Annotated in this window: 107 protein-coding genes, 1 tRNA gene and 1 pseudogene (2 of these 109 running past the window's edge); 59 read left to right on the top strand and 50 right to left on the bottom strand. The window is 60.2% G+C overall.

The window, feature by feature from the left end; translation table 11 throughout:
- The 4 genes in view from SKA53_RS08790 to SKA53_RS15055 are tightly spaced (at most 10 nt apart) and all read right to left on the bottom strand, a layout consistent with a single transcriptional unit that may run on beyond the window.
- Positions 1-202: the 5' portion of a DUF3305 domain-containing protein gene (locus SKA53_RS08790; protein WP_007205776.1), read on the bottom strand. It extends 329 nt beyond the left edge of the window; only the first 202 of its 531 coding nucleotides appear in the window; the start codon lies at positions 200-202; its stop codon lies beyond the left edge, outside the window.
- A gap of 10 nt (positions 203-212) precedes the next feature.
- Complete coding sequence (locus tag SKA53_RS08795) at positions 213-1,202, bottom strand: DUF6352 family protein (protein WP_007205777.1); 990 nt, start codon at positions 1,200-1,202, stop codon at positions 213-215.
- Positions 1,202-1,762 carry a DUF6505 family protein gene (locus SKA53_RS08800; protein ID WP_007205778.1) on the bottom strand — a complete coding sequence of 187 codons (561 nt, stop codon included), beginning with the start codon at positions 1,760-1,762 and terminating at the stop codon, positions 1,202-1,204. The genes SKA53_RS08795 and SKA53_RS08800 overlap by 1 nt, the downstream gene beginning before the upstream one ends.
- Positions 1,759-2,493 carry a biotin/lipoate--protein ligase family protein gene (locus tag SKA53_RS15055; RefSeq protein WP_007205779.1) on the bottom strand — a complete coding sequence of 245 codons (735 nt, stop codon included), beginning with the start codon at positions 2,491-2,493 and terminating at the stop codon, positions 1,759-1,761. Before SKA53_RS15055 ends, SKA53_RS08800 begins: the two co-directional genes overlap by 4 nt.
- Positions 2,494-2,651: 158 nt before the next feature.
- Between SKA53_RS15055 and SKA53_RS08810 the strand changes: the two genes are divergently transcribed.
- On the top strand, positions 2,652-4,556 hold the full coding sequence (locus tag SKA53_RS08810; protein ID WP_007205780.1) for a 4Fe-4S binding protein: 1,905 nt from the start codon (positions 2,652-2,654) through the stop codon (positions 4,554-4,556).
- 74 nt (positions 4,557-4,630) lie between these two features.
- On the opposite strand, the gene SKA53_RS08815 is transcribed toward SKA53_RS08810, so the two are convergent.
- The 3 genes from SKA53_RS08815 to SKA53_RS08825 form a co-directional block, all read right to left on the bottom strand.
- On the bottom strand, positions 4,631-5,353 hold the full coding sequence (locus SKA53_RS08815; protein ID WP_007205781.1) for an ABC transporter ATP-binding protein: 723 nt from the start codon (positions 5,351-5,353) through the stop codon (positions 4,631-4,633).
- A complete protein-coding gene (locus SKA53_RS08820; RefSeq protein WP_007205782.1) occupies positions 5,347-6,051 on the bottom strand; it encodes an ABC transporter permease in 705 nt (234 codons plus the stop codon). Before SKA53_RS08820 ends, SKA53_RS08815 begins: the two co-directional genes overlap by 7 nt.
- 164 nt (positions 6,052-6,215) lie before the next feature.
- On the bottom strand, positions 6,216-6,770 hold the full coding sequence (locus SKA53_RS08825) for a YaeQ family protein (protein WP_007205783.1): 555 nt from the start codon (positions 6,768-6,770) through the stop codon (positions 6,216-6,218).
- Positions 6,771-7,009: 239 nt separating this feature from the next.
- Here SKA53_RS08825 and SKA53_RS08830 point away from each other — a divergent pair, with 239 nt between their 5' ends.
- The 3 genes from SKA53_RS08830 to SKA53_RS08840 are packed head-to-tail and all read left to right on the top strand — an operon-like array spanning position 7,010 to position 10,546.
- A complete protein-coding gene (locus SKA53_RS08830; RefSeq protein WP_110549022.1) occupies positions 7,010-7,993 on the top strand; it encodes a TAXI family TRAP transporter solute-binding subunit in 984 nt (327 codons plus the stop codon).
- Positions 7,990-8,466 carry a DUF1850 domain-containing protein gene (locus SKA53_RS08835; RefSeq protein ID WP_007205785.1) on the top strand — a complete coding sequence of 159 codons (477 nt, stop codon included), beginning with the start codon at positions 7,990-7,992 and terminating at the stop codon, positions 8,464-8,466. The genes SKA53_RS08830 and SKA53_RS08835 overlap by 4 nt, the downstream gene beginning before the upstream one ends.
- A gap of 31 nt (positions 8,467-8,497) precedes the next feature.
- On the top strand, positions 8,498-10,546 hold the full coding sequence (locus SKA53_RS08840) for a TRAP transporter permease (protein WP_007205786.1): 2,049 nt from the start codon (positions 8,498-8,500) through the stop codon (positions 10,544-10,546).
- A 58-nt stretch (positions 10,547-10,604) separates the two neighbouring features.
- Here the strand turns inward: SKA53_RS08840 and doeB are convergent, their stop codons facing one another.
- Both doeB and SKA53_RS08850 read right to left on the bottom strand, forming a co-directional pair.
- Positions 10,605-11,621, bottom strand: a complete 1,017-nt coding sequence (gene doeB / locus SKA53_RS08845; protein WP_007205787.1) for a N(2)-acetyl-L-2,4-diaminobutanoate deacetylase DoeB — start codon at positions 11,619-11,621, stop codon at positions 10,605-10,607.
- Positions 11,579-12,763, bottom strand: coding sequence for a M24 family metallopeptidase (locus SKA53_RS08850; protein ID WP_007205788.1), 1,185 nt, complete (start codon positions 12,761-12,763; stop codon positions 11,579-11,581). Before SKA53_RS08850 ends, doeB begins: the two co-directional genes overlap by 43 nt.
- 169 nt (positions 12,764-12,932) lie before the next feature.
- Between SKA53_RS08850 and SKA53_RS08855 the strand changes: the two genes are divergently transcribed.
- Positions 12,933-14,312 carry an aspartate aminotransferase family protein gene (locus SKA53_RS08855; protein WP_040483234.1) on the top strand — a complete coding sequence of 460 codons (1,380 nt, stop codon included), beginning with the start codon at positions 12,933-12,935 and terminating at the stop codon, positions 14,310-14,312.
- A 111-nt stretch (positions 14,313-14,423) separates the two neighbouring features.
- Here the strand turns inward: SKA53_RS08855 and SKA53_RS08860 are convergent, their stop codons facing one another.
- The 5 genes from SKA53_RS08860 to SKA53_RS08880 all read right to left on the bottom strand — a co-directional run bounded on the left by SKA53_RS08860 (position 14,424) and on the right by SKA53_RS08880 (position 21,157).
- On the bottom strand, positions 14,424-16,715 hold the full coding sequence (locus tag SKA53_RS08860; protein WP_007205790.1) for an arginine/lysine/ornithine decarboxylase: 2,292 nt from the start codon (positions 16,713-16,715) through the stop codon (positions 14,424-14,426).
- A gap of 152 nt (positions 16,716-16,867) precedes the next feature.
- Positions 16,868-17,263: a Cu(I)-responsive transcriptional regulator gene (gene cueR, locus SKA53_RS08865; RefSeq protein WP_040483235.1), complete on the bottom strand. Its 396-nt coding sequence runs from the start codon at positions 17,261-17,263 to the stop codon at positions 16,868-16,870.
- A gap of 10 nt (positions 17,264-17,273) precedes the next feature.
- Positions 17,274-19,574: a heavy metal translocating P-type ATPase gene (locus SKA53_RS08870; protein WP_040482885.1), complete on the bottom strand. Its 2,301-nt coding sequence runs from the start codon at positions 19,572-19,574 to the stop codon at positions 17,274-17,276.
- 248 nt (positions 19,575-19,822) lie between these two features.
- On the bottom strand, positions 19,823-20,548 hold the full coding sequence (locus SKA53_RS08875; protein WP_007205793.1) for a DsbA family protein: 726 nt from the start codon (positions 20,546-20,548) through the stop codon (positions 19,823-19,825).
- A gap of 33 nt (positions 20,549-20,581) precedes the next feature.
- A complete protein-coding gene (locus SKA53_RS08880) occupies positions 20,582-21,157 on the bottom strand; it encodes a L,D-transpeptidase (RefSeq protein WP_007205794.1) in 576 nt (191 codons plus the stop codon).
- A 225-nt stretch (positions 21,158-21,382) separates the two neighbouring features.
- Between SKA53_RS08880 and SKA53_RS08885 the strand changes: the two genes are divergently transcribed.
- From SKA53_RS08885 to SKA53_RS08925, 9 genes and pseudogenes are all read left to right on the top strand, one after another.
- Positions 21,383-21,667, top strand: coding sequence for an STAS domain-containing protein (locus tag SKA53_RS08885; protein ID WP_007205795.1), 285 nt, complete (start codon positions 21,383-21,385; stop codon positions 21,665-21,667).
- Positions 21,667-22,038: a response regulator gene (locus SKA53_RS08890; RefSeq protein ID WP_007205796.1), complete on the top strand. Its 372-nt coding sequence runs from the start codon at positions 21,667-21,669 to the stop codon at positions 22,036-22,038. The genes SKA53_RS08885 and SKA53_RS08890 overlap by 1 nt, the downstream gene beginning before the upstream one ends.
- Positions 22,038-24,131: pseudogene (locus SKA53_RS15840) on the top strand (chemotaxis protein CheA). The gene SKA53_RS08890 and the pseudogene SKA53_RS15840 overlap by 1 nt, the downstream one beginning before the upstream one ends.
- Positions 24,115-24,582, top strand: coding sequence for a chemotaxis protein CheW (locus SKA53_RS08900; RefSeq protein ID WP_007205799.1), 468 nt, complete (start codon positions 24,115-24,117; stop codon positions 24,580-24,582). The pseudogene SKA53_RS15840 and the gene SKA53_RS08900 overlap by 17 nt, the downstream one beginning before the upstream one ends.
- Positions 24,583-24,584: 2 nt before the next feature.
- Positions 24,585-25,478, top strand: coding sequence for a CheR family methyltransferase (locus tag SKA53_RS08905; protein ID WP_242601254.1), 894 nt, complete (start codon positions 24,585-24,587; stop codon positions 25,476-25,478).
- Positions 25,479-25,481: 3 nt separating this feature from the next.
- Positions 25,482-25,868 carry a response regulator gene (locus SKA53_RS08910; RefSeq protein WP_007205801.1) on the top strand — a complete coding sequence of 129 codons (387 nt, stop codon included), beginning with the start codon at positions 25,482-25,484 and terminating at the stop codon, positions 25,866-25,868.
- Positions 25,865-26,224: a hypothetical protein gene (locus tag SKA53_RS08915; RefSeq protein ID WP_007205802.1), complete on the top strand. Its 360-nt coding sequence runs from the start codon at positions 25,865-25,867 to the stop codon at positions 26,222-26,224. Before SKA53_RS08910 ends, SKA53_RS08915 begins: the two co-directional genes overlap by 4 nt.
- Positions 26,225-26,351: 127 nt before the next feature.
- Positions 26,352-27,338: a CheB methylesterase domain-containing protein gene (locus SKA53_RS08920; protein ID WP_007205803.1), complete on the top strand. Its 987-nt coding sequence runs from the start codon at positions 26,352-26,354 to the stop codon at positions 27,336-27,338.
- Positions 27,335-27,865, top strand: coding sequence for a chemotaxis protein CheD (locus SKA53_RS08925; RefSeq protein ID WP_007205804.1), 531 nt, complete (start codon positions 27,335-27,337; stop codon positions 27,863-27,865). Before SKA53_RS08920 ends, SKA53_RS08925 begins: the two co-directional genes overlap by 4 nt.
- A gap of 32 nt (positions 27,866-27,897) precedes the next feature.
- Here the strand turns inward: SKA53_RS08925 and SKA53_RS08930 are convergent, their stop codons facing one another.
- The 4 genes from SKA53_RS08930 to SKA53_RS08945 form a co-directional block, all read right to left on the bottom strand.
- Entirely contained in the window at positions 27,898-29,766 is a 1,869-nt protein-coding gene (locus tag SKA53_RS08930) for an acyl-CoA synthetase (protein WP_040482886.1), read from the bottom strand.
- A gap of 108 nt (positions 29,767-29,874) precedes the next feature.
- Positions 29,875-31,665 (bottom strand): ABC transporter transmembrane domain-containing protein, encoded by a 1,791-nt coding sequence (locus SKA53_RS08935; RefSeq protein ID WP_007205806.1) that lies wholly within the window; start codon positions 31,663-31,665, stop codon positions 29,875-29,877.
- A gap of 91 nt (positions 31,666-31,756) precedes the next feature.
- Positions 31,757-31,830, bottom strand: a tRNA-Gly gene (locus SKA53_RS08940).
- A 136-nt stretch (positions 31,831-31,966) separates the two neighbouring features.
- The gene (locus SKA53_RS08945) at positions 31,967-33,529 is read right to left on the bottom strand and encodes a bifunctional metallophosphatase/5'-nucleotidase (RefSeq protein WP_007205807.1); all 1,563 of its coding nucleotides are present in this window, start codon (positions 33,527-33,529) and stop codon (positions 31,967-31,969) included.
- 151 nt (positions 33,530-33,680) lie between these two features.
- Between SKA53_RS08945 and SKA53_RS08950 the strand changes: the two genes are divergently transcribed.
- Positions 33,681-34,013, top strand: a complete 333-nt coding sequence (locus tag SKA53_RS08950; protein WP_007205808.1) for a DUF952 domain-containing protein — start codon at positions 33,681-33,683, stop codon at positions 34,011-34,013.
- Complete coding sequence (locus SKA53_RS08955; protein WP_007205809.1) at positions 34,010-35,062, top strand: quinone-dependent dihydroorotate dehydrogenase; 1,053 nt, start codon at positions 34,010-34,012, stop codon at positions 35,060-35,062. Before SKA53_RS08950 ends, SKA53_RS08955 begins: the two co-directional genes overlap by 4 nt.
- Here the strand turns inward: SKA53_RS08955 and SKA53_RS08960 are convergent.
- Genes SKA53_RS08960 through SKA53_RS08970 form a run of 3 tightly spaced genes read right to left on the bottom strand, consistent with a single transcriptional unit; the run spans position 35,039 to position 37,288 of the window.
- Entirely contained in the window at positions 35,039-36,364 is a 1,326-nt protein-coding gene (locus SKA53_RS08960; RefSeq protein ID WP_007205810.1) for an MATE family efflux transporter, read from the bottom strand. The genes SKA53_RS08955 and SKA53_RS08960 overlap by 24 nt on opposite strands.
- Entirely contained in the window at positions 36,357-36,851 is a 495-nt protein-coding gene (locus SKA53_RS08965) for a PaaI family thioesterase (RefSeq protein WP_007205811.1), read from the bottom strand. Before SKA53_RS08965 ends, SKA53_RS08960 begins: the two co-directional genes overlap by 8 nt.
- A complete protein-coding gene (locus tag SKA53_RS08970; RefSeq protein WP_007205812.1) occupies positions 36,848-37,288 on the bottom strand; it encodes a PaaI family thioesterase in 441 nt (146 codons plus the stop codon). The genes SKA53_RS08965 and SKA53_RS08970 overlap by 4 nt, the downstream gene beginning before the upstream one ends.
- A 126-nt stretch (positions 37,289-37,414) precedes the next feature.
- Between SKA53_RS08970 and SKA53_RS08975 the strand changes: the two genes are divergently transcribed.
- The 6 genes from SKA53_RS08975 (at position 37,415) to SKA53_RS09000 (ending at position 44,584) form a co-directional block, all read left to right on the top strand.
- Positions 37,415-37,783: a MerR family transcriptional regulator gene (locus SKA53_RS08975; RefSeq protein ID WP_007205813.1), complete on the top strand. Its 369-nt coding sequence runs from the start codon at positions 37,415-37,417 to the stop codon at positions 37,781-37,783.
- Between the two features lie 171 nt (positions 37,784-37,954).
- A complete protein-coding gene (locus tag SKA53_RS08980) occupies positions 37,955-38,356 on the top strand; it encodes a MerR family transcriptional regulator (RefSeq protein WP_007205814.1) in 402 nt (133 codons plus the stop codon).
- Between the two features lie 43 nt (positions 38,357-38,399).
- A complete protein-coding gene (locus tag SKA53_RS08985) occupies positions 38,400-40,178 on the top strand; it encodes an acyl-CoA dehydrogenase C-terminal domain-containing protein (protein WP_007205815.1) in 1,779 nt (592 codons plus the stop codon).
- A 343-nt stretch (positions 40,179-40,521) separates the two neighbouring features.
- Positions 40,522-41,151, top strand: coding sequence for a glutathione S-transferase family protein (locus tag SKA53_RS08990; protein WP_007205816.1), 630 nt, complete (start codon positions 40,522-40,524; stop codon positions 41,149-41,151).
- Positions 41,152-41,163: 12 nt separating this feature from the next.
- On the top strand, positions 41,164-42,375 hold the full coding sequence (locus SKA53_RS08995; protein WP_007205817.1) for an acetyl-CoA C-acetyltransferase: 1,212 nt from the start codon (positions 41,164-41,166) through the stop codon (positions 42,373-42,375).
- A 10-nt stretch (positions 42,376-42,385) separates the two neighbouring features.
- Positions 42,386-44,584 carry a 3-hydroxyacyl-CoA dehydrogenase NAD-binding domain-containing protein gene (locus tag SKA53_RS09000; RefSeq protein WP_007205818.1) on the top strand — a complete coding sequence of 733 codons (2,199 nt, stop codon included), beginning with the start codon at positions 42,386-42,388 and terminating at the stop codon, positions 44,582-44,584.
- 39 nt (positions 44,585-44,623) lie between these two features.
- Here SKA53_RS09000 and SKA53_RS09005 read toward each other — a convergent pair whose 3' ends face one another.
- Entirely contained in the window at positions 44,624-45,535 is a 912-nt protein-coding gene (locus tag SKA53_RS09005; protein WP_007205819.1) for a DMT family transporter, read from the bottom strand.
- Positions 45,536-45,627: 92 nt separating this feature from the next.
- Here SKA53_RS09005 and SKA53_RS09010 point away from each other — a divergent pair, with 92 nt between their 5' ends.
- Complete coding sequence (locus SKA53_RS09010) at positions 45,628-47,253, top strand: AMP-binding protein (protein ID WP_007205820.1); 1,626 nt, start codon at positions 45,628-45,630, stop codon at positions 47,251-47,253.
- Between the two features lie 82 nt (positions 47,254-47,335).
- Positions 47,336-48,352, top strand: coding sequence for a hypothetical protein (locus SKA53_RS09015; protein ID WP_007205821.1), 1,017 nt, complete (start codon positions 47,336-47,338; stop codon positions 48,350-48,352).
- Positions 48,353-48,355: 3 nt separating this feature from the next.
- Here the strand turns inward: SKA53_RS09015 and upp are convergent, their stop codons facing one another.
- The 6 genes from upp to SKA53_RS09045 are packed head-to-tail and all read right to left on the bottom strand — an operon-like array spanning position 48,356 to position 53,981.
- Positions 48,356-48,988, bottom strand: a complete 633-nt coding sequence (gene upp / locus SKA53_RS09020; RefSeq protein WP_007205822.1) for a uracil phosphoribosyltransferase — start codon at positions 48,986-48,988, stop codon at positions 48,356-48,358.
- Positions 48,985-49,974 (bottom strand): adenosine deaminase, encoded by a 990-nt coding sequence (locus SKA53_RS09025; protein WP_007205823.1) that lies wholly within the window; start codon positions 49,972-49,974, stop codon positions 48,985-48,987. The genes upp and SKA53_RS09025 overlap by 4 nt, the downstream gene beginning before the upstream one ends.
- On the bottom strand, positions 49,971-51,146 hold the full coding sequence (locus tag SKA53_RS09030) for a phosphopentomutase (protein WP_007205824.1): 1,176 nt from the start codon (positions 51,144-51,146) through the stop codon (positions 49,971-49,973). The genes SKA53_RS09025 and SKA53_RS09030 overlap by 4 nt, the downstream gene beginning before the upstream one ends.
- A complete protein-coding gene (locus tag SKA53_RS09035) occupies positions 51,146-52,447 on the bottom strand; it encodes a thymidine phosphorylase (protein ID WP_007205825.1) in 1,302 nt (433 codons plus the stop codon). Before SKA53_RS09035 ends, SKA53_RS09030 begins: the two co-directional genes overlap by 1 nt.
- Before the next feature lie 3 nt (positions 52,448-52,450).
- On the bottom strand, positions 52,451-52,891 hold the full coding sequence (locus SKA53_RS09040) for a cytidine deaminase (RefSeq protein WP_007205826.1): 441 nt from the start codon (positions 52,889-52,891) through the stop codon (positions 52,451-52,453).
- A 22-nt stretch (positions 52,892-52,913) separates the two neighbouring features.
- On the bottom strand, positions 52,914-53,981 hold the full coding sequence (locus tag SKA53_RS09045; protein WP_007205827.1) for a cupin domain-containing protein: 1,068 nt from the start codon (positions 53,979-53,981) through the stop codon (positions 52,914-52,916).
- A gap of 126 nt (positions 53,982-54,107) precedes the next feature.
- Between SKA53_RS09045 and SKA53_RS09050 the strand changes: the two genes are divergently transcribed.
- From SKA53_RS09050 to SKA53_RS15245, 5 genes are all read left to right on the top strand, one after another.
- Positions 54,108-56,387, top strand: coding sequence for an NADP-dependent malic enzyme (locus tag SKA53_RS09050; protein WP_040483238.1), 2,280 nt, complete (start codon positions 54,108-54,110; stop codon positions 56,385-56,387).
- Positions 56,380-57,177, top strand: coding sequence for a putative nucleotide-diphospho-sugar transferase (locus SKA53_RS09055; protein WP_007205829.1), 798 nt, complete (start codon positions 56,380-56,382; stop codon positions 57,175-57,177). Before SKA53_RS09050 ends, SKA53_RS09055 begins: the two co-directional genes overlap by 8 nt.
- Positions 57,178-57,366: 189 nt before the next feature.
- Positions 57,367-59,259 (top strand): propionyl-CoA synthetase, encoded by a 1,893-nt coding sequence (locus SKA53_RS09060; RefSeq protein WP_007205830.1) that lies wholly within the window; start codon positions 57,367-57,369, stop codon positions 59,257-59,259.
- Between the two features lie 93 nt (positions 59,260-59,352).
- Positions 59,353-60,660: an NAD(P)/FAD-dependent oxidoreductase gene (locus SKA53_RS09065; RefSeq protein ID WP_007205831.1), complete on the top strand. Its 1,308-nt coding sequence runs from the start codon at positions 59,353-59,355 to the stop codon at positions 60,658-60,660.
- A 138-nt stretch (positions 60,661-60,798) separates the two neighbouring features.
- A complete protein-coding gene (locus tag SKA53_RS15245; RefSeq protein WP_081440129.1) occupies positions 60,799-61,761 on the top strand; it encodes a DUF2806 domain-containing protein in 963 nt (320 codons plus the stop codon).
- Between the two features lie 25 nt (positions 61,762-61,786).
- Here SKA53_RS15245 and SKA53_RS09070 read toward each other — a convergent pair whose 3' ends face one another.
- Positions 61,787-62,551: an NAD kinase gene (locus SKA53_RS09070; protein WP_007205832.1), complete on the bottom strand. Its 765-nt coding sequence runs from the start codon at positions 62,549-62,551 to the stop codon at positions 61,787-61,789.
- Between the two features lie 185 nt (positions 62,552-62,736).
- On the opposite strand from SKA53_RS09070, the gene glyA reads away from it, so the two are divergent.
- Complete coding sequence (glyA, locus tag SKA53_RS09075) at positions 62,737-64,032, top strand: serine hydroxymethyltransferase (protein ID WP_040482888.1); 1,296 nt, start codon at positions 62,737-62,739, stop codon at positions 64,030-64,032.
- 39 nt (positions 64,033-64,071) lie between these two features.
- Here the strand turns inward: glyA and SKA53_RS09080 are convergent, their stop codons facing one another.
- On the bottom strand, positions 64,072-64,440 hold the full coding sequence (locus tag SKA53_RS09080; RefSeq protein WP_007205835.1) for a hypothetical protein: 369 nt from the start codon (positions 64,438-64,440) through the stop codon (positions 64,072-64,074).
- A gap of 78 nt (positions 64,441-64,518) precedes the next feature.
- On the opposite strand from SKA53_RS09080, the gene SKA53_RS09085 reads away from it, so the two are divergent.
- A complete protein-coding gene (locus SKA53_RS09085; protein ID WP_007205836.1) occupies positions 64,519-65,256 on the top strand; it encodes an alpha/beta fold hydrolase in 738 nt (245 codons plus the stop codon).
- A 65-nt stretch (positions 65,257-65,321) separates the two neighbouring features.
- The gene (locus SKA53_RS09090) at positions 65,322-65,435 is read left to right on the top strand and encodes an entericidin A/B family lipoprotein (protein ID WP_110549092.1); all 114 of its coding nucleotides are present in this window, start codon (positions 65,322-65,324) and stop codon (positions 65,433-65,435) included.
- A 146-nt stretch (positions 65,436-65,581) separates the two neighbouring features.
- Here the strand turns inward: SKA53_RS09090 and SKA53_RS09095 are convergent, their stop codons facing one another.
- Positions 65,582-65,770, bottom strand: a complete 189-nt coding sequence (locus tag SKA53_RS09095; protein WP_040482889.1) for a hypothetical protein — start codon at positions 65,768-65,770, stop codon at positions 65,582-65,584.
- 233 nt (positions 65,771-66,003) lie between these two features.
- Between SKA53_RS09095 and SKA53_RS15435 the strand changes: the two genes are divergently transcribed.
- The gene (locus SKA53_RS15435) at positions 66,004-66,555 is read left to right on the top strand and encodes a hypothetical protein (RefSeq protein WP_131494591.1); all 552 of its coding nucleotides are present in this window, start codon (positions 66,004-66,006) and stop codon (positions 66,553-66,555) included.
- Entirely contained in the window at positions 66,548-67,270 is a 723-nt protein-coding gene (locus tag SKA53_RS15440) for a hypothetical protein (protein WP_131494592.1), read from the top strand. Before SKA53_RS15435 ends, SKA53_RS15440 begins: the two co-directional genes overlap by 8 nt.
- Here the strand turns inward: SKA53_RS15440 and lepA are convergent.
- Positions 67,267-69,066, bottom strand: coding sequence for a translation elongation factor 4 (gene lepA, locus SKA53_RS09105; protein WP_007205840.1), 1,800 nt, complete (start codon positions 69,064-69,066; stop codon positions 67,267-67,269). The genes SKA53_RS15440 and lepA overlap by 4 nt on opposite strands.
- Before the next feature lie 98 nt (positions 69,067-69,164).
- On the opposite strand from lepA, the gene SKA53_RS09110 reads away from it, so the two are divergent.
- The 5 genes from SKA53_RS09110 to hrpB all read left to right on the top strand — a co-directional run bounded on the left by SKA53_RS09110 (position 69,165) and on the right by hrpB (position 74,289).
- Complete coding sequence (locus SKA53_RS09110; protein WP_007205841.1) at positions 69,165-69,560, top strand: hypothetical protein; 396 nt, start codon at positions 69,165-69,167, stop codon at positions 69,558-69,560.
- 45 nt (positions 69,561-69,605) lie between these two features.
- Positions 69,606-70,601, top strand: coding sequence for a methylmalonyl Co-A mutase-associated GTPase MeaB (gene meaB / locus SKA53_RS09115; RefSeq protein WP_007205842.1), 996 nt, complete (start codon positions 69,606-69,608; stop codon positions 70,599-70,601).
- Positions 70,598-71,335, top strand: a complete 738-nt coding sequence (locus tag SKA53_RS09120) for an alpha/beta hydrolase (protein ID WP_007205843.1) — start codon at positions 70,598-70,600, stop codon at positions 71,333-71,335. The genes meaB and SKA53_RS09120 overlap by 4 nt, the downstream gene beginning before the upstream one ends.
- A 154-nt stretch (positions 71,336-71,489) precedes the next feature.
- Entirely contained in the window at positions 71,490-71,777 is a 288-nt protein-coding gene (gene rpmB / locus SKA53_RS09125) for a 50S ribosomal protein L28 (protein WP_007205845.1), read from the top strand.
- A 106-nt stretch (positions 71,778-71,883) separates the two neighbouring features.
- Positions 71,884-74,289 carry an ATP-dependent helicase HrpB gene (hrpB, locus tag SKA53_RS09130; RefSeq protein ID WP_007205846.1) on the top strand — a complete coding sequence of 802 codons (2,406 nt, stop codon included), beginning with the start codon at positions 71,884-71,886 and terminating at the stop codon, positions 74,287-74,289.
- 92 nt (positions 74,290-74,381) lie between these two features.
- Here hrpB and argF read toward each other — a convergent pair whose 3' ends face one another.
- Together argF and SKA53_RS09140 are read right to left on the bottom strand one after the other, a co-directional pair.
- On the bottom strand, positions 74,382-75,287 hold the full coding sequence (argF, locus tag SKA53_RS09135; protein WP_007205847.1) for an ornithine carbamoyltransferase: 906 nt from the start codon (positions 75,285-75,287) through the stop codon (positions 74,382-74,384).
- A gap of 223 nt (positions 75,288-75,510) precedes the next feature.
- Complete coding sequence (locus tag SKA53_RS09140) at positions 75,511-76,695, bottom strand: aspartate aminotransferase family protein (protein ID WP_007205849.1); 1,185 nt, start codon at positions 76,693-76,695, stop codon at positions 75,511-75,513.
- A gap of 313 nt (positions 76,696-77,008) precedes the next feature.
- Here SKA53_RS09140 and SKA53_RS09145 point away from each other — a divergent pair, with 313 nt between their 5' ends.
- Positions 77,009-77,893 carry a DMT family transporter gene (locus SKA53_RS09145; RefSeq protein ID WP_040483243.1) on the top strand — a complete coding sequence of 295 codons (885 nt, stop codon included), beginning with the start codon at positions 77,009-77,011 and terminating at the stop codon, positions 77,891-77,893.
- A 53-nt stretch (positions 77,894-77,946) separates the two neighbouring features.
- Positions 77,947-78,360 (top strand): hypothetical protein, encoded by a 414-nt coding sequence (locus tag SKA53_RS09150; RefSeq protein WP_007205851.1) that lies wholly within the window; start codon positions 77,947-77,949, stop codon positions 78,358-78,360.
- Between the two features lie 4 nt (positions 78,361-78,364).
- On the opposite strand, the gene SKA53_RS09155 is transcribed toward SKA53_RS09150, so the two are convergent.
- A complete protein-coding gene (locus tag SKA53_RS09155; protein ID WP_040482890.1) occupies positions 78,365-79,168 on the bottom strand; it encodes an ABC transporter permease in 804 nt (267 codons plus the stop codon).
- Positions 79,169-79,492: 324 nt separating this feature from the next.
- Between SKA53_RS09155 and SKA53_RS09160 the strand changes: the two genes are divergently transcribed.
- The 3 genes from SKA53_RS09160 (at position 79,493) to SKA53_RS09170 (ending at position 82,701) form a co-directional block, all read left to right on the top strand.
- Complete coding sequence (locus tag SKA53_RS09160; RefSeq protein ID WP_040483244.1) at positions 79,493-80,101, top strand: GcrA family cell cycle regulator; 609 nt, start codon at positions 79,493-79,495, stop codon at positions 80,099-80,101.
- A 63-nt stretch (positions 80,102-80,164) separates the two neighbouring features.
- The gene (gene rimO / locus SKA53_RS09165) at positions 80,165-81,553 is read left to right on the top strand and encodes a 30S ribosomal protein S12 methylthiotransferase RimO (protein ID WP_007205854.1); all 1,389 of its coding nucleotides are present in this window, start codon (positions 80,165-80,167) and stop codon (positions 81,551-81,553) included.
- An 83-nt stretch (positions 81,554-81,636) separates the two neighbouring features.
- Positions 81,637-82,701 (top strand): type I restriction enzyme HsdR N-terminal domain-containing protein, encoded by a 1,065-nt coding sequence (locus tag SKA53_RS09170; RefSeq protein ID WP_007205855.1) that lies wholly within the window; start codon positions 81,637-81,639, stop codon positions 82,699-82,701.
- A 53-nt stretch (positions 82,702-82,754) separates the two neighbouring features.
- Here the strand turns inward: SKA53_RS09170 and SKA53_RS09175 are convergent, their stop codons facing one another.
- The 3 genes from SKA53_RS09175 to SKA53_RS09185 all read right to left on the bottom strand — a co-directional run bounded on the left by SKA53_RS09175 (position 82,755) and on the right by SKA53_RS09185 (position 83,936).
- Positions 82,755-82,979 carry a hypothetical protein gene (locus SKA53_RS09175; protein WP_007205856.1) on the bottom strand — a complete coding sequence of 75 codons (225 nt, stop codon included), beginning with the start codon at positions 82,977-82,979 and terminating at the stop codon, positions 82,755-82,757.
- Positions 82,980-83,068: 89 nt separating this feature from the next.
- Positions 83,069-83,335, bottom strand: a complete 267-nt coding sequence (locus tag SKA53_RS09180) for a DUF6455 family protein (RefSeq protein WP_007205857.1) — start codon at positions 83,333-83,335, stop codon at positions 83,069-83,071.
- Between the two features lie 64 nt (positions 83,336-83,399).
- Positions 83,400-83,936, bottom strand: coding sequence for a hypothetical protein (locus SKA53_RS09185; RefSeq protein WP_007205858.1), 537 nt, complete (start codon positions 83,934-83,936; stop codon positions 83,400-83,402).
- 193 nt (positions 83,937-84,129) lie between these two features.
- On the opposite strand from SKA53_RS09185, the gene trhA reads away from it, so the two are divergent.
- On the top strand, positions 84,130-84,738 hold the full coding sequence (gene trhA / locus SKA53_RS09190; protein ID WP_347360068.1) for a PAQR family membrane homeostasis protein TrhA: 609 nt from the start codon (positions 84,130-84,132) through the stop codon (positions 84,736-84,738).
- Here the strand turns inward: trhA and SKA53_RS09195 are convergent.
- Complete coding sequence (locus SKA53_RS09195; RefSeq protein ID WP_007205860.1) at positions 84,735-85,454, bottom strand: M48 family metalloprotease; 720 nt, start codon at positions 85,452-85,454, stop codon at positions 84,735-84,737. The genes trhA and SKA53_RS09195 overlap by 4 nt on opposite strands.
- A 103-nt stretch (positions 85,455-85,557) precedes the next feature.
- Between SKA53_RS09195 and SKA53_RS09200 the strand changes: the two genes are divergently transcribed.
- The 4 genes from SKA53_RS09200 (at position 85,558) to SKA53_RS09215 (ending at position 88,330) form a co-directional block, all read left to right on the top strand.
- Positions 85,558-85,791 (top strand): hypothetical protein, encoded by a 234-nt coding sequence (locus SKA53_RS09200; RefSeq protein WP_007205861.1) that lies wholly within the window; start codon positions 85,558-85,560, stop codon positions 85,789-85,791.
- Positions 85,788-86,891, top strand: a complete 1,104-nt coding sequence (locus SKA53_RS09205; RefSeq protein ID WP_007205862.1) for a class II histone deacetylase — start codon at positions 85,788-85,790, stop codon at positions 86,889-86,891. The genes SKA53_RS09200 and SKA53_RS09205 overlap by 4 nt, the downstream gene beginning before the upstream one ends.
- Positions 86,892-87,068: 177 nt before the next feature.
- Entirely contained in the window at positions 87,069-87,647 is a 579-nt protein-coding gene (locus SKA53_RS09210) for a nitroreductase family protein (RefSeq protein ID WP_007205863.1), read from the top strand.
- Entirely contained in the window at positions 87,644-88,330 is a 687-nt protein-coding gene (locus tag SKA53_RS09215; protein WP_007205864.1) for an EI24 domain-containing protein, read from the top strand. The genes SKA53_RS09210 and SKA53_RS09215 overlap by 4 nt, the downstream gene beginning before the upstream one ends.
- Here the strand turns inward: SKA53_RS09215 and SKA53_RS09220 are convergent.
- Complete coding sequence (locus tag SKA53_RS09220; RefSeq protein ID WP_040482892.1) at positions 88,320-88,604, bottom strand: DUF1467 family protein; 285 nt, start codon at positions 88,602-88,604, stop codon at positions 88,320-88,322. The two genes, SKA53_RS09215 and SKA53_RS09220, sit on opposite strands and share 11 nt — an antisense overlap.
- Positions 88,605-88,643: 39 nt before the next feature.
- A complete protein-coding gene (mce, locus tag SKA53_RS09225; RefSeq protein WP_007205866.1) occupies positions 88,644-89,048 on the bottom strand; it encodes a methylmalonyl-CoA epimerase in 405 nt (134 codons plus the stop codon).
- Positions 89,049-89,176: 128 nt separating this feature from the next.
- Between mce and SKA53_RS09230 the strand changes: the two genes are divergently transcribed.
- A complete protein-coding gene (locus SKA53_RS09230) occupies positions 89,177-89,893 on the top strand; it encodes a response regulator (protein ID WP_007205867.1) in 717 nt (238 codons plus the stop codon).
- On the opposite strand, the gene aspS is transcribed toward SKA53_RS09230, so the two are convergent.
- Positions 89,890-91,668, bottom strand: a complete 1,779-nt coding sequence (gene aspS / locus SKA53_RS09235) for an aspartate--tRNA ligase (protein ID WP_007205868.1) — start codon at positions 91,666-91,668, stop codon at positions 89,890-89,892. The two genes, SKA53_RS09230 and aspS, sit on opposite strands and share 4 nt — an antisense overlap.
- Before the next feature lie 211 nt (positions 91,669-91,879).
- On the opposite strand from aspS, the gene carB reads away from it, so the two are divergent.
- Positions 91,880-95,212: a carbamoyl-phosphate synthase large subunit gene (gene carB, locus SKA53_RS09240; protein ID WP_007205869.1), complete on the top strand. Its 3,333-nt coding sequence runs from the start codon at positions 91,880-91,882 to the stop codon at positions 95,210-95,212.
- Positions 95,213-95,284: 72 nt separating this feature from the next.
- On the top strand, positions 95,285-96,403 hold the full coding sequence (locus tag SKA53_RS09245; RefSeq protein WP_007205870.1) for a beta-ketoacyl-ACP synthase III: 1,119 nt from the start codon (positions 95,285-95,287) through the stop codon (positions 96,401-96,403).
- Here SKA53_RS09245 and arsH read toward each other — a convergent pair.
- Positions 96,400-97,110, bottom strand: a complete 711-nt coding sequence (arsH, locus tag SKA53_RS09250) for an arsenical resistance protein ArsH (RefSeq protein ID WP_007205871.1) — start codon at positions 97,108-97,110, stop codon at positions 96,400-96,402. The genes SKA53_RS09245 and arsH overlap by 4 nt on opposite strands.
- Positions 97,111-97,215: 105 nt before the next feature.
- Here arsH and SKA53_RS09255 point away from each other — a divergent pair, with 105 nt between their 5' ends.
- On the top strand, positions 97,216-97,818 hold the full coding sequence (locus SKA53_RS09255; RefSeq protein ID WP_040483246.1) for a thymidine kinase: 603 nt from the start codon (positions 97,216-97,218) through the stop codon (positions 97,816-97,818).
- A 58-nt stretch (positions 97,819-97,876) separates the two neighbouring features.
- Here the strand turns inward: SKA53_RS09255 and SKA53_RS09260 are convergent, their stop codons facing one another.
- Complete coding sequence (locus SKA53_RS09260; protein ID WP_007205873.1) at positions 97,877-100,069, bottom strand: primosomal protein N'; 2,193 nt, start codon at positions 100,067-100,069, stop codon at positions 97,877-97,879.
- An 84-nt stretch (positions 100,070-100,153) separates the two neighbouring features.
- Between SKA53_RS09260 and fsa the strand changes: the two genes are divergently transcribed.
- From fsa to SKA53_RS09280, 4 genes are all read left to right on the top strand, one after another.
- Positions 100,154-100,807 carry a fructose-6-phosphate aldolase gene (gene fsa / locus SKA53_RS09265; protein WP_007205874.1) on the top strand — a complete coding sequence of 218 codons (654 nt, stop codon included), beginning with the start codon at positions 100,154-100,156 and terminating at the stop codon, positions 100,805-100,807.
- 144 nt (positions 100,808-100,951) lie between these two features.
- Positions 100,952-101,647 (top strand): DUF484 family protein, encoded by a 696-nt coding sequence (locus tag SKA53_RS09270; RefSeq protein WP_007205875.1) that lies wholly within the window; start codon positions 100,952-100,954, stop codon positions 101,645-101,647.
- On the top strand, positions 101,647-102,567 hold the full coding sequence (locus SKA53_RS09275) for a tyrosine recombinase XerC (protein ID WP_007205876.1): 921 nt from the start codon (positions 101,647-101,649) through the stop codon (positions 102,565-102,567). Before SKA53_RS09270 ends, SKA53_RS09275 begins: the two co-directional genes overlap by 1 nt.
- 42 nt (positions 102,568-102,609) lie before the next feature.
- The gene (locus SKA53_RS09280; RefSeq protein WP_040483247.1) at positions 102,610-103,305 is read left to right on the top strand and encodes a CDP-alcohol phosphatidyltransferase family protein; all 696 of its coding nucleotides are present in this window, start codon (positions 102,610-102,612) and stop codon (positions 103,303-103,305) included.
- Between the two features lie 105 nt (positions 103,306-103,410).
- Here SKA53_RS09280 and ileS read toward each other — a convergent pair whose 3' ends face one another.
- The 4 genes from ileS to rpsD form a co-directional block, all read right to left on the bottom strand.
- A complete protein-coding gene (ileS, locus tag SKA53_RS09285; protein WP_007205878.1) occupies positions 103,411-106,305 on the bottom strand; it encodes an isoleucine--tRNA ligase in 2,895 nt (964 codons plus the stop codon).
- A 166-nt stretch (positions 106,306-106,471) separates the two neighbouring features.
- Positions 106,472-107,395, bottom strand: a complete 924-nt coding sequence (locus SKA53_RS09290) for a prephenate/arogenate dehydrogenase family protein (RefSeq protein ID WP_007205879.1) — start codon at positions 107,393-107,395, stop codon at positions 106,472-106,474.
- Positions 107,395-108,480, bottom strand: coding sequence for a histidinol-phosphate transaminase (gene hisC / locus SKA53_RS09295; protein WP_007205880.1), 1,086 nt, complete (start codon positions 108,478-108,480; stop codon positions 107,395-107,397). The genes SKA53_RS09290 and hisC overlap by 1 nt, the downstream gene beginning before the upstream one ends.
- Positions 108,481-108,658: 178 nt before the next feature.
- Positions 108,659-109,279, bottom strand: a complete 621-nt coding sequence (gene rpsD, locus SKA53_RS09300; protein WP_007205881.1) for a 30S ribosomal protein S4 — start codon at positions 109,277-109,279, stop codon at positions 108,659-108,661.
- Between the two features lie 429 nt (positions 109,280-109,708).
- Between rpsD and SKA53_RS09305 the strand changes: the two genes are divergently transcribed.
- Both SKA53_RS09305 and SKA53_RS09310 read left to right on the top strand, forming a co-directional pair.
- A complete protein-coding gene (locus SKA53_RS09305; RefSeq protein WP_007205882.1) occupies positions 109,709-110,176 on the top strand; it encodes a DMT family transporter in 468 nt (155 codons plus the stop codon).
- Positions 110,173-110,598: a DMT family transporter gene (locus SKA53_RS09310; protein WP_007205883.1), complete on the top strand. Its 426-nt coding sequence runs from the start codon at positions 110,173-110,175 to the stop codon at positions 110,596-110,598. The genes SKA53_RS09305 and SKA53_RS09310 overlap by 4 nt, the downstream gene beginning before the upstream one ends.
- Positions 110,599-110,610: 12 nt before the next feature.
- On the opposite strand, the gene SKA53_RS09315 is transcribed toward SKA53_RS09310, so the two are convergent.
- Together SKA53_RS09315 and SKA53_RS09320 are read right to left on the bottom strand one after the other, a co-directional pair.
- Positions 110,611-111,447: an NAD-dependent epimerase/dehydratase family protein gene (locus tag SKA53_RS09315; protein ID WP_007205884.1), complete on the bottom strand. Its 837-nt coding sequence runs from the start codon at positions 111,445-111,447 to the stop codon at positions 110,611-110,613.
- A gap of 21 nt (positions 111,448-111,468) precedes the next feature.
- Positions 111,469-112,479: the 3' portion of an NAD(P)/FAD-dependent oxidoreductase gene (locus SKA53_RS09320; RefSeq protein WP_007205885.1), read on the bottom strand. It continues 192 nt past the right edge of the window; only the last 1,011 of its 1,203 coding nucleotides appear in the window; its start codon lies off the right edge, out of view — the gene reads right to left on this strand; the stop codon is at positions 111,469-111,471.

Below are 112,479 nucleotides of genomic sequence, written 5' to 3' on the forward strand. Positions count from 1 at the left end.
GCGTATCACCCGAATAAAGCGACAGGTCGCGCCCGCCCAGGTACCAGGTCTCGACCCCATTTTCGGCGTAAAGCAGTGTATGCGGCGCCGCGTCAGGTTCCTGTGGCAGCACCGAACAGGGACGCAATTCGCCCGCACCCCATTTCGTCACCGCAGGCCGCCTGATGGCAAGAACCGAAATGCGCAGCGTCTTGATCGGCATGGTGATCCTTTCAGTTCAGCACGGGCGCGGCCAGCGGCAACCCGGTCAGCAGGTTCTGTGGCTTGATTCGCACCGCGCCATCGGCACCCAGCCCCAAGAACAGCCAGATCGGCTGGCCCCGCAAATCCGGCGTCACGCGAGAGTGATCCGCGATATCAAGCCGGAACAGCCCCACAAGTGTAGCAGGCATAGGCTGCTTGTTCCATAACGCGTTGCCGATGGCAGTACCGGCCTGATCCAACCCCACAAACCACCGCAAGTCGATGTTGTCAGCAGAGGCCTGTGCCGTGACAGTGCAATCCAGCCCCAGCATATGGCGCAGATAGCCAGCAATCGCCGTGGCCATACCCGCACGCGCGGCCGCGTCACCGCCGAAATTCAGCACCATCGTATGGGCATCAGACCGCGACCAATACGTCCAGTCGTTATCCGCGCTCAGCACATCCAACCCGTCGATGCCACCCGACAACATCGCCGTCAGCGGCGAGCTGTGCATCTCTTGTTCCAGTAATTGCACCAATTCCTCATCGGCCAGAAACAGGGTGTCGTTCTGGATATGGCTGCGCTGCGGGCGAAAGAAACATTCCGCCGCGCGCAGGACCTGCGGATCGTCGCAGCCGTCCAGCGCGTTGCGCAGGATCAGCTGCACAAGCTGCGACATGAACACGACAGGCAGGGTGATTCCGTCTTGCACGATCTGGGCATAGCCGTTTTCAACCGTACCTGCGGCGATCAGCCGGTCACGCAATGTCAAAAGAAAGCGCCAGTTTTCGCGCGCATCGGGGTCTTGCAGCGCGATCAGTTCCATGTCCGACACTTTGGCGCGCGGCTGATCCATCAGCCGCTTGTGCAAGGTGCGTTCGGCCGCGCATGCCTCTGGCGGGGGCAGTACCTCTGGACGCGCTAACCAGGCAAGGATCAGCTCGTCGGTGACGGTCATGCGCCCGGCATTGTCCAGACGGGTCAGGTGATGACCCGAAGCGACCCAGAATTCAGGCATCAGGCTTTTCCTCTTAATACAAAGATATCGACGTGATCTTCGGGGCCGGTATCCTCGGTTTCCTCGAAGAATTGAAACGCACGGTCATGGCCTTGCAGGTGGGATCCTGAAAAGGCCGTCTCGTCGCGGGGTTTGAGCGTGCGAAATTGTTCGCGTATATCGCCCGCGTCATGTTTACGGTGCAGCGCGATCAGCGTGTTCAGCGGATGCGCGCGGCACAGGCTTTCGGCCAGCGCCACTTCTTCTTCGGCGGCGGGGCGGGCGGCCTCCAACGATGGCGCGCCCAGATGGGTCACCAATTGACGGGCCAGCGTCAGAACCATGGCGTCGCGTTCGTCTGGTCGCGCCTCTTGCACCGTCACCAAGGTCGCATGACCAAAGCTGTCCACCCCCAGAAAACCCGAGCGAAAGGCAATCGCCTCTTTGCGGGTCAGATCATCGGGGGCGCGCCCCCAGAACAAAAACGTGCCCGGCACAGCCCATTCACCGGGGCTGGCAGCACGGCTGAACACGACCTTGTCAGAGGCATCAAGCTGGATTGTCCTAGGCAGGCGGATCACAATTTCGGCCCCTTGGCATCGCGCCAGTCAGTCGCGTTGAAGGATTGCAACAAGGGCTCCGATCTTTTGCCGCCGCCCGCTGGCGTGATCTCGACCAGACGGTCACCTTCGATCCGCCGTACCCCCCGCAAAAGCGGCGGGTCGATGCGCATTAAATAGCGGTTGGTCACCGCATCCAGACCATCATGCAGCCAGCGATCAAAATACAGCATCATGTAGCTGGCGAAGGTGGCGATGATATCTTCGTGCGGATCAAAGTCTTCTTCTTTCAAAGATGTCGACTCTGGAAAACGGCCCGGTTCCAGCAAATGGTCACGCTCAGAGATCAGCTCCGCCGCGAAAACCATCCAGTCCGGCACATCCTGCGGTCCGGTGCCGGGGGCGACAGCAAAGCGCCCGCCACCGATACGGGCCTTGTCATAGCGGATTTCGTCGGGCCAGTTCAGCCGCACCGCGCGTTCGGGTGGACAATGTGCCGCAAGCGCATCGGCAACAGCGACCATGCCCAAAGGAAAGGCCATCTGCGCCTCTTGCAGTTTTTGCGTCGGTTCCAGCACCACCGCAAATGCCAGCAATCCCGATGACGCGTGACACACCAATGTTCCGGCCCCGTGTTCGGGCGCAAGCTGAACCGCCTGTTCCAGCACATCTGGCCCCGTCCCCGCATGCAGCGTATAAGGTGGTGGCAGCGCAATATGCCCCAAGCCGTGGGTTTGTGATCTGTCGTCCATGTCGCCTCCCCGATTATCGCGCGCCGAACTCTAGGCTTTGCAATCAATCAAGCGTATATCGGCCAAGACCGGTCAACTTCCAGCCATATCTAGCCAGATGCGAGACACCAATGCCCCAACACGACAAAACCCGTCTGATTTGTAGCTGCGAAGGTAGCATGAAAGTCGCCGTCGAAGCATTAGGCGGACAGGGCAAGGGGGCGCATCACTTGTGCCGCAGCCAGCTTGACCATTTCCGCAAGGCGCTGGGCGATTTCGCCGAAGTGACCGTCGCCTGCACGCAAGAGGCCCCGCTTTTCGCCGAAGTGGCCGAGGATATGGGGTATGAGGGCACGCTGCATTTCGCCAATATTCGCGAAACCGCAGGCTGGTCGGAGGCGGGTCACGACGCCGCACCAAAAATGGCAGCCTTGCTTGCGATGGCAGAAATCGCAGCGACACCCTTTGATGTCATCAGCCTGGAAAGCAACGGGATCACCTTGATTCTCGGGCGCGATCAGGCAGCAGTGGATCTGGCGCAAAGCTTGTCCGACACGCTGGATATCACCGTTTTGTTGCTGCCCGGCGCAGATGTCGTGCCACGTCCGCAGACGACCTGGCCCGTGCTGCAAGGGCGCGTCCGGCAGGCCACTGGGCATCTGGGTGCGTTCGAGCTGACGGTGGATGATTATGCCGCACCTGTTGTGTCTTCACGCGCGCAGCTGGCATTTGACGCGGCGCGCAACGGTGCTGTTTCCACCTGTGATCTGGTGATCGACGTGACCGGCGGACAGCCATTATTTCACGAAACCCGTCCGGGCTATCTGCGGGCCGATCCGCGCGACCCGGTCGCGCTGGCCAAGCTGGTGACCGAGGCCAGCCAGATGGTCGGCACCTTTGACAAGCCCAAATACATCAATTTTATCCCCGACCTCTGCGCCCATTCGCGCAATACCCTGACTGGCTGCACCCGCTGTCTGAACCTGTGTCCGACAGGGGCGATCACGTCCAACGGCGATACCGTGGCGATTGATCCCAATATCTGCGCGGGCTGCGGCCAATGCGCTGCGGCCTGCCCGACCGGGGCTGCCGCCTATGCGATGCCTGTGACAGAAAACATTGCCGCCCGCCTGCGCGCGGGGCTTGAGGCGTATTTCGCGGCAGGCGGCAAACATGCGCCCATCGTGCTGTTTCACGATGCAGATCACGGATCCGCCCTGATCGACGCGACCGCGCGCTTCGGCAAGGGCCTGCCCGCGCATGTGATCCCTGTGCAGGTCAACGAACCATCGCAGATAGGGCCAGAAATCATGGCGGCGGCGCTGGCCTATGGGGCCGGCGGCCTGCGGGTGCTGGCCAAGGAACGCCCGGCCCATCCGCTGGACGGGTTGCAGGACAGCCTGGACCTGATGGCGGTGATCTGCACGCAAACCGGCCATGATCCGGCGGCCTGCGGCCTGCTGTCGATCGACGATCCTGACGCGCTGGACAGCGCGCTTTGGCAACCTGCCACAGCCGCCCGCGCAACGCGGTCGGGCTTTTTGCCGCAAGACGACAAACGCGGCTTGCTGCTGCTTGCAGTCGAGGAAATGAACCGCACGGCCCCCGCGCCAACCGATTTCATTGCGCTGCCACAGGGCGCGCCTTTTGGCGCCGTCACGCTGGATCACGATGCCTGCACGCTGTGCCTTGCCTGTGTTGGCGCCTGCCCTGCCGGAGCCTTGTCGGATAATCCCGACCTGCCGATGCTGCGGTTCACCGAAAGCGCCTGTGTGCAATGTTCCATCTGCGTGGCAACATGCCCCGAAGATGCGTTGAGCCTGACCCCGCAAATCGATCTTGCCGCTTGGGCTGCACCACGCCGCGTGCTGAAACAGGAAGACCCTTTCGCCTGCACATCCTGCGCCAAGCCGTTCGGCACCAAGTCAAGCATCGAGCGTGTGATGCAAAAGCTGGAAGATCACTGGATGTTCGCCGGCGATACGGGGGCAGAGCGCCGCCGGCTGCTGACGATGTGCGATGATTGCCGCACCCGCGAGGTCGTGATGGCGGGCTTTGATCCGCATGAAAAGGCCGAAACCTGATCAGCGCGAACCGCAGGGTTCGAGTGGGTGCGGCCAAGGCTGCACCCTGACGCCCAAGCGACAGACAAGCCGCTTCACAATACCAGATCACCGTTCAGAAACGCCGCTGCCTGCGCCGATGCAGGTCCGGCAAAAAACACCGCAGCGGGCAATATTTCGACGACCTGCCCAGCGTGGACGAACAACACCTCATCGGCAAGACGGCGGGCCTGGCCCAGGTCATGGGTGGACATCACGACCCTTGTGCCATCCGCACAGGCGGCATGCAGGATGGCCTCGATTTCCTGCGTGGCGTGACCATCAAGATTGGCGCAAGGTTCGTCCAGAAACAGCACCTGCGGGGCCGTGACCAAGGCGCGCGCCAATGCGAGTTTCTGTTTTTCCCCGCCTGATAGCACCGTCGCTGCACGCAAAACCGCAGACCCCAGCCCGACACGTGCGGCCCAAACATCCGCCGCAGCGCGGGCGTCACGGCGGTTCACGCCGCGCAGAACTAGCGGATAGGCGATATTGTCGCGAACCGTGCGGCGCATCATGATCGGCGCCTGAAAGACGAATGATTGCGCCGCATGCGCCTGCGCATCGCTGACGGCCCAAGCTTTGTGACCAGCCGATATCCGGTCAAGCCCGTGCATCGCGCGCAGCAATGTGGTCTTGCCGCTGCCATTCGGCCCGACGACCACGCTGATCCCCTTGCCCTGCAAAGTCAGCGACACCGGGCCAAGAATATGCTTGCCACGCCGCTTGACCGTGATCTCTCGCAATGTCAGCGGCAGGATGTTGTGTTCGTTTACCATCTGCTGCCCTGTTCCGTCCGGGACAGGACATGAATACAAAGGTTAACCACCACCGCGAGCCCGATCAGGATGAACCCCAAGGCAAGCGCCAGCGCGAATTCTCCGCGCCCCGTCTCAAGCGAGATTGCCGAGGTCAGCACGCGTGTCGCATTGTCGATATTGCCGCCGACGATCATGATCGCCCCAACTTCACCAATGCCGCGCCCGAAACCGGCCAGCTGCGCCGTCAACAAGGTGCGTCGCCCATCCCAGACCAGCGTGGCGATACGCTGCCTGCGCGACGCATGCAGCGAGATCAGCAAATCATGATAATCCGCCCATAATTCCCGCATCGCCTGATGCGCAACCGAGGCGACAAGCGGCGTGATGATGATGACCTGCGCAATGATCATCGCCGTTGGCGTGAACAACAGGCCCAGCACGCCAAAAGGGCCGGACCGCGACAGCATGATATACACAATCAGCCCCACGACGACCGGCGGCAGCCCCATCAGCGCATTGAGCAGCGCAATCACATAACGCCGTCCGGGAAACCGCGTGATCGCCAGCCATGCCCCCAATGGCAAGCCAATGACAGACGCAACGGCTGTCGCGCTCAGGGTCACATGAAGCGACCGCAGCGTAATCTCGATCAGTTCAGGGTCCAGTGACACAACCAACCGGGCAGCCGTGGCAAAGCCATCTGCAATATCGCTCATCACTTATCCATTGCCGGTGTCACGCCTGAAACCCGCCGTACAACACCACCGCGCTGCACCGCTGGCGTGCAGTATCAGCAATAAGCTTGTGACAACAAGCCCCTCAGCTGCGCGATGCTGACAGGGCAAGGGTGACATTGCAGCAGCGGCCAACGCCTCTTTGTCTAGGCGGCAGGTGCGGCACTTTTCCATTGCTGAGGGGAAACATAGACAATCCGATCATCCAGACTGATCATCACTTCGCCGTCCTGAATATTGACCTGCAACTTCATGGCGCGGCCAGCAAGTGCCGCAAGCGTATCCGTGTCGGCCTGCGGAAAATTGACGACTTGAAGATTGTCAAAACGAATGGTGCTGTTCTTGATCTTGTCCCACCAGATTTCAGCGGTGCGGCCGCCATAGGGATAGACGACCACCTTGCCAGCTTTGCCGCAGGACTGACGCAGCACCTTTTCGCTAGGCAAACCCAAGGCCACCCAAACGTCAAGTTCGCCGCTCAGGCTTTTTTGCCAGATGTCGGGTTCGTCGTCGGTCGAAAGGCCCTTGGTCATTTCCAGATGCTCATGGGCATTCAACGCGAAAGCAACGATGCGCACCATCAGCCGTTCATCGGTCTCTGACGGATGCTTGGCCAGCGTCAGCTTATGGGTCTCGTAATAGTGACGGTCCATGTCCGAGACCGACAGCTCGACTTTGTAAATTGTGGCGTTTTGCGCCATGATCAGCCCCTAATCTTGCACGATCGTGGTGCCTACTCTGTTTAGGGCGCTTTGGAAAGCAGGCGCGCAGATCAATGCGCTGCGGCCCCGTCTGTGCCGCCTTGGACGAAAAATACCATCACCAGCCCAAAAATCGGCCCAAAAAACTGTCCTCATCCGGCAGCTTGCGCTACACAGTCACCATCCCGGCCATAAACCGGGCAAGGGAGGGCGCAAAGCCCACAAATGGAGGAGACATCATGACGACATCTACCGGTCGGGGGCTGAAAGCCCTTTTCGCACCCATCGCCATCGTAGCATTCGGGATCGGTTCTGCCGCACAGGCGCAAGAACTGTCGATCGCCACAGGTGGCACAGGCGGCGTTTATTACCCCTATGGCGGCGGTCTGGCCGAAGTGATCAACAACCATGTGGACGGCTACAGCGCCAGCGTCGAAGTCACCGGCGCCTCGGTCGAGAATATGGCCTTGGTCCAGCGCGGCGACAGCGACATCGCGATCGCCTTGGCCGATACGGTCTATCAGGCCTATACTGGCACCGGCGCTTTTGAAGGCCGCCAGATTGGTGAAGCACGCGCCTTGGCGTCGATCTATCCAAACGCCGTGCAACTGGTCACGCTGGCCGATAGCGGGATCACCAGCATGCAAGACCTGCGCGGACAGCGCGTTTCGGTCGGCGCACCGGGATCGGGCACCGAACTGAGCGCGCAGATCATCCTGGCTGCCAATGGAATCACCTATGACGATTTCGACCCACAGCGCCTGAACTTCAACGAAACCGCCGATGCGATCCGTGACGGTGACATCGTCGCCGGTTTCTGGAGCGTGGGGCCACCCACATCGTCGATCATGAACCTGGCCGCGACACGTGCGATTTCCATCATCGGCCTGTCTGCAGACGAAATCGCAAACGCCCGCGCAGCCGAACCGACATTTGCGCCCTTTGCGCTGCGCGCAGGCCTTTACGACGGGATGGCCGAGGCCGTGCAGACGATCTCGACACCCAACGTGCTGATCGTGCATGCCGATATGGACGAGGAACTGGCCTATAACATCACCAAGGCGATGTATGAAAACGTAGCCGATCTGATCGCGATCCATCCGGCAGCAAACGACACGACGATCGACTTCTCGGTCGCATCGACGCCGATCCCGTTCCACCCAGGCGCGCTGCGCTATCTCGAAGAGGTGGGTGCAGCGGTACAGGATCACCAGCGCCCATGATCACGACCAATGCAGGGCGGCACGGATGTGCCGCCCTTCTTTGTGCCGCGCTTTTCGCGGGCGGACCTGCCATGGCGCAGCCTGTGCTAGTGGTGGAAACCACTGACGCGCCGCTGGGTGAACTGCCGTTTCAGCCCGGTGCTGAAATCTGCTTGCGGTGGAACCATTCCGTCACCGGTGGTGCCGTGGCAGATTGTTTCGAGAATGTGGCAGGCCAACTGACCCTGACGCGGTCCTATCTGCATGATTTCGCCGCAGGCTTGGGCGAGGTTGCAGGCCGCGGCCGGATCGCGCCAGCCGCAACGGGCGGGTACTGGATCACCGAGATCGCCGAACCGATCCCCGACAATTCACTGGGCCTGCGGGTCGGCCCTGCTGCGGTAAACCACCGCTTGACCAGCGCCGGTCAGGCAATCGCGCTAAGCCAGATTGCCCCCGATACCGCCGTGCGGCTGACACTGCGCCCCAACTGACAGCCGCCATCTGAACCGACAGGAACAAGACATGAGCAGCCAGACATCCGACACGTCCCACAAGAATCAAGACCTGACCGACCTGCCGCCCGCCATGCGGTCGGCCGATGAGGTCCAGCCGCGCCCGATCCTGTGGACCATCACCATCGTCGCGATCACGATGTCTTTGTTCCAGATGTATACCGCAGGGATCGAACCGCTGGGCTTGTTCTATCAACGCTCGGCGCATCTGGGGTTTATTCTGTTTCTGGCCTTCCTGATCTTTCCGGTCACCGGCACCACGCGCCCGCGCGGCAGCATCGGCTGGATCATCGACGCGATTTGTCTGACCGCTGCCTTTCTTAGCGGGTTCTATATTTTCTATTTCCTTGATGACATCATCAACCGCGCGGGCTGGTGGTCGCGCACCGATATCGTGATGGGCATCATCGCCACGCTTGCCGTGCTGGAGGCCAGTCGCCGTGTCGTGGGCCTTGGCATGACCATCATCGGCCTGATCGCCATCGCCTATGCGCTGGCCGGACCGCGGGGCGCGCTGCCAGGACTGGGCGAATGGATGCCTGGCATCCTGTCGCATCGCGGGGCCAGCGTGGACCGTCTGGTGGGCCAGCTCTATCTGGGACAAGAGGGGATTTTCGGCCTGCCTTTGGGTGTTGCTGCAACCTATGTCTTCATGTTCGTCCTGTTCGGCGCATTTCTCGAAGTCACAGGTGCAGGCAAGTTTTTCATCGATCTGGCCTTTGCTGCGACAGGCCGCAAGGCAGGTGGGCCCGCCAAGGCGGCAGTGATCGCATCGGCAGGAATGGGGTCGATTTCAGGCTCGGCTATTGCGAATGTCGTGACGACGGGGGCCTTTACGATCCCGCTGATGAAAAAGCTGGGCTATAAACCCAAAGAGGCCGGCGGGATCGAGGCAGCAGCATCGACTGGCGGGCAGATCACGCCACCCTTGATGGGCGCGGGGGCGTTTCTCATTTCTGAATATACCAACGTGCCTTACATCGACATCGTCATGGTCTCGATCTTTCCGGCGATCCTGTATCTGGGCACGGTCTATCTGTTCGTGCATCTGGTGGCGATGAAGGCGGGCATGACCGGCTTGTCCGCCGCCGACTTGCCGATCGTGCGCAATGTGCTGGCGGCGGGGTGGCAATTCATCGTGCCGCTGGTGGTGCTGATCTATCTGTTGGTCAACAACATCTCGCCCACGCGGGTGGGGTTCTGGGCGATCCTGTCGGTGATTGCCGTCACCGCCTTGCGCGCAGGGTTCACGCTGATCGTGCTGGACCCCAAGAACGGCACGCCTCTGACCGCTGACCGGCTGAAGGCATCGATCCTGAGCGGTCTGACGCTGGTCGCCAAAGCGCTGGAACTGGGCGCGCGCAATGCTGTCGCGGTCAGCGTCGCCTGCGCTGTCGCGGGCATCATCGTGGGGGTTGTGGGCCTGACAGGGCTGGGGCTGAAGTTTTCATCCATGATGATCTCGCTCTCGGGCGGCAGCCTGCCGCTGGCGCTGGTCTTCGTGCTGCTGGCCAGCCTGATCCTTGGCATGGGCCTGCCAGTGACCGCCGCTTATATCGTGCTGATCGTGCTGGTCGGGCCTGCGCTGCACAACGAGTTCGGCGTGCCGCTGTTGATCGCGCATCTGGTGGTGTTCTGGTATTCCCAAGACAGCAACGTCACCCCGCCCATAGCACTTGCGGGGTTTGCAGGCGCGGCGATTGCAGGCTCCAAGCCGATGGAAACCAGCATGCAGGCGTGGAAATACGCCAAGGGCCTGTACCTGATCCCCGCCTTCATGGTGTTCAACCCCGAGATCATCATGGGCGGCGAGACGTGGTATGTGATCTGGACCGGGATCATGATCGTGATCGGGCTGATAGGCTTTGCCGCCGCGATCGAAGGCTATCTGTTCACATGGATGGACAATCTGTCCCGCCTGCTGGTGGTGCCGGGTGTGATCGCGATCTTCAACCCCGATGCGATGATCGAGGCGGCAGGCGCGCTGGTGGTCTTGGCGCTGCTGGTCTGGAACTGGCTGAAATCCCGCAGCGCACAAAGTGTCGCGCGCACAGGCTGACCAACGACCCGCTGTGGTGCAGGTCGCACGGGCCATGTGATCACCCCGCTGGCCGCGGTCAGGTGACCACGGCGACCAGTGCGACGAAATCCCCGACCTTGACCAACCCCGGCACATGCCGCGCGGTCAGGATACCGGTGCAGGCGGCGTGGCAGATCACGGGTGGCACACCGGTGCGGTCGGCAGGCCAGATCCGCGCGATCGGCTGGTCCTTTGCCACGGGATCGCCCAGATCGACCAGATAGTCGATCAGCCCCGCGTGATGCGAAAAGACAAAGCAGCTGTCGTCGGGCATATCCAGTTGTACGGTCGGACCCACCTGCAATGCGCCCGCCATGATCCCTGCATGGATCAGCAGATTGCGGATGCCCTTGCGCGCAATCGCGACACTGCGCGCCGTCGCCATGCCAGCCCCGCCCAGTTCGGTGGTGACAAAGGTCTTGCCCTGATTTTCAACTTCGGTGTCGAACATGCCGACGGCGTCGATTTCCAGCATCCGCACCGAATAGGGCGCGTTGAAGGCTTGCATCGCTGCCATGCAGGCGGCCTCTTGCGCTTTGTCGGGCAGGATATGGGCGGCGGCGAAGGGCAGAAAATCCAGCGTGCGCCCGCCGGAATGGAAATCCAGCACGATATCGGCCAAAGGCACCAGTTCGGTCGCGATGTAATGGCAGATCTTCTGCGTCACGCTGCCATCCGCACGGCCCGGAAAGCTGCGGTTCATGTTCGCGCCGTCAATGGGTGAACAGCGCGCGCCTTTGGCAAAGGCGGGCAGGTTCATCATCGGCAAAATGATGACACGGCCCGTGATCTGATCAGGCTGCAAGGTGGCGGCCAATTCCTGCAAGGCCACTGGCCCTTCGTATTCATCGCCGTGATTGGCACCGGTCAGCAAGGCCGTCGGCCCGTCACCATTGGCAATGACGGTGATCGGGGTCATGACCGACCCCCATGCGCTGTCATCGCGGCTATAGGGCAGTTTCAGGAAACCGTGGTGGACACCCTGTGCATCAAGCGGGATGGTCGGGGTAATCATGCCTTGACCACCAGCGCGCGGGGGGTCTTGCAGAAACATTCATAGCCCGTGTCGGTGATCAGGATAGGTTCGGTAATTTCCAACCCGCCATCATCCAGCCACAACGCCGGCATGAAATGGAACGTCATGCCCGGTTCCAGAATGGTCGTATCCCCCTTGCGGAACGATATCGTGCGCTCGCCCCAGTCGGGCGGATAGCTGATCCCGATGGCGTAACCACAGCGGCTGTCCTTGACATAGCCCGCCTTGTTCAGCGCGGCGTTGAATGCATTGGCGATATCCTGCGCCTGATTGCCGGGGCGGGCCTGTTCCAACCCCGCCTCGACCGCGTCGAGCACGGCGGCCTCGGCGTCGCGGTATTTGTCGGGGACCTTGCCCAGAAACAGCGTCCGCGATTGCGGGCATTGATAGCGGCGGTGCGCGCCAGCGATCTCGAAAAACGTGGCCTCGCCAGTTTTCATCGGGCGGTCGTCCCATGTCAGATGGGGCGCGGTGGCATCCATGCCAGACGGGGCCATCGGCACAATCGCCGGATAATCGCCCCAATGGCCATCCGCCCCCCTGATCCCCGTAGCGTAAATATCGGCGATCAGATCATTCTTGCGCAGGCCCGGTTCAGCCAGTTCGACGATGCGGGCATGCATGGTTTCAACAATGCGGGCGGCCCGGCGCATATAGTCAATCTCGCGGTCAGATTTGACGGCGCGCTGCCAGTTCACAAGCCCCGTGCAATCGCTGATCCGCGCTTTTGGTAGGCCCGCCAGCAGTGCGGCGTGGGCAGCGGCGGAATAGTAATAATTGTCCATCTCGACGCCGATCCGTGCCTGCGCCAGCCCCAGCTCGGCCAGTAGTTTCGCCAGTTCCTGCATCGGATGCTTGTCGGGGTTTTGCACGAAGGTATCATCATAGCCGCGGATATTATCGTCGCTTTCCATGAACACGGTGCGCCGCGCGCCCAATGTGTCCATGGCGCGGCCCCACCAGACCGGATCGCCGTCATGGGTCAGGATCACGCCCTGAAAGACGTAAAATGACCACCCGTCATAGCCCGTCAGCCACGACATGTTTGACGGGTCGGTGACAAAGATCGCATCCAGCCCGCGCAGCTGCATCTCGGCACGGGTCTTGGTGATGCGGCGCAGATATTCAGTGGTCGGGAAATTCGCCTCGAAAGTGGTCATTGGTTGGCCTTCGGTTAGAGCTTTGAGGCCAAAGCTGGGCTGTTTCGCGCCCCCACGCTATACCCCAACACCGGCAAACCATGTCGCTTTCCGACAAAGAGCGTCCGTCATGGGCTGGAGGCCACAGGCCATCCCGCCTAGACTGCCTGTAAATCTGATGGAGAATGTGATGACCGAGCAATTTGCCAATGACCAGCTGACCCAATGGGATCACGACCATTTCTTTCATCCCTCGACCCATCTGGGCCAGTTCGCGCGGCGCGAAATGGGCAACCGGATCATCCAGTCGGCCAAGGGCGTCCATATCACCGACCGCGAAGGGCGGCGGTCGCTGGATGCTTTTGCCGGGCTTTATTGCGTCAATATCGGTTACGGCCACCCCGAAATCGCCGAAGCCATCGCCAAACAGGCGCATGAGCTGGCCTATTACCACGCCTATGTCGGCCACGGCACCGAGGCATCAATCACCCTGTCGCGGATGATTGCCGAACGCGCGCCCGAGGGGATGAACCACGTCTATTACGGGCTCAGTGGGTCGGATGCGAATGAAACCAACGTCAAACTAGTCTGGTATTACAACAACGTGCTGGGCCGGCCCGAAAAGAAAAAGATCATCTCGCGCTGGCGCGGCTACCACGGGTCGGGTCTGGTCACCGGGTCGCTGACGGGGCTGGATCTGTTTCACAAAAAATTCGATCTGCCGCTGCCACAAATATTGCATACCGAAGCGCCCTATTTCTACCGCCGCGCGGATCGTGACATGGACGAGGCGGCATTTACCGCCCATTGCGCAGCAAAGCTCGAAGAGATGATCCTGCACGAAGGCCCTGACACCATCGCCGCCTTTATCGGCGAGCCGATGCTTGGCACCGGCGGGATCGTGCCACCGCCTGCGGGCTATTGGGACGCGATCCAGACGGTCTTGCGCAAATACGACATCCTGCTGATCGCCGACGAGGTCGTGACCGGCTTTGGCCGTCTGGGGACGATGATGGGGTCGGATCATTACGGGCTAAAGCCCGACCTGATCACCATCGCCAAGGGTCTGACATCGGCCTATGCGCCTTTGTCGGGGTCCATCGTGTCGGACCGAATGTGGGAGGTGCTGGAAAAGGGAACCGACGAATTCGGGCCCTTCGGCCACGGCTGGACCTATTCGGCGCATCCGATTTGTGCCGCGGCGGGCGTGGCGAACCTCAAACTGCTGGACGAGCAGAACCTTGTCGCCAATGCAGGCAGTGTCGGTGCCTATCTGAACGAGACGATGGCGGCGGCGATGGGCAGTCACACCCATGTCGGCGAAGTGCGCGGGACAGGCATGTTATGCGCGGTCGAACTGATCAAGGACCGCGATGATCGCGTCTTCTTTGATCCTGCCGACAAAGTGGCCCCGCGTGTCGTCGCCGCGATGCTGGAACGTGGCGTGATTGCGCGCGCGATGCCGCAGGGGGACATTTTGGGTTTTGCCCCGCCGTTCCCGCTGACCCGCGCGCAGGCGGATGAAATCGTAACTGCGACCAAAGACGCCGTGGCGCAGGTCTTGGGATAGAGTGACAGGCACCGGCCCAAGCACCGGCCGGATCGGATCAGGATCAACCCGGCGGCCGCCCTGTGACAAAGACCGCGTAAGGTGGATCAATATCCACCTTACCTGCCCCATTCAGACCGCGACGCAATCGGCGTAATAGCGTTTCACGCCATCCGCGCCGGTTTCAACCACCAGCCCGTGGATGTCGTTCTCGAACCCCGGACACAGCCGTTCAAACTCGCGGTTGAACTTGAGGTATTCCACGATCTTGGTGTTGAACACCTCGCCCGGGATCAAAAGCGGGATGCCGGGCGGATAGGGTGTGACCAGCGATGTGGTGATCCGCCCGACCAGATCGTCGATCGCCACGCGTTCCGTCGTGCGCCGCGCGATATGCGCATAGGCGTCGTTCGGGGCCATCGCAGGTTGCAGATCGCTCAGATACATTTCCGTCGACAGGATCGCGATATCGTAACGGGCATAAAGCTGGTGAACATGCTGGCAAAGATCGCGCAGCCCCATCTGTTCGTAATGCGGATGCTTGGCGATAAAATCAGGCATCACGCGCCACAAAGGCTGGTTGCGCCCGTAATCGTCCTTGAACTGCTGCAGTGCGGCCAGCAACGAATTCCAGCGCCCCTTGGTGATGCCAATCGTGAACATGATGAAGAAACTGTAAAGACCGGTCTTTTCCACCACGACCCCGTTTTCCACCAGGTATTTCGTGACGATCGAGGCGGGAATCCCCATTTCTTCGAACCGGCCATCAAGGTTCAGGCCGGGTGTTACGATCGTCGTCTTGATCGGGTCCAGCATGTTGAACCCGCGCGCCATATCGCCAAACCCATGCCACGAATCCGCGCCATCGGACGCCTGCACACCATCGGCATCGGTTTTCTTAAGCACCCAATCCTTGGGATCGCCGATCCCTTCCTCAACCAGCGCATCAGGCCCCCAGACCTGAAACCACCATTCATCATCACCGAATTCCGCATCGACCTTGCGCATCGCACGGCGGAAATCCAGCGCTTCCATGATGCTTTCCTCGACCAGCGCCACGCCACCCGGAGGTTCCATCATCGCCGCCGCTACATCGCAGCTCGCGATGATGCTGTATTGTGGGCTGGTGCTGGTGTGCATGAGATAGGCTTCGTTGAACAGGTGCCGGTCCAGCTTGGTATCCTGACTGTCCTGTACCAGCACATGGCTGGCCTGCGAGATCCCGGCCAGCAGCTTGTGGATGGATTGGGTGGCATAGGTTACCGCATGGCGCGGGCGTTCGCGCTTGCGGCCCATCGAATGGAAATCGCTGTAAAACGTGTGGAATGCGGCATGGGGCAGCCAAGCCTCGTCGAAATGGAAGTTTTCGACATAGCCGTCCAGCAAGCCCTTGATGGTTTCGGTGTTATACAACACCCCGTCATAGGTCGATTGCGTCAGCGTCATGATCCGCGGCTTCACCGTATCGGCATCGATATGGGACAAAAGCGGGTTGGCGCGGATTTTCTCCCTGATCGTGTCGATCTCGAACTCGTTTTGCGGGATCGGGCCGATGATGCCGTAATGGTTGCGCGTCGGTTTGAGAAAAACCGGAATCGCGCCCGTCATGATGATACTGTGCAGAATGGATTTGTGGCAATTGCGGTCCACCACCACGACATCGCCAGGGGCAACCGTGTGGTGCCAGACCATCTTGTTGCTGGTCGATGTGCCATTGGTCACAAAAAAGCAATGATCGGCATTGAAAATGCGCGCAGCATTGCGTTCGGATGCGCCAATCGCGCCGTTATGATCCAGCAATTGGCCCAATTCCTCGACCGAATTGCACACATCCGCGCGCAGCATGTTTTCACCGTAAAACTGGTGATACATCTGGCCGATCGGGCTTTTGAGAAAGGCAACACCGCCGGAATGACCAGGACAATGCCATGAATAAGACCCGTCTTCGGCATAATCCAGCAGCGCTTTGAAAAACGGCGGCTGGATGCCTTCAAGGTATTTCTTGGCCTCATGCACGATATGACGCGCGACGAATTCAGGCGTATCTTCGAACATATGGATGAAGCCGTGCAATTCGCGCAGGATATCATTGGGCAGATGGCGGCTGGTCTTGGTTTCGCCGTGCAGATAGATCGGCACATCTTCGTTCTTGCGGCGGACCTCTTGGATGAACTGGCGCAGGTTCAGCACGGCAGGGTCCAGATCGGGACCGGGGCTGAATTCTTCGTCATCAATCGACAGCACGAATGCGCTGGCGCGGGACTGCTGTTGCGCAAACTGGGACAGATCACCATAGCTGGTGACGCCCACGACTTCGAACCCTTCATTCTCGATCGCTTCGGCCATGGCACGGATGCCAAGACCGGATGAATTCTCCGACCGGAAATCCTCATCAATGATAAAGATGGGGAATCGAAACTTCATTATATTCTCCTAAAAAAGGCAGCGCCGCTTTCGGTCTACATGACAGAGGCGCCCCAGCGCGTCAAAGCAAGCTTGCGCGACATCCTGCCATCTTCCGAGCCTAAATATCCCCGCGCGGAGCGCCCGTCCCGGGACACCGGGGCGGAAATAACCTATCCATGATGCTTTGCCGCCAGATCCTTGAGAATGGGGCAGTCAGGGCGGCTGTCGCCGTGGCAGGCATCGACCAGATCCGCCAGCGTGTCACGCATCGCGCGCAGGCCCGCGATCTTGGCGTCGATCTGCGCCAGATGGTCCTGCGCCAGCGCCTTGACCTGCGCCGAGGCGCGGCTGTCATCATCGTAAAGCGCCAAAAGCACACGGCAATCGTCGATGGAAAAGCCCAAGGACCGCGCCCGCGCGACAAACATCAGCTGGTGCAGATGCGTTTGCCGAAACAGGCGATAGCCATTGTCATGCCGGTCAGGCCGGATCAGGCCGATGTCTTCGTAATAGCGGATGGTCTTGGCGGGCAGACCGGATTTGATGGCGACTTCCCCGATATTCATCATGGTCCTCCTATGCGGCAGGTTGGTGTGCTGTGCCGCGGTTGACCGTCGGCTGTGGCGGCTTTTCGTCCATGACCGGGCGCAAACGGCGCAGCCGCAGCGCGTTGGACACGACCGACACCGACGACAGCGCCATCGCAGCAGCGGCAAAGACCGGCGACAAAAGCAGGCCAAAGACTGGATACAGAACACCTGCCGCCACAGGCACGAGGGCCAAGTTATACCCGAACGCCCAGCCAAGGTTCTGGCGGATGTTGCGCATTGTCGCCTGCGATACGGCGACAGCGTTCACCACGCCGCGCACATCGCCCGACATCAGCACCAGATCCGCGGTCTCGATCGCGACATCGGTGCCGGTGCCGATGGCAATACCGATATCGGCATGGGCCAATGCAGGGGCATCATTGATCCCGTCCCCGACAAAGGCGATCTTGCCCTGCACCCGCAGCTGGTCAAGCGCCGCGACCTTGCCATCCGGCAAAACACCCGCGACGACATGGTCGATCCCGATTTCGCGCGCAATCGCCTCTGCGGTCTCGCGCTTGTCGCCGGTGATCATCGCGATTTTCATCCCCTTGGCCTTGAGCGCGGCAATCGCCACTGCCGACCCCGGCTTGACCGGATCAGCCACCGCAATGACAGCGGCGGCCTGCCCGTCGATAGCGACAAAGAGCGCCGTGCGCCCGCGTTCTGCCAGTGCCGTCTCGGTCGCAGCAAGCGCACCAGTGGCGATCCCGTCCCGCGCCAGCAACCTGTCAGCCCCGATCAACACGCGCCGCCCGTCGACTGTGGCAGACACCCCGAAACCGGCGATAGCGCGGAAATCGCTGACCTGTGCCGCCCCCAGACCCTCGGCACGTGCAGCGTTGACGATGGCCGCCCCGATGGGATGTTCGGATTTTGCCTCGACCGCCGCCGCAAGGCGCAGTACATCGGCACGGTCGAACCCGTCGGCCAACACCAGATCGGTCAGATGCGGCTTGCCTGCGGTCAAGGTGCCAGTTTTGTCAAAGGCAATCACGCTGACATCGGCCAGTTGCTGCAATGCCGCGCCCTTGCGAAACAGCACGCCCATTTCGGCGGCCCGCCCGCTGCCCACCATGATCGAGGTCGGCACCGCCAACCCCATCGCGCAAGGACAGGCGATAATCAGCACCGACACACCCGCAACCAGCGCCAGTGTCGGATCAGGGCCAACGGCGAGCCAGACCGCCACCGTCAGCACCGCCAGCAACAATATCGCGGGCACGAACCACAAGGTCACACGGTCCACGACATCCTGGATGGGCAGCTTGGCGCCCTGCGCTTCGGTCACCATGCGGATGATCTGCGCCAAGGTCGTATCCTTGCCCACCCGTGTTGCAGCGAAAGTCAGCCCGCCCTGCCCGTTTACCGTGCCGCCGGTCAGCGCGTCACCTGTGGTCTTGACCACAGGTACGGGTTCGCCGGTCATCATGCTTTCGTCAACCGGGCTGCTGCCCTCGGTCACGGTACCGTCCACCGGCACCCTTTCACCGGGGCGCAGGGTGATGATATCGCCCACGACCAGCGCGTCGACATCGACCGCTACCAGCGTGCCATCGCGCAGCACGCGCGCCTGTCGTGCCTGCAAGCCCATCAGCGCCTGAATGGCCGCACCCGTGCGCCCCTTGGCCCGCGCTTCGAGCAGGCGGCCCAGCAGGATCAGCACAACGATCACCGCCGCCGCCTCGAAATAGACAGCGCGCACATCGGCACGGATCAGCGTGGGCAAAAAGGTTGCGACGACCGAATAGGTCCATGCCGCCCCCGTGCCCAACGCCACAAGGCTGTTCATGTCCGGCGCGCCCTTGAACAGCGCAGGCAAGCCTTTGGCGAAAAACACCCGGCCCGGCCCGAACAGCACCAGCGTTGTCAGCACGAACTGGATGATCCAGGACGTCTGCACCCCGATGGTGTCGGCAATGACATGGTGGAAGGCCGGCACCAGATGCGCGCCCATTTCCAGAATGAAGACAGGCAGGGCAAGCGCGGCAGCAAACAGGGTGCTGCGCGCCAGCACAGCGGCTTCATCAGCCTTGCGCGCAGCGTTGACGCTCGTCTGGTCCGGTTCGGCGGCTACCGCCGGATAACCCGCCTTTGTACTGACGTCCGCCAGCTGCGCCGCCGTGATGCGGCGATCATCCAGCGTTATTGTCGCGGTTTCTGTTGCCAGGTTCACGGCGACGGATTGCACCCCCGGCACCGCCGCCAACGCGCGATCAACACGCCCCACGCAGGACGCACAGGTCATGCCGTCGATTGCCAGTCGGATAATTGTAGGCTTTGCCATGGGAAAGGACCTTTCTCGATTGATCCCAACATAGGCATTCCAGTTACTGGAAGCTCAACCCCCTTGTGCAGAAAACCGAAAAACCCCGTTTTCCACTAAGGCACCTAAGCTATGGCCAGCAAAACACGACAACAACCAAGATGGATCGCACATCCCGAACAAGCGCCGCGATCGCCACAAGCTTGGTGCCGCCACGATCGTTCCTGCCCTGGCAGCCGCAGGCGATCGCGCAGCACCGCGCCGAATGTCTAGTCGGCGGCGCGGGCGGCGGATACCAGCCTTTGCATCTGGTCGACGCGGATCATGCCGGGGGCCAGATTTTCACCAATCACAAATGACGGTGTGCCGCTAAAGCCAAGCGCCCGTCCCAGCCCGTCTGACATCTTCAGATGTTCTGTGACTGCGGGGGCCTCCATGTCGCGGCGCAGCTGATCGACGTCAAGCCCCACGCTTTGCGCCACGCGAATGACGCTTTGTTCCTCGGCGCGCCCCTGCATCATCATCAGAGCATCATGAAACTCAGCATACTTGCCCTGCACCCGTGAAGCCAGCGCAGCACGCGCGGCGAATACCGATCCTTCGCCAAGCACCGGCCATTCGCGCAGAACCACGCGGACGTTGGAATCGGCAGACAACAAGCCGTCAAGTTCCAGCTTGGCGTTCCGGCAATAGGGGCAATTGTAATCAAAGAATTCGACCACCGTAACATCGCCTTGGGGGTTGCCGATGACGGGTGCATTGGGGTCATTTTCCAGCAATGCGCGCTGATCGGCCAGTGCGACCTGCGCGGCAGCGGCCTCGGCATTCTGCTGTTCAAGCTCGAGTATCTGCAATGCTTCGACCACGATCTGCGGATTGGCACGGATCGTGTCAAGAACCAGATCGCGGACCTGATCTTCGGTCATGGTCTGTGCCCCGATTGACAATGGAAAGGCGCAGATCGCAGCAATGCTGAAAAATCGTGTCATGGTCATGCTGTCCCTTTCAAGGCAAGCGGCGTAAAGAGGTCAAATCAGACGAACCTTGGTGCCAATCGGAGCGCGTTCATACACTTCGGCGATCTGTTCGTTATACAATCCGATGCAGCCGTTGGATGATTTGCGTCCGATCTTGCGGGTATCCTGCGTGCCATGAATCCGGTAGAACTGCCACGACAAATACAATGCATGCGATCCCATCGGGTTCAGCGGGTCTCCGCCAGGAATAAACGCTGGCCATTCAGGGTTACGCTCGCGCATCGCAGGCGTCGGTGCCCAGCTGGGGGCGACACGCTTGTCGATCACCTCGGTAAATCCGGTGCGCGTCAGGTCGTCGGACAGAGGGACTGAGGTCGGATAGATCCGCATGTCACCATCGGGCGTCCAATGCTGCAAAAACATCGATTTGGTATCAGCCAGAATCGCACCCACGCCCAGCGAATCGAAATGATCGCGCCACTCATGCACGCGAAAAGCCGCGATATTGCGGTCAACCGGCGGCCGCTCGGTCTGTGCGCGCAGGATCGATGGCGCAAAAAGCGTCGCGGCTGTCGCCCCGAGCAGCAAAGCCCGGCGTGACGGAATTTTGTTATTTCTGTTGTTCATTCTGGCCTCATCTATCTCAACCGTCACTGGCATGACGCGGTCTGCACGGTCAAGCCTCACGATAATCCTGTAGCGCCTGCTTTAGCATGACTTGGCCATAGCGATGCACGCTACACGCAGATTTGAACATACGCGCTGCGGCGATGAATCGGTGGGGCTGTTTACATGATCTTAAGCCGTGCCGGCACATAAGACCTTTCGACATGTAACGAAGGATCGCTTCATATGCCGGCCGACACAGCCACAATCGCCCTTCCTCCCGCGCTTACATTCGAAGCCTGCGAAGATCTCTTTGCAGCGCTGAAGCAGGCGCAAGGAAACGACCTCATCATCGACGGCAGCAATGTCAGCCGTCTTGGGGGACTTGCGGCCCAGATCCTGGCCACGGCCAGCGTGGCATGGGCAACCAATGGGCGGAGCCTGACCCTTGTCAATGAAACCGACGCCCTGCGCCAGGGTCTGGAACTGCTCGCGCTTTGGCCACTGCCGCAACAGGGAAGGGCGCTGTAATGACGAAACGCATTCTGGCGATCGACGATTCGCGGACCATCCGCAGCCTGCTAACCCAGACCCTGCAAAAAGCCGGGTTCGAGGTATCGACAGCTGTTGACGGCGTCGATGGCATTGAAAAGTTCCAGCATGAAGACGCCGATCTTGTGATCACGGACGTCAACATGCCCAACAAGGACGGTTTCGGTGTGATCGCTGATATCCGCGGGGGTACCCGCAACCGGACGGTGCCGGTTCTGGTCCTGACAACGGAAAGCGGGGCTGCGTTGAAAGAACGCGCGCGGCAGGCAGGCGCGACCGGCTGGATCGTCAAACCCTTTGATGACGAAGCCCTCGTCGCTGTGATCCGCCGCCTGACAGGAGCAGTGTAATGACCGCCGATATGACAATGCGCGACGTATTTTTCGAAGAATGTGAAGACCTGATCGCCGCCCTGACCGAAGGGCTGACAGCAATGCGTGATGGCAGCACCGACAGCGAAACGGTCAATGCTGTCTTTCGTGCTGTCCATTCCGTGAAAGGTGCGGCCGGCGCCTTTGCGCTCGACGACCTCGTGGGGTTTGCTCACACGTTCGAGACGGTTCTGGATCACGTCCGGTCACAGCGTCTGACCCTGGACGACCGCATCCTTCATGTTCTGCAGCGGTCCGGCGATATCCTTGCGGATCTCATCGAAACCGCAAGAGAGGAATTGCCGACGAACTCTGCCCAGGTGGATCCTGTCCTCGCAGACCTTCAATCCTTTCTGGGTGACGCGCCCGCGGAAGCAGAAGACTTCACCTTCGAGGCACTCACCCTCGCCTTTGACGGGCCAGCGGATGCGGGATCGACCTATGTCGTCGATTTTACGCCCAACGCAGCTTTTTATACCAGCGGCAACGACCCCGTTTTAATCATCGCTGCATTGCAGTCGCTTGGCACAACCCGGGTAACGGTAGATCTGTCCCGGTTGCCGACGGGATTGGACGATCTGCACTAGCAGGATGGGCTGTTGTCGTGGCAATTGGAAATCGAAGGTCTCGGGTCGGATCTGCCGATCCTCGAAGTATTCGAATTCGTCGACGACCTATGCGCCTTGCAGGTCAAACTGCTTGATGAAGATACCGCCGTGCCAGACATTGCCACAGCCACTGCACCAGACAGTCCGGTCGAGCAAGACGGCATGGATGCCGCGGCAGGCATGGCGGGCGACATGTCCGATCAAAAAGCACGCAACGCCGCCGATAAGGGCAGCACCCGCGCGGCAAGTTCGCTCCGCGTTGACCCCGAACGCATTGATCGCCTGATTAACGCGGTAGGCGAATTGATCATCAACCAATCCGTGATCTCGCAAAGGCTGCAACATGCCAATCTGCCGAATACCGCCGAATTGTTTGCTGATCTTGATGATTACAAATTGCTGGCCCGCGAAATCCAAGAAGGCGTCATGGCCATCCGCGCACAGCCGGTCAAACCCCTCTTCCAGCGCATGTTGCGCATCGCGCGTGAGGCTGCGGATGCAACCGGCAAAGTGGTTGAACTGATCACTGAGGGCGAGGCGACCGAAGTTGACAAGACCGTCATAGAACGGCTTGCCGATCCTCTGACCCATATGATCCGCAATGCCATCGACCACGGAATCGAAGCACCTGACCTTCGCACGGCGGCCGGCAAGAACCGGCAAGGCAGGCTGCGGCTGGCCGCACGCCAAAGATCCGGAAGCATCGTCATCGAAATTGCGGATGACGGTGCCGGCCTTAACCGCCCAAGGATTCGGGAAATTGCCGTATCCAAAGGGCTCGTTGCCGAGGATGCGCAACTGTCCGAAGCCGAAATTGACCATTTGCTGTTCGCTCCCGGGTTTTCCACGGCCAAGGAAGTGACCAATCTCTCGGGGCGCGGCGTCGGAATGGACGTCGTGAAGACAGCCATCACCGCTCTTGGCGGGCGTGTGGCGATCAGCAGTCAGTTTGGTCAGGGAACGACGTTTTCGATCACCCTGCCGCTGACGCTGGCGGTGATGGATGGCATGATCATCAACCTTGGCGGGCAGACGATGGTTGTACCCATCTCCAGCATCGTGGAAACGATCAGGCCCAAGGACGCTGACCTGTCGCAGATCGGGCTGAACAACACATTGCTACGCATCCGTGGCGAGTACGTGCCAATTATCGATCTGGCAGAACGCATGGGGCAAGTCGCAACGCTGCGCGACATGACCGACCGAGTGCTTTTGCTGATCCAGACCGACAGCGTGCCGCAATGCGCCCTGGCCGTCGATGATATCTTCGACCAGCGCCAGGTCGTCGTCAAAAGCATGCAGGGCAATTACGGCGAAATATCTGGAATCTCGGGCGCGACGATCCTAGGCGACGGCAAAATAGCCCTGATCATCGATCCCGAAGCCGTCGCACAAGGCAACTCGGTCTACGCCGTCACCAACAGCCAAAATGGAAGGGATGTTTCTTATGTCGCAGCTTGCTGAACTGCAAAAATCCGAACGGCTGGAATTCGTCACACTGGTGGCCGGTGGTCAGAATTTCTGCATTGAAATCACCCAGATCAGGGAAATTCGCCGATGGACGCCCGTAACGGTGCTGCCGCATTCGCCTGATCACGTTCTTGGCGTGATCAACCTACGGGGTGCTGTCATTCCGATTATCGATCTTGCAGCGAAACTCGGTTTCGCCAAGATCATGCCTACGGAACGGCATGTCATCATTATCATTGCTGTCGAGGATCGGATCATTGGGCTTCTTGTTGAATCTGTCTCGGAAATACTTGGCGTCGATTCACATACCGTCCGCGAGACACCAAGAGGGCCAGAGGACACGACCACCCGCGCTATTCTTGGGATCATTCCGCTCGGCGATGACATGACAAAGATCATAAGCTTGTCGACCTTGCTGGCTCCGGCAAATCAGGTGGCAGCATGACAATGCCCGATAACATCGCACGATCCGATCAGACCATGCGCGAATATCAATTCACCGACCACGATTTCCAGACAATCGCCACCCTGGCGCACCAACGCTACGGCCTGCATCTGCAGCCATCTAAAAAACCGCTTGTTTATTCACGGCTGACAAAAAGATTGCGCGCGTTGGATCTTCCCGATTTTGAAAGCTATTGCGCGCTCCTGTCAGACCCGCGCGGTCATGCGGAGCAATCACACCTGCTCTCAGCACTGACGACCAATGTCACGCATTTCTTTCGTGAACGGCACCATTTCACCTATCTGCGCGAAAAAATCCTACCCGATCTCGTGGAAAAGGCGAAAAAAGGCTCTGCTGTCAGGATCTGGTCCTCCGCATGCTCGGCGGGTCAAGAGGCCTATTCGATTGCCGCGATGATCCGCGATGCATGCCCCGAAGCGTCGCGTCTGGACATCAAGTTACTCGCCACGGATGTCGATCCACAAATGATCCAAAAGGCACGGCAAGCGCGCTATGATCGGGATCAGGCAGATGCCATCCCCGACGAATACAAGAGATTGATGATCGAAGACGATGGTAGCCAGCAATTTAAAATCCGGCAGGACCTGGCATCACTTGTGTCATTCGGCGAATTGAACCTGATCGGGGACTGGCCGATGCGCCGACGGTTCGATGTAATTTTCTGTCGCAATGCGGCGATCTACTTTGACAAGGACACGCAAGTCCGTCTCTGGCAACGGTTCGCAGACGTTTTGCAAGACGACGGCCATCTGATGATCGGACATTCGGAACGTCTGACGGGTCCTGCGCAAAGTGAATTCCGCAGCGTCGCCATTACAACCTACCAGCGGCTGCCTCGCAACACGGCCCTGGCCCGACCTCAAACGAAAGACTGACCCATGAGCTTGAAAGACACATTGCGCGTTATGATCGTGGACGACATGGGCGTCAGCCGGGGACTGCTTGTGCAGGCCATCGAAGAGATGGGGATATGGAAAAACCAAGCGGAAAATGATGGGCGTGCCGCGCTGAACAAGCTGATCGCCGACCCCGTTCACCTCGTCCTTTCCGATTATAACATGCCGGGCATGGACGGGCTCGAACTGCTCCGCGCACTGCGACAGCACAAAGCTACCGCGCGAATCGGGTTCATCCTTGTGACCGGGAACCCAACCCCCGACCTGGTCGCCAAAGGCAAAGCGCTTGGCCTGAACAATATCATCAAGAAGCCGTTTTCAACTGCAAGCATGAAACAATGCATCGAGACCGTGGTGGGCAAGCTATGACGACACAATCCATCACGCATCGACCAGCGGCCGCACGGACGCTCACGAATGTCGGCACCGCCCTACGCGAGGTCGCGATGATCGTTACCCGCCTTGAAGAGGCAGCGTTGCGGACCTGCGCTTGTGCGGCCGACTTGCCGCAAAAAACAAAATCATTGCAGGATTTTGACCTCGTTCTGCAGTCACTTGCCGATCTTGCGACATTGATAGAAGCGATGGGCGAACCTGGCGCTAACCAAGCTACTTCAGACTGCGGTAAATGGATCGCACAGATGCGTCTGGCTTGGCTACGCGACCTGGTTGGCGACGCCCCAGAGCCCGTTGATCATGACCGGACCCAGATAGCGATCTTCTGATGCAACACAGCTTACACAAGTACACCGTAGCCGAAAAATATCTTGCCCATGCTGCCGGCCTTGCTACGGGTTGCGGTGGCAAGCATGGCAGCGTTGGTCAAAACGCCGATGCAAGAGGCATTAGCTCATGCGCATCGTGATCGCCCATCGATCCGTGATCTTGTTGGGCCAGCTACAACGCCGCCTTGAGCGGCTCAAGATCGATGTGGTGTGCGCCGCCACCGAGCTCACGGAAGTATATAACTTTGCAGAACATCACGAACCCGATTGCGTCGTGCTGACAACCGATATCGCGGATTGTCCAGAGTTCGAACTCCTCGCGACGCTTTTCGGCATCATGGGCATCGGCTGTGTTGTACTGGGGACACCGAAGCAGGCGAATCTCACCAATGCCGCGCTCAGGGCCATTTCTGCGATCCGCGTTCTGCCCAGCAATGTCTCGGACCGCGACCTGACCGCAGCCCTGGTGCCCGGAGGCCGCCGTCAGCATCCCAGAGCACCGGCGGCAACACCTATACCGGCAGGGCGCGTCGACCCGCGCAGCACGATTTTGATCGGCTCTTCGACGGGAGGTATCGATGCCTTGATGCAAATCCTGCCGCATCTGCACCCGGGCGCCCCCCCGACAGTCATCGTCCAGCACACCGGTGGCAATTTTGCCTCGAGCCTGATCAGGCTACTTGACGGAGGCACTGCTGCAAAAGTTGTTGCTGCAACGCAAGATACGACATTGCAGCGCGGCCATGTTTATCTGGCATCCGGTGACACTCATCATGTCCGCCTCGTCCACGGGTCTCCGGCCCGTATCAAACTGGACGCAGCACCCCGCCAATCCGGCCACCGGCCTTCAGTGGATGCCCTGTTTCATTCAGCCGTCCCCTTTGCATCGCATGTGACCGCCGCGATCCTCACAGGGATGGGTCGCGATGGTGCCGAAGGCATCACGGCACTGCGCGCCGCGGGCGCCCGCACCTTTGGCCAAGACGAAGCGACCTGCATCGTCTACGGCATGCCGCGTGTAGCAAAGTCCTTAGGCGGCATCGAAATCGAACTTCCGATCCACCAGATCGGACCCAGCTTGCTGCGTGCAGCACAGCAAAGGCAGCGCGCATGAGTGAACCAAACACCACATCGCCAAAAATCATGACCATCGTGCAGGGCGACTTTGCCGTATCGAACGATGCTCAGGTGGTTATGTCCACCGTCCTAGGGTCATGTGTCGCGGTTTGTATTTTTGACCTTCAAGCCAAAGTCGGCGGGATGAACCATTTTCTACTGGCGAGCGGTGGTGATTCAAATACCAACGACTTGAAATATGGCGTCAACGCGATGGAATTGCTGATCAACCGCATTTTGGGCGCGGGCGGTGACCGGCGCAGGCTTCAGGCCAAAATTTTCGGAGGTGCGCGCATGACCGTCCATGCCCGCGACATCGGCCAGTCAAATGGTGAATTCGCCCTCGCATTTCTAGAACGCGAAGGTATCCCCTGCCTGTCGCAAAGCCTCGGAGGGACCATGGCCCGCCGCGTCCAGTTCACGCCGACAACGGGGGCTGCGCGCCAGATGCAGATCGCTGAATCGCCGCCGCCCGAAACGCCGGTCGTGCGGCCTCGTCCCGCGCCCGAGATCACGCTGTTCTGATGCAGAGCCACGATCAGCCCGCCACAGGTCCACTATTTTTGCACGATATCCCAAGGGATCGTGTAGGGGCCAAGCGCGATTTCGATCTTGCGCGCAAGTGCGGGGTCGGCGCTGATCCGCGCGACAAGCCCTCGTTTTTTATCCTCGAGGACGCCATCAACTTCCGCCGCAAGATCGGCAAGGGCGGCGGCGTAGATGCGCATGATCGCCCGCTTGCGCAGCTCAGGTTTGAAAATTTTGCCAACGGCGGTTTTCGGCAATTCCGCCAACACCTCCAGGTGTTTTGGATGGGCTGCGCGTTCGTGAATATGCTGTTTTGCGTAATCCAGCAGCGCCTCTTCGGTCACATCCGCACCAGCCACCAGTTCGAGGTAAACACAAGGCACTTCGCCAGCATGCGCGTCGGGCTGCCCGATCGCCCCGGCAAATGCGACAGCGGGGTGCCCGGCCATAGCCTCTTCGATTTCGGCGGGGTCGATGTTATGGCCGCCGCGGATGATCAAGTCCTTGGCGCGGCCCGTGATCCACAGATATCCGTCCGCATCGATCCGCCCCAGATCGCCAGTCCGCAGGTGATCGGCGTAGAAAATGTCACGGTTCTTGCTCGCCTCGGTATAGGTCTGACCGCTGAACACACCCGGGCTTGCGATGCAAATTTCTCCAATCTCGTCGACATCGCACGGCAGGCCGGTTGCCGACGAAACGATGGTCACATCCGTATATGGGAAGGGCAGACCAATCGATCCCACCCGTTTTTCGCCATCGGGCGGGTTGATCGACACAAGGCAGGTCGCCTCGGTCAGGCCGTAGCCTTCGCAGATGGTGACCCCGGCCGCCGCCTCGAATTTCTTGTAAAGTTCGAGCGGCAATGGGGCGGACCCGCAAAAAGCCAAGCGCAGCGACGAAATATCAGCATCAACCTTGCGCTGCATCAGCGCCGACATCGCCGTGGGCACCGTGATCATAAAGGTGACCTTGTGCTTGGCGATCAGTTTCCAGAAATTGTCGAACACGCCGTCGCCGCGATACCCCTGTGGCGTCGGAAAAACGACCTGCGCCCCCGACCCAAGAGAGGCGCCAAGCGACACGGTCGCCGCAAAGACGTGGAACAGCGGCAGTGGGCAGATTTGCACATCCTTTTCGGTGAACAACAGCCGCGCGCCCAGCCAGGCGTTATAGACGATTCCGGAATAGCGGTGTTGCACGACCTTGGGCATGCCGGTGGTGCCGCCGGTGTGAAAATAGGCCGCCACCCTGTCCTTGTCGGAATCAGCAAAGCTAAGGCTGGTGGGATGCTTGGCCAGTTCGGCGTTAAAATCCAATACTTTGGCCTTATGGGCGACCGGGTTCTTGGGCCGGATCAGTGGCACGACCAACCGTTTCAGCCCCGTCAGGTATCGATGCAGATCGACCTCCAGCACGGTGGTGACATCGGGCGCAAGACGCACGGCCTCAGCGGTTTTTTGGGCGACGTCGGTCTTGGGAAAGGCGCGCAGGGTAACGACGACCTTGGCCTTGGTTTCGCGAAGGATCGCAGCGATCTGTTCGGCGTCCAGCAGCGGGTTGATCGGGTTCACGATCCCCGCGACCTGACCGCCCAGATAGGTCAGGATCGTTTCGGTCGCGTTGGGCAGCACGAACGCCACGACATCGTTTTCGCCGATCCCCAGATCGCGGAACAGATTGGCCGCTTGCGCCGTTTTAGCCTGCAATTCAGACCAGGTCAGCGTTTCGCAAAAGGCATCCGGATCGGACAGCAAGCTGAAGCTGACTGCCTTGCGCCCGCCATGCGCGGCCGCCGTTTGCGACAACAAAGCATAGGTCGTCATCGGCAGGCTGCGTTTAGCCCAAGGCATCTCATTATGAATCGCATCGCGATCCGCCATCGTCGAAAAAGCCATGCCCCATCCTCCCCATTGTCCGTACCGCGGTTTTGCGCCACGGCCCCTCAGGGTGAAATGTTGGCCAATACCACCAAATGGTGCAAGCCTGACGCTGCGAAAGTCTCGCTATTCGGCGGCGACACCTTCGGTGAATTGCAGCCGCGCCAGCCGCGCATAAAGCCCACCTTGCGCGACCAGCGCATCATGCGTGCCCTGCGCCACGATCCGGCCCGCGTCAAAGACGATGATACGGTCCGCCTTTTTCACCGTCGCCAGTCGATGCGCCACGATCAGCGTCGTGCGAGTCTTGGCCAAATCCTCGACCGCGCGCTGCACGGCATGTTCGCTTTCGGCATCAAGCGCGCTTGTCGCTTCGTCCAACAACAAGACCGGCGCATCACGCAAGATGGCACGCGCGATGGCGATCCGCTGCTTTTGTCCGCCCGACAGCATCACACCGCGTTCGCCGACATAGCTGTCATAGCCACCAGGCAGGGCGATCAGGAAATCATGCGCGGCGGCAGCTTTAGCAGCGGCTTCGACCTCGGAATCGCTTGCGTCGGGACGGCCGAAACGGATATTTTCACGCGCGGTATCCGCAAAGATCACCGGGTCTTGCGGCACCAAGGCGATGTGCCTGCGAAATTCAGCTCGGTTCAGACAGCGCAGGTCGATCCCGTCCAATGTCACGGCGCCTTCCTGCGGATCATAGAACCGCTGGACAAGCTGGATGATCGTGCTTTTGCCCGCACCCGACGGGCCGACAAGGGCGACGGTTTCACCCGCCGCGATATGCAGGTCGATCCCGTCCAGCGCGGAAATCGACATCCGCGACGGATAACTGAACCGCAGGTTTTCAAAGCGCAGATCGCCACGGACAGGCGTGGGCAAGCGGTGCGGTTGCACAGGATCAGTCACACTGTCCTCGATGGTCAGCAATTCGATCAGCCGTTCGGTCGCACCCGCCGCACGTTGCAATTCGCCCCAGACCTCGGAAAGGGCGGCAACGGCTCCGCCGACCATGATCGTATAGATCATGAACTGCACCAGCCCGCCTTCGGTGATTTCGCCCGCGACAACATCCTGCGAGCCCATTTGCAAAAACAAAACGATGGCCGCGAAGACCATGAAAATCACAACAGCCGTCAAGAACGCGCGCGTCAGAATGCGCCGCCTTGCGGACCGATAGCTTTGCTCGGTCACTGCGTCGAACTTGGCCCGGCTGAGGCCTTCGTGGGTGAAAGCCTGGACCGTCTGGGCTGATGTCAAAAGCTCGGACGCATCGCCGCTGGATTCCGCGATCAAATCCTGATTTTCGCGCGACAGGCTGCGCACACGACGGCCAAGAAACAGGATCGGGAACAGCACAACGGGGATCGGCCACAGCACCATGATGCTCATCTTGACCGAGGTCAGCAGCATCAGGATGACACCGCCGATAAAGATCAGGATATTGCGCAGCGCGATCGAGGCGGAACTACCGATCACCGACAGGATCAGCGTGGTGTCGGTGGTGATGCGGCTCAGCACTTCGCCCGTCATGATGCGTTCGTAAAAGGCGGGGCTCATGCTGATCATTCGGTTGAAGACGGCCTTGCGGAGATCGGCCACAACACGTTCGCCCAGACGCGTCACAAGATAATATCGCAGCGCAGTCCCAAAGGCGAGAAGCACGGCAAAGGCCAACAGCGACATGAAATGGCGGCTGATTGCGACACTATCGAGCCCAAAATTATCAACCACCAGCCGCGCGATCAGCGGCAGGCTGAGCGCGACCATCGCGGTAAAGACAAGCGCAAATCCCGCCCCAGCCAAGTTCAATTTATAGGGTTTGATGAACGGCCAAAGGGCCTGAAGAGCGCCGATCTTTTTGCTTGATGGCCGGTCTTCTGCTTTGGTCTGCACAGTTTCGGCCATCGGGCATCCTTTGTCTATCAGGGCCTGATGTAAAGCTGAGCGGCCATTTGCACAAGTTTGGACCCACCTTGGTCCGCAATTGTCGCAGGATTGGAGCGGGCGGCGGGAATCGAACCCGCGTCTCTTGCTTGGAAGGCAAGGGTCTTACCATTACACAACGCCCGCGCAGTGCTTCGATTAAGTCAAGCAGCCCGCCCCGTCAAGGAACTGCCCGCATCTTCCGAGCATAAATATCCCCGCGCGGAGCGCATCTGACATCACGTTGCGCGCCGCCTGTTGCAGCGGCGCGCACCTGTCTGCGCTAGTTCACCGTGATCCGACCATCGGTGTAAGGCACGAAAGCGCCCTGCGCCGCCATATATTCGGCCAGCACATCCGCCAGATCGGGGCCGAAATCATAGGCATTGGCCGCATCCTCGAACATGGCATAGCCGTCACCGCCATTGCGGACATAATTGTTGGACACCACCGCATAGACCATTGCCGGATCAAGCGGAGCAGCGCCCACCATCACGTCAGACACCCGCTCGCCAGCAGGTGCCGCGCTATCGACGGTAAAGGTCATGCCCGCGACCTGCGGGAAACGACCGGCACCTTCCTCGATCTGGCTGACACCGTTTTCGAGTGCTTGCAGCAGGGTTTCACCCGTCACCTCGAAGGTGGACAGCGTGTTCTGGAACGGCAGCACGCCCAAAACTTCGCCCATCGTCACCTCGCCTTCATCAATCGAGGCGCGGATGCCGCCCCCATTCTGGATCGCGATCTGGACGCCCTGATCACGCACGCGGTCCAGCATCGCATCGGCGATCAGCGATCCCATCGGGCATTCCATCGCACGGCAGACGCTGCGGTCACCATCAATCGCCGCGGCAGTTTCAGCGACGATGCGCGTCTTCATCTCTTCGATCGGCCCGGCGAGTTCCGCGATCCGCGCGACGGCCGCTTCATCCTCGGCCACGCTGGCATCCAGCAGAATCGTATCGCCGGTAGCCGAAGTGACATTGCCCGCGTCATCAAAGACCAGCGTCAGATGGCCGACATATTTGGAATAGGCATAGGCCTGTACTACAGGCACAGCGCCAACCATCGTGGGATAAGCCAGCGCGCCGTCTTCGGTGTTGGACATCAGCGTATGCGAATGCCCGCCAACAATGGCGTCGATCCCGTCAACCGCGGCGGCGATTTCCATATCCTTGGACAGGCCGACATGGGTCAGCGCGATGATCTTGGTGACACCCTCGTCTTGCAGGGCCGCGACATCCGCGCTCAGGCTTGCAACTTCGGGGGTGAAGATGACAGCATCCGACGGGCTGGATGTTTCGACCGTATCACTGGCCAATGCCGAGATGATGCCGATCCGCTGCCCGCCAATCTCCAGCACAACGTGGTTGTCGACCTGACCGGCCAAGATATTGGAACCGGCCACGTCGATATTGCCTGAAATCACCGGAAAAGACACCAGATCGGTCAGCTTGCGCAGTCCTGCGTCGCCATCGTCGAATTCATGGTTGCCCACGGCCATGACGTCATAGCCGATGACATTCATGAACTCGGCTTCGACCTCGCCCTTATAGGTCGTGTACATCAGGCTGCCCTGATATTGGTCGCCCGCATCGACAACGACGACATTCTGGCCCGCCAGTTCGTCGCGCAGGGCGTTGATCTGGGTGATGACCCGCGCCACGCCGCCAAAGCATTCACCGGCGGCATTCGCCTCGGCGTTGCAGGTGGAATCAAACGCGCTGATCGGCTCGATCCGGCTGTGGAGGTCATTGGTATGGATGATATGCAGCGTGTAATCGGCCGCAGCCGACCCCGCGATCAGCGCCAAAGCGCAGCTTGTGGTCATCAGTCGCAATGTCATGGCAGTCTCCCTTCAGGTTTCGCTCCGCAAGATTGGCCGCGCCATGTAACAGGAGTCAAACACAATGACCTGACATCAGCACCTTACCGCGTCCTCAACCGACATTGCCAAGACACTTGACCATTTTTTGCGCAGGCCCCATGACGCTGCCATGTTGATTTACAAGATTTTCCGCGCCGATGAATGGGCCGCCTTTGAACGCGATGGCGCAACATCGGGCGCGCCTGTCGATCTGGCCGATGGCTATATCCATTTTTCTACGGCCGCGACGGTAGCCGAGACATTGACCAAGTATTTCACCGGCGAAACCGGTCTGGTTCTACTGGCGGTCGCAGCAGAGGGTCTGGACCCGCTGAAATGGGAACCGGCGCGCGGCGGCGTGCTGTTTCCCCATCTTTACCGTGACCTGACACTGGCCGATGTGGTCTGGGTCCGCGACCTGCCGCTGTCGGATGGCGCGCATGTCCTGCCGGATCTTGCATGAAAGCGATTGAACAGATCGGGCTTTCGGCGCTGCGCCGGATTGATCCGGAAACGGCGCATGGTCTGGCGATCACGGCCTTGCGCGCAGGGCTTGGCCCGAAAATCGCGCCCTTCACATCGCCCCGGCTGCGCTCTGATGTGGCGGGGCTGTCGCTGCCCAACCCGATTGGTCTTGCCGCCGGTTTCGACAAGAATGCAACCGCCCTTGCGCCGCTGGCGCGCAGCGGTTTCGGCTTTGTCGAGGTCGGTGCCGCCACACCGCGCCCCCAGCCCGGCAACACCAAGCCGCGCCTGTTCCGGCTGACCGCGGATCGCGCCGTGATCAACCGGTTCGGGTTCAACAACGACGGGATGCAGGTGATCGCGGACAGGTTGGCGCAGCGCCCTGCAGATGGCGTGATCGGCCTGAACCTTGGCGCGAACAAGGACAGTACCGACAAGGCCGCAGATTTTGCCACCGTGCTGGCCCATTGCGGCCCGCATGTAGATTTCGCGACGGTCAATGTGTCCTCGCCCAACACCGAAAAACTGCGCGACCTGCAAGGCAAGGCAGCGCTGGCGGCCTTGCTCGCCGGTGTGATGGAGACGCGGGCAGGCATGGCACGCGCGATCCCTGTCTTTCTCAAGATCGCGCCGGATTTGACCGGCGAGGAGATTGCCGAGATTGCCGAAGTTGCACAGGCGGCGGGTATTGCAGGCATCATCGCCACCAATACCACGCTGGACCGCACAGGACTGCATGGCCCCCATACGCAGGAAAAAGGCGGGCTGTCCGGCCAGCCTTTGTTTGAAAAATCGACGCGCGTGCTGGCACAGCTGTCGGCCCTGACCGATCTGCCAATCATCGGGGTTGGTGGGGTCGCCACGGCGGACCAAGCCTATCAGAAAATCCGCGCCGGGGCCTGCGCCGTGCAGCTTTACACGGCGTTGGTCTATGGCGGTTTGTCTTTGGTCGATGATATCGCACGCGGATTGGATGCGCTGTTGCTGCGCGACGGGTTTGCCAGTCTCGCCGATGCGGTCGGATCAGGCCGCGCGGACTGGACCTGAGGCAGCAGCCTCTAATGCGGGATATTTCAGCCCCAATGTCACCCCGCGCACCACAAAGCTGATCAGCATCCCGATCCACAGACCATGATTGCCAAACAGCGCCATCAAAGGAATGACGCTGACGAAATAGACAACCGCCGACACAATCATCATGTTACGCATATCCGTTGTCCGGGTCGCCCCGATGAAAATACCGTCCAGCATCCATGCGGCGACCCCTGCCAAGGGCGCTGCGACCATATAGGGCAGATAGGTGCGGGCGGCAGCGCGTACCTCGGGTGCGGTGGTCATGATGTCGATGGTGATGCCGCCAAACAGCGCGAAACAGACCGCCATGATGGCACAGGCCCCCAGACCCCAAAGGCTGGTGATGATCGCCGCGCGGCGCAGCACGCCACGTGCACGCGCGCCCGCAGCCTTGCCCACCAGCGCCTCGGCGGCAAAGGCGAAACCGTCCAGCGCATAGGCCGTAACGTACAAAAACTGGATCAGGATCTGGTTCGCGGCCAAAGGCACATCGCCAAAGCCCGCGCCATAGAACAGGAAACTGACAAAGATTGCCTGCACCAGCACCGACCGGATCATGATATCGCTGTTCACCACGGCCATGCGCCGCAGGCGGATCAAGTCAAACACCCGCGCCGCCGTCCGCCATGCGACCCCGGCAAAAGCATCGCGGCAATACCACAGCCCCAGCGCCAGCCCGGCCCAGACGGCGATGAACGTAGCCCAGGCCACGCCCGCCACACCCCAGTCAAAGCCCAGCACGAACACAAGGTCCAACCCGATGTTCAGCCCGTTCATCAATAGCTGGATCATCAGCACCCCGCCCGTGCGTTCCTGCGCAATCAGCCAGCCGGTGATCCCGTATAACGCGATGGTCGCGGGCGCAGACCAGATGCGGATCGCCATGTAATCGCGGGCCAGATCTTCGACCTCGGCGCTGGCGGGGGCAAGGCGGAAAGCACCGTCAAAGATCAGCCATTGCGCAGCGATCATCACCGCCCCCGCGCCAAAACCGATCAGCAGCGCGCGCGATAACAGGGCCGCAACCTCGTCCATGTCGCCGGCACCGCTGGCTTGGGCGGCAAGGCCCGTGGTCCCCATCCGCAGAAAGCCGAAAACCCAGTAGACCGCAGTCAGGATCACGGCCCCAAGGCCCACAGCACCAATCGGTGCCGCCTCTCCCAGTTGCCCCACGACGCCAGTATCGACCAAGCCCAGCAGCGGCACCGTTGCATTGGCCAGCACGATCGGCAGCGCGATGCGCAGCACCCGTCGATGCGTCAGGATGTCAGCCATCCCGTGGGGGCATCAGGAAATGACCCGTCGCCTGTGCAAAAAGCCGTGCGCGGTTGTCCTGCCATGTTTCCACATGCACGGACGCATAACGGCGGCCAGACCGATTGACCCGCGCGCGCGCATAAGCATCGCGCGGTAACCCGCTGCGCAGGTAATCGACGGTAAAGTCGATGGTCTTGGGCAGGGTGATGGCGGGGGTGTCATCGGTGATGCGCCCTGCCTCCATATCTTCCCAGATCATCGCCCAGGTCAGTTCCATGATCGCCGTCACCTCTAGAAACGCCGCCGTCGCGCCGCCATGCAGCGCGGGCAGCATCGGGTTGCCGATCAACCGGTCGGCATAGGGCAGGATCGCGGTCAATTCATCCCCACGCCGGTCAATCTGGATACCCAAAAACTGCATATAGGGCACCCGCGCCACCAGTTTTTGCAACATCGCGTCGCGGCGTTGCTTGATCACTTGAACCGCTTCGGGGCGGGTATTCATGCTTTGCCCCTACTGATCGTAAAGGCCCCAGTCGCCGAGGCTACAGGCCGATCCGCGTCACTGTCCACTGCCGTCGCCCGCACAAAGGCGACCGACCGCGTGACGTGATAACATTCCGCAGTCGCCGTGATCCGGTCGCCGGGGGTAGCAGGGCGCATATAGTCGATCCGCAGATCAAGCGTCGCCGTGGCCAAGGCCGCGGCCGGATGCGCCATCACCGCGGCACCGGCGCAGGTGTCCATCAAGGCGGACACCGCACCACCATGGATGACGCCGGTATCGGGATCACCGATAAAGCGCTGATCGTAATCCATCGCAATGGTCGCCCGCCCGTCGCCCACCTCGGTCAGGGTCATGCCCAGCGCTTGCGCATGCGGGATGGATGCGATGAACTGCGCGGCGATCTTGTCGCGGCGGCTGGCCTGATCATCTGACATGGCTTCTCTTTCACAGTTGGGCCTTCCTAACCGGAGTAGCGTCACCCGGTTGTCATTGCAAACATGATTGATCCATCTGTTGCCCCGCCGCAGCGATGGCGATAGGTTGATGCCGAGGAGAAACCGATGACCGAAAAGCGCCTGTCGTTCAAAGAGATGTGTGCGAAATTCGACGTCACGCCTCGGACTTTGCGCTATTATGAGTATATCGAACTGCTGACCCCCGAAAAGGAAGGGCGCGCACGGTTCTATGGCCCGCGCGAGCTGGCACGGATGACGCTGATCCTGCGGGGCCGGCGGTTTGGCTTTGCGCTCGAAGACATCCGGCAATGGCTGCTGATCTACGAAAAAGAAGGCACCCATGCGCAGATGCGCGAATGGGTCGCGCTGGCCGACCGGCAGATGGAAGAATTACGCCAACAACGCGCGCAGCTGGATGAAACGATGGCCGAACTGCAACAGCTGCGGGACCATACGGCGAAAACACTGGCCTGAGCGCGGCCTGCACCGCGTCAGATAATTCCACCAAATTCGCCAGATTTTTGCTGACCTTTCGTCACCCTTTTTGTGACGCCACGTTCCGTTTACGTAAACGTCACCTTTGCTTGTAAGACTGTCATGTGATCCGCAATTGCGTGGCAACAGCCATTCGCATGAGGAAAAGCCATGACGACAGATACAATGAACATCCGCGAGATGTGCGAGACCTTCGAAGTCACGCCCCGCACTTTGCGTTTCTATGAGGCCAAGGAACTGCTGTTCCCGATCCGCCAGGGCCAAAAGCGCCTGTTCACCAAGCGCGACCGCGCCCGGCTCAAGCTGATCCTGCGCGGCAAGCGCTTTGGCTTCTCGCTCGAGGAAATCCGGCAGTTGCTGGACCTCTACCACATGGACGACGGGCAAGAGACCCAGCTGTCAAAGACCTATGAACTGGCCGAACGCCATCTGGCCGACATGCAAGCCCAGAAAGCAGAGCTTGATGAAGCGATTGGTGAATTGAAGGCCCAGATGGCCTGGGGTGCCGAAAAGCTGTCCAGCCTCGCCAAAAAGAAATCCGCTGCCGCTTGAGGCGGCGCACCATTCACGACACGACCCCAGGGAGAGAGACCAGATGCCCATCTACAATGCGCCCGTCAAAGACATCCAATTCGTGCTGCACGACCTGCTGAAAATCAGCGAACAGGATATTGCGGGGTTCGAAGACCTTGAGCGCGATTTCACCGGTGCCGTGGTCGAAGAGGCCGGCAAGGTCGCCACAGCCGTGCTGCACCCGCTGAACGCCGTGGGTGACCGTGAAGGCTGCGTGCTGGAAAACGGTGTCGTGCGCACGCCTGCGGGTTTCAAGGACGCGTTCGAACAAATGAAAAAAGGCGGTTGGACCGCGATGGATTGTGACCCCGCATACGGTGGTCAGGGCCTTCCTTACGTCATGCACACCGCGGCACAGGAACCGTTCGTGTCCGCCAATATGGCGTTCAACATGTATCAGGGCCTGACCCATGGCGCCTATTCGGCGATCTATGCGCATGGCTCGGACGAGCAGAAACAGACATACCTGCCAAAACTGACGACCTGCGAATGGACCGGCACGATGAACCTGACGGAACCGCATTGCGGCACCGATCTGGGCCTGATGCGCACCAAGGCGGTCCCGCAGGACGATGGCAGCTACAAGATCAGCGGCCAGAAGATTTTCATCTCGGCGGGCGATCACGATCTGGCGGAGAATATCATCCACCTGGTGCTGGCGAAAATTCAGGGCGGGCCTGACGGGATCAAGGGCGTGTCCTTGTTCATCGTGCCCAAGATCATGGTGAATGACGACGGCAGCCTTGGCGCGCGCAATGGCGTCAGCGTCGGCAAGATCGAAGAGAAAATGGGCATCCACGGCAATGCGACCTGTGTGATGAATTATGATGACGCGACCGGTTTTCTTGTGGGCGAAGCCCATAAAGGCATGCGCGCCATGTTCACCATGATGAACGAGGCCCGTCTGGGTGTCGGCCTGCAAGGCTATGCCCAGGCTGAAAGCGCCTATCAGAACGCTGTCGCCTATGCCAACGACCGCCTGCAAGGGCGCGCCGTCACCGGTGCGGAAAACCCCGACGGCCCCGCCGATCCGCTGATCGTGCATCCCGATATCCGCCGCAACCTGATGGACCAGAAATCTTTTGTCGAAGGGGCGCGCGCCTTTACCTATTGGGGCGCATATCTGATCGACCGCGCACATCGCAACAGCGACAAGGACGCCGATGGCCTGATCTCGCTGATGACGCCGGTCATCAAGGGGTTCTTGACCGACAAAGGCTTTGAATATGCCACAGCCGCGCAGCAGGTTTACGGCGGCCATGGCTATATCGAAGAATGGGGCATGTCCCAATATGCCCGCGACGCCCGCATCGCCATGATCTACGAAGGGGCCAACGGTATTCAGGCGCTGGACCTTGTGGGTCGCAAGCTCGCGCTGGATGGCGGCAAGCATGTCATGGCGTTTTTCGAGATGATCAAAACCTTCATCAAGGAAAACGAAGGGAACGAGGCGTTGAACAAGGATTTCCTTGTCCCGCTGAAAGCCGCCAGCAAGGACCTGCAAGCAGCGGGGATGTATTTCATGCAAAACGGCATGAAGAATCCAAATAACGCGCTGTCGGGGTCCTATGATTTCATGCACATGATGGGCCATGTCTGTCTGGGTCTGATGTGGGCGCGCATGGCGAAGGCCGCGATGGACGCTTTGGCCAGCGGTGCATCCGACACCGAATTCTATGAAACAAAAATCGCGACCGGGCGCTATTATATGGCACGTCAACTGCCCGCAACGGCCATGCATCTGGCACGCATCAACACAGGAGCGGATACGGTCATGGCGCTGCAGGCCGCACATTTCTGATAGGCTGGGTGGGTTAAAACCCACCTTGCCCTTCCACTGTCAGGTATCGCGGCAAGACCAGTGCCCGACGCCTGCGGCGGGCAAAGGGCCTCCGGCGGGAGTATTTGAAACAAAGCGAGACGAAAAGTCCCCCGAACCTGAGAGAGTTCCCCGCGTCCGGGGCGCAGCAACACAGGCCAGGGTCCTTTCGCTTTGTACGGTCATCGGCTCTCCAGCCTGTACCGTGCAGTATTCCTGCCAAAGATAGGTTAAGACGAGGTCAACGAAGCAAGCTTGCCCTCGCTTTGTTGTAAATACTCATCTGGCCCCGCAGGGCCAAAAGCAGAAAAGCGATCACATGCCCATGAAACTTCATTGCTTTGCCGAAAGCGGAAACGCCTACAAGGCGGCCCTCACTTTAACCCTGACCGATCAGGACTGGGAGCCGGTGTTTGTCGATTTCTTCAACGGCGCGACCCGCAGCCCCGAGTTTCGCGCATTGAATGTCATGGGCGAGGTGCCGGTGTTCGAGGATGGCGATCTGGTGCTGACCCAATCGGCGGTGATTCAGGACTATATTAGTTCGAAATCCGGCAAACTGGGGGGCCGGTCTGCTGCCGAGCGTCGTGACGTGCTGCGCTGGATGTTCTTTGACAACCACAAGGTCAGTGGTGTCGCTGGCCCTTTGCGGTTCAACATGAACTTCCTGCCAGAGGCTAAGCGCAACGCCGATGTGAACGCCTTTCTGGCGATGCGTCTGGCCTCGGCGCTCAAGGTAATGGAAACCCACCTGACAGGGCGCGACTGGCTGGCAGGTGAAGATATGACCATCGCCGATATCGCCTGTGCCGGTTACCTGTTCTATTCCGAACCCTTTACCTTTGCGCGCACTGATTACCCCCAGATCGACCGCTGGCTGGACAGGATCTCTGCCCGACCCAGTTGGAAACACCCCTATGACTTGATGCCGCGTGGCCTGACCAGCGCGACCTGAACGGAGGACACAATGACCGACGCCTATATCTATGACGCGATCCGCACGCCCCGCGGCAAAGGCCGTGCCGATGGCAGCCTGCACGAGGTGACATCCGCCCGCCTGTCCGCCGGTGTGTTGAATGCACTGAAAGAGCGCAACAACCTTGAAGGTCACGCGGTCGAGGATGTGATCTGGGGCAACGTCACCCAGGTCGGCGAACAGGGCGGATGTCTTGCCCGCACCGCGGTGCTGGCATCCGATCTTGACCAGTCGATCCCGGGCCTTGCGATCAACCGTTTTTGTGCATCGGGCATGGAAGCCGTGAACCTTGCCGCGAACCAAGTGCGCGGCGGGGCGGGGCAGGCCTATATCGCGGGTGGCGTCGAGATGATGGGCCGTGTGCCGATGGGCAGCGACGGTGCGGCGATTGCCGTTGATCCTTCGATCGCAATGGACAGCTATTTCGTCCCGCAGGGGATTTCCGCCGATATCATCGCCACCGAATACGGCTTTACCCGCGATGAGGCGGACCAGCTGGCCGTGGCCAGCCAGCAACGCGCCAAGGCAGCTTGGGATGATGGCCGTTTCGCCAAATCCGTGGTCACCGTGCGCGACATCAACGGTTTGGCCATTCTGGACCATGACGAATACATGCGCCCAGAGACGAATATGCAGACGCTGGGGTCACTGAACCCCGCGTTTCAGGCCATGGGCGAGGTCATGCCCGGTTTCGACAAGATCGCCTTGATGAAATACCCCCATCTGGAACGGATCAACCACATCCACCATGCGGGCAATTCATCCGGTATCGTCGATGGTGCCGCTGGCGTGCTGGTCGCATCAAAAGAATGGGGCGAGGCCATGGGTCTGAAACCCCGCGCCGTGATCCGGGCCACCGCCAAGATCGGCACCGATCCGACCATCATGCTGACCGGCCCCGTGCCTGTCACCGAAAAGATCCTGCGCGATAGCGGTATGGCAATCAGTGACATCGACCTGTTCGAGGTCAACGAAGCTTTTGCATCCGTCGTGCTGCGGTTCATGCAGGCGTTCAACGTTGACCACGACCGCGTCAACGTGAACGGCGGGTCGATCGCCATGGGTCACCCTTTGGGGGCCACGGGGGCCATCATCATCGGCACCTTGCTGGACGAGCTGGAACGCACCGGCAAATCCACCGGCCTTGCGACGCTGTGCATCGCATCGGGCATGGGTGCAGCTACGATCATCGAACGCGTGTAAGGGGACCAACATGACTGATTTTACACTCAAAACCGATGCCGATGGCGTAGCCATCATCACATGGGACACAGTCGGCAAATCCATGAACGTGATGAACCAGCAAGGGTTCACCGATCTGGATGCGCTGGTGGGCCACGCCTTGGCCGATGATGCGGTCAAAGGCATTATCATCACTTCGGGCAAGCCTGACAGTTTCGCAGGCGGCATGGACCTGAACATCATCGCGCGGATGAAAGACAGCGCCGGTGACGACCCCGCGCGTGGGTTGTTTGACGGCGTGATGGCGATGCATGGCGTGCTGCGCCGGATCGAACGCGCGGGCATGGACCCCAAGACCAACAAGGGCGGCAAGCCCATCGCCGCCGCCCTGCCCGGCACGGCGCTGGGGATCGGGCTGGAAATCCCGCTGGCCTGTCACCGCATCTTTGCCGCCGATAACCCCAAGGCGAAAATCGGCCTGCCCGAAATCATGGTTGGCATCTTTCCCGGTGCCGGTGGCACCACCCGTCTGGCGCGCAAACTAGGGGCGATGGGCGCATCACCCCTGCTGTTGGAAGGCAAGTTGAACGATCCTCAAGCCGCCAAACGCGCAGGCGTGATTGACGAGGTAGTGCCCGCCGAAGACTTGATCTCGGCCGCCAAGGCGTGGGTGCTGTCGAACCCTGCAATCGTGAAACCGTGGGACGAGAAAGGCTATAAAATGCCCGGTGGCGCGCCCTATCACCCTGCCGGCTTCATGACCTTTGTTGGCGCATCCGCCATGGTCAACGGCAAGACGATGGGTGTCTATCCTGCCGCCAAGGCCCTGCTTAGCGCCGTTTACGAAGGCGCATTGGTCCCATTCGACACCGCGCTGAAGATCGAGGCACGCTGGTTCACCAATGTCTTGATGAACCCGTCATCCAGCGCGATGATCCGCAGCCTGTTCATCAACAAAGAAGCGCTCGAAAAAGGGGCCAACCGCCCACAAGCGCCCGATCAAAAGGTCAGACAGGTCGGCGTGATCGGCGCGGGCATGATGGGCGCGGGCATCGCGCTGGTGTCTGCGCTTGCCGGCATCAAGGTCGTGCTGATCGACGCCAAACAGGACGCCGCTGAGAAGGGCAAATCCTATACCGCCGCTTACATGGACAAAGGCATCGCCCGCAAAAAAGCGACCGAGGACAAGAAAGCCGCCGTGCTGGGGCTGATCCACGCCACGACCGATTATGCCGCGCTGAAAGACTGCGATCTGATCGTCGAAGCGGTGTTCGAGGATGTAGGCGTCAAGGCCGAGGTTACCAAAAAGGTGCAGGCCGTCACTGGCGCGGGTTGCATCTTTGCGACCAACACATCGACCCTGCCAATCACGGAGCTTGCCAAGGCCAGCAATGATCCGACCAATTTTATCGGCATCCACTTCTTTTCCCCCGTGGACAAGATGATGCTGGTGGAGATCATCAAGGGCGAGGCGACGGGCGATGTCGCTGTGGCCAAAGCGCTCGATTTCGTGCGCCAGATCCGCAAGACGCCGATCGTGGTGAACGACGCGCGGTTCTTTTACGCCAACCGCTGCATCATTCCCTACATCAACGAAGGCATCCGCATGGTCCGCGAAGGGGTCGAACCCGCCCTGATCGAAAATGCTGCCAAACTGGTGGGTATGCCGCTGGGCCCGCTGCAACTGGTCGATGAAACCAGCATTGATCTGGGCGTGAAAATCGCCAAGGCCACCCGCGCTGCGATGGGCGATGCCTATCCCGATGGCGTGGTGGACGAGGTGTTGTTCTGGATGGCCGACCAGACCCGTCTGGGGCGCAAATCGAATGCCGGCTTCTATGCCTATGACGACAAGGGCAAACGCACCGGCCTATGGGACGGTCTGGCCGTGCAATACCCTGTCGCGGATCAGCAACCCGACCTGGTGACCGTGCAGCACCGCCTGCTTTTCGCGCAAGTGCTGGAGGCCGTGCGCGCGCTGGAAGACGGCGTGCTGACCGACATCCGCGAAGGCGATGTGGGCGCGATCCTTGGCTGGGGCTTTGCGCCTTGGTCGGGCGGGCCGTTCAGCTGGCTGGACATCATCGGCGCGCCTTATGCCGCTGAACGCTGTGACCAGTTGACCGCGCAGTTCGGGGATCGTTTCACGACGCCTGACCTTTTGCGCGACATGGCAGCCAAGGGCCACGAATTCTACAAACGCTTTGGCACAGGTGCAAAAGCCGCCTGATCAAGGTGGCGCATCCCAGTAAACGGGGTGCGCCACCCCTTACGTGCTGCGGCGCGACACGATGATGATACCGGCAAGTGCGATCAACGCCATACCTGCCATTGCGACCGGGCTGACAAGATCGCCCCACAGATACCACGCCCACCCGCTGGCGAAGATCAGCAGCGAATATTCATAGACGGCGACCTGACTGGCCTCGCCCAGTTGATAGCCGCGGAACAGACAGAAAATGCCGACCAGCGCCAAGGCGGCCTGAACTGCGATCCAGAACGCCAAATCGGCAGTCACGGGCATCCAGCCGCGCTGCGCGAAACCCTCTGCGCCGGTTCCGGTAGACGGCAGCAGCAGGCAGCCAAAGGCCCCAAAAACGGCCAGCATTGCAAAAAACCCGGCGCTGAGCGTCAGGGTGGTTTCGCCTTCGCACCATGCGCGGGTGGCGATGGCCCCGATGGCATACAATAGCCCCGCAAGGATCGGCAGGAATACGACCAAATCAAGTGCTGCCGGATCAGGCCGGATCACCAAAAGCGCGCCCGCAAACCCCGTGATAATCGCAAGGCTGCGGCCCCAGCCGACACGCTTGCCTTGAAAGATCACCGCGATCAGCAGCACAAAAATCGGGGATGTGAACAGACCAGCCACGACGATGCCGATAGGCAGAATGGCCAGACAGCCGAAATAGATCAGCATGGACCCCGCCTGAAACACGCTGCGCCCGAACACTGCCCAAGGCCGTTTTGGCCGCAAACTACCCCGGCCCAGCAGCGCAATCAGGCACAAAGCGCCAAGCGCCAGAGTACCACGCAGCAGGTGGAACTGCCAAAGCGATCCATCCGCCGCGACATGGGGAACGAAATTGTCGCTCAGCCCCAAGGTTGCCATCCCCACGATGATATAAAGCGCTGCATGCGACGACACGATCTGGTCAGGCAAGGCGAGCTGGGGTGTCATCAGGCAGCTTTCTCAACAGGATTCCGCTTTCAAAGTCGCCGATGCACCGCAATACTCTGTCCAGATAGCGACCAAGATGGCGGGGGGGCGACATGGGCTGGATGCGCGATGAGACGGGGCTGGGCAAACGGGCGGCCAATCATGTGCCGCTGACGCCCTTATCGCACCTGCAACGCGCTGGCTTGGTCTTTGCCAACCGAGAGGCGCTCGTCTATGGCACGGCGCGGTTGACCTATGCGCAATATCATCGGCGCGTCACGCGGCTGGCTTCGGCGCTGGTCAAGGCGGGGGTGCAGCCGGGCGATGTGGTCGCCACGATCCTGCCCAATATCCCCGCCCAATCCGAGGCGGCATTCGGCGTCCCCGCCTGTGGCGCGGTGCTGAACACGATCAACATCCGGCTGGATGTGGATACCATCGCCTATATCCTTGATCATGGCGAGGCGAAGGTTGTGCTGGTGGACAGCCAGTTCCTGCCGCAGGCGATGGCGGCCATCGACCAGATGCAGGGGCCTACGCCATTGGTAATTGAAGTGCCAGACGACCACGCGGGTATCCTTACCACCGGCACCCAGCAGAATTACGAGGATTTTCTAGCCACGGGCGACCCCGATTTCGCATGGATCCTGCCGCATGATGAATGGGAAAGCCTTGCGCTGAATTACACTTCTGGCACCACTGGCCGTCCCAAGGGCGTGGTCTATCACCATCGCGGCGCCTATCTGATGACGCTGGGCACAGCGATATCGTGGGAAATGCCGACCTTTGTGCGCTATTTGCAGATCGTGCCGCTGTTTCATTGCAACGGCTGGAACCACACATGGATGCTGCCCGCGCTGGGTGGCACCGCGATCTGCTGCCGCGACATCACTGCATCGACGATCTATGATGCCATCGCCGATCACGGGGCCACGCATTTCGGCGGCGCGCCGATCGTGCTGAACCTGCTAGTGAATGCAAAACCAGAGCATCGCCGCCAGTTTGACCACATGGTGCAGGTGTTCACCGCAGGCGCACCCCCTGCCCCCGCAACACTGGCCGCGATTGGCAAGCTGGGGTTTCACGTCAAACAGGTCTACGGGCTGACCGAAACCTTTGGCCATGTCACCGAATGTATCTGGGACCCCGCATGGGATACCCTGCCAGAGGCCGAACAGGCCGCAATCAAGGCGCGCCAAGGTGTCGGCTTTCCGATCATGGAAGACGTGACCGTCGTCAACGACCAGATGGAGCCCGTGCCGTGGGACGGCACCACGCAGGGCGAGATTGTCATGCGCGGCAATGCGGTGATGAAAGGCTACCTGAAAAACCCAGACGCCACCGAAAGGGCGTTTGCAGGCGGCTATTTCCACTCCGAGGATCTGGCGATCCAGCATCCGGATGGCATGATCCAGATATCCGACCGCGCCAAGGACATCATCATTTCAGGCGGCGAAAACATCAGCTCTGTCGAGGTAGAGGCCGCGCTGATGCACCATGCAGCCGTAAACCTGTGTGCTGTGGTGGCACAATCAGACGAAAAATGGGGTGAAATCCCTTGCGCCTTTGTTGAGCTGAAAGACGGGGCCACCGCGACCGAGGCCGAGATCATCGCCTTTGCGCGCGAACGGCTCGCAGGGTTCAAATGCCCCAAACGCGTGGTGTTTCAGGACCTGCCCAAGACATCAACCGGCAAGATCCAGAAATTCGAACTGCGCCTGATCGTCAAGGCGTTCTGATCACGGGGGCGCAGGGCCGTTTCGGGCATGACAACTTGGACCTGTGGGCGTAAGGTAGCTGCAAAAAAGGCAGTATGGGCAGATGACAGCGCTCGATCGATATGTGCGTCTGGAAAGCGATGGGCTCTGGCGGCCTGCGCCTGACCAGCAGCGCCGGCAGGTCACAATCTCTTTTGGCGATGCGACGCTGGTCATTGCCGACGGCGCCGCGCGCCCGCTGGCGCATTGGTCGCTGCCCGCGGTGATCCGTCTGAACCCTGACGAGCGCCCCGCAATCTATGCCCCTGATCAAGAGGCAAGCGAGGCACTGGAGATCGCCGACGAGATCATGATCGACGCCATCGAAGAGGTCCGCAAATCGCTGGCCAAGTCACGTCCACAGCCCGGAAAACTGCGTCACTGGATCACGGCAGGGATCGTGGCCGCGACGCTGGCGTTGGCCGTGTTCTGGCTGCCCGGCGCGCTGATGCGACAGACACTGGCGGTGGTGCCAAATGCCAAACGGGTCGAGATCGGCGCAATCATCCTTGCCCATGTGCAGACCAAAACCGGCGCGGTCTGCCGCGATACGACCGCACAGGCAGCGGCAGGTACCCTGGCGACACGGGTTTTCGGGGCGGGCACGCCGCTGAACATCGTTGTCGTGCCAAAGCTGGACCAAGGGGCGCTGGCGATGCCGGGCGGGCTGATCATTCTGGATGCGGGACTGTTGCAGGCGGCAGATGATCCGGTGGCCGTGGCGGGGTTCGTGTTGGCCAGCCATGTGGCGCTCGGCAACCACGACAGCCTTGAACCCGTGCTCCGGCAAGCAGGGCTGGCCACAACCTTTGGCTTGCTCACGACAGGTGATATTCCGCGCGACGTATTGCAGCGCCATACCGAAGCCGTTTTGGACCAGCCCGCACCGCAGGCTGATCCTGCCGATCTACGTCGCGCCTTCGCGGCGGCCAATCTGCCACAACGGCCCTATCAGGTGCTGGCGGATGCGCGCAGCGGCACGATGCCTGATCTGGGCCGTGATACACTAGACGGCCAGCCATCGCCACCGGTGATGACCGACAGCGCGTGGATCAGTTTGCAGAACATCTGCAACCGATGACGGCTATTTGGTGCCGAACATCCGGTCGCCTGCATCCCCCAGACCCGGCACGATATAGCCGCGATCATTCAGGTGGCTGTCAATGGCGGCGGTGACAATCGGCACATCGGGATGCGCCGCGCGCATCCGCGCGATACCTTCGGGGGCGGCCAGCAGGCACAGGAAACGGATATTCGTGGCCCCCGCCTGTTTCAACAGATCAATCGCCGCGACAGACGAATTACCGGTGGCCAGCATTGGATCAACGGCGATGACCAGCCGGTCCTCCAGCTCTGTGGGGACCTTGAAATAATATTGCACTGGCTGCAGGGTTTCTTCGTCGCGGTAAAGCCCCACGAACCCGACGCGCGCCGAGGGGATCAGTTCCAGCACGCCATCCAGCAACCCGTTGCCCGCGCGCAGAATCGACACCAACGCCAGTTTCTTGCCGTCGATCACCGGCGCATCCATCGGTTCCAGCGGCGTGTCGATCCGGCGGGTCGTCATCGGCAGACCGCGCGTCACCTCATAGGCGAGCAACTGGCTGATCTCGCGCAGCAACTGGCGGAACAGCGCGGTGGACGTTTCCCTTTGCCGCATCAACGTCAGCTTATGCTGCACCAGCGGATGGGTAACATGGGTGACATGGTCGTTCATTGGGCAGGCTCCAGTCGTTTGGCCACACGGGCACGGGTGGCGTCGTCGCAGAAAGCGGCGGTAAGGGCGGTTTGGTTCAACGCGGCAAAATCGGCCGCGTCCCAGCCGAATGTCCGGTGTAGCAGGTCACATTCGGCGGTCATCGTGGTATGAAAGAACGGCGGATCATCGGTCGAGACCGTGACCTTGACGCCCGCATCGCGCAGGCGGGCGATGGGGTGGCTGGCCCAGTCGGTGACTGCCTTGAGGACGACATTGGACCCGGGGCAGACCTCCAGCACGATATCCTTGTCCACGATCTCGCGCAGCAAGGCGGGATCGTCGATCGCCCCGATGCCGTGGCCGATACGGGCGACCTTCAGATCGCGGATGGTTTCGGCCACCATGGCCGCACCGCCCCATTCGCCTGCATGACAGGTCAGGGGCAAGCCCGCTTCGCGCGCGATGTCGAAAGAATAGGCATAATCGGCAGGCCGCCCCGCCAATTCACCACCTGCCATGCCATACCCGACAACAAAGCCGCCAAAGGTTTCCGCCGCACAGCGCGCCGCAGGTTTGCAAGCATCGGGGCCGAAATGGCGGATGCCGGTCACGATCCCGCGCATCGTGATGCCGAAACGCGCCTCGCCTTCGGCCGCGGCGTCGGACATCGCGGCAAGGTAATCCTTCCATGCCACCAGATCACCACCGCCGCAGAAATCGGGAGAGACGAAAGTTTCCATGTAAACAACACCGTGTTGCGCGGTTTCTTCCAGCACGGCCAGCGTCAGGCGGCGGAAATCATCGGGCGTTTGCAGGGTGGTGCAGGCGGCCTCGTAAACCTTCAGGAAATGGTCGAAATCGCGGAAATCATAGCCGCCTGCGGGGGTGAAAATCCCGCTGATGTCGATCTTTTTCTCAGCCGCGAGCATGCGGATGAAATCGGGCGGCGCGCAGCCTTCCAGATGGGTGTGCAGTTCGATCTTGGGAAGCGTTTGAAAACTCATAAAAAACTCTTTCCTGCGCCGCGATAGGGCACTGACAAATGATCCGCGATGCTGGCCGCAACATCCGAAAAGGCCAGATGCCCCAAGGGTCCGTCCCCGATTCCATGCACCAGCACCGGCACCCGTTCGCGGGTATGGTCGGTGCCGGGCCATGTCGGGTCATTGCCATGGTCGGCGGTGACGATCAACAGATCATCCTTGGCCAGACGTGCCAAAAGCGCGCCCAGTGCCGCATCGAACCACGCCAGATGTGCAGCATAGCCAGCCACATCGCGCCTGTGGCCATAGTCGCTGTCGAATTCGACAAGATTGGCAAAGATGAAATCGCCGTCATCGGCTGTGTCCAGCAGATCGCTGATGTGATCCATCAGCACGGCATCCTTGCCCTTGTACAAAGTATCGATACCTTGCATCGAAAAGATATCACCGATCTTGCCCACGGCATGTACCTTGCCGCCCGCCGCCTGCACATCGTCGCAGATCGACGGGCCGGGCAGCGGGATCGCGTAATCCTTGCGGTTGGCGGTGCGGGTAAAGGCACCGACCTCACCCATGAAAGGCCGCGCGATGACGCGACCGACCTTCATTGCATGCAGCGTGGGCGCAAGATCGGCGCAAAGCTGGTAAAGCCGGTCCAGCCCAAAATGATCCTCATGTGCCGCGATCTGCAAGACGCTATCGGCAGAGGTATAGCAGATGGGCCAGCCGTGGCGCAGATGTGCCGCGCCTTCACGGTCGATGATCGCAGTACCGGAGGCGTGGCAATTGCCCAAGATGCCGCCGGTCCCAGCCGCCTTGCAGATTTGCGCAGTCAGATCAGGCGGAAAGGCAGGCGTCGTGTCGGGGAAATGGTGCCAGTCCCAAGGCACCGGCACGCCCGCCAGTTCCCAATGACCCGACGGCGTGTCCTTGCCGCGCGACACTTCGGTTGCGGCCCCCCATGCGCCGGTCGGCACAGCACCAAGCCCCGGTACCTCTGACCCAGAGGCCAGTTGCACCGATGCCCCCAGCCCCAGCGCATCCAGATGCGGCAGGCGCAGCGGCACCGCCTTCGCGATATGGCCAAGGGTATTTGCGCCGGTATCGGGCAGGTCGCCGTTGAAATATTGCGCGGCATCGGGTGCCCCGCCAATGCCCACGCTGTCGATCACGATCAGGATTGCGCGCGCCATCAGCCGATCCTTTCCAGAACAAGAGCGCCGGGCACGGCTGCGGCGCCAATGGTGATCGCCGCCCGCACGGCGCGCGCGGCGTCTATCGCGGCTTCTTCGGTCGCGGCATGCAGCGTGCACAGCGGCTGGCCGCGCGTCACGGAGGCACCCAGCCCGATCATGTCAGTCAGCCCGACGGATGGGTTGATCCGGTCGGTTTCAATCCGCCGCCCGCCTCCCAAGCCCACAACGACCAGCCCCAGCGCCTCGCCGTCAATAGCGGTGATATGGCCGCTGTCCGGTGCCGTAACCTCGCCCATGATGGGGGCTGCGGGCAGATGGGTGCGCCAATCCTCGGCCATGTCGGGTGGACCGCCCATCGCGGCGATCATGCGGGCAAAGCGTTCCATCGCCTCGCCCGACGACAGCGCCAGCGCGACTTGCGCGCTGGCCTCGGGCGCGCTCCGGCCTTGCAAGGTCAGCAGATGCACGCAAAGCGCCTTGGTCAATTCCGCTAGGCGGGGGGCGGCGGCGCTGTTGCCTTCCAGCACTTCCATGCAGACCGCAACCTCGACCGCATTGCCCAACGCGGGGGCAAGAGGCGCGTTCATGTCGGTGATCAGCGCTGCCGTTCGGCACCCTGCCCCATTGGCCGCACTGACCAGCGCCTGCGCCAGCGCACGCGCGTCATCCGGCGTTTTCATGAAAGCGCCCGATCCGCATTTGACATCCAATATCAGACCATCCAGCCCCGCCGCCAGTTTCTTGGACAGGATCGACGCCGTGATCAGGTCGATGGAGTCCACCGTCGCCGTCACATCGCGGATCGCGTATAGCCTGCGGTCGGCGGGCGCGATCTGGCCTGTCGCGCTCACGATGGCGCAGCCCACCTCGCGCGTTATCTGGCGCAGGTGCTGTTCCGTGACTTGAGTAGACAGGCCGGGAATTGCCTCCAGCTTATCGAGCGTGCCGCCGGTATGTCCCAAGCCGCGCCCCGAAATCATCGGCACATAGGCCCCGCAGGCCGCCAGCACAGGCGCTGCAATCAGCGACACGCAATCGCCCACGCCACCTGTGGAATGTTTATCCAGCACCGGCCCCGGCAGGTCCCATGACAGCACATCACCGCTGTCACGCATCGCGCGTGTCAACGCCACGCTTCCCTGATCGGACAGACCGTTCAAACAAACTGCCATCGCAAAGGCCCCAGCCTGCGCGTCGCTGACCGAACCATTTGCCAAACCTTGCGCGAACCACCCGAGTGCTTCTGCGTCAGGCGTCTGGCGGTTGCGGATCGCGGCTATGATCGCGCGGGCGTCCAAGGGTCAGACGCGGCTCATGTAATCGGCGTCGAAACTGCCTGGCAGCAGGTCAGCCACTGTCGTGCGTTGTACGATCCCGTCCATCGTAGCCAGCGTCACGGCAACATCGCCATGCGCAAATTCTGCGATCTTTTGCCGGCAGCCACCACAGGGGCTGACCGGCTTGGGGCTGTCGGCAATCACCGCGACTTCGGCGATGCGGGTGTCACCGCCCGCAATCATCGCAGCGATGGCCCCTGCCTCGGCGCAGGTACCTTCGGGATAGGCCACGTTTTCGACGTTGCAGCCGGTGTAAATGGTGCCGGATGCCGACCGGATCGCAGCACCCACCTTGAACTTGGAATAGGGGGCATAAGCATTTTCGCGCACGGCACGGGCATTGTCGATCAGCGACATGAAAACCTCCGGTTGGGTCAGGTCAGATTGGTGCGGCCTGCGGCGCAATGCAAGACCCGTAGGCCGGGCTTCAGCCCGGCAACGTGACCTCGAGCAATTCCAGATCATCGCTTGGCTTTGCATAGCGCGTGCGCATGCCGGGCGGGATCACAAAGGCATCGCCTGCGGTCAGGACATAGGGGTCCTTGCCCTCCCCTTCGAGCAGCATCTCGCCGGCCATGACAAAGGTGAAATGGATATCCGCCTCATGCGCCGTCCATTCCGGATCACCCGTGCCGCGCCTGATCACGTGCACACCCGCGACGCCTTTGGTATTGGCGGCAATCGTGGTGTCGCGCGCGATATAACCGGGCAGGTGCGCGGGCTGCCAATCGGCATCCGCCGCCTTGTTGTAGACGAACTTTTGCCCCTGCCATTCACGGTCAGGCCGCAGATGCGGTGTCGGCAGCGTCATGTCGTGGTCGATCTCGGTCACATGTTCGGCGGGCACGCCGATCTCGATCACCTCGATCCCGTCAGAGGCTTCCAACACACGGTGGCGGATTTCGGGCGGCTGGATGAAACAATCCCCCGCGGTCAGGCGGATCGGGCCGCCCTGATCCTCGTACACCACATCAACCCAGCCCTTGATGCAGAAAATCAGCTGAAACCCCACCTTGTGGAAATGCACCATGTCAGGAACCGGCCCGCCATCGGGGATACGGATGTGGCTGGCGATGATCGACCCGCCCAGCCGTGTCGGGATCAGGTCACGGTACTGCATCCCCGCCCGACCGATCACCCAAGGTGCCTGATCTGCCAGTCGGCGCACGACAAAAGCGTGATCCGTACGCGGCAGCACCAGCGGCGGGTTGAGCGGATGTACACTGACCAGCGTGCCACCGGGGGATGTCAGGTCGGTCTGCCCATCCGCAAACGCCGGATCATCGGTCAATATCCGTAGGCCGGGGTTCACCCCGGCACCCTGTTCCAACCGCACCCGCAAGCCGTGGCCGGAATAAACCGCAACACTGGGGTCATCCGCAGGATAGATCATATCCAGCCGCATCCCCAGCACCTTGCCAAAAAACGCCAGATCGGCGCGCAAGTCCGTTGTCGGCAGGCAAATTTCGGCGCGGATTTCATGCAAGTGTGTCATCCAGTTTACATTGTCCCGCGCGCGAAAGATTTGCAAGATTGCGCAAAGCGTGATTAACCGCGCGGCAGGCTTTCCCTTGCGGCAGCAAATTGGTTTAACGTTAAACCATATTGAATGGAGATGATGATGGTCGATGAAACAGCGAACAGCCAGCGACAGGCTGCCCTTGATTATCATAAGTATCCCAAGCCCGGAAAACTGGAAATCCGCGCCACCAAACCGCTGGCGAACGGCCGCGATCTGGCCCGCGCCTATTCGCCGGGCGTCGCCGAAGCCTGTCTTGAAATCAAGGCAGACCCCGACACCGCCCGCGATTACACCGCGCGCGGCAATCTGGTGGCCGTGGTCACCAACGGCACGGCAGTGCTGGGGCTGGGCAATATCGGCGCGCTCGCGTCCAAACCGGTGATGGAAGGCAAGGCCGTCCTGTTCAAGAAATTCGCCAATATCGACTGTTTCGACATCGAATTAAACGAATCCGATCCTTACAAGCTGGCCGATATCGTCTGCGCGCTGGAGCCGACCTTTGGTGCCATCAACCTCGAGGATATCAAGGCCCCCGATTGTTTCATTGTCGAAAAGCTGTGCCGCGAACGGATGAACATCCCCGTGTTTCACGACGACCAGCACGGCACAGCGATTGTCGTGGGCGCGGCGGCGGTGAACGCGTTGCATGTTGCGGGCAAAAAGTTCGAGGATATTAAAATCGTCAGCACCGGCGGCGGGGCGGCCGGGATCGCCTGCCTGAACATGTTGCTGAAACTGGGCGTGAAACGCGAAAATGTCTGGCTTTGTGATATCGAAGGGCTGGTCTATCACGGCCGCGAAAAGGACATGAGCCCGCAAAAAGCCGAATATGCACAAGGCACCGTGCCTGCGACTTTGGCCGATGTGATCGGTGGCGCGGATCTGTTTCTAGGCCTGTCCGGCCCCGGCGTTCTGAAACCCGAAATGGTGGCCCGCATGGCCGCGCGCCCGATCATCTTTGCTTTGGCCAACCCCAACCCCGAAATCGACCCTGATGCCGCCCGTGCCGTGACGCCCGATGCGATCATCGCCACGGGGCGCAGCGATTACCCCAATCAGGTCAATAACGTGCTGTGCTTTCCTTTCATCTTTCGCGGTGCGCTCGATGCCGGCGCGACCGAGATCAACGACGAGATGAAGATCGCCTGTATCGAAGGCATCGCCGCGCTTGCCCGCGCGACGACCAGCGCCGAAGCCGCCGCCGCCTATAGCGGCGAAAAACTGACTTTTGGCGCGGATTACCTGATCCCCAAACCGTTTGATCCGCGCCTCATGGGTGTTGTTGCCTGCGCCGTGGCAAAGGCCGCGATGGAAACAGGTGTCGCGCTGCGGCCAATTGCGGATCTGAAAGCCTACAAGGAAAAACTCGACGGGTCGGTGTTCAAATCCGCGATGATCATGCGCCCGGTATTCGAGGCCGCGCGCACCGCATCACGCCGCATCGTCTTTGCTGAGGGCGAGGATGAACGCGTTCTGCGCGCCGCACAGGCCGTAATGGAGGACACGACCGAAACCCCGATCCTGATCGGCCGTCCCGATGTGATCGAAAGCCGCTGTGAACGCGCAGGCCTGAAAATCCGCCCCGGTGTGGATTTCAACGTCGTGAACCCCGAAAATGACCCCCGCTATCGCGATTATTGGGAAACCTATCATGGCCTGATGGCCCGGCGCGGCGTGACACCCGACCTTGCCAAGGCGATCATGCGCACCAACACAACCGCCATCGGCGCGGTCATGGTCCAGCGCGGCGAGGCCGACAGCCTGATCTGCGGCACCTTTGGCCAATTCCTGTGGCATCTGAAATATATCACCGAGATCCTTGGCACGCCCGCGTTGCACCCCGTGGGGGCCTTGTCGCTGATGATCCTTGAAGACGGGCCTTTGTTCATCGCCGACACGCAGGTCCATCCTGAACCCACGCCCGCACAAATCGCGGAATCGGTGATCGGGGCGGCACGTCACGTGCGCCGCTTTGGGTTGGAACCCAAGATCGCGCTATGTTCGCACAGCCAGTTCGGCAATCTGGATTGTGACACGGGCCGCCGGATGCGCGCGGCCATGGCGATCCTTGATAGTGCGCCCCGCGATTTCGCCTATGAAGGCGAGATGCATATCGACAGCGCGCTCGACGTGGACCTGCGCAGCCGGATTTTCCCCGGCGCGCATCTGCCGGGTCCGGCCAATACGCTGATCTTTGCCAATACCGATGCCGCATCGGGCGTACGCAATATTCTGAAAATGAAAGGCGGCGGGCTCGAGGTTGGGCCGATCCTGATGGGCATGGGGAACCGCTGTCATATCGTCACCCCGTCGATCACCGCGCGCGGTCTGCTGAACATGTCCGCAATCGCAGGCACACCGGTGGCGCATTATGGCTGATATGACACCGGTTTTCCTGTGTTTCAAATGGGGCAAGGGATATCCGTGCCGCTATACCAATATCCTGTTCCGTGCGCTGTGCGATCAGATGCAGACACCGTTCCGCTTGGTCTGTTTGACGGATGATCCCGAAGGGTTGGCCGAGGGGATCGAGACGATGCCGCTGCCTGCCTTTGCAATGGATCGCAAAGATTGGCAAAATGGGATGTGGCCAAAGCTGTCCGCCTTTGCACCCGGCCTGCTTGCGCCCGGCACGCCCGTCATCATGATGGATGTGGATGTGGTCGTGCTGCGTGATCTGACGCCGCTGTTCGATCAGCTGCGTGCCAAGGGCGGCCTGCATATCATCCGCGAGATTCCCGACACTTTGCCGCGGTGGTTTCCATCGGTCTTTGGCAAACCGTTGCTGTCGAATTCTTCTGTTGTCGGGTTCATTGCGGGCACACAGGATCACCTGTTCGAAATGTTCCGTGACAAATCTTTTGCGCAGGTCCAGCATTTTCACAATGATCAGGATTTCATTCACCATCACGCCCACGACCGGCAGCATTGGCCAATTGGCTGGATGATCAGTTTCAAGAAAGATTGCGTCTTTCATTTTCCAGTCAATCTTGTCCGACCAATCCGGCGGCCCAATGCCTTTGTTGTCATCTTTCACGGCACCCCGAACCCAGAGGATATGGTTCAGGGCCCTTTCAAACGGTGGGGCTCGCCCGAGAAATTCGGATATTTCCCTGTCCGCTGGATCAAGGATTACTGGACCCGCTATTCCCGCCCGACGGATCGTTGATAATCTTTCGGTAAAGGCGATTCCGACCTCCAGCGGGGATCAACGTGAATTGCCACAGGCAACGCATGTAGCTTGGAAGGTACAATGTAAATTCATTCACAACATGGCATCTGTGCTGCCCTGCCATGTTGCCTGACCGGCTTGCTGCGCGTAACAAGACCGCAACAGCGGTTTTGGGAGGAACGTGGGATGGGGTATGCAGAGGTTTACGCAGGCTGGCAAAAAGACCCCGAAGGGTTCTGGATGGAGCAGGCGAAAGCAATTGACTGGGTCACGCCGCCCAGCAAGGCGCTCAACGACAGCACAGCCCCGATCTATAGCTGGTTTGCAGATTCACAGGTAAACACCTGTTACAATGCGGTGGACCGTCATGTGGCCGCAGGCCGCGGCGATCAGGCGGCGATCATTTATGATAGCCCTGTCACCGACACCAAGCGCACCATCACCTATGCGCAGTTGCTGAACAACGTATCATCGCTGGCCGGGGCCTTGCGCGCCAAGGGTATCGCCAAGGGCGACCGCGTGCTCATCTACATGCCGATGGTGCCAGAAGCATTAGAGGCGATGCTGGCCTGCGCACGGCTGGGTGCGGTGCATTCTGTCGTCTTCGGCGGGTTTGCGGCGCATGAACTGGCAGTGCGGATCAATGACGCCACGCCTAAGGCGATTATTGCAGGGTCCTGCGGGATCGAACCGGGGCGGGTGGTGAAATACAAACCCCTGCTGGATGCCGCCATCGCAGAAGCCACCCACAAGCCCGATTTCTGCGTGATCCTGCAGCGCGAACAGGGACCCGCCGACCTGATCCCCGGCCGCGATCATGACTGGCACGAGGTCCAGCAAGGTGTGACCCCTACTGAATGTGTCCCCGTCGAGGGCGATCATCCCGCCTATATTCTTTACACGTCAGGCACCACCGGTGCGCCCAAGGGGGTCGTGCGCGCAACGGCAGGCCATCTGGTTGCGCTGAACTGGACGATGAAAGCGATCTATAACGTCGATCCGGGCGATGTATTCTGGGCGGCGTCCGATGTCGGCTGGGTCGTGGGCCATTCCTATATCTGCTATGCACCACTGATCCATGGCAACACCACCGTCGTCTTTGAAGGCAAGCCCATCGGCACGCCTGATGCCGGCACCTTCTGGCGGGTCATCGAGGAACACAACGTCCGGTCATTCTTTACAGCGCCCACGGCGTTCCGCGCGATCAAGCGCGAAGACCCCAAGGGCGAGATGATCAAGAGCTACGATATTTCTTGTCTGCGCGCGCTGTATCTGGCCGGCGAACGCGCGGATCCCGATACCATCGTCTGGGCGCAGAATGTCATGAAGGTGCCAGTCTATGACCATTGGTGGCAGACTGAAACCGGCTGGACCATCGCGGGTAATCCTGTGGGGATCGAGGCTTTGCCGGTCAAGATCGGGTCGCCGACCGTGCCGATGCCCGGCTATGACGTGCGCATATTGGACGAGGCGGGCCATCCTGTCGCGCCCGGCACGCTGGGGGCCATCGCAATCAAACTGCCTTTGCCGCCCGGCACGCTGCCGACACTGTGGAATGCCGAGGACCGCTTTCTCAAATCTTATCTGACCACCTTTCCGGGCTATTATGAAACCGGCGATGCGGGGATGATTGACGCAGATGGTTATCTTTACATCATGGCGCGCACCGATGATGTGATCAACGTGGCAGGGCATCGGTTGTCCACCGGCGCGATGGAAGAAGTCCTCGCCAACCATCCCGATGTCGGTGAATGTGCGGTGATTGGCGTGGCGGACGAGTTGAAAGGGCAATTGCCCTTGGGATTTGTCTGTCTGAACAAGGGCTGCAACAAGCCTCATGACGAGATCGTCAAAGAAGTGATCAGCGCCGTGCGCGACACGATCGGGCCTGTCGCCGCGTTCAAGCTGGTCGCCGTGGTGGACCGCCTGCCGAAAACGCGGTCGGGCAAGATATTGCGCGCCACGATGGTCAAGATCGCGGATGGGCAGGATTTCAAAATGCCCGCCACCATCGACGACCCCGCGATTCTGGACGAGATCCGCGCGGCGCTGCAACCCTTGGGCTACGCCAAGACCTGACGGGGCCGTGAAGGCGCGGCCTCTTGCCAATCCGGCGCAGCGCGGCCCATAACGGGCTGCGCTGTCCGTCATGGCGTGAAACCGGAGCATTTGATGCCTATCGAAACCTTCGCCCCTGCGGGTGAGACGAAACACACGACCAGCTATTACGCCGCCAGCGCCAATCCGTCACCGGAACGGCCTAAGCTGCAAGGCGACCAGCTGATTGACATCTGCGTGGTCGGTGCGGGCTATAGCGGGCTGTCGGCGGCGCTGCATCTGGCGGAAAAGGGCTTTAAGGTCGCGATCATCGAAGGCGCGCGGGTCGGTTGGGGTGCCTCGGGGCGCAACGGCGGGCAGATCGTGAACGGGCTGAACGCCAGCCTGCAGACGATCAAGCGCCGCTACGGGCAGGATACCGCGAATTTCGTGGCCGGTCTGGTGCAGGAAGGCGGCGAGATCATCCGCGAACGTGTCGCCACCTATGACATCCAATGCGATCTGAAACATGGCAATATCTTCACCGGCCTGACCGCCGCGCATATGCGCGAGCTGGACGAACGCCGCACCCTCTGGGCCAGTTACGGCCTGCACAATCAGGACATGCTGTCCAAATCCGAATTGCGCGACCATATCGGGTCGGATGTCTATGCAGGCGGCATGATCGACCACACCGGCGGGCATATGCACCCGCTGAACCTGTGTCTGGGCGAGGCTGCGGCGTTCGAAAAACTGGGCGGCGTGATCTATGAACAATCCCCCGTCATCAGCTGCGATACCGAGGCCGACAAACCCGTCGTGCGCACGCGTGAAGGCACGATGACCTGCAACACCCTGCTGCTGTGCGGCAATGCTTATCTGGGCCATGTGGTCCCTGCCCTGACCGCGCGGGTGATGCCGGTGTCGACGCAGATGATGGCGACCGTCCCCTTGGGCGACAAGGCGGATGAACTGCTGCCGACCGACAAATGTGTGGAGGATGTCCGCTACATCCTCGATTATTTCCGCCTGTCCGCCGACAAACGGCTGATCTTTGGCGGCGGCACCGTTTATGGCGGCACTGATCCCGCGGATGTGGTGGCCAAACTGCGCCCCGCGATGGAAAAGGTTTATCCGCAGCTCAAAGGCGTGAAAATCGAGCATGCATGGAGCGGGAATTTCGCCCTGTCCTTCAGCCGCGTCCCGCAGATGGGGCGGCTGGGGAACAACACCTATTTCGCGCATGGCTATAGCGGGCACGGGGTGACGGGGTCGCACACCTTCGGGCGCATCCTGTCCGAAGCCGTCGCCGGCGACCGCGCCCGTTTCGACGTGTTCGCCAAAGTGCCGTGGTATCCGTTCCCCGGAGGCCGGATGTTCCGCGTGCCCTATTCGATGATGGGGTCGTGGTATTATGCGTTGCGGGATCGGTTGGGGGTTTAGGGGTTTAAAGGAAATAGAAGAGCCAGATTGTCTGGGGAATATATTCCTTCAGGTTCTGAGAGCAACAATCCCTTAGGAGGTTTAATTATACAAAGAACTTGGATCATATAATCTGTTGTAGTCAAAGAGAGCTCCACTATGGATGATGATAATGCAGTTTCGAGCTTAGCAACGATCACTGAGTTCGCTACAAATCTTCCTGCACCAATACGTAAAGGCATTTCAGGGGCGTTAAGTGCATTGCTTAGCGGTCTTACCGAAATACCAGCAGCGTGGCTGCATGGTATTGCTCAAGCCCGAAACGACGTAACTGCTGCACGATCTTTAGTGGCGATAGAACTAGCGAAGGCAGCAGCTAAACATGCAATAAATGATCCGGTTGCAATGCAGGCCGCTGTGGCAATCTACATCCCGACCGCCGTCCGGAAAGCAAAAAACAAGGTACAAATCGCAAAACTCGCAGTGGAGCGTGCCGCCGAAACATCGTCTGATGGAACCGAAGCAGCCGAACCCGATGACGATTGGATGAACGCTTTTATTCGGCTTGCGGAAGATGCTTCGTCAGAACGGCTTCAAGACCTATTCAGCCGCATTCTAGCTGGTGAAGTTATTAAACCTGGTTCCTTCTCAGTAGCAACCATTCGGACTGTTTCTGAGTTGGATCAATCAATTGCGCAAGACTTTAGTCTTACTTGGGCAAAAAGTGTAGGTGGAGCGATTGACTATGGCAATGAATTCAATAGAGGTGATTGGTTTTCTCGTTGGAAACGTTTAGCAGAGGCTGGATTAATGGCGCCTTCTGCGATAGCACAATTCCCACCAGATTTTGAACCAATATATAACGGTTATGGAATCTGGTCTCCAATGCTGTCTGACAAAGTACATTTAAATGTGCATTTCTCTCAAACTTGCACCGCGCGATGGAGCCACATTGAATTCACTCGGATTGGCAGACAAGTCGGTAGTATATTAGCCGCACCTGATTATGAGGCAAACATGCGAGCAGCAAGTGCTAAGTTTATCCAGCGCGGAGTAAATCGTATCGAACTAATTAGTCAGGGACGGCAGCCAGAGACGCTTTATGCTGCAACGGACGAATAAATAGCATTTCTTGCTGTTAGCCCCCTCACGCAAACTGCTCCCTGATCAACCTCTCCTCCAACCCATGCCCCGGATCGAACAGGATCCTGTGCCTGATCCCCGGTTCCGACCGGATCTCCACGCTCACCACGTCGCGCACGGACTTGCCGTCGGCATCAGCCATCACGGGCCGTTTCGCGGGGTCGATCACGTCGAACCGCACCACCGCCTTTTTCGGCAGCAGCGCCCCTCGCCAGCGGCGCGGGCGGAAGGCGGCCATCGCGGTCAGGGTCAGCACATCGGACCCGATGGGCAGGATCGGGCCATGGGCGGAATAGTTGTACGCCGTGGACCCCGCCGGTGTTGCCAGCAGCGCGCCGTCGCACACGAGTTCGGGCATCCGCAGCTTGCCATCCACGGTGATGCGCAGCTTGGCGGCTTGCGGGCCTGCGCGCAGCAGGCTGACCTCGTTGATTGCCAATGCCTCTTGCATGGCGCCATCGACGGTCAGGGCGGTCATATGCAGCGGGTTGATCACCTCTTCCTCGGCCACGGCAAGACGCGCCGGCAGGTCGGTGTCGTGATATTCGTTCATCAGAAAGCCGACCGTGCCACGGTTCATCCCGTAGACCGGCACGTCGAGACCTTGGGTCGCATGAAGCGTCTGCAACATGAACCCGTCACCGCCCAAAGCCACGATCACATCGGCCTTGGCCTGCGGCACATCGCCGTAAGCCTGCGCCAATGCGCGCAAGGCTGATTGCGCCGCGGGCATGGCACTGGCGACAAAGGCGATCTTGACGGGCGACATTGGCGTTTTCCCCTGCGTTTGCGTTAACTTGTGGGGCGATCACACCCGAAACGCAAGCCGCCGATACGAAACATGCATGACGCGCTCATAAAGATCATGGTCGTTTTGATGCTTCAGATGCTGGGGTTTCTGGGGTAAACGGGGCGCAATCACCCTGATCCGCGCCTGCAAAGAGGATGCACCCCATGAATATCACGATCCGCGACCAAGGCTTTTTCACCGAAACACTCGCCACGCGCGACCCTGTGCTGCATGCCGCGATGCAGGCCGAACTGAAACGCCAGCGCAAAGAGATCGAGCTGATCGCGTCGGAAAACATCGTCTCTGCCGCAGTGATGGAAGCGCAAGGCGGCGTGATGACGAACAAATACGCCGAAGGCTATCCGGGCCGCCGCTATTACGGTGGCTGCGAACATGTGGACGTGGCCGAGAACCTGGCCATCGAACGCGCCTGCCAGCTGTTTGATTGCGCCTATGTCAACGTACAGCCCAATTCGGGATCACAGGCGAACCAGGGCGTGTTTCAGGCGCTGCTGCAGCCCGGCGATACGATCCTTGGCATGTCGCTGGATGCGGGCGGCCACCTGACCCACGGGGCCAAGCCCAACCAGTCCGGCAAATGGTTCAACGCCATCCAGTATGGCGTGCGCCGTCAAGACAACCTGCTAGATTATGACGAGGTCGCGCGCCTTGCTACCGAACACCAGCCCAAGATGATCATCGCCGGTGGCTCCGCCATCCCCCGCATCATCGATTTCGCCAAGATGCGCGAGATTGCCGACAGCGTGGGGGCCTATCTGCTGGTCGATATGGCGCATTTCGCGGGTCTGGTGGCGGCGGGCCTCTACCCCTCGCCCTTCCCGCATGCCCATGTCGCCACAACGACGACCCACAAAACACTGCGCGGCCCACGCGGTGGCATGATCCTGACCAATGACGAGGATCTGGCGAAGAAATTCAACTCGGCCATTTTCCCGGGCATTCAGGGTGGCCCGTTGATGCATGTGATCGCAGGCAAGGCCGTCGCATTTGGCGAAGCATTGCGGCCCGAGTTCAAGACCTATCAGGCACAGGTCATCAAGAACGCGCAGGCGCTGGCCGATCAGCTGATGAAAGGTGGTCTGGATATCGTCACCGGCGGCACCGATACGCATGTGATGCTGGTCGATCTGCGCCCCAAGGGTGTGAAGGGCAATGCCACCGAAAAGGCACTGGGCCGCGCGCATATCACCTGCAACAAGAACGGTATCCCGTTTGACCCCGAAAAACCGATGGTCACATCTGGCATCCGTCTTGGCACGCCCGCAGGCACGACGCGTGGTTTCGGCGAGGCCGAGTTCCGCCAGATCGGTGACTGGATCGTCGAAGTCACCGAAGGTCTGGCCGCCAATGGCGAGGATGGCAATGGTGACGTCGAGGCCAAAGTCCGCTCCGAAGTCGAGGCGATGTGCGACCGGTTCCCGATCTACACCAACCTGTGACCTTGCAGGTAGGGTGGGCCAAGACCCACCTTACCGCGCTCAGACCAGCCCGCGCTGGACCAGCACGACGATCACCAGGATCGCCGTAAGCAGCAGCCCAAAGGCGATCGAGGCCGCGACGTTCAGCGCCGCGGTCCACCGTCGTTGCTTCATATCGATTTGGTCCAGATAGGCCAACGCGTTGCGATGCGCGGCGTCTAGCCTGGGCATGTCGATCATCCGCTGCAGCTTGGGATTGTCGGCCAGCGATTCGGCCTGAGCCAGATAAATCAGATCGCGGCGCAGGGCGCGCGGCAGGAAACGGCGGGCCTTGTGGACCTGTGCTTGAAACGTACGGGCGCGCAGTCCGAGCTTTTGTCTCAAAAGCGCGCTGATCTCTGCTACCTGCTTGTGTATGTCGGGTGCCATGAACGCCGCGGTAAATCGTTCGCGTGGCAGCCTCAATCCCTCTGGCCAGCGCAGGTCAGGAAGGTTAGCAACAGATGCATGTTGAACACGGTCCTGCATGACGGCCCCGGTGCTGTCCCCCTTTTGATTGCCCATGGGCTGTTCGGGTCTGCCCGCAACTGGGGGGTCATCGCGAAAAAGCTGTCTGAAACGCGGCCTGTCATTACGGTCGACATGCGCAACCATGCGGACAGCCCATGGTTTGACAGCCATTCCTATCCAGACATGGCCGCAGATCTGGCGCAGGTGATGGACCGGCCCATGGATGTGTTGGGCCATTCGATGGGGGGCAAGGCCGCGATGGTGCTGGCGGTGCAGCGCCCCGATCTGGTGCGCAAGCTGATCGTCGGCGATATAGCACCCGTCGCCTATACCCACGACCAGCATGGGCCGATTGCCGCGATGCGACGCGTGCGACTGGACGCGGTGGCCAACAGGGGCGAGGCCAAGGCGCAGCTGGGCGATCTGGAGCCGGGGGTTGCGGATTTCCTGCTGCAAAGTCTTGATATGAAAGACAAATGCTGGCGGCTGAACCTTGATGTGCTCCAAGCCGAGATGGACAACATAATCGGCTTTCCACAGCTGGACGGACAGTTCACCGGGCCCACCCTGTTTTTGTCGGGGGCCAAGTCCGATTACGTCACCGCCGCCCACCGCGCGCCGGTCAAGGCGCTGTTTCCCAATGCGCGTTTCGCCAAGATCCCTGATGCGGGGCACTGGCTGCATGCGGAACAACCGCGCGCCTTCATCGGGTCGGTCGCGGCGTTTCTGGGCTAGAGCAAATCTTGCGCCCTGCCGGCCGGTCTACTAGTATCGTGGTATCAACAACGAAAGTAATGCCGATGATCCGTCTGCTTGCCCTTGTCGCCATCCTTGGCCTGTCTGCCTGCAACACCGTGCAAGGCGTGGGGCGCGATATCACCAGCGCCGGACAAGCCGTCGAAAACGCCTTCTGATCTACCAGAGCTGGGCCGAGGTCCAGACCACGGCCAGACAGGCACCACCAAGAAACATCGCAAAGCCGTGGGGCAGATAATGCATCGTCACCTCCATCAGGTTGATGCAGCCTTAACGTGCGAAGATGACATTTTGATCCCGACGCTCAGCGAATGTTTTGCGTGATCGCGCGGGCAACCGCCCAACTGGCGGGGATCCCCAGTATCGCCCCCGCCGCCGCCGCGATGATGATCGGCCCCCGCGTGTCATACCCGCTCGCCAGCGCCGCGATCACGAAACTTCCCGCAAAACTGGTCCCGATGATGCTGTAGAGCATGGCTGCAAGACGAAACATGGCTGACCCCTTTGGAATGCACTGTCGCGCAAGGCGTAGCGGAGGCGGCAGGGGTGTGCCTTGATGTGGGTCAAGTGGGGGTGGGGTGTGCCTTTGGCGCACCGATCGGTACGGTGCGAAGTGGGTGCCCACCCTTCGCTGGCGTGGGCATTCCAAATTATTGGAACGGGATTTATGTAGACGACAGCTATAGTGATCGCTAAACTACAACCAATAGATGTAAAGAGGTGGTAATGAAGTTCAAACTTACGAGCGGCGATTCCATATTTTCTTTTGAAGGTGAGTTGAGCGAAGCCATCGCATTATTGGATGCCTACTGGAAACCACAGTCCAGAGTTCATCTGGTTTCCGCCAACCAAGATTCAGCTTCAACCGACAGTCCCTCAAAGGTCGGGACCAAAAGACGCGGAAAATCGACGTCAACCAGTACTTCTGGAGCATCTACATCGCCTGCAACACTCAACGCAGAGGAGCTTGCAAACAATATTAAATCAAATCAACACTTTGATAAAATTAAATCCAAGATACTCGACAAGAAAGGAGAGTGGGTAACCAAGTGCAAAATGGTCGCACATTTTGCAAGTGCTCCGATTACGTCCGGTGACGTTAAACGAACAATGGATGCGTTTAGAGTAAAGTCGGAACTTTCAACACTATCAAGAGCTTTATCCAACAATTCAAGCTTGTTTCTTACCAAAAAAGAGGGAAGTGCAGTAAAGTATGAACTTACCAGTTCAGCAGAGGAAAGCTTCCTTGATTGGTTAGATTCTGACACCAATGAATGACGCGAGCAATTTTGTTCACGCTCTTTCAAGCGAGTCGAATCTTACTGAGTTGGATCTAGTGCTGCGTGCAGCTTGGTATTTACGGACGACCACAGATCAAACTAGTATTTCTGCGGAAGATGCCGTAGGATTTCTGAAGGAATGGTCACTCCGTCCAAACATAAACATTACTAGACTAAAGCAAAAACTTAGGAGATCACCTGACGTCTCTTTCCACGGAACTGGGGGACTTCATCTCCCTGCCAAGACCATCACGACTCTTAATAAAAAATATCTACAGCTTCTAGAAGCACCACCTCCAAAAGTTGAAAATACTCTTCTTGAGGCGGAAAGTTTTCACAGCTCAAGACACTATGTTATTGAGCTGGTTCGCCAGATTAATGGATCATATCAATTTCAATTATTTGACTGCTGCGCTGTGATGATGCGGCGTTTAGCGGAAGTCTTAATCATTGACGCATATACATTCCGAAGCGCAGATGATCTAATCCGAGATGGTGATGGCAATCTCAAAATGATGAACGGCCTGCTAAATGAGATTAAATCAGGGCGAACCTTCAAGCTAAGCCGAAACGCTCCAAAGTTTCTCGAAGATCTCAAGTTACTAGGAGATACGGCTGCGCACAGCCGTAACTATATAACCAAGAAAAGAGATATAGATGAATTTTCTCTAAAGTTTAGAATGCTAATAGAAGAACTAATTAACCTATCCTAACCATCCATCTTCAGCGCCGAAATAAACGCCTCCTGCGGGATGTCCACCTTCCCGAACTGCCGCATCTTCTTTTTGCCGGCCTTCTGCTTGTCCAGCAACTTGCGCTTGCGCGTGGCGTCACCGCCATAGCATTTCGCGGTCACGTCCTTGCGCAGGGCGGACAGCGTTTCGCGGGCGATGACCTTGCCGCCGATGGCCGCCTGGATCGGGATCTTGAACATGTGGCGGGGGATCAGGTCTTTGAGCTTTTCCACCATCGCGCGGCCGCGCATTTCGGCCCGGTCGCGGTGGACCATCATCGACAGCGCGTCGACGGGTTCGTCGTTGACCAGCACGGACATCTTGACCAGATAATCCTCTTGGTAGCCCGTCAGGACATAATCAAAAGACGCATAGCCCTTGGTCACGGATTTCAGGCGGTCGTAGAAATCGAACACCACCTCGTTCAGCGGCAGGTCATAGACCACCATCGCGCGGCTGCCCGCATAGGTCAGGTCAAGCTGCACGCCGCGGCGGTCCTGACACAGTTTCAGCACGTCACCAAGATATTCGTCCGGCACAAGGATCGTCGCCTTGATGCGCGGTTCTTCCAGATGGTCGATCAGCGTCAGGTCGGGCATGTCGGCGGGGTTGTGCAATTCGCGCATCTCGCCGTCGCGCATGTGCAGGTGATAGACCACCGAAGGGGCGGTCGTGATCAGGTCGATGTCATATTCGCGTTCGATCCGGTCGCGGATCACCTCCAGATGCAGCAGGCCGAGGAACCCGCAGCGAAAGCCGAAGCCGAGCGCGGCGGATGTTTCCATCTCAAAGCTGAAGCTTGCATCATTCAGCGCCAGTTTCTCGATCGCGTCACGCAGGTCTTCGAATAGCGACGAATCGACGGGGAAAAGGCCGCAAAACACCACGGGTTGCGCGGGTTTAAAACCGGGCAGCGCCTGATCGGTACCCTTTTTCTCGGATGTGATCGTGTCGCCGACGCGGGTGTCGCGCACCTGTTTGATGGACGCCGTGATGAACCCGATTTCACCGGGGCCAAGGATTTCGACATCCTGCATCTTGGGCCGGAACACCCCGATCTTGTCGATCTGGTGAACGGTGCCGTTGGACATGAACCGCACACGGTCGTTTTTCTTCATCGTCCCATCGATGATCCGCACCAGCACGATGACGCCAAGATAACTGTCGTACCAGCTGTCCACCAGCATCGCCTTTAATGGCGCGTCGCGATCGCCCTGCGGGGCGGGCAGCAGGTTGACGATGGCTTCAAGCGTTTCGTGAATGCCGATACCAGTTTTCGCCGACACGCGGATCGCACCGGATGCATCAAGCCCGATCACATCCTCGATCTGGGCTGCGACCTGATCGCATTCGGATGCCGGCAGGTCGATCTTGTTCAGCACGGGCACGATTTCATGGCCCGCATCGAGCGCGTGATAGACATTGGCCAGCGTCTGCGCCTCGACCCCTTGGGTGCTGTCCACGACCAGCAGTGACCCTTCGACGGCGCGCATCGACCGCGACACTTCATAGGCAAAATCAACGTGGCCGGGGGTGTCGATCAGGTTCAGAACATAGGCGCGGCCATTGTCGGCGGTGTAATCGATCCGCACCGTGTTGGCCTTGATCGTGATGCCGCGTTCGCGTTCGATATCCATGCTGTCAAGCATCTGTTCCTTCATATCGCGCGCGGCCACGGTATTGGTCGACTGGATCAACCGGTCGGCCAGAGTGGATTTACCGTGGTCGATATGCGCCACGATCGAGAAATTGCGGATATGCGAAAGGTCTGTCATGGCTGGGATATGATGCGGATTCCGGTTCCCGTCAATCTCGGTTTGTCCGCCGTCGTGCGCTCATTGCCTCAAAGACCACTTCGCCTTCGTGAATTGCATTGCCGCGCCTGACCCTGCATATTGCGCCCGAACACGGCAGGGCGATCCTGCAAGACGCCAAAAAGACAGAGGGCAGGATGCGGATTTTTCTGGTGATGGGTGCGGTTGCGACGCTGGCCGCTTGCGGCGGCGGGCGCGTGTCCGGCGATATCAGCGCCGCCTGTATGAACGCGGGCCGTGTCGCCGCATCGCCGCAGCTGTGTTCCTGTGTCCAGCAGGTCGCCAACCAGTCGCTGTCAGACCGCGATCAGGCGCGCGCGGCTGCGTTCTTTGCCGATCCGCAGCGCGCGCAGGACACCCGCCAGTCCGACAACCGTAGTGACGAAGCGTTCTGGCTGCGCTACCGCGCCTTTGCCGATCTTGCGACACAGGTCTGCCGTCCTGTTGCGGTCTAGCCCCTCCCCACTGGACAGCGTCGCCCTGCCCGATATGAAGGCAGCATGACCCGCAACCCTGCCCCCGATGATCTGGCCCAGCGTATCCGTGCGGGCGACAGGCGCGCGCTGGCAAAGGGAATCACGCTGGTCGAAAGCGGGCGCGCCGATGACCGCGTTGCCGCCATAGCCTTGTTGACAGCCCTTGGCACCGACCGACAGGCGCTGCGCATCGGGCTGTCCGGCACGCCGGGTGTCGGCAAATCGACCTTTATCGAAAGCTTTGGCCTGATGCTGACCGGGCAGGGCAAACGTGTCGCGGTGCTGGCGGTCGATCCTTCCTCGGCCCGGTCGGGCGGGTCGATACTGGGCGACAAGACGCGCATGGATTATCTGGCCCGCGACCCGCTGGCATTCATTCGCCCCTCCCCCAGCCAGACGCAGCTTGGCGGCGTCGCCCGCCGCACGCGCGAGGCTGTGGCTTTGTGCGAGGCAGCGGGGTTCGACATCGTGCTGATCGAAACCGTGGGGGTGGGCCAATCCGAAACCATGGTCGCGCAGATGGCCGATCTGTTCGTTCTGCTGCTCGCCCCTGCGGGGGGTGATGAATTGCAGGGCGTCAAGCGCGGCATCATGGAAATGGCCGATCTGATTCTGGTGAACAAGGCGGATGGCGATCTGAAAAGCCAGGCAATGCGCACCTGCGCCGATTATGCTGGTGCTTTGCGCCTGCTGCGCAAACGCCCGCAAGACCCCGAAGATTTCCCTAAGGCGATGACCGTCTCCGCGCTCGAACAGCACGGGCTGGCAGCCGCTTGGGACGACATGCAGCATCTGGCCAATTGGCGGCGTGATACGGGCATCTGGGACGAGGTCCGTCTTGCACAGGTCAGCTATTGGTTCACCGAGGATGTGCGCCAAGGTCTTGTCCAGTTGCTGGAATCTGATCCAGCCCTGCAAGACGCCATGACAACGGCGAAAGCCCAGGTTCTGTCCGGCAAGCTCGCCCCATCAGTCGCCGCCGCACAGGTGCTGGCGGCCTTGAAAGGCCTGGCGCCGTGAAACCGCTGTTCGATGGGGATCATCTGCGCGCGACCCTTTATGATCGCGGCCATGACAAGTTGATCATCACCTTCGATTTCCGCAGCCCGGGCAAACGCGACTTCGGCAAGGATCAGCCAAGTGCGGCCTTTGCACGCAAGGGCTTTGCGGTCCTGCGCGTCAAGACAAGGCGGAACGACTGGTTCATCAATTCCGAGACGGCCGCGCTCGAAGACAGCCTGCGCCGGATTGCCGACGACTATGACTGGATCAATCTTTTGGGGTATTCGATGGGGGGATATGCCGCTTTCCGGTTCGGGTCCTGTATCGCGGCAAATGCGATTGTCGCTGTCTCGCCCCAGTTTTCAATCACCCCCGACATCGCGCCTTTCGATCCACGATACTGGCCCGACAGCACAGGTTTTGATCCGGTGATCGGCGATCTGGCCAGCAGATTGCGCCCGGATCAAAAGGGGCTCATCCTCGTCGATCCGTTCAGCAAACCCGACCTGATGCACGCACAGCTGATCACAGCTTATGCTCCCTGCGTAAGATTGGCCCGTTTGGCGGGTGGCGGACATCCGGCGACCAAGGTCCTGGCCGAGGCCGGTCAGGGGCAGATCATCCGGACCGTTGCGACAACATTTGCGCCCGATCCCAGACCGATCATCACCGCCCATCGCGCCGCGCGGGCGGGGTCGAGACAATACCTGAACCGACTGACCCGCGCCAGACGGCAGCGCGGGAGAGAATAACCAAGACGATCGACTGATCTGGGTTGACGACCGCGCGGAATCCTCCTAGTCACCGCCGATAATAATCTGCTCTGCTTGCGCGGGGCTTCTCACCCGTATGCAGGATGTCCCGCCAGTCTGGCCGGCGATATCCCTCAGAACAAGGAAAACGCCCATGTCGCGCCGTTGCGAATTGACTGGAAAAGGCCCGATGTCTGGCAACAACGTCAGCCACGCCAAGAACCACACCCGTCGCCGGTTCCTGCCGAACCTGCAGGACGTGACATTGCAGTCCGACGTTTTGGGTCGGTCGTTCAAGCTGAAAATCTCGAACGCAGCTCTGCGCACCGTCGATCACCGCGGTGGCTTGGATGCCTTCATGGCCAAAGCGAAAGAGGCAGAATTGTCGCCTGACGCGCTGAAGATCAAAAAAGAAATCGCCAAGGCGACTGCAGCGGCCTAAGCCAGCAGCCCAACGCGGATACTTTGAACGCGGTCGTGCAAACGGCCGCGTTTTTTGTCGTGCAGCCGAGCTTGACCGCGCCTGTCCCCCGCGTCAGACCAGCACCATGACCGACCTGCCGATTGACATCATCCTGCCTGATCTGGTCGCAGCGCTTGGCCAGCATGGCCGCGCCGTTTTGCAGGCCCCGCCCGGTGCCGGCAAGACGACCCGCGTGCCGCTGGCCATGCTGAAAGCCGGGCTGACCCGCGGCAAGATCATCATGCTCGAACCCCGTCGCCTTGCCGCGCGCGCCGCCGCCGAACGACTGGCCGAAACATTGGGCGAGCAGCCCGGCCAGACGGTGGGCTATCGGATGCGCGGCGAAAGCCAGCCCGGCAGCCGTATCGAGGTGGTGACCGAAGGCATCCTGACCCGCATGATCCAGTCCGACCCGGCGCTGACCGACGTTGGTGCCGTGATCTTTGATGAATTCCACGAACGGTCGCTGAACGCCGATCTGGGGCTGGCACTGGCCTGGGAATCGCGCGCCGTACTGCGCCCCGATCTGATCCTGCTGGTGATGTCAGCCACATTGGATGCCGCCCCCGTCGCGGCCATGCTCGATGATGCGCCGGTCATCACCTCGCGCGGGCAATCCTATCCGGTGACCACGCATTTTCTGGATACGGCGTTGCCCAAAACCATCCGCCTGCCGCAAGCCACCGCCGATCTGGTGGTCCGCGCGGTGCAGGAAACCAAAGGCGGCGTGCTGGTCTTTTTGCCCGGCGAGGGCGAGATCAGGGCGACCATGGCCGCCCTGTCAGGCCGCCTGCCGGACGGTTGCGTGATCCGCCCGCTTTATGGCGCGCTGCCGTTCAAGGACCAGCGCGCAGCCCTTGCCCCTGTCACGACCGGGCGCAAAATCGTGCTGTCCACATCCATCGCCGAAACATCGCTGACGATCCCCGACATCCGCGTCGTTGTGGATGCAGGGCGCGCGCGGCGCGCGCGGTTCGACCCCGGCTCCGGCATGTCGCGGCTGGTCACCGAACGGGTCAGCCGCGCCGAGGCCACCCAACGTGCCGGTCGCGCCGGCCGTGTCGCCCCCGGTGACGCCTACAAGCTCTGGACCAAGGGCGAGGATGGCGCCCTGCCCGCCTTCGCCCCCGCGGAAATCGAGGCCGCCGATCTGGCCGGCCTTGCGCTGGAACTTGCCGTCTGGGGCAGCGATGACCTGGCCTTCCTGACCCCGCCCTCCCCCGCCGCCTTGGCCGAGGCGCGCGCGCTGCTGCAAAACCTTGGCGCGCTGGATGGCAATCTGCGGATCACGGCACACGGGCGCGCGCTAGCGGCGCTGCCGTTGCATCCACGGCTTGGGCATATGCTGCAGACGGCAGGCGCACAGGCCGCCCCCCTTGCCGCGCTGCTGGCCGCGCGCGATCCCCTGCGCGGTGCCCCGGTCGATCTAGCGCTGCGGATCCACGCGTTACAGGGGCGCTATGACGGACCCGGGCAGGTCAACCATGCAGCCCTCACCCAGATCAAACCCGAAATCGCACGCCTTGCCAGAGGCTTGCCCAAGACCGCCCCCATGACGCTGGCTGAACAAGCCGCCCTTGCCTATCCTGACCGGATCGGGCTTCGGCGCAAGGGCGACGCGCCGCGCTATCTTTTGTCGGGCGGCAAAGGCGCGATCATCGACAGCGCCGATCCGCTGGCAGGGCAACGGTTGATCGTGGCGACCGATCTGGACGGTGACAAACTCGAAGCGCGCGTCAGACAGGCAACAACCATCACCGAGGCGGAATTGCGCGGGCTCTTTGCCGACCGCATCGGATGGCACGACCTGTGCCAATGGTCACGGCGTGACGGCAAGGTGCTTTCGCGCAGACAGGAAATGTTCGGCGCGCTGGTACTGGATGACCGCGTCTGGTCGGATGCGCCGGCCATCGCGGTGGCGCGCGCCATGCTGGACGGTGTGCGCCAGCTCGGGTTGCAATTCTCGGCTGCGGCAAAGCGGTTTCAGGCGCGGGTTGCCTTGGTCGATGGCCTGCCCGCCATGGATGATGCGACACTGCTGGCAACGCTCGAAGACTGGCTGCTGCCTGACCTCGCGGGCGTGCGCAGCGCAGAGGATTGGAAACGGTTCGACCCGCTGCCCGCGCTGCGCGCCATGCTGGACTGGGACCAGATGCAACGGCTCGATACCGCAGCCCCCGCCAGTTTCGAGACCCCCTTGGGGCGCAAGATCCCGATCGACTATGACGATGCAACGCCAGCGATCACGCTGCGCCTGCAGGAAATGTTCGGCACCACGCGCCACCCGATGGTGGGGCGCATACCGCTGCGGATCACGCTGCTGTCACCCGGACAGAAACCCGTGCAGGTCACGCAGGATATCGTGGGCTTTTGGGCAACATCATACGCAGATGTGCGGCGCGATATGCGCGGCCGCTACCCGCGCCACCCCTGGCCCGAAGACCCGACCGAGGCCGACCCGACCCTGCGCACGAAACAGCGCGGCACCTGACCGGCCAAGGTTGCGCGATACGCTGCACCGCCATTGGCCTCGCTTTGTTCAAAATACTCCCGCGCGGAGCGCTCCTGCCACTGCGACTGACGCTACCGTCCCAGACAATAGCGCATGATCGCCTTTTGCGCGTGCAGCCGGTTTTCCGCCTCGTCAAAGATCACCGAATGCGGACCATCCATGACGCTGCTGGTCGCTTCATCCTCGCGGTGGGCGGGCAGGCAATGCATGAACAATGCATCCGGTTTCGCCTTGGCCATCAGCGCGTCGTTGACCTGATAACCGCGCAGCTGGTTGTGGCGGCGTTCGCGGGCGGATTGCGGGTCGTGCATGCTGACCCATGTATCCGTCACGACCAGATCGGCGCCCTGCACCGCCTCATTCGGATTGCGCATGATGGTATAAAGCCCGTCCAGCGCCGGATCAGGGTCAAGCGGCGGCGGACCCGTGAACACCAGATCGAAATCGAACTGCTTGGCCGCATGGGCAAAGCTGGCGAATACATTGTTGCCATCGCCGGACCAGACGACCTTTTTGCCTTTGATCGGGCCGTTATGTTCCTCGAACGTCATGATATCGGCCATGATCTGGCAAGGATGCGTGCGGTTGGTCAGCCCGTTGATCACCGGAACGGATGCATATTCAGCCATATCCAGCAGCGTCTGTTCCTCGAACGTGCGGATCATGATCAGATCGACATAGCGCGACAGCACGCGCGCAGTATCAGCGATGGTTTCACCATGGCCCAGCTGCATGTCGGTGCCGGACAGCACCATGGTCTGCCCGCCCATCTGGCGCACGCCCACGTCAAAAGACACGCGGGTCCGCGTTGAAGGCTTTTCAAAAATCAGCGCGACCATCTGGCCGGCCAGCGGTTGTTCGGCATCGGGCGTGCCCTTGGGCAGCCCGTCGCGGGCATCCTTCATCCGGCGCGCATTGGCGATGATCGCGGACAAATCGTCTGCCGGGGTGACATGGATATCAAGAAAGTGATTCATATTATTCGCTTTTTATTCGCTTTGATTGGGCCGGTTCTTGCAGCCGATGTTCACAGATGCATCTGCCACGCACCGATTTGCCACCTATCGGCGGCGCCCGCCGTCGTATTCCCTGCCACGCCTTGACAAAGATCCCCTGCAGGCAGGTCACAATTGTTTACCGTGGCATAGACCAAAGATGGCACAACCGCTGATCCACCACTGTCAGTTTGGGGCATGCGCATCACGCATCTTCACTTTGCATGTGCAGTGCCACCGCATCAAGCCGTGCCACGGCCTGTCCGATCTCTTCATCCGTGATGGTCAAAGGAGGCAGCAGGCGGATGACATTATCTGCCGCAGGTACGGTCAGCACGCCCTGGTCATATCCCGCCTTGACGATATCGGTGTTGGTAGCCTTGCATTTCAGACCCAGCATCAAGCCCGATCCGCGCACCGCCACAAAGACATCGGGATGTGCCGCGACCAGCCCTTCCAGCTTTTGACGCAGCAGACCCGCCTTGCGGTTCACCTCTGCCAGAAAGGCCGGATCGGCGACAATCTCCATCACGGCGCAGCCCACGGCGCAGGCCAAAGGGTTGCCGCCGTAGGTGGACCCATGCGTGCCGGCACTCATCCCGCTAGCCGCATTTTCGTTGGCCAGCACGGCCCCAAGTGGGAACCCGCCACCGATACCCTTGGCGACCATCATGATATCGGGGGTGATACCCGCCCATTCATGCGCGAATAATTTGCCGGTCCGGCCCATGCCGCATTGCACCTCGTCCAGAATCATCAGGATACCGTGCCGGTCGCACAGATCGCGCAGACCTTTCAGGCAGACGTCGGGCAAGGGGCGGATGCCACCTTCGCCCTGCACGGGTTCGACCATGATAGCCGCGATATTGTCGCGCGCCGCAGCAAGGGTCAGCGCGTCATGATCGCCAAAATCCAGATGAGTGAAACCGGGCAGCAGCGGGCCAAAGCCCTTGGTCATCTTTTCGGACCCCGCAGCAGCGATGCCCGCGCTGGACCGGCCATGGAACGATCCGGTAAAGGTGATAATCTCGGTCCGATCCGGCTGGCCTTTGTCGTACCAGTATTTGCGGGCCATCTTGACCGCTAGCTCGCAGGCCTCGGTGCCGGAATTGGTGAAAAACACCGTGTCAGCAAAGGTATGTTCCACCAGCAGATCCGCCAGTTTTTGCTGGGCGGGAATATGATACAGATTGGACACATGCCACAAGGACTGCGCCTGCGCCGTCAACGCCGCAACCAGTGCAGGATGCGCATGGCCCAGCGCATTGACGGCAATCCCCGCCCCGAGGTCCAGAAATCGGCGCCCGTCTGCCTCGGTCAACCAAGCGCCAGACCCCGACGTAAACGTCAGCGGCGCGCGCGAATAGGTCGGCAGAACAGATGCGATCATGGGATCATCCTTTTCAATACGCCAGATTGGTGCAGGACCAATGCAGCAGAGTCAATTTATTTGGGGCTGGGTGGCAGACGTAACTCAGGCGCGCACGAAATCGCGTCGGCGTAGAAGGCTTTGATGAAAGCTATGCGTCATCCGGGTAGTTTAGCGCGTCATTTTGGCCAAGAGAAGCCGAAAACAGCCGGCGAAACAGAATCCGAGGTGATTGCTGAAAAATGAAGCGCAACACCTGCAAATTGTCATCGCCACACCCTGCGAAAGGCTTTGTCGATTGTCATTGGCAGGGCGGCGGATCACATATCCGTGCATGACCCTGCGCGCGCCAAACCCACCGCTTGCCATCGCTTTGATACTGACCGCGACCGCGTTCATCGCGGGCACGATGATATTGGCAAAATTGCTGGGAACAGGCGTATTAGGCGCGCCGCTCCATCCGTTGCAGGTCAGCCATGGGCGGTTTCTGTTCGCCTTTCTGACGCTTTGCGCACTGGCCGCGGTTCTGCGGCCCCACATCCGCCAACCAGACCTGCGGCTGCATATCGGGCGCACCGCTTTTGGCTGGGGCGGTGTGACGTTGATGTTCGCGGCCGTGGCTTTCATGCCGCTGTCGGACGCGACCGCGATCAGTTTCCTGAACCCTGTCTTTGGGATGTTGCTGGCGATCCCGCTTTTGGGCGAAAAGGTCGGGCCATGGCGCTGGGTCGCGGCGGCGACAGCGCTGATCGGGGCGCTGGTCCTGTTGCGGCCGGGGCCAGAGACGTTCCAGATCGCGGGATTACTGGCGCTGGGGGCGGCGGTTCTGATGGGGATCGAGCTGATATTTATCAAAAAGCTAGCCAATCGCGAACCGCCGTTCCAGATCCTGCTGGTCAACAATGCCATCGGGCTTTGCATCGCGACACTGGCCGTTCTGCCAGTCTGGACGATGCCGACAGCGGGGCAATGGGCGGCTCTTGCGGGGATCGGTGTGCTAATGGCCTCGGCGCAGACCTGTTTTGTCAATGCGATGGCGCGGGCGGATGCAAGCTTTGTGACGCCCTTCAGCTATCTGACGCTGGTCTTTGCCGCTGTTTATGACGGCGTGATCTTTGGCGTGGTCCCCGACCGGATCAGCGTGCTGGGCGCTGTGATTATCCTCAGCGGCGCAACATTGCTGGCCCTGCGCGAGAGAAAAAATAAAAATTCGCCCTAATCAGCACGACTCCAGACAAAATACAGCCATGATGCAATGGTAAGCGGTGTTCAATGAACGAGGTTTACGAGTATCGCCGCGCCCGCGGGAAAGGTTTGATCTGGCTCAGCGGCATGGGCGTCGTCCTTTTGCTGGCGGCGATTTCCGTTGCCAATGCACCCGATCTCATTTGGTTGGTCTGGGCCTTGGGCATGCTGACTTTTGCGCTAATGCTCGTGCCGCGTCCGGTGACGGGAATCCGTGTCGATGACGTCTATCTGGTGTTGTCCGCTTGGCATCGACCGCGCGCTCTCGCATTGGACAAGATCGCCTATCTGCGCGCGACGCAGACCGATCCTGAAACTGCCGCCATCATCATCTGCAAGGACGGAACCGAAGAAAAGATCCTCAGCCGTGACATGCCTGACCTGGAAACGCTGGTCGCGGTCATGGCGGCACGCGGCATTGCGGTGCGCGATATCTATTAGCGCGTCAGGCTTTGAGCCGGTAACCAGACCGCATCCAGCGGTGACAGATCGCGAGCACGACAATGCAACTGCCGGTCACGACCCAAAGGCCGGTCCACGGGCTGCTGTCGCTGACGCCGATCATGCCGAAACGTACCCCGTCAATAATGTAAAAGAACGGGTTGGCATGGCTTAACGTCTGCATGAATGGCGGCAAGGCGTCGATGGAATAGAACGTGCCCGACAGAAAGGCGAGCGGGGTCACCAGAAAATTGGTGATCGCGGATAATTGGTCGAACTTGTTGGCATAGATGCCCGCAATGATCCCCAAGCCGCCCATCAGGATCGAGCCAAGCAGGATGAAGGTCACCGCCCAACCGGCATGCACCAAGCCCACATCCAGAAACAAGAAAGACCCCGCCGCGATCACGACACCCACCAATAAACCGCGCGCAACCGCACCGCCGATGTAACCCGCCACCAGCTCTGCCGCGGACAAGGGCGGCATCAACGTATCGACGATATTGCCCTGCACCTTGGCTGAGACCAGACTGGATGACGAATTTGCAAAGGCATTCTGGATCACTGTCATCGTCAGGATACCAGGCGCCAGGAAGGTCATGAAATCGACCCCCATCACATCACCGCGCTGCGATCCGATGGCGATGGTAAAGATCATCAAAAGCAGGCCCGCGTTGATCAGCGGCGCCATCACTGTCTGCAACCAGACATTCACAAAGCGCCGGATTTCGCGGATCATCAGGGTCCATGCCCCCAGCCAGTTCACGCGGCCAAAGCGGCGCACACCCATCTCGTTCATACTTTTCATTCTGCCGGTCCTTTGTCTTGGCCTCAGACATACTCTATCCTGCGCGCGTGGCCAGCCCGATCCGACGGCACGCAACAGGACGATCATGTGGTGTCTCACTTGGGCGTGTTCGCCATGCTGGTCGGCGCGCCGCCTTTTTAGATCACAGATGCGGTGGGCTATCGCCGCTGTCGCAGCACCGGCTGACGCCACAGCGCGCCGGAACTTGTGCAAAAGGTGCTTGAGCGCCTTCACATCACCCGTGGCAGTGACTAGTATGAGTGGCTAGACATGGCGTGGCGCGACCCCAAAGGGTGTCTGGCCCGCGAAACCGAAGGAAGTCATATGTCCTGGACAGACGAGCGCGTCGAGACGCTCAAGAAGATGTGGGGCGATGGCCAGTCGGCCAGCCAGATCGCCAAGGAATTAGGCGGTGTGACCCGCAATGCTGTGATCGGCAAGGTCCACAGGCTGGGCCTTTCCAACCGCGCGGGCACGGGTACCGCCGTACCTGCTGCCAAACCTGCGCTTAAGGAAAAGCCGTCTGAAACCGTCGAGGCCCCTAGCGCCAAGCCCGTCAGCAAGCCCGCGCCCAAGGCCAAGCCAAGCATGGCGGTTGCAATCAAAGAAGAGCTGGAACTCGACGAAAACGGTATCCCGATTTCCGCAGCACGCCGCGCCATCATTCCTGCAGGCCAGCCATTGCCGCCGCAACCTTCAGCAAATGAAATCAGCCCCGAGGCGCTGGCCAAGGTGAACGAGGTCGAAAAGACCGCCAAGCGGCTGACCTTGATGGAACTGACCGAGAAAACCTGCAAATGGCCTGTGGGCGATCCTGCGACCGAAGATTTCTGGTTTTGCGGCCTGCCCGTCCAGCAAGGCAAGCCCTATTGCGAGGCGCATGTCGGCGTGGCGTTCCAGCCGATGTCAGCACGGCGCGACCGTCGGCGTTAAAATCCGCGTAGGGTGGGTCAAGACCCACCTTACCAGCGCCCTTTGGACCGTCTATAGGGGGCTATGACACAGAATCCGCCATCACTCCGCCCCGATCTTGCCCGCGCGCAGGTGACCGACACCCGCCGCGACGGCCAGCCCACGATTGGCATGGTCAGCCTTGGCTGCCCCAAGGCGCTGGTGGACAGCGAACGCATCCTGACGCGGCTGCGCGCCGAAGGCTATGCAATCAGCGCCGATTATGCGGGCGCCGAGGCAGTCATCGTCAACACCTGTGGTTTTCTGGACAGCGCCAAGGCCGAAAGCCTTGATGCCATCGGCGAAGCCCTGCGCGAAAATGGCAAGGTCATCGTCACCGGCTGTCTGGGGGCCGAACCTGACTACATCCGCGAACATCATCCGCACATTCTGGCCGTCACCGGACCACATCAATATGAACAGGTGCTCGACGCCGTGCATCTGGCGGTGCCACCCAGCCCCGACCCGTTCATCGACCTGTTGCCGGCGACCGGCGTCAGCCTGACACCGCGCCATTACAGCTATTTGAAGATTTCCGAGGGCTGCAATCACAAGTGCAAATTCTGCATCATCCCCGACATGCGCGGGCTGTTGAACAGCCGCCCCGCCCATGCCGTCCTGCGCGAGGCCGAAAAGCTGGTGCAGGCAGGCGTGCGCGAACTCTTGGTCATTTCGCAGGACACCAGTGCTTACGGCCTTGACCGCAAATACGACCTGAACCCGTGGAAAGACGGGCAGGTGCGCAGCCATATCACCGACCTGACCCGCGAACTAGGGCAGCTCGGGGCTTGGGTGCGGCTGCATTATGTCTATCCCTATCCGCATGTGCGCGACCTCATTCCGCTGATGGCGGACCCGGCCAACGGCGTGCTGCCCTACCTCGACATTCCGTTCCAGCATTCCCACCCTGATGTGCTGCGGCGCATGGCGCGGCCTGCGGCGGGGGCGAAAACTCTGGATGAAATCGCCGCATGGCGCGCCATCTGCCCCGACATCACGCTGCGCAGCACCTTCATCGTCGGCTATCCGGGCGAGACAGAGGCCGAATTCCAGCACCTGCTCGACTGGCTGGATGCAGCCCAGCTCGACCGCGTGGGCTGCTTTCAGTATGAAAACGTCGCGGGCGCGCGGTCCAACACCCTGCCCGACCATGTGCCGGCCGAGGTGAAACAGGACCGCTGGGACCGTTTCATGGCGAAAGCGCAGGCCATTTCCGCCGCCAAACTGGCCGCCAAGGTCGGCAAGCGGCTGGAGGTCATCGTGGACGACATCGACGAGGACGGCATCGCGACCTGCCGCACATGGGCCGACGCACCCGAGATCGACGGCAACCTGTTCATCGACGAAGGGACAGAGGCACTGTCCGTAGGCGATATCGTTCAGGTTGTAGTGGATGAGGCGGGGGAGTATGATTTGTGGGGTGGATTGGCTTAAGCACGCCATCATATACAACTTGCGCTTGCGTTTTTTTTGCTTTGCGACCTAAGCTGTAGCAGCGAGTACGGTAGGTTCATCACATGCAATTTGCAGAAAAAATCAAAGAGTTATCCAAACGGTCAGTCATTGCAGCAAGCAAGGCTTTGACAGAAGAAGCAACGAAAACGTCAGTTGTTTTACCATTCATTCAAGCCCTCGGCTTTGATCCGTTCAATCTTGACGAAGTTGTTCCTGAATTTATCTCCGATGTAGGCCTGAAAAAAGGTGAGAAAGTTGATTTTGCTCTCAAAATTGATGGCAAAACGACAATACTGATTGAAGTGAAGCCGATCACAATGACACTCGGGTCTGCTCAATTCAGCCAGCTATTTAGATATTTCCACACCACAGAATCAAAAGTCGCGATTTTAACAAACGGTAAAGAAGCTTGGTTCTTCTCTGATATAGATGACACCAACAAGATGGATAAGAAGCCATTCTTTACCTTTGATTTCCAAAATCATGATGAAAAGGCGATTGAAGAACTAGCAAGGTTTCAAAAGGACATTTTCTCGATCGAGAACATCCTAGAAGCGGCTTCTGCGCTCAAGTACAAAAGCAAAGCCGCACAGTATTTGAAATCACAGCTTGATGAACCCGACGACGACTTTATCAAGGTTGTTGGCCGAAAGATACATGATGGCATGCTCACAAAAGCAATCGTTGAGCAACTAAGGCCAGCGATACAGTCGGCTCTTGATGTCATTATCAAAGATCGAATCCAAGATAAGCTTGGCATTGCCTTCAGGCCAGAAGCTCAGCCCAGCACAAAAGCCACAGCTTCTGAGGAAGAGACGGAAACCGAGCAAAGCGAAATCGTCACTACTGAAGAAGAGGTTCAAGCATTCTTGATCGTAAAGGCGATTGCGGCGCGTAGCGTAGCTATTGACAGGATCACAATTCGCGACTCGAAAACTTACTGCAGTGTTTTTGTGGATAACAACAACAGAAAGCCACTCGTCCGTTTCTACTTCAATGCGAAATCAAAGAACGTATTGGGTATTTTTGATCCCGACAAAGTCGAGCAAAAATTCGAGATGGAGCATTTAGGTCAGATTTACGATCATGCGGATCAGATTTTGCAGACTGCGGCATCTTATTCATAAAAAACGCACCGCTCTCGCGATGCGCTCTTAGGTTCCCTTCCGGCTGGCTTGGCTTACGACGTCACTTCCCTTGCGGCAGAGAAGCTGCAGCCAAAACCGTCGCTGGCCGCTGGCGTCGGGGTTTGTGCGGGGGTCAGGCCGCAGCTTTGCGTGGCGGCGTTAAAGGTCATGCCCGCGGGGCAACTTTGGGCCACGGGTTCGGCGGCAGTAGGCAGGGTCGTTTCCTGGGCAAAGGCCGCAGCGGGCAGCATGGCCAAGGCAAGTACGATCAAACGCATGTCGTCCTCCTAAGTTGACACTGGGTCAAGCATAGGCCGGAACCCGCAAATCACAAACGTTCCAGAACGTCGCACCCCGAAATCGCCCGTCAGACCGCTTGTACATCGCGCAATTGGGCGAATTCATCGCGGTTTTCGCAATAGGCGGGCGCCTCTGGCAGGACAGGCCTCGTGGCCAGCAGCTTGTCGCATTTGCCGACCTGCGCGCAGCCACGGCACCGCGTGACCATATCGGCGTATTCCGGCGCGTCGATCTGGCCTTCGTCCAGCGCGGCCGACAGGTTGACCCCGCAGGCCCCCGACATCTTCACCACCCGCAGGAAATGTTCGCGCATGTCACCCAATGTTTGCATCATGGACCTCCATTTTATGGGGTTAGGATGACAGGTTGGGAAAACGCGGTCCTTGCGCTGGATCAAGTCAGTATGTTGTGCCAACCCCGGTTGCGATCGCCTGCGCCAGCGCCAGTTCCGGCCATGTGTCGCGTCCGCCGCGCATCCGGATTTCTGTCAGTTGCACCTGCGCCTGCACCATATCGCCAGAGGCCACGAAACCCTGACCCATGTAGGACCGCGCAAGCAGGTTGTCGGGATCGGCCGCAAGTGCTGCATCGTAATAGGCCATGCCCAGATCAATTCGTCCGGCCTTGCGATGGGCAAAACCGTAATAGGTCAGCGCAAAAGGCGCGGCCGGGTTATCCAACGTGTCCAGCACATCCAACGCAGCTTGGTAATACCCGGCATAGGCCAGTTCCCGCACATCGTTCAGCCGCGCGTTGTCATCATTGGTGCTGTCTGCGGGGGACATGCAGCTTTTCGTTGCAAGGTCCCAGACAAGCCCGTCAGCACAGACAGTCGTTGTTTCCGTTGGCTTGGGTGGCGCCGGATCATCACTGCCCGCACAAAACGCTGCGGCAGGCAGGACAGCAAAGGCGAAGGCAAGATATGACAGGCGCATGATATCTCCGATCAGACAGTTTTAGATTAGATAGCGGGCAAAGCCAGTTCATCAAGCCACCCCCAGCCTCAGCGCCCCAAGCCAGGCGCCGCGCATGACCCAACGGAACATTTGACGCAGGCAAAGACTTGTTCATTTCTAGGTAAAAGCAGGAAATTTCCCAATCTACCCTATACCCAACAGGTCCGAACGCATCGCCGATGGCACGGTCCACGCCGCAGGCGTCACCGGCGCGGTGGCGGGTGCAGTCTTGCTGCTGGGCTGGGCGGCAGGCACGGCCGACGCAACCCAAATCACCACCGTTGCGATTTATGCCGCAACACTGATCACAACCTTTGTCGCCTCGGCGGTCTATCACCTGACGCCGTGGCACAGCATCCGGCCCCTGTTGCGCCGCATCGATCACGCCGCAATCTATCTCAAGATTGCGGGGACCTATACGCCCTTGGTCGTGACGATCGGCAGCGGTTTTGCCTATCTGGTGCTGGCTTTGGTCTGGACGCTGGCGCTGATCGGCGTGGTGCTGAAATTGTTTTTCTGGCGCACGCCGGGGCGGTCCGGGCCAGCCCTGTATCTGGTCATGGGCTGGCTAAGCCCTCCGCTGATATGGTCGCTCTGGCCGGTCGTGCCATTGTCAACGATTGTCCTGATCGCCTTGGGCGGGTTGATCTATACGGCGGGGGTGCCATTTTACGCCGCGCAGCGCCTGCGCTATGCGACAGCGATCTGGCATGGGTGCGTGGTCATTGCCTCGGCCTGCTTTTTCATCGCCATCGCCTCAGGCGTGGCCGCACAGGGCTAAAGCGTGGCTGCAACCTCGCGCACCACGCGCAGCCGGTCAGCATTGGCCGGATGCGTGCCAAGGAACCGGTTGCCCGGATCGGGGATGCGGAAAAAGAATTCCGATCCGCGCAACGGGTTGAACCCCGCCGCATGGGCGATGCGGGTGCCGGTGGCATCAGCCTCGAGTTCAAAGTTGCGCGAATAGGCGCGCGCGCCGACCGTGGCCCCCAATTGCTGGGCGGTCTGGACCGCATCGGGCGAATTGCCGCCCAAGGCCCCCGCCAGACTGCCGATCAGCGCCGCCCCCAGAACCGCGTTTTGTTGTTGGCGCGCGATATGGCCTTCGATGTGATGCGCGGCTTCATGCGCCAGAACAAAGGCAATTTCATCGACGTTGCGCGCATCCGCGATCAGCCGTTCGGTAAAAACGATGACAGGACGGCCGTTGCGGTCCAGCGTCTGATAGGCGTTCATCGGCGCGCCGATCCGGTCGTCCACAAGGATCAGGAAATCGCAATTGCTGTTATTGCCGCGCTGCCGACATATCTGTTCGGCCACGGGTTCGATCCGTGTCACGGCAATACGGAAATTGACCATGACCTGACTGGCAGGCAGCAGCGCACCGCTGTCCACAGGCGGCTGGACGACCGGTGTCGCGCCCGTTGGTCGTGGCGCTGTGTCCATCGGCGCGCAGGCAGCCAGGATCAGGGCAAAAAGAACAGCGACCTGACGCATAGAACACTCCGGTTGGAAACAGGATCACCGCGGACAATAGCATGTTGCCCCAGCCCTGCCAGTCACGATTGCTTGGCCCGCAATGTCCCGTTAGGCTTACCCCATGTTTAGCATAGAACACGATTACGACGCGACCGTGGTTACCCTTGTCGACGAAGGCAAGGCACCGTTGCGCGAGGATGTGATCATCAACGCTTTTGATGATTGCGTCACCCTGACCCAATATGATCCGCGCAGCGATAGTGACGTGCAGATCACCATGTCCATGACGCAGCTGCGCGATCTGCAGGCCGCACTTGATTTGCCCGAAGGCATCTACCGGCTGCGCAAGACATGACGACCGGGTTTTTCTGGGATGAACGCTGTTTCTGGCATGGCGGCGGCAATTACGCAGGCATGTTGCCGGTGGGCGGGCTGGTGCAGCCAATGAACGGTGGCTTGCCCGAAAGCCCTGAAACCAAGCGCCGGTTGAAAAACCTGATCGCGGTGACAGGTCTGGCCCGTGATCTTGTGATGCGCGGGGCCGCACCCGCCACCACCGCCGATCTGTTGCGCGTGCATCCGGCCCATTATCTGGAGCGGTTCAAGGCGCTGTCGGACGCCGGTGGCGGCGAATTGGGCCGCCGCACGCCTTTTGGTCCCGGCGGATACGAGATTGCGGCGCTGTCGGCTGGGCTGGCCAAAGCCGCGCTCTTGGCTGTCCTTCAGGACGAGATGGACAATGCCTATGCGCTGTCACGCCCACCCGGCCATCATTGCCTGCCGGATTTTCCCAACGGGTTTTGTCTTCTCAACAATATCGGCATCGCGATCGAGGCGGCGCGCGCGGCAGGGCTGGCGCAGCGTTTCGCGGTGCTGGATTGGGACGTGCATCACGGCAACGGAACCGAGGCCATATTTTACGACCGCGCCGATGTGCTGACTGTTTCCATCCACCAAGACCGCAATTATCCGATGGATACCGGCGCTTTTGCCGACCGCGGCACGGGGGCGGGGGCCGGTTGCAACCTGAACATCCCCTTGCCACCCGGCACCGGGCACAAGGGATATCTGGCCGCGATGGACCGCCTAGCGCTGCCCGCGATCCGCGATTTCGCGCCAGACGTGCTGATCATCGCCTGCGGCTATGATGCAGCGGCGAACGACCCCTTGGGCCGGATGCTGGCTACGGCGGATACATTCGCGCAGATGACCGCACGGGTGATGAAGCTTGCGCGCGATATCTGCGACGGGCGGTTGGTGATGGTACACGAAGGCGGCTATTCAGAAACCTATGTGCCATTCTGCGGCCATGCCGTGTTACAAACGATGGCGGGCAGTACCGTTCACGCCCCCGACCCTTTTGCCGAGGTATTTCCGCTGCGCCAGCCCGACGCAGGGTTCGATGCCTATCTTGACACAGTGATCGACGATATGGCCGCGCATCTAACCGCATGACGATTTCACGCAGCATCGTAACCTGCGCAAAATGCGGCCTCAATCAAGCCTGAATTGTCCGCAAGGGTCACACCAAAAGGTCGTACAGCCCGCAGATCGCCAGCCGGATCCCGCCTGTCCCGTTGCCACCCGACCACCGACGCCCTATCACTTTCGCACCCATCCGCAGGAGCCACCATGCCCACACCAAACCCCGAGGCACTTGCCTTTTTGTTGTCCCGCCGGTCGCGCCCGGCCAAGACCTTGACCACGCCAGTCCCCGATGCCGATGCGTTGGACACCCTGTTGACCGCCGCCGCGCGGACACCCGATCACGGCAAGCTGGAACCATGGCGGTTCATCGTGCTGACCAAGCCCGCCTTGATGCGTCTGGCAGGGCTGGTGGCTGCGCGCGGAACCGTGCTTGGCATCGACCCTGACCGCAGCGCCAAGGCCCAGGACCAATATGCGCAGGCTGATCTGGCGATTGCCGTGGTCAGCAGCCCCAAGCCATCCGACAAGATCCCCCAGATCGAACAGGTTTATTCGGCGGGCGCGGTTTGTCTGGCCTTGGTGAATGCCGCGCTGTCGGCGGGCTGGGGCGCAAACTGGCTGTCGGGCTGGCCCAGCCATGACCGCGACTTTATCCGCGATGGTCTGGGATTGGCCGACCATGAAAATATCGCCGGCCTGATCCATCTTGGCACCGAAACGAGCGCACCTCCCGACCGTCCACGACCCGATATTGCGGCGATCACCAGCTGGATGACCGCATGATCCTGTCATCCTTCCTGCTGGCGCTGGCGCAAGTGTCAGACCCGCGTTTTCGCAGCGTGCTGTGGCGGGGGATCGGGCTGACGATCGCGCTGCTGGTGGGAATCTATGCAGGTCTGCTGTGGCTGATCGCAGTACTGACCGCCGAACCGGTCACTTTGCCCGGCGTTGGGCAAATCACCTGGCTGGGTGATCTGCTCAGCTGGGGGTCGCTGGGGCTGATGATCCTGCTATCGGTCTTCTTGATGGTGCCTGTCGCATCCGCCATCACATCGCTATTTCTGGACGAGGTGGCGCAAGCCGTCGAAGACACCCATTTCCCCGACCTACCACCGATGCCACCCATAGGCTTTTTCGAGGGGCTGCGCGATACGATCAGCTTTCTTGGCCTGCTGATTGCAGCCAATCTGCTGGCCTTCGGGGTCTATGCGATGTTGCCTTTCGCGGCGTTCTTTATCTTCTACGCGCTGAACGGATTCCTGCTGGGGCGGGAATATTTCCAGCTGGCGGCCATGCGCCGGATCGGGCGGGTTGATGCCCGGGCCATGGCCAAACGCCACCAAGGCACGATCTGGATCGCCGGTTGCCTGATGGCGGTGCCGCTGTCAGTCCCGTTTATCAACCTGTTGATCCCGGTGCTGGGGGCTGCGACATTCACCCACCTGTTCCACAAGCTCAGTCGCTGACGACGGCTGGCCCCATCCGGTCGAACATGTCGATGTCACGCACGGAAATCACGCCTGACAAAATGACCGCCGTGATGATGCACCACAAAGGCAGCGCCCAATAGGTGGTGATCTTCGCCTTGCGGCCGACCTGGCCATCGGCTGGGGCCGAAGCGTGGGTCCCCGGCACGATCTCGCCCGCGTCACCTTGGCTAACCATGCGCAGCGGTAGGACGATGAAAAACACCATCGACCAGATGACCATAAACAAAACGATACCAGATGTGATAGCCAAGTCGTTTCCTTTCGCTGTTATGATCCAGATACGCCGATTTCAGACCTGTTCAAGCTCGATCAGGCAACCGTTGAAATCCTTGGGGTGCAAAAACAGCACAGGCTTGCCATGCGCGCCGATCTTGGGCGCACCCCCGCCCAGCACGCGCGCGCCTTGGTCCAGCAGGTGATCGCGTGCAACCAAGATGTCATCTACCTCGTAACAGATGTGGTGAATACCACCCGAAGGATTCTTGTCTAGAAAACCCTGAATCGGCGATTGATCGCCCAACGGGTACAGCAATTCGATCTTGGTGTTCGGCAGCGTGATGAAAACCACGGTGACGCCGTGATCCGGCTCATCCTGCGGCGCGCCGACATCGGCCCCCAGCATCTGGCGGTACTGGTCGCTGGCCGCGACCAGATCAGGTACGGCGATGGCAACATGGTTCAAGCGTCCGATCATGGCGATCCTCCTTTGTGTGATTTTGTTATGCCGCAGCGCCGCGCAGCGCGCAACGCGCGTCGGCCTTAAGGCTACGTTCACCCTATCCTGCCCAAACTACAGCAGCGCCAGTGAAAGGACGAATCGCCATGGACACAACCGACAGCATCTTGCTTGCCCGTACACCGACAGCGCAACGCCCCCTGTTGGGGCTGACAGTGCTGCTTGTCGAAGACAGCCGTTTTGCAAGCGAAGCCGTGCGCCTGCTTTGTCTGCGGTCGGGCGCACGTATCCGGCGCGCCGACAGCCTGCAAACGGCGCAGCGGCATCTGGCGGTCTATCGACCCTCGGTCTGCCTGGTTGATCTGGGGCTGCCAGACGGGTCGGGGTTGGACCTGATCGGCAGCCTGGCGCGCGCCACGCCGCGCATTCCGGTGATCATCGGCACCAGCGGGGATGAAACGGCGCATGATGCGGTGATCCGCGCAGGTGCTGACGGGTTTCTGGCGAAACCGATCGATAATCTGGCAGCCTTTCAGACCGCGATTCTGCAACACCTGCCTGCGGACAGACAACCACCCGGGCCGCGCGCCTTGCCCGACGAACGGGTGGTGCCGGACCGGATCGCCTTGCGTGATGACCTGTCACAGGTCGCGCATCTGCTTGGCCAGCCCGAACCAAACCGATCACTGCCCTATGTCATGCAATTTTTGGGCGACGTGGCGCGCAATGGCAAGGACAGTGATCTGTCGCGTGCCGTGCGCGCCGTGGAAATCACGCGCAACCGGTCACAAAACCCGCATGCTGATATCGCGGCGCTGTCGCAACTGGTGCAACAGCGCCTTGCGGCAGGCGGGCCGATTTAGCTTTCGGGCGGCACGACGCGCAGGCGCAATTCGCGCAATTGTTCGTTCATCGGCTCGCTTGGCGCGCCCATCATCAGGTCTTCGGCACGCTGGTTCATCGGGAACATGATGACCTCGCGGATGTTGGACGCGTCGGCCAGCAGCATTACGATCCGGTCAATCCCCGCCGCACAGCCGCCGTGTGGTGGCGCGCCGTATTGGAACGCGTTGACCATGCCGCCGAACCGCTTGCGCACCTCGTCCTCGCCATAGCCCGCGATCTCGAAGGCCTTGAACATGATCTCGGGCTTGTGGTTGCGGATCGCGCCCGACACCAGTTCATAGCCATTGCAGGCCAGATCATATTGATAGCCCCGCACGGCCAAAGGATCGCCCGACAACGCCTCCATCCCGCCTTGCGGCATGGAAAACGGGTTATGTTCGAAATCGATCTTGCCGGTTTCGGCGTCCTGTTCGTAGATCGGGAAATCGACGATCCAGGCAAAGGCGAAACGGTCCTTGTCGGTCAGCCCCAATTCGTCACCAATCACGGTGCGCGCGCGGCCCGCCACTGCCTCGAACGCCTTGGGCTTGCCACCAAGGAAAAATGCCGCGTCGCCAAGGCCAAGCCCCAGCTGCTGGCGGATCGCCTCGGTCCGTTCAGGCCCGATGTTCTTGGCAAGAGGGCCTGCGGCCTCCATGCCTTCGCCCTGATCGCGCCAGAAAATATAGCCCATCCCAGGCAGCCCTTCTTTCTGGGCAAAGGCGTTCATGCGGTCGCAAAACTTGCGCGACCCGCCTGTCGGCGCGGGAATGGCGCGGATTTCGGTGCCGTCCTGCTCCAGCAGCTTGGCAAAAATCGCAAACCCAGAGTCGCGGAAATGGTCGCTGACGACCTGCATCTTGATCGGGTTGCGCAGGTCGGGCTTGTCGGTGCCATACCATAGGGCCGCATCTTTATAGGAAATCTGCTCCCATGTCTGGTCGACTTTGCGCCCGCCGCCGAATTCCTCAAAAACTCCGCCGATCACTGGCTGGATCGTATCGAACACGTCCTGCTGCGTGACAAACGACATTTCCAAGTCCAACTGGTAGAAATCCGTAGGCGAGCGGTCCGCACGCGGGTCTTCATCTCGAAAACACGGCGCAATCTGGAAATATTTGTCATAGCCCGACACCATGATCAGCTGCTTGAACTGCTGGGGGGCCTGCGGCAGCGCGTAAAACTTGCCCGGATGCAGGCGGCTTGGCACCAGAAAATCCCGCGCGCCTTCGGGGCTGGATGCGGTGATGATCGGCGTCTGGTATTCGCGGAACCCCTTGTCCCACATCCGCCGCCGCATCGAGGCGACGACATCGGACCGCAGCTTCATGTTGCTCTGCATCGCCTCGCGGCGCAGGTCCAGATACCGGTACTTCAGCCGCGTTTCCTCGGGGTATTCCTGATCGCCGAACACCATCAGCGGCAATTCCTTTGCCGCACCCAGTACTTCGACCTCGCGGATGAATACCTCGATCTCGCCGGTGGGCAGCTTGGGGTTCACCAGTGACGCATCCCGCGCCTTCACTTCGCCGTCAATCCGGATGCAATATTCCGACCGCAGCTTTTCGACATCGGCAAAGGCCGCGGAATCAGGGTCACAAAGCACCTGCGTGATCCCGTAATGGTCGCGCAAGTCGATGAACAGGATGCCGCCGTGATCACGCACACGATTGACCCAGCCGGACAGACGCACGGTTTTGCCAACATCGGCGGCGGTCAGATCGGCACAGGTATGGCTGCGATAGGCGTGCATGGCTTGGTCCTTTGGCGAAAATACAGGCCCGCCCGATACACCCCTTTGGCCCGTCCGTGTCAACCACTGCTTCGCTTTGGTCAAAATACTCCCGCCGGAGGCGTCAAAATCAGCAGATTTTGACTTTGCACCCATTCGCCCACGCAAAGCCTTGCACCTGCGCGCGTCATCCCTATAACCCACGACAATTTGCACATCAGGGGGCAGTACGATGCCAAAGCGGACCGACATCAAATCGATCATGATCATTGGCGCGGGTCCCATTATTATCGGGCAGGCCTGCGAATTTGACTATTCCGGCGCACAGGCCTGCAAGGCACTGCGCGAAGAAGGGTATCGGGTCATCCTCGTCAACTCGAACCCCGCCACGATCATGACCGATCCGGGGCTGGCGGACGCCACCTATATCGAACCGATCACGCCGGAAATCGTCGCCAAGATCATCGAAAAAGAACGCCCCGATGCTTTGCTGCCCACGATGGGCGGGCAGACCGGCCTAAACACGTCGTTGGCGCTGGCCGATATGGGGGTGCTTGAAAAATTCGGGGTCGAGATGATCGGCGCGAAACGCGAAGCGATCGAAATGGCCGAAGACCGCAAGCTGTTCCGCGAGGCGATGGACCGGCTTGGCATCGAAAACCCCAAGGCCACGATCATCACCGCCCCCAAGGGCGAAAACGGCAAGCGTGACATCAAGGCCGGTCTGCAACTGGCCATCGACGCCATCGAATATGTTGGCCTGCCCGCGATCATCCGCCCCGCCTTTACCCTTGGCGGCACGGGCGGCGGTGTCGCCTATAACCGTGAACAATATGAACATTTCTGCCGCACAGGCATGGAGGCATCCCCCGTCGGGCAAATTCTGGTCGATGAATCCCTGCTCGGCTGGAAAGAATTCGAGATGGAGGTCGTGCGCGACAAGGCCGACAATGCCATCATCGTTTGCGCCATCGAAAACGTCGATCCGATGGGCGTGCATACCGGCGACAGTATCACCGTTGCCCCTGCGCTGACCCTGACGGACAAGGAATACCAGATCATGCGCAACGGCAGCATCGCCGTTTTGCGTGAAATTGGTGTCGAAACCGGCGGGTCCAACGTGCAATGGGCGATCAACCCCGCCGATGGCCGCATGGTGGTGATCGAGATGAACCCGCGGGTGTCACGCTCCTCCGCGCTGGCGTCCAAGGCCACAGGTTTCCCGATTGCGAAAATTGCCGCGAAACTGGCGGTGGGTTATACGCTGGACGAGTTGGACAATGACATCACCGGCGTCACACCTGCGTCGTTCGAGCCGACCATTGACTATGTCGTCACGAAAATTCCGCGCTTTGCATTTGAAAAATTCGCAGGCTCTGAACCGCACCTGACCACCGCGATGAAATCGGTGGGTGAGGCGATGGCGATTGGCCGCACCTTCCACGAATCGATGCAAAAGGCGCTGGCGTCGCTGGAAACCGGCCTGACCGGCTTTGACGAAATCACCATCCCCGGTGCGCCTGACGCTGCCGCGATTACCAAAGCACTGGCGCAACAGACCCCCGACCGCATCCGTGTGATTGCCCAAGCCATGCGCCACGGCATGTCCGATGATGACATCCACGCTGTCACCAAATTCGACCCGTGGTTTCTGGCCCGTATCCGCGAGATCATCGACGCAGAGGCCGAGATTCGCAAAAACGGCCTGCCCGTGACGGAAACCGGCCTGCGCAAAATCAAGATGATGGGCTTCACCGATGCCCGCCTTGCCACGCTGACAGGCCGGACCGAGGATAACGTGCGCCGCGCGCGCCACAATCTGGGCGTGACGGCCGTGTTCAAGCGCATCGACACCTGCGGCGCCGAATTCGAAGCGCAGACGCCCTATATGTATTCGACCTATGAAACCCCCGTCATGGGCGATGTGGAATGCGAGGCACGCCCATCAGATCGTAAAAAGGTGGTCATCCTTGGCGGCGGGCCGAACCGGATCGGGCAGGGGATCGAATTTGATTATTGCTGCTGTCATGCCTGCTATGCCCTGACTGATCAGGGCTATGAAACGATCATGATCAACTGCAACCCCGAAACCGTGTCGACCGATTATGACACCTCGGACCGGCTCTATTTCGAACCGCTGACCTTTGAACATGTGATGGAAATCCTGCGGGTAGAACAGGAAAACGGCGTGCTGCACGGCGTGATCGTGCAATTCGGCGGGCAGACCCCGCTGAAACTCGCCAATGCCTTGCACGAGGCTGGCATCCCGATCCTTGGCACCACGCCTGATGCAATCGATCTGGCCGAAGACCGTGAACGGTTCCAGCAATTGGTGCAGAAACTGGGGCTGAAACAGCCCGTCAACGGTATCGCCCATTCGGATGCCGAAGCATTTGAAATTGCCAAAACCATCGGTTTCCCGCTGGTGATCCGCCCGTCCTATGTGCTGGGGGGCCGCGCGATGGAAATCGTGCGCGATCAGGCGCAATTGGAACGCTATATTTCCGAAGCTGTGGTCGTATCCGGCGATAGCCCCGTACTGCTGGACAGCTATTTGTCCGGCGCTGTCGAGGTAGATGTCGATTGCCTGTCTGATGGTGAAAACACCCATGTCGCGGGAATCATGCAGCATATCGAAGAGGCAGGCGTCCATTCCGGTGACAGCGCCTGTTCCCTGCCGCCCTATTCACTGTCTGCGGCAATGATCGCGGAAATCCGCAGCCAGACCGAAAAGCTGGCCCGCGCGCTGCATGTTGTCGGCCTGATGAACATCCAGTTCGCGGTGAAAAACGAAGAGGTTTACCTGATCGAGGTGAACCCGCGCGCATCGCGCACCGTGCCGTTTGTGGCCAAGGCCACGGATAGCGCCATCGCGTCCATTGCTGCGCGGTTGATGGCGGGTGAACCTTTGTCCAACTTCCCGCTGCGCGCGCCTTATCCGGCATCGGAAAACCCGATGGATGTGCTGCCCTTGGGCGATGCCTTTACGTTGGCCGACCCCAACACGCCGTGGTTTTCGGTGAAAGAGGCCGTTTTGCCCTTTGCCCGTTTCCCCGGCGTCGATACGATCCTTGGGCCTGAAATGCGCTCCACCGGCGAAGTCATGGGCTGGGACCGGTCATTCCCGCGCGCGTTTCTCAAGGCGCAGATGGGCGCTGGCACCAATCTGCCTGAAACCGGCACTGTCTTCATCTCTATCCGCGATGCGGACAAAACCGCAGATATGGTGCAAGCGGCGCAAATCCTGCGCGCCATGGGCTTTGATATTGTCGCCACGCGCGGCACCGCCGCCTGGCTGACCGAGCATGCGATCACCTGCGAAGTGGTCAGCAAAGTCTATGAAGGCGGGCTGACCATCGTTGACCGCCTGAAAGACGGGCATATCGCGCTGGTGTTCAACACCACCGAAGGCGCGCAAGCCGTCGAGGACAGCCGCGATATCCGCGCCGTCGCGCTTTATGACAAGATCCCTTATTTCACCACTGCCGCTGCCAGCCATGCCGCTGTGCTGGCCATGCAGGCGCGCGAAGAAGGGGATATTGACGTGCGGTCCTTGCAAGGCTGACCGGACGCTGCGTTCTGGTGGACAATCCAGCCGCCCCGGCCCTAGGGTCGCGCAGAATTTACGAGGGCGGATATGCACAAGGCAGCCATCACCGGGACGGGGGTTTTCACCCCGTCCCAAGTCATCACCAATGACGAACTGGTCGCAGCCTTTAACGCGCATGCCGACCTGTGGAACGCGCAGAACGCCGATGCCATAGCCACCGGTGCTGTCGCCGCGAAACCGCATTCCTCGGCCGATTTCATCCTTGCCGCCTCCGGTATCGAACAGCGCTATGTGCTGGATAAATCGGGCTTGATGGACCCCGCGCGCATGTTTCCTCGCCTGCCACAGCGCCCCGATGACGCGCCCGGCTACATGGCGGAAATCGGCGTCGATGCCGCGCAAAAGGCGCTGGCGGCCGCAGGTGTGAATGCCGCCGACGTCGATCTGGTGATCTGTGCCGCATCTAACATGGAACGCGCCTATCCGGCGATTGGCGTGGAAATCCAACAGCTTTTGGGCGCGGGCGGTTTTGCCTTTGATATGAACGTCGCCTGTTCCAGCGCGACCTTCGGCATCCAGACCGCCGCTGATATGATCCGCGCGGGGTCGATCCGGCGCGCGCTGGTCGTCAACCCCGAGATTTGCAGCGCCCATCTGGAATGGCGCGACCGTGATTGCCATTTCATTTTCGGCGATGTTGCCACGGCGACCTTGCTGGAACGCGACGAAGGCTTGGACAAGCCGCATTTCAAGGTGCTGTCCACCCGTTGCGCCACCCAGTTCAGCAACAATATTCGCAACAACAACGGCTATCTACGTCGCACCCATGACGCGATGGACGACCGCCGCGACATGCAGTTCATGCAGAACGGGCGCAAGGTCTTCAAAGAGGTACTGCCGCTGGTCAGCCAGCATATCGCCGACCATCTGGCCGATGACGGCGTGAGCGCGGACAGCCTGCGCCGGCTCTGGCTGCATCAGGCCAACAAGACGATGAACGATTACATTGGCCGCAAAGTGCTGGGCCGCGTACCCGCCCCGGATGAGCAGCCCAATATCTTGCAGGACTATGCCAACACGTCATCGGCCGGGTCGATCATCGCCTTTGCGAAACATTCCGTCGATCTGGCGCCGGGCGACAAAGGGCTGATCTGCTCCTTCGGCGCAGGCTATTCGGTGGGATCGGTGATCGTGGAACGCGCCTAGCCGCTGATCCGTTGATGCACATCCTGCAACGTCTCGACCCGTTCAGAATAGCGATCCGTCAGCATCTTGTCACGGCTGCGGGTCATCAGGGTGAAACGGGCCAGTTCCTCCATCACATCGACGATCCGGTTATAGAGCGGGGATGGTTTCATCCGCCCGCCCTCGAATTCCTGCCACGCCATCGGGACCGAGGACTGGTTCGGGATCGTGATCAGCCGCATCCAGCGCCCCAGAATCCGCATCTGGTTGACCGTGTTAAATGATTGCGACCCGCCAGATACCTGCATCAGCGCCAGTGTCTTGCCTTGCGTCGGGCGGATGCCGCCAATGGGCGAGAGCGGCAGCCAGTCGATCTGGGTTTTCATGATCCCCGTCATCGCGCCGTGCCGTTCGGGGCTGGACCAGACCATGCCTTCGGACCAAAGCGCAAGATCGCGCAGTTCGGCGACCTTGGGATGGTCGGCATCAACCCCGTCATCGGGCAATGGCAGGCCCGAGGGGTCGAAAAACCGCGTCTCGCAGCCCAGCGCACGCAGCACCCGCGCACCTTCCTCGGCGCAGAGGCGCGAGTAGCTGACCGGGCGCAACGACCCGTAAAGCAAAAGGATACGCGGCGGGTGGCCTGCATCATCCGGCCCGGCAAGGGTGGCATGGTCCAACCGTTGCAAGGCACCGGGGGTGATATTTGGCAGATCGGACAGGTCCATGGGCGTCTCTTTCGCATGTGATCAATGATGGACCTATCACAGATGGCGCGTGTGAACAGGCCTGCGGGTCTTGCCAAGGCGGCTGACAGCGGGCAAATCAGCGGGATGGCAAAGCTTTATTTCAACTATTCCACCATGAACGCGGGCAAATCGACCGTGTTGTTGCAGGCGTCGCATAATTACATCGAACGCGGGATGCAGACCTATCTGATGATCGCGCAGCTGGATAACCGCGCGGGCCATGGCAGGATCGGCAGCCGGATCGGGATTGGTGCGGATGCCGACACCTTCGCCCCCGGCGAGGACCTGTTCGCCAAGATCAAGGCGCGGCTGGACTGCGGCCCCTGCGCGTGTGTGTTCATCGACGAGGCACAATTTCTGGACCCCGAACAAGTCTGGCAATTGGCGCGCGCGGTCGATGATCTGGGCGTGCCGATCATGACCTTCGGGCTGCGGGTGGATTTTCTGGGCGCGCTGTTTCCAGGCTCTGCCGCGCTGCTGGCGCTGGCAGATGAAATGCGCGAGGTCCGCACGATCTGTCATTGCGGCAAAAAGGCGACGATGGTCGTTCGCAAGGATGCCGAAGGCCGTGTGATGACGGCGGGCGACCAGATCGTGATCGGCGGGAATGACCGGTACGTGTCACTGTGTCGCCGTCACTGGCGGCAGGAAATGGGCGAGGACGTGCCGGAGAAGAAAAACTTTTAAGCCTCCGGCGGGGATTAACATGAATTGCCAAAGGCAATTCACGGGCTCGGAAGATGGGCTAGTAGAAACTCTGCGGGTCGATGTCGATCGCAAGGCGCAGGTTCGCGGGCAACCGGAATTGCGCAACCCATTGCGCGAGTGCCGCTTGTAGGGGCGCCGATTTGTCGGCTTTCACGAGCAGGCGCACGCGGTGTTTGCCGCGCACGCGGGCTATGGGGGCAGGGGCAGGGCCAAAAACCTGCGCACCGATCTGGCGTAAGGGCCCGTCGCGCCGCGCCATGTCATTGCCAAGATCGAACACCGCCTTCAGGTCCGGCCCGCTGAGGATGATGCCCGCCATCCGCCCGTAAGGTGGCACACCTGCACCGCGGCGTTCGGCGGCCTCGGCCGACCAGAAACTTTCTTCGTCCCCGTTCAGAATCGCGCGGATCACGGGGTGATCGGGCTGGTAGGTCTGCAACAGCGCCGCACCGGGGATTGCCGCGCGCCCGGCGCGCCCGGCGACTTGCCGCATCAGTTGGAAGGTGCGTTCAGCGGCGCGCAGATCAGACCCTTGCAGCCCCAGATCGGCGTCGATCACGCCGACCAGTGTCAGCAGCGGAAAGTTATGCCCTTTCGCGACGAGTTGTGTGCCGATGATAATATCGGTGCCGCCTTGGGCGATCTCAGCGATATGCGCCTTCATGGCGCGGGCCGATCCGTAAAGGTCCGACGACAGCACGGCGATACGGGCGGTGGGGAACAGGGCTGCCACCTCCTCGCCCATCCGTTCCACGCCGGGGCCGACAGCGGCAAGTTTGTCGGCGGCACCACAAGACGGGCAGATCACCGGGATCGGTTTGGTTTCACCGCATTGGTGGCACATCAGCCGTTTCTGGAACCGGTGTTCGACCATCCGCGCGTCGCAATGGTCGCAGCCGATCTGATGCCCGCAGGCCCGACACAGCGTGACCGGCGCATAGCCGCGCCGGTTCAAAAAGATCAGCGATTGTTCGCCCTTTTCCAGCCTGTTGGCGATGGCGTCGCGTAAGGTGGGTGAAACCCACCGCCCGTGCGGCAATTCCTCGACCCGCATGTCGATGGCGGCCATTTCCGGCATCACAGCCGCGCCGAACCGCGCGGTCAGGTCCAACCGCGCATATTTGCCCGCCTGCGCATTTGCCCAGCTTTCCAGACTGGGTGTGGCCGAGGCCAGCACGACCTGCGCCCCGCAAAGTGCCGCGCGCAGCACCGCCATGTCGCGGGCGTTATAAAGCACGCCGTCTTCTTGTTTATAGGACGTGTCGTGTTCCTCATCGACGACGATCAGGCCAAGGTTTCGGAACGGCAAAAACAGCGCCGAGCGTGCGCCCACAACCAGTTGCGCATCCCCCTGCCCGACCATCCGAAAGCAGCGCCGCCGTTCCGTCATGGTGACACCCGAATGCCATTCAGCGGGCCGCATGCCGAACCGCGCCTCGACCCGTTCGATGAATTCGCCTGACAGGGCGATTTCGGGCAGCAGCACCAGCGCCTGTTTGCCCATGCGCAAACATTCGGCGACGGCTTCAAGATAAACTTCGGTCTTGCCCGATCCTGTCACGCCTTTCAGCAGGGTGGTGCCATAGCCCTCCTTGCGCAGGGCGGCGCGCAGGGCATCTGCCCCAACCGCCTGATCGGGGTTCAGCGCCTTGCCGCCGTGGTCGGGGTCAAGCGGCGGATAGGGGACATCGCGCGGCGCGTCTTCTTCCAGAACTGCCCCCTGGGCGACCAGCCCCTTGACCACCGATGTGCCGACATCTGCCGCATCGGCCAGTTCGCCAAGTGTAAAGGCCAGCCCGCCATAGTCACGCAGCACCGCCAGCACCTTGTCGCGGGCAGCGGTTTTGCGATCGGGGTCGCGTGTGCCAAGGCGATACACCTTGCGCATGGATGGCGCATCACCCAACCCCGGCGCGCGGGTGCCAAGGCGCAGCATCGCGGGCATGGGTGTCAGGGTGTAATCGGCGGCACGGATCAGGAAATCACGCATCTCGTCGCGCATCGGCGCAAGGTCGAGCACGCGGATTACCGAGCGGATTTTGGCACTGTCATAATCCCCCTGCCCCGGCCCCCAGACCACGCCCAGCACCTTGCGCGGCCCAAGCGGCACCTCGACAAAGGCACCCAGATGACAGCCGCCTTCAGGCGCCTTGTAATCCAGCAGCCTGTCAAGCGGTTGGGTCGTCAGCACGCCGACCAGATCGCCTTGTGGGAAATAGCTTGGGATCATAACCGCCTTTTGAGGGTTCACGCTGCCTGCGTCCTCAGGTAAACGCTGGAGCAACAAACACCAACCCATCCCCGGAGGGAAGTTATGAAGTTTTTTGTCGACACGGCCGAACTTGACCAGATCAAGGAACTACACGATCTGGGCATGGTGGACGGGGTCACCACGAACCCGTCGCTGATCGCAAAGTCGGGGCGCGACATCCTCGAAGTCACCAAAGAGATCTGCGATCTGGTAAAAGGCCCCGTATCAGCCGAAGTGGTGGCGCTGGACGCGGACACGATGCTGGCCGAAGGCCGCAAGCTGGCCAAGATCGCCGATAACATCGCGGTCAAGGTGCCGCTGACATGGGCAGGTCTGCAGACCTGCAAAACGCTGTCGGACGAAGGTATCATGGTCAACGTCACCCTGTGCTTTTCGGCCAATCAGGCCCTGCTGGCGGCCAAGGCGGGCGCGACTTTCATCAGCCCGTTCATCGGGCGGCTGGATGACATCAACCTTGATGGGCTGGAACTGATCGAGGATATCCGCACGATCTATGACAATTACGGGTTCAAGACGCAGATCCTGGCCGCCTCGATCCGGACCGCCAACCACATGTCAGATTGCGCCAAGATCGGGGCCGATGTGGCCACGGCACCGCCTGCGGTGATCAAGGCGATGGCGAACCATATCCTGACGGACAAGGGTCTGGCGGGCTTTATGGCGGATGTGGAAAAGGCCGGCATCAAGATCCTGTGATACAACCTGCGTAAGGTGGGTCCAGACCGACCTTACGCGCCGCGCTTGATAAAAACGCCTCGCCAAGGTGGTATGGCGAAAAAAGTTGCGGCATCCCGCCTGCGGACCTGCTAGCTTGTTACAAAACAAAAGCAGAGCAGGCATATGACAGAGTCTTCACTGGCGGATGATCTTCGCGCAAGGATCATTGCGAACCCCGATTTCCTTTTGGATGATCACGACGTGATGCGTGCCCTTGTCGGCGCGAATGACGACGCGCGCGGCGGCAATATCGTCGATCTGCGCGCCATCGCGATGGAACGGCTGGAGGCGCGTTTCGACCGGCTGGAAGACACCCACCGCAATGTGATCGCCGCCGCCTATGACAATCTGGCAGGCACCAATCAGGTGCATCGCGCAATCCTGCGGATGATGGATGCCCAGACCTTTGCCAGCTTTTTGCGCGACCTGACAGGCGATGTCGCCGATACATTGCGCGTCGATGCGATCCGGCTGGCGCTGGAAACGGATACACCGGCGGATCATCCTGCCATGGACCCGGCCATTGTCGTGGTCGCAGCGGGATTCGTGGATCAATACATTACGCTTGGGCGGAACATGCCGGCCCGGCAGGTGACATTGCGCAAGTTCCAGAATGTCGGCGCCAGCCTTTATGGCGACCGCGCGCCGTTCATCCAGTCCGAAGCCTGCCTGAAACTTGACCTTGGCGAAGGCCGTCGCCCTGCGATGCTGGTCATGGGCAGCGAAAACGCTGCGCAGTTCAGTCAGTCGCAAGGCACCGATCTGCTGGTGTTTTTCACCGGCGTTCTGGAACGGGTGCTGCGCCGCTGGCTGGCCTAATGGCCTTCATCGCGCCCGCGCTGACCGCAACGCTGGATCACTGGCTGGACCATGAACGCGCGCTTGCCGGTGTCGCAGAAAATACGATTGTAGCCTATCGCGCCGATGTGCTGGGCTTCATGGCCTTCCTGACGCAGCACAATGGGGATACGCAGGGTCTTGGCCCGCTCGCGCGCGTGACCTTGTCGGATATGCGCGCATGGATGGCGCATGAACGTGGGCGCGGTGTCGCCGCACGCTCGCTCGCGCGGTCGCTGTCGGCGGTCAAATCGTTCTATCGCTGGCTGGCCGCGCGCGAAGGCTTCGAGCCAACGGCCGTTCTGTCCACCCGCGCGCCCAAGTTCCAGCCCAAGCTGCCCCGTCCGTTGAGCGCCCCTGCCGCCAGCGACATGATCGACCAGATTGGTCTGCAGGCGTGTGATCCTTGGGTCGCGGCCCGCGATACGGCCGTTGTCACCTTGCTGTATGGTTGCGGTCTGCGGATATCAGAGGCGCTGTCGCTGCAAGGCCGCGATGCGCCGCTGCCGCCCGTGCTGCGGATCACCGGCAAGGGCGGCAAGCAACGGATCGTGCCAGTGCTGGACATCGCGCGCGATGCTGTCGCGGGCTATCTGCGGCTTTGCCCCTATGAGCAAGCCGCCGATGCGCCATTGTTCCGTGCTATCCGCGGCGGCCCGCTGGCCCCGCGCGCGATCCAGAAGGTTGTCGAACAGACACGCCTGCAACTGGGCCTGCCCGGCACCGCCACACCCCATGCCCTGCGCCATTCCTTTGCCACACATCTGATGGCGGCGGGCGGTGATCTGCGCTGTATTCAAGAACTGCTGGGCCATGCGTCACTATCGACCACGCAGGCCTATACCGCCGTCGATGCCGCGCAATTGATGGCTGTCTATGACCGTGCGCATCCCAAAGCCTGAGTTTGCCGTTGCTCTAGGATGAAAATTGGCTATGACGTTTTGATGAATTTACGTACCAAGGCCCTTTTCGTTCACTTGCTGACTGCCTCGGGTGCCGTTTTTGCGATGCTGGCGATGCTGGCAGCGGTGGACCAGAAATGGGACCTGATGTTCCTATGGCTGGTCGTGGCGTTCTTTGTTGATGGGATCGACGGGCCATTGGCGCGCCGATACGAGGTCACCCGCAACGCCCCCGTGTTCGACGGTGTGCTGTTGGACCTGATCATCGATTATCTGACCTATGTCTTTGTGCCTGCCTATGCATTATTCAAGTCAGGACTGCTGCCAGGCTGGACAGGCTGGACCGCAATCATCGTGATCACCTTTGCCTCGGCGCTTTATTTCGCTGATACTCGGATGAAGACCAAGGATTATTCCTTTTCGGGTTTTCCGGGCTGCTGGAACATGCTGGTCCTTGTGATCTTTGCATTAGAGCCGAATTTCTGGGTCTCGCTGATGCTGGTGTCGTCGCTGGCGGTGGCGATGTTTGCCCCGCTGAAATTCGTCCACCCCGTCCGCACGAAACGTTGGCGGAACGTGACCTTGCCGATGGCGCTGGGCTGGACTTTCTTTGCGGCCTGGGCGGCCTGGGTCGATTTCCATCCCGATACGCTGGCCCATTGGGGGCTGGTTGTGACATCGGTCTACCTGCTGTTCGCAGGCATCGGGCAACAGATCATCTATGGCAAAGACGGCTGAAGAAAAACTTTCTGGCCTCCGGCGGGGATCACGTTGAATTGCCATTGGCGCTTCAACGCGCTCGCAAGATGAACAGGGGCGGCACAATGGGCCGCCCTTTTGCGTTTATCCCAGCGCCGCGTCGCAGCGCCCGCAAACGCCCGTATGCGCATGGGTGCCGACATCGGGCAGGATTTTCCAGCAGCGTTCGCATTTATCGCCCGCCGCATGCGCAAAGACCACGGCGATATCGGCGACGTCATCTAGCCGGAATGCGCCTTCAGGGGCGGGATCAGTGCTGATCGTGATGGCCGAGGTGATGCACAGATCGTCAAAGCTGGTGGTGTCCAGCACCTTTGCCACATCTGCGGTGACATAGACGGTTGGTGCCGCCTCGAGCGAGGCACCGATCACCTTGGCGGTGCGTTCCACCTCCAAAGCACCCGTGACAACACGGCGAGCACGGCGGACTGTCGCCCATTTTGCAGCCAGCGCATCGTCGCGCCAGTCAGCGGGGGTGTCTGCGAAATCCTCCAGATGGACCGAGCTGTCATCGCCGGGGAAACGTTCCAGCCAGACCTCTTCCATCGTGAAGCATAGCATCGGTGCCAGCCAACGTGTGATCCGGTGGAACAGGATGTCCAGCACAGTCCGTGCGGCCCGCCGGCGTGCAGTATCGCCATCGCAATAAAGCGCGTCCTTGCGAACGTCGAAATAAAAGGCCGACAGATCGACAGTGGCAAAGGTAAAGATCGCTTGGAACACGCCTTGGAAATCATACCGCGCATAGCCTTCGCGCACAGTCACGTCGAGTTCAGCGATACGGTGCAGCACCCAGCGTTCCAGTTCTGGCATATCGGCGGGGTCCATGCGGTCACTTTCCGAGAAATCGGCCAGTGATCCCAGCATATAGCGCATCGTGTTGCGCAGGCGGCGATAGCTGTCGGCGACACCTTTGAGGATTTCATCACCGATGCGCAGATCGGCGGTGTAATCGGACTGCGCCACCCACAGCCGCAGGATATCGGCGCCGTATTGCTGCACCACCTTTTCGGGCGCGATGGTGTTGCCGATGGATTTGGACATTTTCATGCCCTTCTGATCCAACGTGAACCCATGCGTCAGGACCCCGCGATAGGGGGCATGGCCCTTGGTGCCGCAGGCCTGCAACATCGAGGAATGGAACCAGCCGCGATGCTGGTCGGTGCCTTCCAGATAGAGATCAGCCATGCCGTCGGTGGACCCGTCCGCACGGTCGCGCAGCACGAAAGCATGGGTAGAACCGCTGTCAAACCAGACGTCCAGAATGTCGAACACCTGATCATAGGCGTCAGGGTCAACGATGCCCGTCAGGAACCGTGCCTTTGCCCCATCCTTGTACCATGCATCTGCGCCTTCGGCCTCGAAAGCCTCCAGCACGCGGGCGTTCACATCGGCGTTGCGCAGCAGGAAATCAGGGTCGCTGTGCTGTGTGCCTTTCTTCGTGAAACAGGTCAGCGGCACGCCCCAGGCGCGCTGGCGGGACAGAACCCAGTCCGGCCGCGCCTCGATCATGGAATAGAGCCGGTTGCGGCCTGTCTTGGGCGTCCATGTCACCAATTCATCGATCGACCGCAGCGCGCGTTCACGGATCGTGGTGCCATACGTGTCTTGGCCGTCACCAACAGCCTTGTCGATGGCAGCGAACCATTGCGGACGGTTCAGGCGGATAACGGGGGCTTTGGACCGCCAGCTGTGAGCATCGGAAATGGTGATGCGCTTGGTGGCGATCAGGGCCGACACCTCTTTGAGCTTGTCGATCACCGCCTTGTTGGCACCACCGGGTTTGCCATTGGGTTTAAGGATACATTCGCCACCAAAGAACGGCAGGTCCGCGCGGTAGGAACTGTCATCAAGAATGTTGTAGGTCATCGGCAAGCCATGTTTGACCCCGATGGCATAATCGTCGTCACCATGGCTGGGCGCGGTATGCACAAAGCCGGTGCCGGTATCATCGGTCACGTGATCGCCGGGCAGCAGCGGGACAGGGAAATCCCATTCGGGATCGGCACCAGCAAGCGGATGCGCACAGGTCAGCCCAGCCAGCTCCTCCGGCGTCACATCGCGCAGGCGGGTGAACATCCCCGCATCCAGCCGCGCCTTGTCCATCACATCGGCGGCCAGGGCATCTGCAATCAGATAGGTGTCGCCGACCGCTGCCCAGCATTCATCAGGTGTGCCGGTCACTTCGTACAGGCCATAAGCGATGTTCGGGCCAAAACAGATCGCGCGGTTTTGCGGGATGGTCCACGGGGTCGTTGTAAAGATCAGCACTGTCGCTTTGTTCAAAATACTCCCGCCAGAGGCTTCCCGAACGGGAAACTTCACCCAGATCGCATCTGTCTGGCGGTCATGGTATTCTACCTCGGCCTCTGCCAGCGCAGTCTTTTCCACCGGCGACCACATCACGGGTTTGGACCCTTGATAGAGCGTGCCATTCATCAGGAATGTCTGGAATTCTTCCGCGATCACGCGTTCGGCGTGAAAGGCCATGGTCAGATACGGATCATCCCAATTGCCGGTGATACCAAGCCGCTTGAATTCCTCGCGCTGGATATCAACCCAGCCTTCGGCAAATTTGCGACATTCCTGACGGAAATCCACGACATTGATCGCGTCTTTGTCTTGGCCTTTGGCGCGGTATTTTTCCTCGATCTTCCATTCGATGGGCAGGCCGTGACAATCCCAGCCCGGCACATAGCGCGCATCACGGCCCATCATCTGTTGGCTGCGCACAACCATATCTTTCAGGATTTTGTTCAGCGCGTGGCCGATGTGCAAATTGCCATTCGCATAGGGCGGGCCGTCATGCAGCGTAAAGGGTGTCCGCCCTGCGGCCTTGGCGCGCAATTTTTCGTAAACACCGATCTGCGCCCAACGGGCCAGCCATTCGGGTTCGCGTTTGGGCAGGCCTGCGCGCATCGGGAAATCTGTCTGTGGCAGGTTCAGTGTATCTTTGTAATCGGTGGTCTCGGCGCACATATCGCGTGTCCTTTGGTCAGAATGCGGATGAAAAGCGGTGCGCGGGCGCAGACACCTTTTCCCGGCCAGCCTGATGTCAGGCCGCCGGGCAAGTAATGACGATGATCTTTAGGCGCTGCATGCGCGCCTTATAGAACTGCCGATTGGGCGGGTAAAGGCGCATGAATCAGGTCTTTTTCGCCTTGGCGCGGCCAAAGTCCGGGGCATCTGTGTCCTGCCCTGCCTCGATGATCGACCGGCGGATCGACCGCGTGCGGGTGAAATAGGCATGCAGATGATCACCATCCCCCAGCCGGATCGCGCGTTGCAGGGCGAATAATTCCTCGGTAAAACGACCGAGAATTTCCAGTGTCGCCTCCTTGTTATGCAAGAAGACATCGCGCCACATGGTCGGGTCGGATGCCGCGATGCGGGTAAAATCGCGAAATCCGGCGGCCGAATATTTGATGACCTCGCTATCGGTCACGCGGCGCAATTCATCGGCGACACCCACCATCGTATAGGCGATCAAATGCGGGGTGTGGCTGGTGACAGCCAGCACCAGATCATGGTGGTCGGCATCCATTTCATCGACATTGCTGCCCATACCGCGCCACAGATCGGCCAGACGCGCCACAGCTGCCGGATCGGTGCCAGCAACCGGCACCAGAATACAAAACCGGTTGTCGAACAATTCGGCAAAGCCTGATCGTGGCCCGGAATGTTCTGTCCCTGCCAGCGGGTGGGCGGGGATGAAATGCACGCCTTCAGGTACGAACGGTGCCACGGCGTCGATCACAGCGCGTTTGACCGACCCCACATCGCTGAGCGTTGCCCCCAGCTTCAGATGCGGGCCGATGTCGCGGGCGACATCGGCCATCGCACCCACGGGAACGCACAGCACGACGAGATCGGCATCCGCCACAGCCTCGGCCGCGGTGTCAGTCACCAGATCGCACAGGGCAATCTCGCGCGCGGTGGCGCGTGTTTCGGCAGACCTTGCATAGCCGACAATCTGCCGCGCCAGCCCGGAACGCCGGATCGCATGGCACATGGATGACGCGATCAGGCCCAGACCGATCAGCGCGACCTTGTCATAGATCACCGCCATCAGCGTGAACCCTTGAACTGGCCCACAGCATGCACGACACGCCGACAGGCCGATTCGTCACCCACTGTGATCCGCAGGCATTGTGGCAAACCGTAACCCGCGACCTGCCGCACGATAATACCCTGCGAGCGCAGATAGACATCACAATCCTGCGCTTCGGCCGCCGAGGCGAAACGGGCCAGGATGAAATTTGCGCTGGATGGGTCAGATGGGACGCCAAGATCAGCCAGTCCAGCCGCGAGCCAGTCACGCCAGCGGGCATTCTCGGCACGGCAGCGCTCGGTATGGGCGGTGTCGCGCATCGCGGCTTCGGCAGCGGAAAGTGCTGCAGCGGACAGGTTGAACGGCCCGCGCAGCCGGTTCAGCACATCGATCACCGCCTGCGGACCGTAAGCCCAACCCACGCGCATCCCGCCCAGACCGTAGATCTTGGAAAAGGTGCGCGTCATGATGACATTCTCGCGCGCCTCGACCAGCGCGCGGCCAGCATCGAAACCTTCGACATATTCGGCATAGGCGCCGTCCAGCACCAGCAAAGCCTGCGGCGGCAGACCGGCGGCAAGGCGCGCGACCTCGGGTTCGGGGATCATCGTGCCGGTGGGGTTGGCGGGGTTCGCCAGATAGATCAGCCGCGTGCGGTCGGTGCAGGCGGCCAGGATCGCATCCACATCGACCACGCGGTCGCGTTCTGGCACGATGACGGGCGTGGCGCCGCATGCATGTGCATAGATCGGATACATCGAAAAGCCGTGTTCGGTGAACACCACCTCATCGCCCGGCCCGGCATAGCCTTCGGCCAGGAGTTTCAGGATCTCGCCAGACCCGACGCCGCACACGACACGCGCGGGATCGACGCCCCAAACCTCGGCAATCACAACGCGCAGATCGGCATGATCAGTCGAAGGATAACGGTGCAAATCATGGCCCGCACGCGAAAACGCCTGCACCGCTGCAGGGCTTGGCCCAAGCGGGTTTTCGTTCGAGGACAGTTTAAGCACATTGCTCTGCCCGTCCAACCGCGACGCTCCGCCCACATAAAGCGCAATATCCAGAATGCCGGGTTGGGGTTGAATGCCAGTCGCCATGTTAATGTCTTCCGCGTAAAGTTTTGCACGTTCTACCCGCGCGACCAAGCCGTGACCAGAGACAAGCTGCCGCTATCATCTTCCGAGTATAAATATCCCCGCGCGGAGCGCTTTTGGGTTTGCCAAAACGAAAAAGCCGCCCCGAAGGGCGGCTTTGCAATCGCGACACCGGGTCGGATTAGTTCTTGGCGTAAAATTCGACGACGAGGTTCGGTTCCATCGTAACCGGATAAGGCACATCGCCCAACGTAGGGGTGCGCACGAAAGTCGCGATCATCTTGTTGTGATCAACTTCCATGTAATCGGGCACGTCACGCTCGGCCAGTTGGGCGGCAACCAGAACGATTTCCAATTGCTTGGATTTCTGGCGGACTTCGATCACATCGCCTTCTTTCACGCGGTAGGACGGAATGTTCACGCGTTGGCCGTTCACGGTCACATGGCCGTGGTTCACGAACTGACGCGCCGCAAAAACAGTTGGCACGAACTTGGCGCGGTAAACGACAGCGTCCAGACGACGCTCCAGCAAACCAATCAAGTTCTCGCCAGTATCACCCTTGACGCGCTCGGCTTCGGCATAAATGCGGCGGAACTGCTTTTCGGTCAGGTCGCCGTAATAGCCTTTCAGCTTTTGCTTTGCGCGCAGCTGGGTGCCGAAATCTGACAATTTGCCCTTGCGGCGCTGGCCGTGCTGGCCGGGGCCGTATTCGCGACGGTTGACGGGGGATTTTGGACGGCCCCAGATGTTTTCACCCATCCGGCGGTCAATTTTATACTTGGCAGCGGTACGTTTGGTCATACGCTGATCTCCTTCTGTAAGTTACGAAGGGCGTTGTCCTTTGCGTGGATTTTGCCACGCCGACAGGGTTCCGCTTGCGCGGTCCACCAACACCAATGAAGTCGCCGCTTATAAACAGGAATCGGGGGGTGTCAACGGCCTCTCTTTTCCCGTCGAACGCAGGAAAGTAAAAGTTTCGCCAAATTATCACCACATCTGCCTGTCATGCAGACCGCGGGACGGCAACGTTGACACAGGCGCCTTTTGTAACTTGGTTTTTGTTTAATGAGTTGGCAGGCCTTTGGCTCGTGTTGCGTTGCAGAACTTTGATTCTGAACGTAGCACACTGGATTGCACGCCGCTTGCCAGTCTTTGATTGCTGTCCCACCTGACCCACCGCATCCGCCGCAAGGATTGCCTTTGCACTTTTATCGGTGAATAGATCGCGGCATGTCCAATCCTGTCCCTGCCCCACGTCTTTTGCATTTCACAGCTGCTTTTGGGGCGGGCAGTCTGTTGTCGTTGATGGTTTTGTTCAACGGGACGCTGGCCACCTACGGATCGCTGTTGTTCGCATCATGGGTGCCGCATCTGACAGGCACAGCGCTGGCCATCGTGATCCTGCTGGCGCTGCGTCCGCGCCGCGCGGGCATATCGCACCCGCCGCTTTGGGCCTATCTGGGGGGCGTTGTGGGGGGTGTAACCGTGATGCTGACCTCAGCCACGATGAACACGGCGCTAGCGTTGTCCGGCACGATCGCACTGGGGTTGGCGGGGCAGATGCTGTTCAGCCTGTTCGCCGATATCCGCGGGCTGTTCGGCCTGCCGCAACGGATGCCAAAGGCGCGCGATTATCTGGCGCTGGCGCTGATCATCGCGGGCAGTCTGGTGCTGATCTTTCTGGGCGGTGCGGCATGATCGGCTTTGCCGCCCTTGCCCTGCTGGCAGGCGTGCTGGTCTCGTTGTCGCGCCAGATCAACGGGCGCTTGGCGCTATCCACATCGGCATGGGAATCGTCATTTTGGAATCACGTCGTGGGGTTGGGTTTTATCACGCTGGCCGCACTGGTCTTTGGCGGATTGTTCGCGGGCGCGCCGCAGGATGCCCCGTGGTGGGCCTATCTTGGCGGCCCCGTCGGCGTGGTGTTCATTGCCGCAGGGTCTTGGCTGATCGCGCGGATCGGGGCGGCGCAAACGGCGCTCCTGATCATCGCGGGGCAGATGATTTCGGGCGTTATGATCGACATCATCATGGGCACAGCGGGCAATACATTGGCGCGCATCGCAGGCGTTGCCCTGATCCTTGCCGGCATGTGGGTTGCGCGGTCGGCCAAGGACTGACCGCGCAGAGGCTCAGGTGGTTTTCTTGTCGTTCACCACGCCGAGGACAGCCACACCCGAATTGCCCAATTCCACGGTGGCAAAGGGACCGCCGATACACAGATTGGCAAGGTCCTTGTTATCAAGCGGCGGTGTCTTGGCGAACACATCCTGCGCGAATTGTTCGGCATTATCCTTGGGCCGGAACCCCAGATGCCCTGCCTTGCTGTTGTCCACCACCGCGCGGTCGTTGTTGGAAATCCCCCAGACCTTGGTAAAGCCCACGACAGGGCTGTCGATGGACCGTTCCACCAGATGGATCAGGTCGCCATAGGACAGCCAAGTGCCGATGCTGCGCGCATTCGTCGCCTGCGCGCAGGAAAAGATGCGCATGCAAACCGATTCCACCCCGCGTTTGTCCCAGTACAAACTCGCCAGATCCTCGGCAAAGCACTTGGCCAGACCGTAATAGGTGTCGGGCTTATGCGGTGCATCCAACCCGATGGTGTCGGTTTTCAGATGCATGCCCACGGCATGAACGGAACTGGCGTAAACCACTCGTTTGACGCCTTGGCGATAGGCCGCTTCCCAGACGTTATAGGCCCCGATGATGTTGGATTGCAAAATATCGTCCCACGGCGCCTCGTCGCCGATGGCGCCGAAATGCACGACCATCGTGGCATCTTTGAGAATAGCTTCCATCGCGGCCAGATCGGTCAGATCGGCCTGCACATAGCTTTCACCGTCATAGAGCTTGCCGATATCCGCCACGATATCGGTGGAAACCAGTTCGTCACACATCCGCGTCAACGGTTCGCGCAAGTGAGACCCAAGCCGGCCCGCAGCACCTGTCAGGACAAGTTTCTTCATGGTATTTCCTTTCGTCGCGGTTCAGATCACCGCTTTTTCGATAAACTTTTCACCCTTTGCGATGCGGGTATAGCCGAACGGGGTCAAGTCCAGCGTGCGGTAAGCACCATAGGTGATCCACTCCGCAATGCCCCGCCCCATGGCAGGCGATTGCTGGAACCCATGCCCCGAAAACCCGTTCACAAAGATGAAATTGACCACCCCGCTGTGCGGCCCCGCAATCGCATTCTGGTCGAGCGTGTTGTAATCATAATGCCCCGCCCATGAATTGCGCAGCTTCACCGCCTCGAATTGCGGGATGCGGGTGGCGATGGTGGGCCAGACGTGGTCTTCCCAGATGCTGTGATCTTCGGTGAAATCAGTGGGATCGACGGGCTGGTCATCTTCGGGTGGGCAACCGGCCATGTAATATTGTCCGTCGGTGCGGACATGCACGCCACTTGGGTCAATCGTCAGCGGCAGGTCACGGTCAAGCCTTTGCGCAGCCTCGAAGATAAAGGTGTAGCGTTTGCGCGGTTCCACCGGAATACTGATCCCCGCCATCGCCGCCACCTGCGCGCCGCGCGTGCCTGCGGCGTTCACGACATGGCCGCAGGCGATGGTGTCGCCCGTGGCCAGCGTGACGCTTTGCACGCGGGTGCCGCTGGCATCGCGGGTGATCGCGGTGACTTCGTTCGTGATGTAGTCCACCCCGCGTTCGCGCGCGGACCGCCGCCACCAATCAAACAGGGTGTTGCCGTCAAAATAGCCCTCATCCACCAGATTGTGGTTGCCCGCGATGATATCATCCAGCTGGTAGAACGGATAGGCGGCGGCGATTTCATCACGGGTCATGTGGCGGGTGCCAGCCCCGCAGGCCGCCTGCACCGTCTGTGCATCGCGCAAGGCTGCGGCAAAGGCGGGCGTGTCGGCCAGATAAAGATAGCCGAAACTGTGCAGGCGCGGCTGTGGCACACGCGGGTCGTTGCCCATGTAGCGGGGGAAATTCTTGACGAAATCCGCGCCGAATTGCGAAATCTGCACGTTGATCGC

It is taken from the genome of Yoonia vestfoldensis SKA53 (assembly GCF_000152785.1).
GTDB lineage: Bacteria > Pseudomonadota > Alphaproteobacteria > Rhodobacterales > Rhodobacteraceae > Yoonia > Yoonia vestfoldensis_A.

What these genes read in the sequence shown, in the direction of transcription:
- SKA53_RS08795 (WP_007205777.1), bottom strand. Translation starts at nt 1,202, where the DNA reads ATGCCTGAATTCTGGGTCGCTTCGGGTCATCACCTGACCCGTCTGGAC.
- SKA53_RS15055 (WP_007205779.1), bottom strand. Translation starts at nt 2,493, where the DNA reads ATGGACGACAGATCACAAACCCACGGCTTGGGGCATATTGCGCTGCCA.
- SKA53_RS08810 (WP_007205780.1), top strand. Translation starts at nt 2,652, where the DNA reads ATGAAAGTCGCCGTCGAAGCATTAGGCGGACAGGGCAAGGGGGCGCAT.
- SKA53_RS08815 (WP_007205781.1), bottom strand. Translation starts at nt 5,353, where the DNA reads ATGGTAAACGAACACAACATCCTGCCGCTGACATTGCGAGAGATCACG.
- SKA53_RS08820 (WP_007205782.1), bottom strand. Translation starts at nt 6,051, where the DNA reads ATGAGCGATATTGCAGATGGCTTTGCCACGGCTGCCCGGTTGGTTGTG.
- SKA53_RS08825 (WP_007205783.1), bottom strand. Translation starts at nt 6,770, where the DNA reads ATGGCGCAAAACGCCACAATTTACAAAGTCGAGCTGTCGGTCTCGGAC.
- SKA53_RS08830 (WP_110549022.1), top strand. Translation starts at nt 7,010, where the DNA reads ATGACGACATCTACCGGTCGGGGGCTGAAAGCCCTTTTCGCACCCATC.
- SKA53_RS08835 (WP_007205785.1), top strand. Translation starts at nt 7,990, where the DNA reads ATGATCACGACCAATGCAGGGCGGCACGGATGTGCCGCCCTTCTTTGT.
- SKA53_RS08840 (WP_007205786.1), top strand. Translation starts at nt 8,498, where the DNA reads ATGAGCAGCCAGACATCCGACACGTCCCACAAGAATCAAGACCTGACC.
- doeB (WP_007205787.1), bottom strand. Translation starts at nt 11,621, where the DNA reads ATGTTTCTGCAAGACCCCCCGCGCGCTGGTGGTCAAGGCATGATTACC.
- SKA53_RS08850 (WP_007205788.1), bottom strand. Translation starts at nt 12,763, where the DNA reads ATGACCACTTTCGAGGCGAATTTCCCGACCACTGAATATCTGCGCCGC.
- SKA53_RS08855 (WP_040483234.1), top strand. Translation starts at nt 12,933, where the DNA reads ATGACCGAGCAATTTGCCAATGACCAGCTGACCCAATGGGATCACGAC.
- SKA53_RS08860 (WP_007205790.1), bottom strand. Translation starts at nt 16,715, where the DNA reads ATGAAGTTTCGATTCCCCATCTTTATCATTGATGAGGATTTCCGGTCG.
- cueR (WP_040483235.1), bottom strand. Translation starts at nt 17,263, where the DNA reads ATGAATATCGGGGAAGTCGCCATCAAATCCGGTCTGCCCGCCAAGACC.
- SKA53_RS08870 (WP_040482885.1), bottom strand. Translation starts at nt 19,574, where the DNA reads ATGGCAAAGCCTACAATTATCCGACTGGCAATCGACGGCATGACCTGT.
- SKA53_RS08875 (WP_007205793.1), bottom strand. Translation starts at nt 20,548, where the DNA reads ATGACCATGACACGATTTTTCAGCATTGCTGCGATCTGCGCCTTTCCA.
- SKA53_RS08880 (WP_007205794.1), bottom strand. Translation starts at nt 21,157, where the DNA reads ATGAACAACAGAAATAACAAAATTCCGTCACGCCGGGCTTTGCTGCTC.
- SKA53_RS08885 (WP_007205795.1), top strand. Translation starts at nt 21,383, where the DNA reads ATGCCGGCCGACACAGCCACAATCGCCCTTCCTCCCGCGCTTACATTC.
- SKA53_RS08890 (WP_007205796.1), top strand. Translation starts at nt 21,667, where the DNA reads ATGACGAAACGCATTCTGGCGATCGACGATTCGCGGACCATCCGCAGC.
- SKA53_RS08900 (WP_007205799.1), top strand. Translation starts at nt 24,115, where the DNA reads ATGTCGCAGCTTGCTGAACTGCAAAAATCCGAACGGCTGGAATTCGTC.
- SKA53_RS08905 (WP_242601254.1), top strand. Translation starts at nt 24,585, where the DNA reads ATGCCCGATAACATCGCACGATCCGATCAGACCATGCGCGAATATCAA.
- SKA53_RS08910 (WP_007205801.1), top strand. Translation starts at nt 25,482, where the DNA reads ATGAGCTTGAAAGACACATTGCGCGTTATGATCGTGGACGACATGGGC.
- SKA53_RS08915 (WP_007205802.1), top strand. Translation starts at nt 25,865, where the DNA reads ATGACGACACAATCCATCACGCATCGACCAGCGGCCGCACGGACGCTC.
- SKA53_RS08920 (WP_007205803.1), top strand. Translation starts at nt 26,352, where the DNA reads ATGCGCATCGTGATCGCCCATCGATCCGTGATCTTGTTGGGCCAGCTA.
- SKA53_RS08925 (WP_007205804.1), top strand. Translation starts at nt 27,335, where the DNA reads ATGAGTGAACCAAACACCACATCGCCAAAAATCATGACCATCGTGCAG.
- SKA53_RS08930 (WP_040482886.1), bottom strand. Translation starts at nt 29,766, where the DNA reads ATGGCTTTTTCGACGATGGCGGATCGCGATGCGATTCATAATGAGATG.
- SKA53_RS08935 (WP_007205806.1), bottom strand. Translation starts at nt 31,665, where the DNA reads ATGGCCGAAACTGTGCAGACCAAAGCAGAAGACCGGCCATCAAGCAAA.
- SKA53_RS08945 (WP_007205807.1), bottom strand. Translation starts at nt 33,529, where the DNA reads ATGACATTGCGACTGATGACCACAAGCTGCGCTTTGGCGCTGATCGCG.
- SKA53_RS08950 (WP_007205808.1), top strand. Translation starts at nt 33,681, where the DNA reads ATGTTGATTTACAAGATTTTCCGCGCCGATGAATGGGCCGCCTTTGAA.
- SKA53_RS08955 (WP_007205809.1), top strand. Translation starts at nt 34,010, where the DNA reads ATGAAAGCGATTGAACAGATCGGGCTTTCGGCGCTGCGCCGGATTGAT.
- SKA53_RS08960 (WP_007205810.1), bottom strand. Translation starts at nt 36,364, where the DNA reads ATGGCTGACATCCTGACGCATCGACGGGTGCTGCGCATCGCGCTGCCG.
- SKA53_RS08965 (WP_007205811.1), bottom strand. Translation starts at nt 36,851, where the DNA reads ATGAATACCCGCCCCGAAGCGGTTCAAGTGATCAAGCAACGCCGCGAC.
- SKA53_RS08970 (WP_007205812.1), bottom strand. Translation starts at nt 37,288, where the DNA reads ATGTCAGATGATCAGGCCAGCCGCCGCGACAAGATCGCCGCGCAGTTC.
- SKA53_RS08975 (WP_007205813.1), top strand. Translation starts at nt 37,415, where the DNA reads ATGACCGAAAAGCGCCTGTCGTTCAAAGAGATGTGTGCGAAATTCGAC.
- SKA53_RS08980 (WP_007205814.1), top strand. Translation starts at nt 37,955, where the DNA reads ATGACGACAGATACAATGAACATCCGCGAGATGTGCGAGACCTTCGAA.
- SKA53_RS08985 (WP_007205815.1), top strand. Translation starts at nt 38,400, where the DNA reads ATGCCCATCTACAATGCGCCCGTCAAAGACATCCAATTCGTGCTGCAC.
- SKA53_RS08990 (WP_007205816.1), top strand. Translation starts at nt 40,522, where the DNA reads ATGAAACTTCATTGCTTTGCCGAAAGCGGAAACGCCTACAAGGCGGCC.
- SKA53_RS08995 (WP_007205817.1), top strand. Translation starts at nt 41,164, where the DNA reads ATGACCGACGCCTATATCTATGACGCGATCCGCACGCCCCGCGGCAAA.
- SKA53_RS09000 (WP_007205818.1), top strand. Translation starts at nt 42,386, where the DNA reads ATGACTGATTTTACACTCAAAACCGATGCCGATGGCGTAGCCATCATC.
- SKA53_RS09005 (WP_007205819.1), bottom strand. Translation starts at nt 45,535, where the DNA reads ATGACACCCCAGCTCGCCTTGCCTGACCAGATCGTGTCGTCGCATGCA.
- SKA53_RS09010 (WP_007205820.1), top strand. Translation starts at nt 45,628, where the DNA reads ATGGGCTGGATGCGCGATGAGACGGGGCTGGGCAAACGGGCGGCCAAT.
- SKA53_RS09015 (WP_007205821.1), top strand. Translation starts at nt 47,336, where the DNA reads ATGACAGCGCTCGATCGATATGTGCGTCTGGAAAGCGATGGGCTCTGG.
- upp (WP_007205822.1), bottom strand. Translation starts at nt 48,988, where the DNA reads ATGAACGACCATGTCACCCATGTTACCCATCCGCTGGTGCAGCATAAG.
- SKA53_RS09025 (WP_007205823.1), bottom strand. Translation starts at nt 49,974, where the DNA reads ATGAGTTTTCAAACGCTTCCCAAGATCGAACTGCACACCCATCTGGAA.
- SKA53_RS09030 (WP_007205824.1), bottom strand. Translation starts at nt 51,146, where the DNA reads ATGGCGCGCGCAATCCTGATCGTGATCGACAGCGTGGGCATTGGCGGG.
- SKA53_RS09045 (WP_007205827.1), bottom strand. Translation starts at nt 53,981, where the DNA reads ATGACACACTTGCATGAAATCCGCGCCGAAATTTGCCTGCCGACAACG.
- SKA53_RS09050 (WP_040483238.1), top strand. Translation starts at nt 54,108, where the DNA reads ATGGTCGATGAAACAGCGAACAGCCAGCGACAGGCTGCCCTTGATTAT.
- SKA53_RS09055 (WP_007205829.1), top strand. Translation starts at nt 56,380, where the DNA reads ATGGCTGATATGACACCGGTTTTCCTGTGTTTCAAATGGGGCAAGGGA.
- SKA53_RS09060 (WP_007205830.1), top strand. Translation starts at nt 57,367, where the DNA reads ATGGGGTATGCAGAGGTTTACGCAGGCTGGCAAAAAGACCCCGAAGGG.
- SKA53_RS09065 (WP_007205831.1), top strand. Translation starts at nt 59,353, where the DNA reads ATGCCTATCGAAACCTTCGCCCCTGCGGGTGAGACGAAACACACGACC.
- SKA53_RS15245 (WP_081440129.1), top strand. Translation starts at nt 60,799, where the DNA reads ATGGATGATGATAATGCAGTTTCGAGCTTAGCAACGATCACTGAGTTC.
- SKA53_RS09070 (WP_007205832.1), bottom strand. Translation starts at nt 62,551, where the DNA reads ATGTCGCCCGTCAAGATCGCCTTTGTCGCCAGTGCCATGCCCGCGGCG.
- glyA (WP_040482888.1), top strand. Translation starts at nt 62,737, where the DNA reads ATGAATATCACGATCCGCGACCAAGGCTTTTTCACCGAAACACTCGCC.
- SKA53_RS09080 (WP_007205835.1), bottom strand. Translation starts at nt 64,440, where the DNA reads ATGGCACCCGACATACACAAGCAGGTAGCAGAGATCAGCGCGCTTTTG.
- SKA53_RS09085 (WP_007205836.1), top strand. Translation starts at nt 64,519, where the DNA reads ATGTTGAACACGGTCCTGCATGACGGCCCCGGTGCTGTCCCCCTTTTG.
- SKA53_RS09090 (WP_110549092.1), top strand. Translation starts at nt 65,322, where the DNA reads ATGATCCGTCTGCTTGCCCTTGTCGCCATCCTTGGCCTGTCTGCCTGC.
- SKA53_RS09095 (WP_040482889.1), bottom strand. Translation starts at nt 65,770, where the DNA reads ATGTTTCGTCTTGCAGCCATGCTCTACAGCATCATCGGGACCAGTTTT.
- SKA53_RS15435 (WP_131494591.1), top strand. Translation starts at nt 66,004, where the DNA reads ATGAAGTTCAAACTTACGAGCGGCGATTCCATATTTTCTTTTGAAGGT.
- SKA53_RS15440 (WP_131494592.1), top strand. Translation starts at nt 66,548, where the DNA reads ATGAATGACGCGAGCAATTTTGTTCACGCTCTTTCAAGCGAGTCGAAT.
- lepA (WP_007205840.1), bottom strand. Translation starts at nt 69,066, where the DNA reads ATGACAGACCTTTCGCATATCCGCAATTTCTCGATCGTGGCGCATATC.
- meaB (WP_007205842.1), top strand. Translation starts at nt 69,606, where the DNA reads ATGACCCGCAACCCTGCCCCCGATGATCTGGCCCAGCGTATCCGTGCG.
- rpmB (WP_007205845.1), top strand. Translation starts at nt 71,490, where the DNA reads ATGTCGCGCCGTTGCGAATTGACTGGAAAAGGCCCGATGTCTGGCAAC.
- hrpB (WP_007205846.1), top strand. Translation starts at nt 71,884, where the DNA reads ATGACCGACCTGCCGATTGACATCATCCTGCCTGATCTGGTCGCAGCG.
- argF (WP_007205847.1), bottom strand. Translation starts at nt 75,287, where the DNA reads ATGAATCACTTTCTTGATATCCATGTCACCCCGGCAGACGATTTGTCC.
- SKA53_RS09140 (WP_007205849.1), bottom strand. Translation starts at nt 76,695, where the DNA reads ATGATCGCATCTGTTCTGCCGACCTATTCGCGCGCGCCGCTGACGTTT.
- SKA53_RS09145 (WP_040483243.1), top strand. Translation starts at nt 77,009, where the DNA reads ATGACCCTGCGCGCGCCAAACCCACCGCTTGCCATCGCTTTGATACTG.
- SKA53_RS09150 (WP_007205851.1), top strand. Translation starts at nt 77,947, where the DNA reads ATGAACGAGGTTTACGAGTATCGCCGCGCCCGCGGGAAAGGTTTGATC.
- SKA53_RS09155 (WP_040482890.1), bottom strand. Translation starts at nt 79,168, where the DNA reads ATGAAAAGTATGAACGAGATGGGTGTGCGCCGCTTTGGCCGCGTGAAC.
- SKA53_RS09160 (WP_040483244.1), top strand. Translation starts at nt 79,493, where the DNA reads ATGTCCTGGACAGACGAGCGCGTCGAGACGCTCAAGAAGATGTGGGGC.
- rimO (WP_007205854.1), top strand. Translation starts at nt 80,165, where the DNA reads ATGACACAGAATCCGCCATCACTCCGCCCCGATCTTGCCCGCGCGCAG.
- SKA53_RS09170 (WP_007205855.1), top strand. Translation starts at nt 81,637, where the DNA reads ATGCAATTTGCAGAAAAAATCAAAGAGTTATCCAAACGGTCAGTCATT.
- SKA53_RS09175 (WP_007205856.1), bottom strand. Translation starts at nt 82,979, where the DNA reads ATGCGTTTGATCGTACTTGCCTTGGCCATGCTGCCCGCTGCGGCCTTT.
- SKA53_RS09180 (WP_007205857.1), bottom strand. Translation starts at nt 83,335, where the DNA reads ATGATGCAAACATTGGGTGACATGCGCGAACATTTCCTGCGGGTGGTG.
- SKA53_RS09185 (WP_007205858.1), bottom strand. Translation starts at nt 83,936, where the DNA reads ATGCGCCTGTCATATCTTGCCTTCGCCTTTGCTGTCCTGCCTGCCGCA.
- SKA53_RS09195 (WP_007205860.1), bottom strand. Translation starts at nt 85,454, where the DNA reads ATGCGTCAGGTCGCTGTTCTTTTTGCCCTGATCCTGGCTGCCTGCGCG.
- SKA53_RS09200 (WP_007205861.1), top strand. Translation starts at nt 85,558, where the DNA reads ATGTTTAGCATAGAACACGATTACGACGCGACCGTGGTTACCCTTGTC.
- SKA53_RS09205 (WP_007205862.1), top strand. Translation starts at nt 85,788, where the DNA reads ATGACGACCGGGTTTTTCTGGGATGAACGCTGTTTCTGGCATGGCGGC.
- SKA53_RS09210 (WP_007205863.1), top strand. Translation starts at nt 87,069, where the DNA reads ATGCCCACACCAAACCCCGAGGCACTTGCCTTTTTGTTGTCCCGCCGG.
- SKA53_RS09215 (WP_007205864.1), top strand. Translation starts at nt 87,644, where the DNA reads ATGATCCTGTCATCCTTCCTGCTGGCGCTGGCGCAAGTGTCAGACCCG.
- mce (WP_007205866.1), bottom strand. Translation starts at nt 89,048, where the DNA reads ATGATCGGACGCTTGAACCATGTTGCCATCGCCGTACCTGATCTGGTC.
- SKA53_RS09230 (WP_007205867.1), top strand. Translation starts at nt 89,177, where the DNA reads ATGGACACAACCGACAGCATCTTGCTTGCCCGTACACCGACAGCGCAA.
- aspS (WP_007205868.1), bottom strand. Translation starts at nt 91,668, where the DNA reads ATGCACGCCTATCGCAGCCATACCTGTGCCGATCTGACCGCCGCCGAT.
- carB (WP_007205869.1), top strand. Translation starts at nt 91,880, where the DNA reads ATGCCAAAGCGGACCGACATCAAATCGATCATGATCATTGGCGCGGGT.
- SKA53_RS09245 (WP_007205870.1), top strand. Translation starts at nt 95,285, where the DNA reads ATGCACAAGGCAGCCATCACCGGGACGGGGGTTTTCACCCCGTCCCAA.
- arsH (WP_007205871.1), bottom strand. Translation starts at nt 97,110, where the DNA reads ATGGACCTGTCCGATCTGCCAAATATCACCCCCGGTGCCTTGCAACGG.
- SKA53_RS09255 (WP_040483246.1), top strand. Translation starts at nt 97,216, where the DNA reads ATGGCAAAGCTTTATTTCAACTATTCCACCATGAACGCGGGCAAATCG.
- SKA53_RS09260 (WP_007205873.1), bottom strand. Translation starts at nt 100,069, where the DNA reads ATGATCCCAAGCTATTTCCCACAAGGCGATCTGGTCGGCGTGCTGACG.
- fsa (WP_007205874.1), top strand. Translation starts at nt 100,154, where the DNA reads ATGAAGTTTTTTGTCGACACGGCCGAACTTGACCAGATCAAGGAACTA.
- SKA53_RS09270 (WP_007205875.1), top strand. Translation starts at nt 100,952, where the DNA reads ATGACAGAGTCTTCACTGGCGGATGATCTTCGCGCAAGGATCATTGCG.
- SKA53_RS09275 (WP_007205876.1), top strand. Translation starts at nt 101,647, where the DNA reads ATGGCCTTCATCGCGCCCGCGCTGACCGCAACGCTGGATCACTGGCTG.
- SKA53_RS09280 (WP_040483247.1), top strand. Translation starts at nt 102,610, where the DNA reads ATGAATTTACGTACCAAGGCCCTTTTCGTTCACTTGCTGACTGCCTCG.
- ileS (WP_007205878.1), bottom strand. Translation starts at nt 106,305, where the DNA reads ATGTGCGCCGAGACCACCGATTACAAAGATACACTGAACCTGCCACAG.
- SKA53_RS09290 (WP_007205879.1), bottom strand. Translation starts at nt 107,395, where the DNA reads ATGGCGGTGATCTATGACAAGGTCGCGCTGATCGGTCTGGGCCTGATC.
- hisC (WP_007205880.1), bottom strand. Translation starts at nt 108,480, where the DNA reads ATGGCGACTGGCATTCAACCCCAACCCGGCATTCTGGATATTGCGCTT.
- rpsD (WP_007205881.1), bottom strand. Translation starts at nt 109,279, where the DNA reads ATGACCAAACGTACCGCTGCCAAGTATAAAATTGACCGCCGGATGGGT.
- SKA53_RS09305 (WP_007205882.1), top strand. Translation starts at nt 109,709, where the DNA reads ATGTCCAATCCTGTCCCTGCCCCACGTCTTTTGCATTTCACAGCTGCT.
- SKA53_RS09310 (WP_007205883.1), top strand. Translation starts at nt 110,173, where the DNA reads ATGATCGGCTTTGCCGCCCTTGCCCTGCTGGCAGGCGTGCTGGTCTCG.
- SKA53_RS09315 (WP_007205884.1), bottom strand. Translation starts at nt 111,447, where the DNA reads ATGAAGAAACTTGTCCTGACAGGTGCTGCGGGCCGGCTTGGGTCTCAC.